Source organism: Stenotrophomonas sp. YJH_SMC_133 (genome assembly GCF_059370655.1).
Genome location: NZ_JCAFTW010000002.1, coordinates 279907 through 392109 on the forward strand (window position 1 = coordinate 279907; position 112203 = coordinate 392109).

The 112203-nt window shown below is 67.3% G+C and carries 105 protein-coding genes (2 of these 105 cut by a window edge); 63 read left to right on the forward strand and 42 right to left on the reverse strand.

Going from position 1 to position 112203, the window contains the following annotated elements; all coding sequences use genetic code 11:
* Positions 1-1025, forward strand: the 3' portion of a protein-coding gene (smeF, locus tag AC5P78_RS03825; RefSeq protein WP_012481298.1) for a multidrug efflux RND transporter outer membrane subunit SmeF. 376 nt of this gene lie to the left of the window's left edge; 1025 of the gene's 1401 nt are visible here — the last part of the coding sequence; its start codon lies off the left edge, out of view; its stop codon occupies positions 1023-1025.
* Between the two features lie 83 nt (positions 1026-1108).
* Here the strand turns inward: smeF and AC5P78_RS03830 are convergent, their stop codons facing one another.
* The 4 genes from AC5P78_RS03830 to AC5P78_RS03845 all read right to left on the reverse strand — a co-directional run bounded on the left by AC5P78_RS03830 (position 1109) and on the right by AC5P78_RS03845 (position 2921).
* Positions 1109-1531 carry a low affinity iron permease family protein gene (locus AC5P78_RS03830; protein WP_005411086.1) on the reverse strand — a complete coding sequence of 141 codons (423 nt, stop codon included), beginning with the start codon at positions 1529-1531 and terminating at the stop codon, positions 1109-1111.
* A gap of 67 nt (positions 1532-1598) precedes the next feature.
* Positions 1599-1934, reverse strand: coding sequence for a hypothetical protein (locus AC5P78_RS03835; RefSeq protein ID WP_005411085.1), 336 nt, complete (start codon positions 1932-1934; stop codon positions 1599-1601).
* A 75-nt stretch (positions 1935-2009) separates the two neighbouring features.
* Entirely contained in the window at positions 2010-2270 is a 261-nt protein-coding gene (locus AC5P78_RS03840; RefSeq protein WP_060381179.1) for a hypothetical protein, read from the reverse strand.
* Between the two features lie 198 nt (positions 2271-2468).
* Positions 2469-2921, reverse strand: a complete 453-nt coding sequence (locus AC5P78_RS03845; protein ID WP_005411083.1) for a nucleoside deaminase — start codon at positions 2919-2921, stop codon at positions 2469-2471.
* Positions 2922-3001: 80 nt separating this feature from the next.
* On the opposite strand from AC5P78_RS03845, the gene ubiE reads away from it, so the two are divergent.
* From ubiE to AC5P78_RS03865, 4 genes are all read left to right on the forward strand, one after another.
* A complete protein-coding gene (ubiE, locus tag AC5P78_RS03850; protein WP_005411082.1) occupies positions 3002-3763 on the forward strand; it encodes a bifunctional demethylmenaquinone methyltransferase/2-methoxy-6-polyprenyl-1,4-benzoquinol methylase UbiE in 762 nt (253 codons plus the stop codon).
* 270 nt (positions 3764-4033) lie between these two features.
* A complete protein-coding gene (locus AC5P78_RS03855) occupies positions 4034-5962 on the forward strand; it encodes a M1 family metallopeptidase (RefSeq protein WP_262248332.1) in 1929 nt (642 codons plus the stop codon).
* A gap of 127 nt (positions 5963-6089) precedes the next feature.
* Positions 6090-6821, forward strand: a complete 732-nt coding sequence (locus AC5P78_RS03860; protein ID WP_005411080.1) for a hypothetical protein — start codon at positions 6090-6092, stop codon at positions 6819-6821.
* Complete coding sequence (locus AC5P78_RS03865; protein WP_099484352.1) at positions 6809-7444, forward strand: HAD family hydrolase; 636 nt, start codon at positions 6809-6811, stop codon at positions 7442-7444. Before AC5P78_RS03860 ends, AC5P78_RS03865 begins: the two co-directional genes overlap by 13 nt.
* Before the next feature lie 318 nt (positions 7445-7762).
* Here the strand turns inward: AC5P78_RS03865 and AC5P78_RS03870 are convergent, their stop codons facing one another.
* Positions 7763-8701 carry a carbohydrate kinase family protein gene (locus AC5P78_RS03870; protein WP_005411078.1) on the reverse strand — a complete coding sequence of 313 codons (939 nt, stop codon included), beginning with the start codon at positions 8699-8701 and terminating at the stop codon, positions 7763-7765.
* 283 nt (positions 8702-8984) lie between these two features.
* On the opposite strand from AC5P78_RS03870, the gene AC5P78_RS03875 reads away from it, so the two are divergent.
* The 9 genes from AC5P78_RS03875 (at position 8985) to AC5P78_RS03915 (ending at position 20874) form a co-directional block, all read left to right on the forward strand.
* Positions 8985-10031 carry a rod shape-determining protein gene (locus tag AC5P78_RS03875; RefSeq protein ID WP_005411077.1) on the forward strand — a complete coding sequence of 349 codons (1047 nt, stop codon included), beginning with the start codon at positions 8985-8987 and terminating at the stop codon, positions 10029-10031.
* A 121-nt stretch (positions 10032-10152) separates the two neighbouring features.
* Positions 10153-11250, forward strand: a complete 1098-nt coding sequence (gene mreC / locus AC5P78_RS03880) for a rod shape-determining protein MreC (RefSeq protein ID WP_005411076.1) — start codon at positions 10153-10155, stop codon at positions 11248-11250.
* Positions 11247-11732 carry a rod shape-determining protein MreD gene (mreD, locus tag AC5P78_RS03885; protein WP_005411075.1) on the forward strand — a complete coding sequence of 162 codons (486 nt, stop codon included), beginning with the start codon at positions 11247-11249 and terminating at the stop codon, positions 11730-11732. The genes mreC and mreD overlap by 4 nt, the downstream gene beginning before the upstream one ends.
* A gap of 3 nt (positions 11733-11735) precedes the next feature.
* Positions 11736-13811 (forward strand): penicillin-binding protein 2, encoded by a 2076-nt coding sequence (gene mrdA, locus AC5P78_RS03890; RefSeq protein ID WP_012481293.1) that lies wholly within the window; start codon positions 11736-11738, stop codon positions 13809-13811.
* Positions 13808-14920, forward strand: coding sequence for a rod shape-determining protein RodA (rodA, locus tag AC5P78_RS03895; RefSeq protein WP_005411073.1), 1113 nt, complete (start codon positions 13808-13810; stop codon positions 14918-14920). The genes mrdA and rodA (AC5P78_RS03895) overlap by 4 nt, the downstream gene beginning before the upstream one ends.
* Before the next feature lie 136 nt (positions 14921-15056).
* Positions 15057-16151 carry a rod shape-determining protein RodA gene (gene rodA, locus AC5P78_RS03900; RefSeq protein ID WP_059035456.1) on the forward strand — a complete coding sequence of 365 codons (1095 nt, stop codon included), beginning with the start codon at positions 15057-15059 and terminating at the stop codon, positions 16149-16151.
* 991 nt (positions 16152-17142) lie between these two features.
* Positions 17143-18288, forward strand: coding sequence for a lytic murein transglycosylase B (gene mltB / locus AC5P78_RS03905; RefSeq protein WP_012481291.1), 1146 nt, complete (start codon positions 17143-17145; stop codon positions 18286-18288).
* A complete protein-coding gene (locus AC5P78_RS03910; RefSeq protein WP_111117669.1) occupies positions 18285-19556 on the forward strand; it encodes a septal ring lytic transglycosylase RlpA family protein in 1272 nt (423 codons plus the stop codon). Before mltB ends, AC5P78_RS03910 begins: the two co-directional genes overlap by 4 nt.
* Positions 19557-19656: 100 nt before the next feature.
* Positions 19657-20874: a D-alanyl-D-alanine carboxypeptidase family protein gene (locus AC5P78_RS03915; protein WP_005411069.1), complete on the forward strand. Its 1218-nt coding sequence runs from the start codon at positions 19657-19659 to the stop codon at positions 20872-20874.
* Positions 20875-21175: 301 nt separating this feature from the next.
* Here the strand turns inward: AC5P78_RS03915 and AC5P78_RS03920 are convergent, their stop codons facing one another.
* Positions 21176-22234, reverse strand: coding sequence for a lipid A deacylase LpxR family protein (locus AC5P78_RS03920; protein ID WP_080354109.1), 1059 nt, complete (start codon positions 22232-22234; stop codon positions 21176-21178).
* A 351-nt stretch (positions 22235-22585) separates the two neighbouring features.
* On the opposite strand from AC5P78_RS03920, the gene AC5P78_RS03925 reads away from it, so the two are divergent.
* The 7 genes from AC5P78_RS03925 (at position 22586) to gnd (ending at position 30051) form a co-directional block, all read left to right on the forward strand.
* Positions 22586-22864 carry a YbeD family protein gene (locus AC5P78_RS03925; protein WP_005411067.1) on the forward strand — a complete coding sequence of 93 codons (279 nt, stop codon included), beginning with the start codon at positions 22586-22588 and terminating at the stop codon, positions 22862-22864.
* Positions 22852-23562, forward strand: a complete 711-nt coding sequence (gene lipB / locus AC5P78_RS03930) for a lipoyl(octanoyl) transferase LipB (protein ID WP_005411066.1) — start codon at positions 22852-22854, stop codon at positions 23560-23562. Before AC5P78_RS03925 ends, lipB begins: the two co-directional genes overlap by 13 nt.
* A gap of 17 nt (positions 23563-23579) precedes the next feature.
* Positions 23580-24590 carry a lipoyl synthase gene (gene lipA, locus AC5P78_RS03935; RefSeq protein WP_005411065.1) on the forward strand — a complete coding sequence of 337 codons (1011 nt, stop codon included), beginning with the start codon at positions 23580-23582 and terminating at the stop codon, positions 24588-24590.
* Positions 24591-24869: 279 nt separating this feature from the next.
* A complete protein-coding gene (locus tag AC5P78_RS03940) occupies positions 24870-27047 on the forward strand; it encodes a carboxy terminal-processing peptidase (RefSeq protein WP_308310008.1) in 2178 nt (725 codons plus the stop codon).
* 244 nt (positions 27048-27291) lie between these two features.
* Positions 27292-27882, forward strand: coding sequence for a DUF2242 domain-containing protein (locus tag AC5P78_RS03945; protein WP_005411063.1), 591 nt, complete (start codon positions 27292-27294; stop codon positions 27880-27882).
* Positions 27883-27899: 17 nt separating this feature from the next.
* Positions 27900-29135 carry a hypothetical protein gene (locus AC5P78_RS03950; protein WP_062605621.1) on the forward strand — a complete coding sequence of 412 codons (1236 nt, stop codon included), beginning with the start codon at positions 27900-27902 and terminating at the stop codon, positions 29133-29135.
* A 10-nt stretch (positions 29136-29145) separates the two neighbouring features.
* A complete protein-coding gene (gnd, locus tag AC5P78_RS03955; protein WP_005411061.1) occupies positions 29146-30051 on the forward strand; it encodes a phosphogluconate dehydrogenase (NAD(+)-dependent, decarboxylating) in 906 nt (301 codons plus the stop codon).
* A 289-nt stretch (positions 30052-30340) separates the two neighbouring features.
* Here the strand turns inward: gnd and AC5P78_RS03960 are convergent, their stop codons facing one another.
* On the reverse strand, positions 30341-31384 hold the full coding sequence (locus AC5P78_RS03960) for an oxidoreductase (RefSeq protein ID WP_183153603.1): 1044 nt from the start codon (positions 31382-31384) through the stop codon (positions 30341-30343).
* A 171-nt stretch (positions 31385-31555) separates the two neighbouring features.
* On the opposite strand from AC5P78_RS03960, the gene AC5P78_RS03965 reads away from it, so the two are divergent.
* The 7 genes from AC5P78_RS03965 to AC5P78_RS03995 all read left to right on the forward strand — a co-directional run bounded on the left by AC5P78_RS03965 (position 31556) and on the right by AC5P78_RS03995 (position 36672).
* Positions 31556-31939, forward strand: coding sequence for a BON domain-containing protein (locus tag AC5P78_RS03965; RefSeq protein WP_005411059.1), 384 nt, complete (start codon positions 31556-31558; stop codon positions 31937-31939).
* A 234-nt stretch (positions 31940-32173) separates the two neighbouring features.
* On the forward strand, positions 32174-33991 hold the full coding sequence (locus AC5P78_RS03970) for a sensor histidine kinase (protein ID WP_043034000.1): 1818 nt from the start codon (positions 32174-32176) through the stop codon (positions 33989-33991).
* Positions 33988-34428: a response regulator gene (locus tag AC5P78_RS03975; RefSeq protein ID WP_005411057.1), complete on the forward strand. Its 441-nt coding sequence runs from the start codon at positions 33988-33990 to the stop codon at positions 34426-34428. The genes AC5P78_RS03970 and AC5P78_RS03975 overlap by 4 nt, the downstream gene beginning before the upstream one ends.
* Positions 34429-34432: 4 nt before the next feature.
* The gene (locus tag AC5P78_RS03980) at positions 34433-35944 is read left to right on the forward strand and encodes an ATP-binding protein (protein ID WP_059035445.1); all 1512 of its coding nucleotides are present in this window, start codon (positions 34433-34435) and stop codon (positions 35942-35944) included.
* Entirely contained in the window at positions 35944-36126 is a 183-nt protein-coding gene (locus tag AC5P78_RS03985; RefSeq protein WP_111189022.1) for a hypothetical protein, read from the forward strand. The genes AC5P78_RS03980 and AC5P78_RS03985 overlap by 1 nt, the downstream gene beginning before the upstream one ends.
* A gap of 181 nt (positions 36127-36307) precedes the next feature.
* Complete coding sequence (locus AC5P78_RS03990; RefSeq protein ID WP_060381103.1) at positions 36308-36490, forward strand: hypothetical protein; 183 nt, start codon at positions 36308-36310, stop codon at positions 36488-36490.
* Positions 36490-36672: a hypothetical protein gene (locus AC5P78_RS03995; RefSeq protein WP_099562038.1), complete on the forward strand. Its 183-nt coding sequence runs from the start codon at positions 36490-36492 to the stop codon at positions 36670-36672. Before AC5P78_RS03990 ends, AC5P78_RS03995 begins: the two co-directional genes overlap by 1 nt.
* Positions 36673-36747: 75 nt before the next feature.
* On the opposite strand, the gene AC5P78_RS04000 is transcribed toward AC5P78_RS03995, so the two are convergent.
* On the reverse strand, positions 36748-37491 hold the full coding sequence (locus tag AC5P78_RS04000; protein WP_012481280.1) for a proteasome-type protease: 744 nt from the start codon (positions 37489-37491) through the stop codon (positions 36748-36750).
* Between the two features lie 91 nt (positions 37492-37582).
* On the opposite strand from AC5P78_RS04000, the gene folK reads away from it, so the two are divergent.
* A complete protein-coding gene (gene folK, locus AC5P78_RS04005) occupies positions 37583-38068 on the forward strand; it encodes a 2-amino-4-hydroxy-6-hydroxymethyldihydropteridine diphosphokinase (RefSeq protein ID WP_012481279.1) in 486 nt (161 codons plus the stop codon).
* Positions 38069-38099: 31 nt separating this feature from the next.
* Here folK and AC5P78_RS04010 read toward each other — a convergent pair whose 3' ends face one another.
* On the reverse strand, positions 38100-38837 hold the full coding sequence (locus AC5P78_RS04010; protein ID WP_005411052.1) for a pteridine reductase: 738 nt from the start codon (positions 38835-38837) through the stop codon (positions 38100-38102).
* Positions 38838-38896: 59 nt separating this feature from the next.
* Between AC5P78_RS04010 and AC5P78_RS04015 the strand changes: the two genes are divergently transcribed.
* On the forward strand, positions 38897-40081 hold the full coding sequence (locus tag AC5P78_RS04015; protein ID WP_005411051.1) for a class I SAM-dependent methyltransferase: 1185 nt from the start codon (positions 38897-38899) through the stop codon (positions 40079-40081).
* Positions 40078-40470, forward strand: a complete 393-nt coding sequence (locus AC5P78_RS04020) for a VanZ family protein (protein ID WP_049402429.1) — start codon at positions 40078-40080, stop codon at positions 40468-40470. Before AC5P78_RS04015 ends, AC5P78_RS04020 begins: the two co-directional genes overlap by 4 nt.
* A 105-nt stretch (positions 40471-40575) precedes the next feature.
* Here the strand turns inward: AC5P78_RS04020 and AC5P78_RS04025 are convergent, their stop codons facing one another.
* The 3 genes from AC5P78_RS04025 to AC5P78_RS04035 form a co-directional block, all read right to left on the reverse strand.
* Complete coding sequence (locus tag AC5P78_RS04025) at positions 40576-42933, reverse strand: beta-N-acetylhexosaminidase (RefSeq protein WP_414498525.1); 2358 nt, start codon at positions 42931-42933, stop codon at positions 40576-40578.
* Between the two features lie 111 nt (positions 42934-43044).
* Positions 43045-45753: a TonB-dependent receptor gene (locus tag AC5P78_RS04030; RefSeq protein ID WP_005411048.1), complete on the reverse strand. Its 2709-nt coding sequence runs from the start codon at positions 45751-45753 to the stop codon at positions 43045-43047.
* Between the two features lie 143 nt (positions 45754-45896).
* Positions 45897-46916, reverse strand: coding sequence for a glucokinase family protein (locus AC5P78_RS04035; protein WP_060381202.1), 1020 nt, complete (start codon positions 46914-46916; stop codon positions 45897-45899).
* 378 nt (positions 46917-47294) lie between these two features.
* On the opposite strand from AC5P78_RS04035, the gene AC5P78_RS04040 reads away from it, so the two are divergent.
* From AC5P78_RS04040 to AC5P78_RS04065, 6 genes are all read left to right on the forward strand, one after another.
* Positions 47295-48584, forward strand: coding sequence for a sugar MFS transporter (locus AC5P78_RS04040; RefSeq protein WP_012481273.1), 1290 nt, complete (start codon positions 47295-47297; stop codon positions 48582-48584).
* A 39-nt stretch (positions 48585-48623) separates the two neighbouring features.
* Entirely contained in the window at positions 48624-49691 is a 1068-nt protein-coding gene (locus AC5P78_RS04045) for a LacI family DNA-binding transcriptional regulator (RefSeq protein ID WP_005411045.1), read from the forward strand.
* A 7-nt stretch (positions 49692-49698) separates the two neighbouring features.
* Positions 49699-50727 carry an SIS domain-containing protein gene (locus AC5P78_RS04050; protein WP_005411044.1) on the forward strand — a complete coding sequence of 343 codons (1029 nt, stop codon included), beginning with the start codon at positions 49699-49701 and terminating at the stop codon, positions 50725-50727.
* On the forward strand, positions 50727-51875 hold the full coding sequence (gene nagA, locus AC5P78_RS04055; protein WP_495217150.1) for an N-acetylglucosamine-6-phosphate deacetylase: 1149 nt from the start codon (positions 50727-50729) through the stop codon (positions 51873-51875). The genes AC5P78_RS04050 and nagA overlap by 1 nt, the downstream gene beginning before the upstream one ends.
* Positions 51875-52942, forward strand: a complete 1068-nt coding sequence (locus AC5P78_RS04060) for an acyltransferase family protein (protein WP_099484084.1) — start codon at positions 51875-51877, stop codon at positions 52940-52942. Before nagA ends, AC5P78_RS04060 begins: the two co-directional genes overlap by 1 nt.
* A 298-nt stretch (positions 52943-53240) precedes the next feature.
* Entirely contained in the window at positions 53241-56270 is a 3030-nt protein-coding gene (locus AC5P78_RS04065) for an autotransporter family protein (protein ID WP_414498524.1), read from the forward strand.
* A 209-nt stretch (positions 56271-56479) separates the two neighbouring features.
* Here AC5P78_RS04065 and AC5P78_RS04070 read toward each other — a convergent pair whose 3' ends face one another.
* Complete coding sequence (locus tag AC5P78_RS04070; protein ID WP_062605636.1) at positions 56480-56914, reverse strand: hypothetical protein; 435 nt, start codon at positions 56912-56914, stop codon at positions 56480-56482.
* Between the two features lie 411 nt (positions 56915-57325).
* On the opposite strand from AC5P78_RS04070, the gene AC5P78_RS04075 reads away from it, so the two are divergent.
* The 3 genes from AC5P78_RS04075 to AC5P78_RS04085 are packed head-to-tail and all read left to right on the forward strand — an operon-like array spanning position 57326 to position 59185.
* Positions 57326-58369, forward strand: coding sequence for a S41 family peptidase (locus AC5P78_RS04075; RefSeq protein ID WP_414498523.1), 1044 nt, complete (start codon positions 57326-57328; stop codon positions 58367-58369).
* A complete protein-coding gene (locus AC5P78_RS04080; protein ID WP_049396474.1) occupies positions 58366-58701 on the forward strand; it encodes a hypothetical protein in 336 nt (111 codons plus the stop codon). The genes AC5P78_RS04075 and AC5P78_RS04080 overlap by 4 nt, the downstream gene beginning before the upstream one ends.
* A 49-nt stretch (positions 58702-58750) precedes the next feature.
* Positions 58751-59185, forward strand: a complete 435-nt coding sequence (locus AC5P78_RS04085; RefSeq protein ID WP_005411035.1) for an SseB family protein — start codon at positions 58751-58753, stop codon at positions 59183-59185.
* Positions 59186-59264: 79 nt separating this feature from the next.
* Here AC5P78_RS04085 and AC5P78_RS04090 read toward each other — a convergent pair whose 3' ends face one another.
* A complete protein-coding gene (locus tag AC5P78_RS04090; protein ID WP_024957022.1) occupies positions 59265-60485 on the reverse strand; it encodes a multifunctional CCA addition/repair protein in 1221 nt (406 codons plus the stop codon).
* A 206-nt stretch (positions 60486-60691) separates the two neighbouring features.
* The gene (locus AC5P78_RS04095; protein WP_111198025.1) at positions 60692-62677 is read right to left on the reverse strand and encodes a transglycosylase SLT domain-containing protein; all 1986 of its coding nucleotides are present in this window, start codon (positions 62675-62677) and stop codon (positions 60692-60694) included.
* 196 nt (positions 62678-62873) lie between these two features.
* Between AC5P78_RS04095 and AC5P78_RS04100 the strand changes: the two genes are divergently transcribed.
* Positions 62874-63284, forward strand: a complete 411-nt coding sequence (locus tag AC5P78_RS04100; RefSeq protein ID WP_005414480.1) for a biopolymer transporter ExbD — start codon at positions 62874-62876, stop codon at positions 63282-63284.
* Between the two features lie 269 nt (positions 63285-63553).
* Positions 63554-66415: a TonB-dependent receptor plug domain-containing protein gene (locus AC5P78_RS04105; RefSeq protein ID WP_180872545.1), complete on the forward strand. Its 2862-nt coding sequence runs from the start codon at positions 63554-63556 to the stop codon at positions 66413-66415.
* Between the two features lie 44 nt (positions 66416-66459).
* Here the strand turns inward: AC5P78_RS04105 and AC5P78_RS04110 are convergent, their stop codons facing one another.
* From AC5P78_RS04110 to AC5P78_RS04125, 4 genes are all read right to left on the reverse strand, one after another.
* Positions 66460-66894: a hypothetical protein gene (locus AC5P78_RS04110; RefSeq protein WP_223846440.1), complete on the reverse strand. Its 435-nt coding sequence runs from the start codon at positions 66892-66894 to the stop codon at positions 66460-66462.
* 200 nt (positions 66895-67094) lie between these two features.
* Positions 67095-69254 carry a ferric-rhodotorulic acid/ferric-coprogen receptor FhuE gene (gene fhuE, locus AC5P78_RS04115; RefSeq protein ID WP_065183185.1) on the reverse strand — a complete coding sequence of 720 codons (2160 nt, stop codon included), beginning with the start codon at positions 69252-69254 and terminating at the stop codon, positions 67095-67097.
* Positions 69255-69426: 172 nt separating this feature from the next.
* A complete protein-coding gene (locus AC5P78_RS04120; RefSeq protein ID WP_065183184.1) occupies positions 69427-69978 on the reverse strand; it encodes a M23 family metallopeptidase in 552 nt (183 codons plus the stop codon).
* Between the two features lie 8 nt (positions 69979-69986).
* Positions 69987-70469 (reverse strand): Lrp/AsnC family transcriptional regulator, encoded by a 483-nt coding sequence (locus AC5P78_RS04125; protein ID WP_012481255.1) that lies wholly within the window; start codon positions 70467-70469, stop codon positions 69987-69989.
* A gap of 72 nt (positions 70470-70541) precedes the next feature.
* Here AC5P78_RS04125 and AC5P78_RS04130 point away from each other — a divergent pair, with 72 nt between their 5' ends.
* A complete protein-coding gene (locus AC5P78_RS04130) occupies positions 70542-71411 on the forward strand; it encodes an EamA family transporter (RefSeq protein ID WP_065183183.1) in 870 nt (289 codons plus the stop codon).
* Between the two features lie 109 nt (positions 71412-71520).
* Here AC5P78_RS04130 and AC5P78_RS04135 read toward each other — a convergent pair whose 3' ends face one another.
* From AC5P78_RS04135 to AC5P78_RS04150, 4 genes are all read right to left on the reverse strand, one after another.
* Positions 71521-72258, reverse strand: coding sequence for an endonuclease/exonuclease/phosphatase family protein (locus AC5P78_RS04135; RefSeq protein ID WP_005411026.1), 738 nt, complete (start codon positions 72256-72258; stop codon positions 71521-71523).
* A 53-nt stretch (positions 72259-72311) separates the two neighbouring features.
* Complete coding sequence (locus AC5P78_RS04140) at positions 72312-73148, reverse strand: thiol:disulfide interchange protein DsbA/DsbL (protein ID WP_062605647.1); 837 nt, start codon at positions 73146-73148, stop codon at positions 72312-72314.
* Between the two features lie 106 nt (positions 73149-73254).
* Positions 73255-73905 (reverse strand): thiol:disulfide interchange protein DsbA/DsbL, encoded by a 651-nt coding sequence (locus tag AC5P78_RS04145; RefSeq protein WP_005411024.1) that lies wholly within the window; start codon positions 73903-73905, stop codon positions 73255-73257.
* Positions 73906-74011: 106 nt separating this feature from the next.
* Positions 74012-74812, reverse strand: a complete 801-nt coding sequence (locus tag AC5P78_RS04150; protein WP_005411023.1) for a c-type cytochrome — start codon at positions 74810-74812, stop codon at positions 74012-74014.
* A gap of 156 nt (positions 74813-74968) precedes the next feature.
* Between AC5P78_RS04150 and yihA the strand changes: the two genes are divergently transcribed.
* Positions 74969-75571: a ribosome biogenesis GTP-binding protein YihA/YsxC gene (gene yihA / locus AC5P78_RS04155; RefSeq protein WP_005411022.1), complete on the forward strand. Its 603-nt coding sequence runs from the start codon at positions 74969-74971 to the stop codon at positions 75569-75571.
* A 72-nt stretch (positions 75572-75643) separates the two neighbouring features.
* Here yihA and AC5P78_RS04160 read toward each other — a convergent pair whose 3' ends face one another.
* From AC5P78_RS04160 to AC5P78_RS04170, 3 genes are all read right to left on the reverse strand, one after another.
* Positions 75644-76615, reverse strand: a complete 972-nt coding sequence (locus AC5P78_RS04160) for an MBL fold metallo-hydrolase (protein WP_049396489.1) — start codon at positions 76613-76615, stop codon at positions 75644-75646.
* A 645-nt stretch (positions 76616-77260) separates the two neighbouring features.
* Complete coding sequence (locus AC5P78_RS04165) at positions 77261-78085, reverse strand: helix-turn-helix transcriptional regulator (RefSeq protein WP_005411020.1); 825 nt, start codon at positions 78083-78085, stop codon at positions 77261-77263.
* Positions 78082-78786, reverse strand: a complete 705-nt coding sequence (locus AC5P78_RS04170) for a VIT1/CCC1 transporter family protein (RefSeq protein WP_062605649.1) — start codon at positions 78784-78786, stop codon at positions 78082-78084. The genes AC5P78_RS04165 and AC5P78_RS04170 overlap by 4 nt, the downstream gene beginning before the upstream one ends.
* Positions 78787-78938: 152 nt before the next feature.
* On the opposite strand from AC5P78_RS04170, the gene AC5P78_RS04175 reads away from it, so the two are divergent.
* A complete protein-coding gene (locus AC5P78_RS04175) occupies positions 78939-80303 on the forward strand; it encodes a glutamate--cysteine ligase (RefSeq protein ID WP_005414465.1) in 1365 nt (454 codons plus the stop codon).
* A gap of 120 nt (positions 80304-80423) precedes the next feature.
* On the opposite strand, the gene AC5P78_RS04180 is transcribed toward AC5P78_RS04175, so the two are convergent.
* Positions 80424-81482: an NAD(P)-dependent alcohol dehydrogenase gene (locus tag AC5P78_RS04180; protein ID WP_024956059.1), complete on the reverse strand. Its 1059-nt coding sequence runs from the start codon at positions 81480-81482 to the stop codon at positions 80424-80426.
* A gap of 107 nt (positions 81483-81589) precedes the next feature.
* Here AC5P78_RS04180 and AC5P78_RS04185 point away from each other — a divergent pair, with 107 nt between their 5' ends.
* The gene (locus tag AC5P78_RS04185; protein ID WP_005411016.1) at positions 81590-82474 is read left to right on the forward strand and encodes a LysR family transcriptional regulator; all 885 of its coding nucleotides are present in this window, start codon (positions 81590-81592) and stop codon (positions 82472-82474) included.
* A 189-nt stretch (positions 82475-82663) separates the two neighbouring features.
* On the opposite strand, the gene AC5P78_RS04190 is transcribed toward AC5P78_RS04185, so the two are convergent.
* Entirely contained in the window at positions 82664-83326 is a 663-nt protein-coding gene (locus AC5P78_RS04190; protein ID WP_024956057.1) for a TetR/AcrR family transcriptional regulator, read from the reverse strand.
* Positions 83327-83402: 76 nt separating this feature from the next.
* Here AC5P78_RS04190 and AC5P78_RS04195 point away from each other — a divergent pair, with 76 nt between their 5' ends.
* Positions 83403-84098 carry a DAPG hydrolase family protein gene (locus AC5P78_RS04195; protein ID WP_005411014.1) on the forward strand — a complete coding sequence of 232 codons (696 nt, stop codon included), beginning with the start codon at positions 83403-83405 and terminating at the stop codon, positions 84096-84098.
* A 12-nt stretch (positions 84099-84110) separates the two neighbouring features.
* On the opposite strand, the gene AC5P78_RS04200 is transcribed toward AC5P78_RS04195, so the two are convergent.
* On the reverse strand, positions 84111-84527 hold the full coding sequence (locus AC5P78_RS04200) for a VOC family protein (RefSeq protein ID WP_043034099.1): 417 nt from the start codon (positions 84525-84527) through the stop codon (positions 84111-84113).
* Between the two features lie 114 nt (positions 84528-84641).
* Here AC5P78_RS04200 and AC5P78_RS04205 point away from each other — a divergent pair, with 114 nt between their 5' ends.
* Positions 84642-85319 carry an SMI1/KNR4 family protein gene (locus AC5P78_RS04205; protein WP_043034024.1) on the forward strand — a complete coding sequence of 226 codons (678 nt, stop codon included), beginning with the start codon at positions 84642-84644 and terminating at the stop codon, positions 85317-85319.
* 101 nt (positions 85320-85420) lie between these two features.
* On the opposite strand, the gene AC5P78_RS04210 is transcribed toward AC5P78_RS04205, so the two are convergent.
* Positions 85421-86524, reverse strand: coding sequence for an alkene reductase (locus tag AC5P78_RS04210; protein ID WP_049433583.1), 1104 nt, complete (start codon positions 86522-86524; stop codon positions 85421-85423).
* Between the two features lie 129 nt (positions 86525-86653).
* On the opposite strand from AC5P78_RS04210, the gene AC5P78_RS04215 reads away from it, so the two are divergent.
* The 6 genes from AC5P78_RS04215 to AC5P78_RS04240 all read left to right on the forward strand — a co-directional run bounded on the left by AC5P78_RS04215 (position 86654) and on the right by AC5P78_RS04240 (position 91970).
* Positions 86654-87559 (forward strand): LysR family transcriptional regulator, encoded by a 906-nt coding sequence (locus AC5P78_RS04215; protein WP_005414458.1) that lies wholly within the window; start codon positions 86654-86656, stop codon positions 87557-87559.
* Between the two features lie 70 nt (positions 87560-87629).
* Positions 87630-87905, forward strand: a complete 276-nt coding sequence (frmR, locus tag AC5P78_RS04220) for a formaldehyde-responsive transcriptional repressor FrmR (RefSeq protein ID WP_005411009.1) — start codon at positions 87630-87632, stop codon at positions 87903-87905.
* Between the two features lie 59 nt (positions 87906-87964).
* Entirely contained in the window at positions 87965-89074 is a 1110-nt protein-coding gene (locus AC5P78_RS04225; protein ID WP_005411008.1) for an S-(hydroxymethyl)glutathione dehydrogenase/class III alcohol dehydrogenase, read from the forward strand.
* Positions 89075-89082: 8 nt separating this feature from the next.
* Positions 89083-89442, forward strand: coding sequence for a YqcC family protein (locus tag AC5P78_RS04230; protein WP_005411007.1), 360 nt, complete (start codon positions 89083-89085; stop codon positions 89440-89442).
* Between the two features lie 63 nt (positions 89443-89505).
* Positions 89506-90336 carry an S-formylglutathione hydrolase gene (gene fghA, locus AC5P78_RS04235; RefSeq protein ID WP_049459665.1) on the forward strand — a complete coding sequence of 277 codons (831 nt, stop codon included), beginning with the start codon at positions 89506-89508 and terminating at the stop codon, positions 90334-90336.
* Between the two features lie 188 nt (positions 90337-90524).
* Complete coding sequence (locus AC5P78_RS04240) at positions 90525-91970, forward strand: GGDEF domain-containing protein (protein WP_099474242.1); 1446 nt, start codon at positions 90525-90527, stop codon at positions 91968-91970.
* A 39-nt stretch (positions 91971-92009) separates the two neighbouring features.
* On the opposite strand, the gene AC5P78_RS04245 is transcribed toward AC5P78_RS04240, so the two are convergent.
* Positions 92010-92480, reverse strand: a complete 471-nt coding sequence (locus AC5P78_RS04245; RefSeq protein ID WP_005411004.1) for a hypothetical protein — start codon at positions 92478-92480, stop codon at positions 92010-92012.
* Positions 92481-92485: 5 nt separating this feature from the next.
* Complete coding sequence (locus AC5P78_RS04250; RefSeq protein WP_005411003.1) at positions 92486-92932, reverse strand: universal stress protein; 447 nt, start codon at positions 92930-92932, stop codon at positions 92486-92488.
* A gap of 141 nt (positions 92933-93073) precedes the next feature.
* On the opposite strand from AC5P78_RS04250, the gene AC5P78_RS04255 reads away from it, so the two are divergent.
* From AC5P78_RS04255 to AC5P78_RS04270, 4 genes are all read left to right on the forward strand, one after another.
* Positions 93074-93991 (forward strand): LysR family transcriptional regulator, encoded by a 918-nt coding sequence (locus tag AC5P78_RS04255; RefSeq protein ID WP_043034033.1) that lies wholly within the window; start codon positions 93074-93076, stop codon positions 93989-93991.
* 153 nt (positions 93992-94144) lie between these two features.
* Complete coding sequence (locus tag AC5P78_RS04260; RefSeq protein WP_012481237.1) at positions 94145-95674, forward strand: MFS transporter; 1530 nt, start codon at positions 94145-94147, stop codon at positions 95672-95674.
* A 21-nt stretch (positions 95675-95695) separates the two neighbouring features.
* A complete protein-coding gene (locus AC5P78_RS04265) occupies positions 95696-96778 on the forward strand; it encodes an HlyD family secretion protein (protein WP_012481236.1) in 1083 nt (360 codons plus the stop codon).
* Entirely contained in the window at positions 96775-98187 is a 1413-nt protein-coding gene (locus AC5P78_RS04270; protein ID WP_043034035.1) for an efflux transporter outer membrane subunit, read from the forward strand. Before AC5P78_RS04265 ends, AC5P78_RS04270 begins: the two co-directional genes overlap by 4 nt.
* Positions 98188-98331: 144 nt before the next feature.
* On the opposite strand, the gene AC5P78_RS04275 is transcribed toward AC5P78_RS04270, so the two are convergent.
* From AC5P78_RS04275 to AC5P78_RS04300, 6 genes are all read right to left on the reverse strand, one after another.
* Positions 98332-98895 (reverse strand): DUF3916 domain-containing protein, encoded by a 564-nt coding sequence (locus AC5P78_RS04275; protein ID WP_014038449.1) that lies wholly within the window; start codon positions 98893-98895, stop codon positions 98332-98334.
* A 245-nt stretch (positions 98896-99140) separates the two neighbouring features.
* Positions 99141-99479 carry a hypothetical protein gene (locus AC5P78_RS04280; protein WP_005410998.1) on the reverse strand — a complete coding sequence of 113 codons (339 nt, stop codon included), beginning with the start codon at positions 99477-99479 and terminating at the stop codon, positions 99141-99143.
* Between the two features lie 77 nt (positions 99480-99556).
* Positions 99557-100498 carry a DegV family protein gene (locus tag AC5P78_RS04285; RefSeq protein WP_005410997.1) on the reverse strand — a complete coding sequence of 314 codons (942 nt, stop codon included), beginning with the start codon at positions 100496-100498 and terminating at the stop codon, positions 99557-99559.
* A gap of 94 nt (positions 100499-100592) precedes the next feature.
* Positions 100593-101225, reverse strand: a complete 633-nt coding sequence (locus AC5P78_RS04290) for a 2-hydroxychromene-2-carboxylate isomerase (RefSeq protein WP_414498591.1) — start codon at positions 101223-101225, stop codon at positions 100593-100595.
* A gap of 20 nt (positions 101226-101245) precedes the next feature.
* On the reverse strand, positions 101246-102529 hold the full coding sequence (locus tag AC5P78_RS04295) for an amidohydrolase family protein (RefSeq protein ID WP_414498592.1): 1284 nt from the start codon (positions 102527-102529) through the stop codon (positions 101246-101248).
* Positions 102529-103938: an amidohydrolase gene (locus AC5P78_RS04300; protein WP_099561397.1), complete on the reverse strand. Its 1410-nt coding sequence runs from the start codon at positions 103936-103938 to the stop codon at positions 102529-102531. Before AC5P78_RS04300 ends, AC5P78_RS04295 begins: the two co-directional genes overlap by 1 nt.
* 152 nt (positions 103939-104090) lie before the next feature.
* Here AC5P78_RS04300 and AC5P78_RS04305 point away from each other — a divergent pair, with 152 nt between their 5' ends.
* Both AC5P78_RS04305 and AC5P78_RS04310 read left to right on the forward strand, forming a co-directional pair.
* Positions 104091-104867 carry an AMP nucleosidase gene (locus tag AC5P78_RS04305; RefSeq protein ID WP_235650084.1) on the forward strand — a complete coding sequence of 259 codons (777 nt, stop codon included), beginning with the start codon at positions 104091-104093 and terminating at the stop codon, positions 104865-104867.
* A gap of 43 nt (positions 104868-104910) precedes the next feature.
* Positions 104911-105450, forward strand: a complete 540-nt coding sequence (locus AC5P78_RS04310) for a DUF924 family protein (protein ID WP_005410992.1) — start codon at positions 104911-104913, stop codon at positions 105448-105450.
* A gap of 77 nt (positions 105451-105527) precedes the next feature.
* Here the strand turns inward: AC5P78_RS04310 and grxD are convergent, their stop codons facing one another.
* Positions 105528-106454, reverse strand: coding sequence for a Grx4 family monothiol glutaredoxin (gene grxD, locus AC5P78_RS04315; RefSeq protein ID WP_033835209.1), 927 nt, complete (start codon positions 106452-106454; stop codon positions 105528-105530).
* 59 nt (positions 106455-106513) lie between these two features.
* Here grxD and AC5P78_RS04320 point away from each other — a divergent pair, with 59 nt between their 5' ends.
* Positions 106514-107293: a polysaccharide deacetylase family protein gene (locus tag AC5P78_RS04320; protein ID WP_033835208.1), complete on the forward strand. Its 780-nt coding sequence runs from the start codon at positions 106514-106516 to the stop codon at positions 107291-107293.
* A 119-nt stretch (positions 107294-107412) separates the two neighbouring features.
* On the opposite strand, the gene AC5P78_RS04325 is transcribed toward AC5P78_RS04320, so the two are convergent.
* Genes AC5P78_RS04325 through AC5P78_RS04335 form a run of 3 tightly spaced genes read right to left on the reverse strand, consistent with a single transcriptional unit; the run spans position 107413 to position 110031 of the window.
* The gene (locus AC5P78_RS04325; RefSeq protein ID WP_043034037.1) at positions 107413-108132 is read right to left on the reverse strand and encodes a class I SAM-dependent methyltransferase; all 720 of its coding nucleotides are present in this window, start codon (positions 108130-108132) and stop codon (positions 107413-107415) included.
* Between the two features lie 4 nt (positions 108133-108136).
* On the reverse strand, positions 108137-108754 hold the full coding sequence (locus AC5P78_RS04330; RefSeq protein WP_065183173.1) for an SGNH/GDSL hydrolase family protein: 618 nt from the start codon (positions 108752-108754) through the stop codon (positions 108137-108139).
* Between the two features lie 2 nt (positions 108755-108756).
* Positions 108757-110031, reverse strand: coding sequence for a pyridoxal phosphate-dependent aminotransferase (locus tag AC5P78_RS04335; protein WP_495217151.1), 1275 nt, complete (start codon positions 110029-110031; stop codon positions 108757-108759).
* A gap of 114 nt (positions 110032-110145) precedes the next feature.
* Between AC5P78_RS04335 and rsgA the strand changes: the two genes are divergently transcribed.
* Together rsgA and AC5P78_RS04345 are read left to right on the forward strand one after the other, a co-directional pair.
* The gene (gene rsgA / locus AC5P78_RS04340; RefSeq protein ID WP_032965961.1) at positions 110146-111255 is read left to right on the forward strand and encodes a ribosome small subunit-dependent GTPase A; all 1110 of its coding nucleotides are present in this window, start codon (positions 110146-110148) and stop codon (positions 111253-111255) included.
* 209 nt (positions 111256-111464) lie between these two features.
* Positions 111465-112203, forward strand: the 5' portion of a protein-coding gene (locus AC5P78_RS04345) for a flavohemoglobin expression-modulating QEGLA motif protein (RefSeq protein ID WP_005414439.1). The gene runs 515 nt beyond the window's last position; only the first 739 of its 1254 coding nucleotides appear in the window; the start codon lies at positions 111465-111467; the stop codon falls past the right edge of the window.

The window sequence follows — 112203 nt, forward strand, 5'->3', positions numbered from 1 at the left end:
TCACCGCCGGTGTCGGCGTGGCCGAGTTCGAGCTGGATCTGTTCGGCCGCGTGCGCAATCTCAGTGAAGCCGCGCTGCAGCAGTACTTCGCCGTCGCCGCCAACCGCCGCAACGCGCAGTTGAGCCTGGTGGCCGAGACGGCCACCGCATGGCTGACCTACGGTGCCGATGCGCAGCGGCTGAAGATCGCCGATGCCACGCTGAAGACCTACGAGGATTCGCTGCGCCTGGCCGAGGCCCGCCACGAACGTGGTGGCAGTTCGGCGCTGGAGCTGACCCAGACCCGTACCCTGGTCGAGACCGCGCGTACGGACGCCGCACGCCTGCGTGGCCAGCTGGCCCAGGACCGCAACGCGCTGGCGCTGCTGGCCGGTGGCCAGCTGGATCCGGCGCTGCTGCCGGACAGCATCGAGCCGCAGCTGCTTGCACTCGCACCGCCGCCGGCCGGCCTGCCCAGCGACGTGCTGCTGCAGCGCCCGGACATCATGGCCGCCGAACACCAGCTGCTGGCGGCCAACGCCAATATCGGTGCGGCACGCGCGGCGTTCTTCCCGAGCATCTCGCTGACCGGCAGCATCGGCAGTGGTTCGAGCGAACTGTCCAACCTGTTCGACAGCGGTACGCGCGTGTGGAGCTTCCTGCCGAAGATCACGCTGCCGATCTTCCAGGGCGGCAAGCTGCGCGCCAACCTGGCCATCGCCAACGCCGATCGTGATATCGCTCTGGCGCAGTACGAGAAGTCGATCCAGGTGGGCTTCCGCGAAACCGCCGATGCGCTGGCGTTGAATGTCAGCCTGGACGAGCAGGTGAGTTCACAGCAGCGCCTGGTGGAAGCGGCCGAACAGGCCAACCGCCTGTCGCAGGCGCGCTACGACGCGGGCCTGGACAGCTTCGTGACCCTGCTTGATGCGCGGCGTACGGCCTACAACGCACAACAGACCCAGCTGCAGGCGCAGCTGGCGCAGCAGGCCAACCGCATCACCCTGTACAAGGTGATGGGCGGTGGCTGGCACGAGCGCAGCTGAAGGACAGCCGGCCAGCGGCCGGCTCTACCCTGATGATCGATGGTAGTGCCGGCCGCTGGCCGGCATTGTCATTTCAGGACCTGCTACACCGCTTCATCGTCGCGCCGCGCTGCATGGCAGGCGCGCACCCGCGCGAGCGCATCGCCGGCTTCGCGCGCCATCTGCTCGTACTCGGCGCGGATCTCTTCCAGGCGCGCTTCGTCCAGTTCTTCCAGATCCAACAGTTCGTTGTTGGCTTCGGCCGTCGCCCGGATCAGCTCGTCCAGCTTGATCTGCATCGCGGCGGTGTCCGCGTTCTGCGTGTGCTGGATCAGGAACACCATCAGGAAGGTGATGATGGTGGTGCCGGTGTTGATCACCAGCTGCCAGGTGTCGTTGAAACCGAACACCGGGCCACTGATGCCCCAGATCACCACGATCGCTACTGCAGCCAGGAAGGTCCACGGCGAGCCGGTGGCGGCCGCGGCCTTCTTGGCGATCGTATTGAACAGGTTTCGTACTTTCATCGTCGTCGTCCCACTCAGGTGACGAGGATGATCGGCAGTGGCCCGTGCAGGCGCCGTGCAGCGGCGGTCAGGCGCGCATGCGCTGCAGCCGCGGTGCCTGCAGGCTGCGCACCGGACTGCTCTGGTAGACGTGCTGCCAGCAACGGTCGACGAATTCGCGGGCCTGGGCTTCACTCAGTCGCGGCATGATCTGCAGGGCGTACTGGGTCTGGAACATCTCGTCACGTTCGGCCTCGCTGGCGCGCGGCTGGGTGATCAGCGAATCGCAGGCAAACTTGATCCACGGCACGTACGAGCCGAACGAGTTGTGCGGCAGTGCGCCTTCGGCATGTTGGCGGCGCCAGTGATCCAGCTCGGCGTCAACGTTGATGACCGGAGGAATGGTGGGGACTTCAGCGTGCATGACAATCCAGTTCGGTTGAGTGGAAAGGGAGTGGGGGTTCATCGGAGTGTGGCGTATGTGGCGGTGCATGCCGCGTCAGCGCGATGTGGAGCTGGCGTTGGCATGTCCAATCAACTGCGCGTGCTCGACGGCACCGAGATCTTCGGCCAGGGTGGCCATCGCGTTGCACAGGCGCTCGTGGTCGAGCGGATGGCGACGGACCAGCTCCAGTTGCATGCGCTGGTAGGCGGTCCAGAACAACGCGCCGCGCCGGTGCAGTGCATATTGCTGCTGCAGGCGTTCGCGGATCGGGTCGAGGATCGAGTCTGGTGCAGGTCGTACGGCGTGCGCGCACATGGCTGGCTCCGCCGGGGAAAGAAGTCCCGGTAACCCCACCCTAGGCGCGGCAGCCGGGCGGGGTGTTATCGCAGCGTGTGCACGTTGCGCAGCTGACTGTGCACTGGTTCACGGCAATGGCCGCAAACGCTGCCGGCACTAGGGCGCGCCGGCACTGAAGCGTTCATTAAACGGGTTCAACAGGACACTGCGTGGTGATCATTCACCGATGTCTTCATTCCAGATCTCCGGGTGCTGCGCAATGAAGCCGCCCAGCAGGTCCACGCATTCCTGGCTGTCCAGGTCGATCACGTTGACGCCATTTTCCCGCAACCAGTCGATGCCGCCCTGGAAGGTGCGCGATTCGCCCACCACCACGGTGCCGATGTTGAACTGGCGCACCAGGCCAGAGCAGTACCAGCACGGTGCCAGGGTGGTGACCATGATCGTGTCCTGGTAACGGCGCTGGCGGCCGGCCTTGCGGAACGCATCGGTCTCGCCGTGCACCGACGGGTCGCCTTCCTGCACGCGGCGGTTGTGGCCGCAGCCAAGCAGGCGGCCGTCGTTGTGGTACAGGGCCGCGCCGATCGGCACGCCGCCCTCGGCCAGGCCCTGGCGGGCTTCGGCGATGGCGGTCTGCAGCAGGGCCTGGTAGTCGGGCGTGGTGATCATGCGGGGCTCCGGTAAGTCGTGGCCCGCCATGATACGGGCAGGGGGTGCCGCTGGCCCCCGGCGGTGCGATAATCGGGGCCATGAGCGAATCCCCCTACAAAGCCGGTACCACCCATTTCGGGTTCCGCGACGTCGCCGCCAAGGACAAGCAGAAGCTGGTCGGCCAGGTGTTCACCTCGGTCGCGCGCAACTACGACCTGATGAACGACCTGATGAGCCTGGGCGTGCACCGGGCGTGGAAGCGCTACTACGTGGCCACCGCGCAGGTGAAGCCGGGCGACCGCGTGCTCGATCTGGCGGGCGGCACCGGCGACATCGCCGCCCTGCTGAAGGAGCGCGTCGGCGCCGAGGGCTCGGTGGTGCTGGGCGACATCAACGCCGGCATGCTGTCGGTCGGCCGTGACCGCCTGACCAACCGCGGCCTGGTGCTGGGCCTGGACTACGTGCAGTGCAACGCCGAGGCCCTGCCGTTCCCGGACAACAGCTTCGACCTGGTCACCATCGCCTTCGGCCTGCGCAACGTGACCGACAAGGACGCTGGCCTGCGCGAGATGTACCGCGTGCTGAAGGTCGGCGGCCAGGCCCGCGTGCTGGAGTTCTCCGAAGTCACCGCGGACTGGTTCAAGCCGATCTACGACTTCCACTCGTTCAAGATCCTGCCGAAGCTGGGCAAGCTGTTCGCCAATGACTCGGACAGCTACCAGTACCTGGCCGAGAGCATCCGCAAGCACCCGCCGCAGGATGAACTGAAGGCGATGATGGGGCAGGCCGGGTTCGAGCGCTGCCACTACAAGAACCTGACCGGCGGCATCGTTTCGATCCACTCCGGCTACAAGCTGTAAACCCTGCTCTGGTGGGTGCCAACCTTGGTTGGTGCTCGCCCGCTGCGGTGATCCGCTCTGGTGGGTGCCGACCTTGGTCGGCACGGGCCTGCCGCATGCGTTGATGGGTCCGTGCCAACCAAGGTTGGTACCTGCCTGTAGATGCCGACATTGGTTGGCATGCGCCCGAGGCGCAGGATCGGCTTGCCTGCCATTACCCCGCACCGCGCAACGCCTGCCGGGCCGGAGGGAGGTACCATTGGGGTTTGATCCCCGTAACGGTCCCGATTCATGCGTAATCCGCTGATGCTCCTTCCGCTGGCCGTGGCCCTGGCCGCCGGCTGCTCCCAGGAGGCGGCCGCGCCCGCCGCCGCCCCGACTGCCGCAAAGGCCCCTGCCGCCCCCGTGAACGCCGAGAACCGCAGCCACGACGAAAGCTCGTACGCCGAGCCGGACAAGGTCGTCATCAAGGACATCGCGCTGGATCTGAAGCTCGACTTCGACCAGAAGCAGATTGGCGGCACCGCCACCTACACCCTGGAATGGAAGCAGAAGGACGCCAGGCAGCTGGTGCTCGACACCCGCGAGCTGACCGTGTCCGAGGTCGAGGCCGTCGCCGCCGATGGCGCGCGCAGCCCGCTGGAGTTCGAGCTGGCCGCCGCTGACAAGGTGTTCGGCAGCAAGCTGACCATCGAGGCCCCGGAACAGCCGGCCAAGGTGGAAGTGACCTACCACACCGCGCCGACCGCCTCGGGCCTGCAGTGGCTGGCACCGTCGATGACCGAGGGCAAGAAGCTGCCCTTCATGTTCAGCCAGTCGCAGGCCATCCACGCCCGTTCCTGGGTGCCGCTGCAGGACACCCCGAGCGTGCGCTTCACCTACAGCGCGCACGTGGTCTCGCGCCCGGACGTGATGGTGCTGATGAGCGCCGACAACGACCCGAAGGCCGCGCGTGACGGTGACTACACCTTCAAGATGCCGCAGCCGATTCCGTCCTACCTGCTGGCCATCGCGGCCGGCGACCTGGTGTTCGAGCCGATCTCCGGCCGCTCCGGCGTCTGGGCCGAGCCGACCATGGTCAACAAGGCCGCCAAGGAATTCGAAGACACCGAGAAGATGATCGGTGCCGCCGAGAAGCTGTACGGCGAATACCGCTGGGGCCGCTACGACATGCTGGTGCTGCCGCCGTCGTTCCCGTTCGGCGGCATGGAAAACCCGCGCCTGACCTTCGCCACCCCGACCGTGATCGTCGGCGACAAGTCGCTGGTCTCGCTGGTGGCCCACGAACTGGCGCACAGCTGGTCGGGCAACCTGGTGACCAACGCCAGCTGGAAGGACATCTGGCTCAATGAAGGCTTCACCACCTACGTCCAGGGCCGCATCACCGAAGCCCTGTACGGCAAGGAGATGGCCGAGATGGAGAAGCAGATCGACCAGACCGACCTGCTGGCCGAAGTGAAGGACATGAGCCCGGCTGACCAGGCACTGGCGCTGCCGCCGCTGAACGAGCGTGATCCCGACGAAGCGCTCAGCCAGGTCGCCTACGTCAAGGGTTCGTGGTTCCTGGAGTTCCTGGAGCAGCGCTTCGGCCGCGAGACCTTCGATCCGTTCCTGCGGGGCTGGTTCGATGACCACGCCTTCCAGAGCGCGAACACCGACCAGTTCGTCGCGTACATGAAGAAGAACCTGCTGCCGAAGAATCCGTCGGCCGTGACCGAGGCCGAACTGAAGGCGTGGCTGGACGAGCCGGGCATCCCGGCGTTCGCGGCCAAGGCGCAGTCGCGCAACTTCAGCAGCGTCGATACCGCGCGCATCGCATTCGCCAGCGCCGGTACCGTGCCCAGCAGCCAGGTCATCGCCGACTGGAGCACCCAGGAATGGGTGCGCTTCATCGACGGCCTCGGTGCGACCCAGCCGCTGGACAAGCTGGCCACGCTGGACAAGGCCTTCCACTTCACCGGCACCCCCAATGGCGAGATCGCCATGCGCTGGTACCCGCTGGCGATCCGCAGCGGCTACGAGCAGGCCAATGAAGGGGCGGCTGCATTCATCGAGCGCGTCGGCCGTCGCAAGCTGATCCTGCCGATCTACGCCGAACTGGTGAAGACCCCGAAGGGTCTGGAACTGGCCAAGCAGGCCTTCGAAAAGGCCAAGCCGGGCTACCACCCGATCACCACCGCCTCGGTCCAGGACATGCTGGCCAAGGCTGAAGCCAAGTAAGCGGTAGTGCCGGCCGCTGGCCGGCAACCGGTCACTGCTTCACCACCAACGGCGGGGAAACCCGCCGTTGGTGTATCCGCTTTTCGCTGCCGATAGAATCGGGATGCACTCGCATAGGACCTCCGCCATGAAACGACTGATCCTGCTCACCGCCTGCACCCTGGCCCTGGCCGCCTGCAGCAACCCGGAAGAGGAACGCAAGGCGCAGGAAGCCGCTGCGGCCGCCGCGCAGGCGCAGAAGGAGGCCAAGGCCGAAGACGTGGCCAAGCAGTACGACATGGCCGTGGCCGCGCAGGACTGGGAACGCGCGCGCCTGCATGGTGCCTCGCTGCTGGACCAGTACAAGGACACCGCCGCCGCCGAGCGCATAGCCGCAGGCTTCGACGAGGTCAAGGCCAAGGGCGACGCCGCGCGCGACCTGCGCCGCATGCAGGGGCTATGGCAGTACAACCAGATTCCGGTGGGCAGCAAGGGCAACCAGGTCTCGGCGCAGATCTACAGCAAGGAACGGGTGGACGTGGATGGCAGCGGCGCCAAACCGGTGCAGCTGGTGTTCCGCGATCATCCGGAGTGGAAGCGGCATGCCTACCTGGTGCTGCAGGCCGGTGATTTCCGTTGCCCGCAATGCACGGTGAAAGTGACCGTGGATGACGGCAAGCCGGTACCAATGGCGGCCTGGCGCCCGAAGACTGATGAAGCCATCGCCCTGTTCATCACCGATCAGAAGGCACTGTGGAAGCTGGCGCGCAAGGGCAAGTCGATCAGCATCGAGTTCCCGGTCAAGGCCGGTGGCACGCGCACGGCCGTGTTCGAAACCGGCGGTGTCGACGCCAGCCGCATGCCGCAATGGTGGCAGTGAGGGTTGCGACGGGCAGCGCAGTGCACGCGTTGTCCGCGATCCGGCACTGGGTGTTCGACATGGACGGCACACTGACGGTGGCCGTGCATGACTTCGCCGCGATCCGCCGCGCGCTGGAGATCGCCGCGGAGGAAGACATCCTCGACCATATCGCGGCATTGCCCGACGCACCGGCGCAGGCCAAGCGCGCGTGGCTGCTGGATCACGAGCGCGCCCTGGCCGAGGACGCGCTGCCAGCGCCGGGGGCGGTGAAGCTGCTGCGCGCGCTGGCGGCGGCGGGTTGCCGGCTGGGCATCCTGACCCGCAACGACCATGCGCTGGCGAAGCTGACGCTGGAGGCGATCGGGGTCGGGGCGTTGTTCGACGACGCCGACATCATCGGCCGCGATGAAGCGGTGCCCAAGCCCTCGCCGGATGGCCTGCAGCAGCATCTTCGTCGCTGGGGCATCGGGGCTGCGCACGCGGTGATGGTCGGTGACCACGCTTACGACCTGGAGTGCGGTCGTGCCGCGGGCGCCCACACCGTGCTGGTCAACCTGCCGGAGAACCCATGGCCGGGCCGGGCCGACTGGCATTTCGCCGATTGCCGCGCCTTGCTGGCGGCCTGGCAGCAGAAGGGGTAGTGCCGGCCGCTGGCCGGCAGTGTCGACCAAGGTCGACACCTACCAGAACACCCGTGGCCAGGCTGGCGGCCTGGCAGCAGAAGGGGTAGTGCTGGCCGCTGGCCGGCAGTGTCGACCAAGGTCGACACCTACCAGAACACCCGTGGCCAGGCTGGCGGCCTGGCAGAAGGGGTAGTGCCGGCCGCTGGCCGGCAGTGTCGACCAAGGTCGACACCTACCAACAGCATTCCCAGCAGCGCATCGGGTGGAAAGCCCCCTTGTTGTTCAAGGGGGCGCGCCGAAGGCGCGGGGACAAGGTGGGATGCGCGGGCAGTTCGTTTACGCGCCCAGCGCGTAACCGAACTGCTGCTTGAACTGCTCGTTGAACTCATCGAAGGTGAAGCGCTGGTTCTGCGTGCCCGGGTGCTCGACCTTCAGCGCGCCCATCAGGTTGCCCATGCGGCCGATGGTCAGCCAGTCGTAGCCCTTCTGGATGCCGTAGATCAGGCCGGCGCGGAAGGCGTCACCACAGCCGGTCGGATCGACCACGCGGCGCTCGTGCGCCGGCGGGATGTCGTAGCTCTTTTCCGGGGTGTGGATGACCGCACCCTTCGGGCCACGGGTGGTGATGTAGGCCTTGACCCGGCTGACGATCTCCTTCTCATCCCAGCCGGTGCGCTCCTGCAGCAGGTTCGACTCGTAGTCGTTGACCACCACGTAGTCGGCCTGATCGATGAAGGCGCGCAGCTCGGGGCCGTTGAACAGCGGCATGGCCTGGCCCGGGTCGAAGATGAACGGAATGCCGTCCTCGTGGAATTCCTGTGCGTTCTGGATCATGCCTTCGCGGCCGTCCGGGCCGACCAGGCCCAGGGTCACGCCCGGTACGCCACGCACGTGGTTCTCGTAGGAGCGCATCATCGCGCCCGGGTGGAAGGCGGTGATCTGGTTGTTGTCGTGGTCGGTGGTGATGAACGCCTGCGGGGTGAACAGCTCATCGATCACGCGCACGCGCGACAGGTCGATGCCCAGGCCTTCGAAGTATTCGCGGTACGGGCCGAAGTCCGAACCCACGGTGCCCATCGGGATCGGCTGGCCGCCCAGCAGGTGCAGGTTGTAGGCGATGTTGCCGGCGCAGCCGCCGAACTCGCGGCGCATGCGCGGCACGAGGAAGGACACGTTCAGGATGTGCACCTTGTCCGGCAGGATGTGATTCTTGAACTGGTCCGGGAACACCATGATGGTGTCGAAGGCAAGAGAACCACAGATCAGAGCGGACATCGATGTAAGCCTATGCGGTGAATTTTGGGGTGGGCCGGCCCGGTTCAGCGGGCAAGCAAACGGCGCCCTTGGGCGCCCGACGGCGCAAAGGTTACCCGCTGGTGCCGCTCAGGGCCAGAACCGGGTGATGCCCGATCAGGCCGAAAGCCTGTGAAGACGCGGGTTCAGCTAGTTTTTTCCTTGCTCGGCGGCAGGCGGGTTGCTAGGCTTGTCGGCCTCGATTTCTGCCCATTTTTTCGCCATCCCGCGGCGGGCACGACACCCCTCAGGACTCCTTCCTCAGATGTTCAAGAAACTCCGTGGCATGTTCTCCAACGACCTGTCCATCGACCTGGGCACGGCCAACACCCTCATCTACGTGCGCGGGCAGGGGATCGTGCTGAACGAGCCGTCGGTCGTGGCCGTGCGCCAGGACCGTGCCATCGGTGGCACCCGCTCGGTGGCAGCCGTTGGCGCCGAGGCCAAGCAGATGCTCGGCCGTACCCCGGGCCACATCACCACCATCCGCCCGATGAAGGACGGCGTCATCGCCGACTTCACCTACACCGAGGCGATGCTCAAGCACTTCATCAAGAAGGTGCACAAGTCGCGCGTGCTGCGCCCGAGCCCGCGCGTGCTGGTCTGCGTGCCGGCCGGTTCGACCCAGGTCGAGCGCCGCGCGATCAAGGAATCGGCCGAGGAAGCCGGTGCCCGTGACGTGTACCTGATCGAAGAGCCGATGGCTGCCGCGATCGGCGCCGGCATGCCGGTCACCGAAGCCCGTGGCTCGATGGTCATCGACATCGGCGGCGGCACCACCGAAGTGGCGGTGATCTCGCTCAACGGCATCGTCTATTCGGCCTCGGTCCGCATCGGCGGCGACCGCTTCGACGAATCCATCACCAACTACGTGCGCCGCAACCACGGCATGCTGATCGGTGAAGCCACCGCCGAGCGCATCAAGGTCGAGCTGGGTTGTGCCTACCCGCAGGCCGAGGTGCAGGAGCTGGAGATCTCCGGCCGCAACCTCGCCGAGGGCGTGCCGAAGATGATCAAGATCAGCTCCAACGAGGTGCTTGAAGCCCTGCACGAACCGCTGTCGGGCATCGTCAGCGCGGTCAAGCTGGCGCTGGAGCAGACCCCGCCGGAACTGTGTGCCGACGTTGCCGAGCGCGGCATCGTGCTGACCGGCGGCGGCGCCCTGCTGCGTGACCTGGACCGCCTGATCTCCGAGGAAACCGGCCTGCACGTGCAGGTGGCCGACGATCCGCTGACCTGTGTGGCCCGCGGTGGCGGTCGTGCGCTGGAACTGGTCGACATGCACGGCAACGAGTTCTTTGCGCCGGAATAAGCCGTCCCGGCCGTTCCTGCCCGCCGCGCCCTTCCGGGGTGCGGCCCGCCGCGATGGCGGGCCGGCACCGGCGGGGCGTCCGCGTGTTTCCCTTCCGCCTTCTGCCAGTTGAATCGTTGCCGTGCCGCCCTACGCCGGTCCTCCCGTTGCCTCCCGATCCGGTGATGCCGCCAGCCCCCTGCGGTTGCTGGCCTATCTTGCATTGGCCATCACACTGATCGTCCTTGACGATCAGGCGGGTTGGCTGGCGCGCCTGCGCGAGCAGGCCAACAGCCTGGTGCAGCCTGTGTGGGCACTGGCGGGTCTGCCCGGCAAGCTCGGCAACCAGGTCAAGGATTCCGCGGCCAGCCACACCCAGCTGGTCACCGAGAACCGTGAACTGCGCAACCAGCTGCTGCTGGCCAACGCGCGCCTGACCCGACTGCAGACCGCAGCGCTGGACAACGCCCAGCTGCGCGAACTGCTGAACGTGGCCGAGCGCAGTGGCCTGGACGTGCAGCTGGCGCCGATCCTGGATATCGACCTGGACCCGGTGAAGCAGCGCCTGGTGCTCGACGCCGGCAGCCGCGAAGGCGTGCATGTCGGGCAGGCGGTGATCGATGCCGGTGGCCTGATGGGGCAGGTGATCAGCGTCACCGGCGGTACCTCCACCGTGCTGCTGCTGACCGACCCCGACCACGCGGTGCCGGTCACCGTGGCCCGCAACGGCGTACGCCTGATCGTCTACGGTCGCGGCGACACGCTGGAGCTGCGCGACATCCCGCTCAGCGCGGGTGTGGAAGTGGGCGATGAGATCGTCACCTCCGGCCTCGGTGGCCGCTTCCCGGCCGGCTTCCCGGTCGGCACCATCACCGGCCTGCGCCCGGACGACACCCATGCCTTCCTGGTCGGCGAACTGAAGCCAGCCGCCCAGCTGGATCGTGGCCGTGATGTGCTGCTGCTGCGCCCCGGTGCGGCGATCCGCATTCCGCCGGAACTGCGCCTGCAGCTGGAAGAAACCACTCCGGGTGGCCCGGCCACCGGCGCCACCGTGCCTGCGGGAGCCGCGCCAGCGACAACAACGCCAGCTCCGGTCAGCTCCCCGGTAGTGCCCGCCGCTGGCCGGCAACAGCCCTCGTCGCAAACGAGGACTGTTGCCCCCGCATCCTCGCTTGATCCTGCTGCCCCGGTAGTGCCGGCCGCTGGCCGGCAACCGACCACGCCGGAGGCCCAGCGATGAGCCGCCTGCGCGACAACCCGTGGGTATTGCCGGCCAGCCTGGTCGTAGCCCTGCTGCTGGGCCTGCTGCCGTTGCCGGCGCTGCTGCAGCCGCTGCGCCCGTACTGGCTGGCGCTGGTGCTGGCGTACTGGGTGATCGAGACGCCCGAGCGCGTCGGCCTGGGCATCGCTTTCGCCAGCGGCGTGGTCGCCGACCTGCTGTACGGCGGCGTGCTCGGCGAACAGGCGCTGCGGCTGGTGATGCTGGCCTTCATCCTGCAGCGTTTCCGCGCCCGCATCCGCTTCTTCCCGATGTCGCAGCAGATGCTGGCCATCGGTGGCCTGTTGTTCAACGACCGCATCGTCAGCGCGCTGGTCCACATCCTGGTGGGCGAGCCGACCCTGCCGTGGTCGTACTGGTGGGCCCCGCTGTTGGGCATGGGCCTGTGGCCGCTGGTGTTCGTGCTGCTGGACGCGGTGCGCTTCGGCAAGCGCGGGCGCTGAGCCATGATCCCGCGTCGCCAGGTCAAGAATCCGCACGCTGAAGCCGAACAGTTCCGCCGCCGCGCGGCGCTGGGTTTCCTGGGCGTGCTGGTCTGCCTGCTGGGCCTGGGCGGCTGGTACTTCAAGCTGCAGGTGCTGGACCACGACGTCTACGCCACGCGCTCGGAAGCCAACCGCATCAAGCCGCGGCCGGTGGTGCCCGGGCGCGGCATGATCTACGACCGCAACGGCCGCCTGCTGGCCGAGAACGTGCCAGCGTTCCGCCTGGACGTGACCCCGGACAAGGTCAAGGACATGGACGCCACCCTCGAAGGGCTGGCGAAGATCATCAGCATCAGCCCGGAAGAGCTGGAAGCGTTCAACAAGTCGCGCAAGGCGCGCCGCAAGTTCCTGCCGGTCACGCTGAAGCTGCGCATGAGCGACGAGGAGATGGCGCGCTTCGCCGTCGACCGTTGGCGCTTCCCCGGCGTCGAGCTTGAGCCCTACCTGACCCGGCGCTACCCGTACGGCGACCTGTTCGCGCACATCATCGGCTACGTCGGCCGTGTCGACGACAAGGACCTGGAGATCCTCGGCGAAGGCAATGCCGCGCTGACCCACATCGGCAAGTCCGGCCTGGAGCGCTATTACGAGCAGCAGTTGCGCGGCAAGGTCGGCTACGAGCAGGTCGAAACCAACGTGCAGGGCCGTGCCATCCGCACCATCGGCCGGGTGGCCGCGCAGTCCGGCGCCGACCTGCGGCTGTCGATCGACGCGGACCTGCAGCGTGCCATGGTGGCCGCCTTCGGCGACCAGGAGGGCTCGGCAGTGGCGATGGACCCGCGTACCGGCGAGGTGCTGGCGATGGTCAGCCTGCCGTCCTACGACCCCAACCTGTTCGTCAACGGCATTTCCCATGCCGACTTCAAGGCGCTGAACGAGAACCCGTCGCGGCCGCAGTTCAACCGCCTGGTGCTCGGCGGCGTCGCTCCCGGTTCCACGCTGAAGCCGCTGATCGGCCTGGCCGGCCTGGACTCGGGCGTGCGCCGCCCGGAAGACAAGGTGCTGTCCACCGGCATGTTCTACCTGCCCGGCACCAGCCGTGGCTGGGGTGATGCGCATCGTGGCGGCCATGGCTGGACCGACCTGCGCAAGTCCATCGCCGAGTCGGTCAACACCTACTACTACAAGCTGGCGCTGGACCTGGGCATCGAGCGCTTCGACCATTACATGGAGTACTACGGCTTCGGCCAGCCGACCGGTATCGACCTCACCGGCGAAATCGGCGGCATCCTGCCGTCGCCGGCCTACAAGCGGAAGACCCGCAAGGAAGCCTGGTACCCCGGCGATACGGTCAACATCAGCATCGGCCAGGGCGACTGGAAGGTCACCCCGCTGCAGTTGGCGCGCGGCGTCAGCGCGCTGGCCGACGGGCAGCTGCGCACCCCGCACCTGGTGATCCAGCAGCGCGACGGCTTCGACAGCGACTGGACCGCGGCGCCGCCCGGCGAGAGCAAGCCGGTCAGCCCCAACCCCAACAACGTGCAGGCGGTGCGCGAGGGCATGATGGCGACCATGCGGCCGGGCGGCAGCGGCTGGCGTGTGGCGGTCGGTGCGCCGTACGTGATGGCCGGCAAGACCGGTACCGCGCAGGTCATCAGCCGCAAGGGCACCGCAGCGGTGAACCCGAAGAGCCTGCCCATGCACCTGCGCCACCGCGCGCTGTTCGTCGGCTTCGCGCCGGTCGAAAACCCGGTGATCGCGATCGCGGTGGCGGTGGAAGGCGGTGGCTATGGTGGTTCGGCTGCTGCGCCGATCGCCCGCAAGGTGTTCGATGCCTACCTGCTGGGCAAGATGCCCGAGGGCATGCAGCCGCTGGACAGCGAGCGTGGTACCACCGCCATCGGTGCCACCGCGTTCGACAACGAAGACGCCGGCGCACGCCAGTCCGGTGATCTGGCGGCCGCGCAGCTGGGCGAACACCCGGCGCAGGTGGGTGCCCCCACCCCCGAACCGGCCCCTGCGCCGCAGCCGGGCACGCCGGCCGCTGCCGCAGTGCCGGCCACGCCACGCCCGACGGTTGCGGAGCCCGCACGATGAAAGTGTTCCTGCGCTGGGCCGGCGACATGCTGCGCCGCTTCTTCAGCACGCTGGACTGGGTGTTGTGCCTGGCCCTGGGCGCGCTGATGGTGATCGGCCTGGCCACCTTGAAGAGTGCCGGTGGCGACGGCCTGGTGATGGCCCAGGGCGCGCGTTTCGCGGTGGGCATGGCTGCACTGTGGGGCATCTCGCGGGTGCCGATCCTGCGCATCCGCTCGGCCACGCCGATGATCTATGCGATCTCCATGATTCCGCTGCTGGCGGTGTTCGTGCTCGGCACCGGCAAGTACGGCCGGCAGTGGCTGGACCTGAAGTTCTTCTACCTGCAGCCGGCCGAGCTGCTGAAGGTCAGCCTGCCGATGATGGTGGCCTGGTACCTGCACAAGATGCCGCTGCCGCCGCGCTTCAACACCGTGCTCGTGGCCTTGATCATCATCGGCGTGCCGACCGGCCTGGTGATGTTGCAGCCCGACTTCGGTACCGGCGTGCTGATCGCCGCCAGTGGCGTGTTCGTACTGCTGCTGGCAGGCCTGCCGTGGTGGTGGGTCGGGCTGGGCGTGGGCGGCGTGGCTGCGGTCGCGCCGGTGGCCTGGTTCTGGCTGCTGCGGCCGTACCAGAAGGACCGCATCATGATGTTCCTGGACCCGGAGATGGATGCACTGGGGGCCGGCTGGAACATCATCCAGTCGAAGATCGCGATCGGGTCCGGTGGCTTCGATGGCAAGGGCTGGGGCGAGGGCTCGCAGTCGCACCTGAACTTCATTCCCGAACAGACCACCGACTTCGCGTTCTCGGTGCTGAGCGAGGAGTTCGGCTGGATGGGTGTGGCCCTGGTGCTGACCCTGTACCTGGTGGTGATCGGGCGTTGCCTGTGGATCGCCAGCCAGTCGCGCGATTCCTATTCGCGCCTGTTGGCCGGCGCTACCGGCCTGGCGTTCTTCGTCTATGTACTGGTGAACGGCGGGATGATTTCCGGCCTGCTGCCGGTGGTGGGCGTGCCGATGCCGCTGATCAGCTACGGCGGTACCTCGGCGGTGTCACTGCTGGCCGGCTTCGGCCTGGTGATGGCCGTACGCAGTCACAACCCGGTGCACGGCGGCTACGGCTAGCACCGGTCGCGCGCTTCGTCGCGCTTCCATCTGCTCGATTGCATCCGCTGTTCTGTAGAGTCGAGCACGGCTTGACTCTACAAGCGCACGCGCACCCTGACAGCTTCACGCAAGCACGCATTGCTACCGTGCCCACGTGGAATGGAAACGACTGCTTGGCGGCTGCCGTGAGGTGGCGCGCACGATCGATCTGCCATTGCTGATCGCGCTGCTGATCCTGATGGGCGCGGGCCTGGCGGTGCTGCACAGCGTGTCCGGTCCGGTGGCTGGGCAGGCGGCGCGTTTTGCCGGTGGCCTGGCGTCGATGTGGCTGCTGTCCCGCGTTTCGCTGCTGCGGCTGCGCGCGTGGACGCCGGCAATCTATGCGCTGTCGTTGCTGCCGCTGATGGCGGTGTATGTGATCGGTACAGGCAAGTACGGGCAGCGCTGGCTCAATCTCGGCGTGTTCTACCTGCAGCCGTCCGAACTGCTCAAGCTCAGCCTGCCGCTGATGATGGCCTGGTACCTGCATCGGCAACCGCTGCCACCGTCGCCGCGCACCGTACTGACCACCACCGTGCTGATCGGCGTACCCGCCGTGCTGATCCTGATGCAGCCCAACCTGGGCACCGCCACGCTGGTTACCGCAAGCGGCGTGTTCGCGCTGCTGTTGGCCGGATTGCACTGGGGCTGGGTGGCAACTGGCGCGACGGGCCTTGCCGTTGCCGCGCCGCTGGCCTGGTTCGGCCTGCTGCGGCAGTACCAGAAGGATCGCGTGCTGACCTTCCTTGATCCGTCGGCGGATCCGCTTGGCACCGGTTGGAACATCCTGCAGTCGCGCATCGCGATCGGCTCCGGTGGCTGGGACGGGCGTGGCTGGGGGCAGGGCACCCAGGCCGCGCTGGACTTCCTGCCTGAGTACACCACGGACTTCGCGTTCTCGGTGCTGGCCGAAGAGTTCGGCTGGATCGGCGTGGCCACCGTGTTTACGCTGTACCTGTTCGTGGTCGGCCGCTGCCTGTGGATCGCGGTGCACGCCCGCGACACGCACGCACGGTTGCTGGCCGGCAGCCTGGGCTTGGCGTTCTTCGTGTACGTACTGGTGAACGGTGGGATGATTTCCGGCCTGCTGCCGGTGGTGGGCATTCCGATGCCGTTGATCAGCTATGGCGGTACCTCGGCGGTGTCGCTGCTGGCGGGTATCGGGCTGGTGATGGCGGTGCGCGGGCACCGGCCCGTGCACGGGGGATAGGGTTTCCAGCCAACGGCGCAGCCCCTCGTGGGTGACCGCGCAAAGCAGTTCATGGGTGGGGCCGGGTAGATGGGCCGCGCAGGGGACGCTGCAAGTACATCCATGTAGCTCGGTCGCCGCATCCATGCGGCTCACGCCCCTGCGCAGCCCATCTACCCGGCCACGGACAGGTTCCGTGCGCGTCTACCCACAGAGAAGAAAGAGAAGATCAAAAGCAAAGGCGGCCTGGCGGGTCGCTTCATTGCCTTGTGTAGAGCCGATCCATGCTCGGCTCACGAGCAAGCGCAGCGTCGCGACCCGCTTTTGATCTTCTCTTTCTTCTCCGTGGGTGGCAGACCTCCGAAATCTGTCAGAGGCCGGTCGGGTTGGGTACGCGGGGGTGTCAGCCGCATGGATGCGGCTGCCAAGCCTCCAGGGACGGATTCACGGCGTCCCCCGCGTACCCAACCCGACCGGCCCACCCGCGGCTTCTGCTTTCCGCGACCACCCCAGACACCACCCACGAGGGGCTGCGCCGTTGGCTGGAAACTTCCTGACTCTGCGCAACGCTCGCTGTGGAAGCGTTCTCACAACGATGCAGGACAGCACACTCGCTGACCAAAGTCCGAAAAAAACGTTAGCTGGTTCACACTTTTACGCCGCGTTGATCTTGATCAATGGACTTGTCGTAATCGGCCTGCACAATGGCGGCCCGTTCGGCACGGCGCGCCGTCAATCGTTGCAGCGCGAGGGGGCGTCGGGCGGGAAGCAGTACTGATCCAACGGGTACAGGGAGCGCGGAGCACTGCCACTGGGGAGCGGCAGCCGCGCGGGTACCGACCGGATCCGGTCGCCGGTTGCGTCTGCGGGGATGGGGACGCAACCGGCAACCTCTATCTGAATGGGGAAGTGCGATCACGACGTCTTCACATTTCCCGCTGAACACGGGCAAATCGTTGTGATTCATGGTGTTAGGGGTTTTAATTCATCCATGACCTGCTAACCTGCGACGATGATTCGACGCACTCTGGCCTGCATGCTCACCCTCGGCCTGGTCGCCTGCGCGACCCAGCCGAAGTCCCCACCGTCTTCACCCCAGGCCAGCAGTACGCCGCGCCAGCCCGCCACCAAGGCCCATGGGCCGGCCGAGGCTGCACCCGAAGCAACTGCGGCTACCGCGCCGCCGGTCGATCTCACCCCGGTGCCGTTCGAGGTCGCGCGGGCCCGCTTCATTGCCGATACCGCCAAGCGCTATGGCCTGAAGCCGGAGCAGATCAGCAGCGTGCTCGACCAGGCGCAGGTGCGCCAGCCGATCATCGCCGCGATGTCGCGCCCGGCCGAGCGGGTCAAGCCGTGGAACGAATACCGGCCGATGTTCATCAGCAAGGCACGCATTGATGGCGGTCGCGCGTTCCTGGCCGAACACCGTGCCGAACTGGATCGCGTGCAGCAGCGCACCGGCGTGCCGGCCGAAGTGATCGTGGCGATCATCGGCGTGGAAACCAGTTACGGAAAGAATGCCGGCAGCCATCGCGTGCTCGATGCGCTGTACACGCTGGCGTTCTACTACCCACGCAGCGGCGACCCGGCCAAGCTCGAACGCGAAGTGCGCCGCGAGCTGTTCTTCCGCGATGAGCTGGCCAAGCTGTTCGAGCTGGGCCGCGAAGAAAAACTGGACATCACCACGCTCAAGGGCAGTTATGCCGGTGCGATGGGCATGGGCCAGTTCATGCCGTCCAGTTACCTCGATTACGCGGTGGACGGCAATGGTGATGGTCGACGCGACCTGTTCAACAGCTACGACGACGTGTTCTCCTCCATCGCCAACTACTTCGTGAAGAAGGGGGGCTGGGTGCGTGGTGGCCAGGTTGCGGTACCGGCCACGCTGGCCCCGGGCCGCGAGGAGTTCAACCCGACCGAATGGATGCCCACCTGGTCGCTGGCCGACCTCGCACAGCGCGGCTACCAGCCGAGCACGCCGGTGCAGCCGGGCGCCACCGCCACCCCGATCACCCTGGAAGGCAGCACCGGCAAGCAGTACTGGCTGGGCTTCCAGAACTACTACGCGATCACCCGCTACAACCTCTCGAAGATGTACGCGATGGCCGTGTTCCAGCTGTCCCAGGCCATCGCCGGACAGGAGCTGCCCCCGGCATGAACATCAGATGGTTGGTCCCGAGCTTGATCGTCTTCGCGCTGGCGGCCTGCAGCAGCGCGCCGAAGCAGCCGGCCACGGCCGGCCATGGTGGCAAGTCCAGCGGGACGGTGGTGCAGGGCCGTGGTTCGCGACCGGCGCACTGCCCGGAAGGTTCGCCGTATGCAGCGGCCAAGGAAGACCTCAGCACCCGCGGCAATTACACCGCTGGTGGCCTGTACAAACCAGGCGTGCGTGACAGCACGCCCGACTACATTCCCAACGTGGCCTGCATCCCCGAGCCGGAAGTGACCGCCGAGGAACGTTCGGCCATCGGCAACAAGTCGCCGTACGTGGTGCTGGGCAAGTCGTACAAGGTGCTCGACGACACCCATGACTACGTCGAGCGCGGCACCGCGTCGTACTACGGGGCCAAGTTCCATGGCCGCCTGACCTCCAACCGCGAGGTCTACGACATGTACCAGTTCACTGCCGCGCACAAGACGCTGCCGCTGCCCAGCTTCGCCCGCGTGACCAACCTGGACAACGGCGAGTCGGTGATCGTGCGTGTCAATGATCGTGGCCCGTTCCATGACGGCCGCGTGGTCGATCTCAGCTATGCCGCCGCCGTGCGCCTGGGCATCACCCAACGCGGTACCGGCAATGTCGAGGTGCGCGCGCTGCAACCGGGCGAGAGCAACCTGATGGCGCAGAAGCCGTCGCGTCGCGAGCGTCGCGCGGCTGAAGCGGCCGCCGCCACCGCGGTGGCCAGTGCGCGCCCGGCGCCGCCACGTGCTTCCACCGACAGTGATATCGATCGCCTGGTCAACCGCTTGCCGACCGATGGCGCCCCGGCGCGCGGCCAGCCGGCCACCACCCGGGGCGTGGCCAGCACCGCGCCGGATGTGGCGGTCAGCAGCCTGCCGCCAATCGCGCCGGTGGTGCGCAACTCCGCGCCGGCTCCGGCCGTTGTCGCCAGCACGGCCCCGCGCGCGGTGGCACCGGCACCGGCACCGGTGCGTGCCGCCGCGGCGGCGCCGAGCCTGTCGCAGCAGATGGTCGGCGCGGTGATGGTGCAGGTCGCCAGCTTCTCCAACCGCGACAACGCCAACCGCGCGATGGGCCAGCTCAGTGCCGCCGGCATCGTCGGCGCGACCATCAGCGACATCGCCGCCGGTGGCCGCACCCTGTTCCGCCTGCGTGTTCCGGCAAGCGACCATGCCAGTGCGGCGGAACTTGTCGGTCGCATCGCCGGTCTGGGCCTGGGTTCGCCGCAGATCGTCAAGGACTGATCCGCCCGGGCCGGTGCTGCCGGCCCATGCTCCCCCGGCCTTACAATGGCCGTTACGTTCCACCCTCCATTCCCGGCCGTCCCCTGGAGCCTGCTGTCCAATGAATTTCCGTTCCGCCGCCACCGCCCTGGCCGCCACCCTGGTGGTGGGCCTGGCTTCCGCCCAGACGCCGCTGCCGACTCCGGCCACGCCGGCGCCCGCCGCCGCCGCCGCCCCGGCCACCGTCGCCACTCCGCCGGCCCCGGCGCCAAGCGTGTCCAAGGCCTGGGTGCTGATGGATTACGCCACCGGCCAGGTGCTGGCTGGTGAAAACATCCACGAGCAGCTGGCCCCGGCCAGCATCACCAAGGTGATGACGTCCTACGTGATCGCCGCCGAGGTCAAGAACGGCAAGGTCCGTGCGGATGACCAGGTGATGATGAGCGAGCGCGCCTGGCGCGAAGGTGGCGCCGGCACCGATGGCAGCTACAGCGGATTCCCGGTCAACCAGACCGCGCGCCTGGAAGACATGGAAAAGGGCATGGCGATCCAGTCCGGCAATGATGCCGCGATCGCCTTGGCCGAACATGTGGCTGGCAGCGAAGAGGCCTTTGCCTCGCTGATGAACAGCTACGCCGCCAAGATCGGCATGAAGGACTCGCACTTCGTCAACGCCCATGGCCTGACCGCGCAGGGCCACCACAGCACCGCCTACGATCTGGCGCTGCTGGGCCGCGCGATGGTCCGCGATTACCCGGAAACCTACGCGTACAACAAGATCAAGGAATTCCAGGTCGGCAACATCAAGCAGCCGAACCGCAACCTGCTGCTGTGGCGCGATGGCAGCGTGGACGGCATCAAGACCGGCCACACCTCCGAGGCGGGCTACTGCCTGATGAGCTCGGCCCAGCGTGGCGACCAGCGCCTGATCGCGGTGGTGCTGGGCGGTGCGTCGGAGAAGCAGCGTGCCGATGACAGCCTGGCCCTGCTGAACTGGGGCTTCCGCTTCTTCGAGACCCACCGCCTCTACGAGCCGGGCAAGGCCGTGGCCGAGCACAAGGTCTGGAAGGGCACCACCGACAAGGTGCAGCTGGGCGTGGCCCAGCCGATGCTGGTCAGCGTGCCGCGCGGCCGCTACAACGACCTGAAGCCGAGCATCGACGTGCCCAAGACCCTGGAAGCACCGTTCACCGCCGGCCAGCAGATCGGTACCGTGAAGGTCACCCTGGATGGCAAGGTCATCGCCGAGGCACCGCTGGTGGCCGTGGCCGCCGTCGAGCAGGCCGGCTTCTTCAAGCGCCTGTGGGACAGCTTCTGGATGTGGTGGGAATCGGAATGATCCACGCCCTGGCGTGGTGAAGGAAAAGGCCGGCGAATGCCGGCCTTTTCCGTTTCGGGATGCCGGCTCCGCATGATTCCCGCCGGATATGGGTAGTGCCGGCCGCTGGCCGGCTCCCCATGGACCCATCCGGATGTGGGTAGTGCCGGCCGCTGGCCGGCTCCTCATGGACCCATCCGGATGTGCCGGCAGCCGGCCAGCGGCCGGCACTACCCTCAGCCCCTCGCTTACAGCGAGCCATGCAATAACCGGTGTGCCGACCAACGGTCGGCACCTACCCGCTTCACCCTCAGCCCCTCGCTTACAGCGAGCGGCTGATGGTGAAGCTGCCGAACACCGGTGCTTCGCGCTGGCCGTTGAACTCGCGCGTGCTGTGGTAGCGCGCCGCGGCGAACTTCCAGCGCCCGTACATCACGGCCACGCCGTAGCCGCCGTAGGCCACCACATGGCGCTTGTCCACGCTGTGACTGTTGCGGAACGTGTTGCCATCCAGCGTGATGTCGCGGATCACCCAGGCAGCGTCCGAGGTCGCGAACAGGTGCCAGGACCAGCCATTGGGACGGCCGCTGCGGGTCGGCGCAGTGTTCTCGCCGGCCGGGCGCAACGGCGTGCTGCCGAAGTCGTCCGGCAGCTTCCAGCCGAAGCGCACTTCACCGCCGAGGTTGGCCTTGGTTTCCAGGTTGCCGATCGACCCGCCGTAGTGGCTGATCGCGTCCCAACCCCAGCCGTCGGCATTGACGCTGGCATCGCCGGGCCAGCGGCGCATGCGCTCATGGGTGAGCATGAACAGCGGCTCGTTGTGCAGCTGGTTGTCCCAGCCCTTGAATTTCTCGTCGCCCAGCACTTCGTGCACGGCATTCTGCACCTGCTTGCCCTGTGCCCACGGGCCGACCACGCCCAGCGTCAGCTGGGTGGTCTGCAGGCGGTCGCCGCTGCGCGCATTGAAACCGAAGTTTGCGATCAGTACGCCGGCGTAAGGACGGTCGTCCTCGATCAGGTCCCTGCGGCTGAAATCGGTCGGGGTGAAGATGCCCTGGCCGATGCTGAAGATCATGTTCTGCTGTTCGAACCTGCCCGGATGCAGCCCTTCCAGGTACTGGTTCACCCAGCGCGCCATGCGCGGCAGGCAGGGGTCGTCGGTGTAGTCGACCAGATTGGGCGAGACCAGGGTCAACAGCGCCCCGTTGGTGTAGCCCTGGTCCTGGTGGCGGCCACCAAACAGGTCGTTGTCGACGCGGAAGTTGATCTGCGGCGGGTGGTCGCGCATCGCGTCCGGGCCACATTGTTCGGCCGCCTGGGCGGCAAGGGGGAGGGCAGAGGCCAGCAGGCCGGCCAGCCCCAAGGCTGCGACACTACGCATGGATGGAATGCTCATGGGGAAGGGGACGGTTTTCAGTCGTTGTATGCAACGCTACGGTACTCGCGCCCGCGCGGCGGAACGAGCACGTTCGAATCACTTGTCTGTTCCGAAAACAACATTGTCCAGCGGACACAATTTGTTACCCGCGCAAGCGCCGCGGGTCTGGTGTGAAGGTGACCACTGGCCGCCATACGATGCCTGGGCCAGTGCGTGACAGCAGATTGCAGTCAGCTGCCGTTGGGCTTTCGCCCCGCGCCTCTGGGTGCTCTGCAACGCAGCAGGCCGCCGGTGCCGTCTTTGACGTTGATGAATACTCTTGGGTTTGTTGCCCTGCGGCCCGATAATGGGTCCATGGAAATCAAGTCCGACAACCCCGACCACGGCTTCCAGTTCCCCGGCCAGTTCGAGCTCAGCGCCATGGGCCCGGCCAACCGCGGCCTGGAACATGAGCTCCCCCGCCTGCTGCTGGCTGCCGGCATCGATGTCGTCAATGAACGCATCAGCTGGAAGCATTCCTCCAACGGCAAGTACGTGTCCGTCCGCATCGTGTTCAAGGCTGAGAGCCGCGAACAGTACGACCTGGCGCACCAGGCGCTGCGCGACCACCCGGAAGTGAAGTGGACGCTGTAGCCGACAGCTGCCCGGCTGAAGCCGCCCCCGAGGACCGCGCGCCGCGTCCGGCGCTGGTGCGTGACCTTGGCCGCCAGGCGTACGAGCCGGTGTGGCGCGCCATGCAGCGCTTCACCGACCAGCGCAGCGACACCGATGCCGACGAATTGTGGGTGGTCGAACACGACCCGGTGTTCACCCTGGGCCAGGCCGGCAAGGATGAGCATGTGCTGGCGCCGGGCGATATCCCGGTGCTGCATGTGGACCGTGGCGGCCAGGTGACCTATCACGGCCCCGGCCAGATCGTGGTCTACCCGCTGCTGCGCCTGCCGCGCCTGGGCATCGGTGTGCGCGATTACGTGTGCCGCATCGAGCAGGCCATCATCGATACGCTGGGCGAGTGGAACATCGGTGCCGAACGCCGCGAGGGCGCCCCGGGCGTCTATGTCGGCGGCGCCAAGATCGCTGCCCTCGGCATCCGCGTGCGTCGCGGCTGCACCTTCCACGGGCTGGCCTTCAATGTGGCCATGGACCTGGAACCCTTCCACCGCATCAATCCCTGTGGCTATCAGGGGTTGCAGGTGACCTCGGTGGTAGACTTGGGCGGTCCCTCCGGGATGGAGGCCGTCAAGCCGGTGCTGCTGGACCACCTGGCCCGCCAGTTCGGCCTGCTGCTGCAGCACACCCCCGAACTGCCCGATCTTTCTGCGGCCGCCTGACCGCCCCCGGAACTGCCATGACTGAAACCACCGCCCGTTCCATTCCCCTGCAGATCGTGCAGGGCGACTCCCCGTCCGCCGCGCCGTTGCAGGCCGGGGTCAAGCAGCTGGGCGGTGACAAGATCAACCGCTCGCCGGTGCAGTTCGCCGACGCGCCGGTGCTGCGCAAACCGTCCTGGATCCGCGTGCGCATTCCTTCGGGCAATGCCGTGCAGAACCTGAAGGCCAAGCTGCGCGAAAACCGCCTGGTGACCGTGTGCGAGGAAGCCAGCTGCCCGAACATCCACGAGTGCTTCGGCCACGGCACCGCCACCTTCATGATCCTGGGCGAGGTCTGCACCCGCCGCTGCTCGTTCTGCGACGTGGCCCACGGCCGCCCGAAGCCGCCGGATGCCAACGAACCGGCCAGCCTCGGCCAGACCGTGGCCGACATGGGCCTGAAGTACGTGGTGGTGACCAGCGTCGACCGCGATGACCTGCGCGACGGTGGTGCCCAGCACTTCGTCGACTGCATCACCGCCATTCGCGAGAAGTCGCCGGGCACCCGCATCGAAGTGCTGACCCCGGACTTCCGTGGCAAGGGCCGCATGGAGCGCGCGCTGGAGATCCTGGCGCAGAACCCGCCGGATGTGTTCAACCACAACATCGAGACCGTGCCGGACCTGTACCGCAACGTGCGCCCGGGTGCGGACTACCAGTGGTCGCTGAACCTGCTGAAGAACTTCAAGGCGCAGCATCCGGACGTGCCGACCAAGAGCGGCATCATGCTCGGCCTGGGCGAGGACTTCGAACAGATCAAGGCCACCCTGCGCGACCTGCGCGCACACGACGTGGACATGATCACCATCGGCCAGTACCTGCAGCCGACCGCACACCACCACCCGGTGCTGAAGTACTGGACCCCGGAAGACTACAAGGCGCTGGAGGACTACGGCTACGAGCTGGGCTTCAGCCATGTTGCTTCCGGCCCGATGGTGCGCTCGTCGTATCACGCCGACGTGCAGGCCAAGGGCGCCGGCGTCTCCTGAGGTGGGTGCGGACCTCCTCACTGGTGGGTGCGGACCGTTGGTCCGCACGCTTCCGCCGGGCATGGCCCGGCGCTACCGGTAGCTGCTGACCTCTTCCCGGGTGGGTGCGGACCGTTGGTCCGCACGCCTTCGCCTGCATTCACAATTTGCTACACCGGCCCGGCTAGGCTGGTTTTCCACCGAGCGCGGCCGGGTGACAAACCCGGCAACTTTCGGCACTGTCGTGGTGTCTTAACACCCCGCAGTCTTCCCCTTGGCAAGGCGCCTTCGAGCACGTCAATGAAATTCAAAGCCCCCGCATTCCTGATGGCCCTGGCGCTGGTCGCGCCACTGGCGTTGGCGGCCAAGGCCGACTCGCCCGCATTGCCCGCGGCGGCCACCGCCGACCAGGTGACCACCTCCAAGCTGGTGTACGGCCTGCTGTCCGACAGCCGCTACGCCTATCGCCCGCGCGCGCTGGACGAGGCCACCTCCAAGGACGTGTTCAAGCGCTATCTGGAAACGCTTGACGGCGGCAAGCAGTACTTCACCCAGGCCGACGTGGCGCGCTTCGCACCGTTCGAGGCCAACATCGCCTCGGCCATCCGGGGCGGCGAGCTGGAGCCGGCGTTCCAGGTGTTCGCCGTCTACAAGCAGCGCGTCGGCGAGCGCGTGGCGTACGCGCGCAAGCTGCTCAAGCAGGAGCCGGACTTCACCACCGACGAGCGCTTCGAGTACGACCGCAAGAAGGTGCCGTGGGCGGCCAGCAGTGCCGAGCTCGATGAGCTGTGGCGCAAGTCGGTGAAGAACGATTGGCTGCGCCTGAAGCTGGCCGGCAAGAAGCCGGATGACATCCGCAAGACGCTGGACAAGCGCTACGCGACGCTGGAGAAGTCGGTCAATGAACTGAAGGGCGAAGACGTCTTCCAGTTCTTCATGAATTCGTACACCAGTGCCGTTGACCCGCACACGGATTACTTCACCCCGCGCACCGCCGAGAACTTCAACCAGGCGATGTCGCTGTCGCTGGAAGGCATCGGTGCGCAGCTGCAGCGCCAGGACGATGTGGTGGTCATCCGCGAGATCATTGCTGGTGGCCCGGCCGCGGTGGATGGCACGCTGAAGCCGGGTGACCGCATCGTCGGCGTTGGCCAGGGCAAGTCCGGCCTGGTCGAGGACGTGATCGGCTGGCGCATCGACGATGTCGTGGCCAAGATCCGCGGCGCCAAGGACACCCAGGTCAAGCTGGAATTCATCCCGGCTGCCGAAGGCGCCGATGGCAAGCACCACACCCTGGTGCTGACCCGCCAGAAGGTGCGCCTGGCCGAACAGGCCGCCAAGGGCGAGACCATGACCATCCCGGCTGCCAACGGCGAGCCGGCACGCAGGATCGGTGTGATCAAGCTGCCGACCTTCTACCAGGACTTCGAAGGCCGTCGCCGCAATGCCGCCGACTACGCCTCGGCCACCCGCGACGTGGCCAAGCTGCTGGCCGGCTTCAAGAACGACAAGCTCGACGGCGTGGTGCTGGACCTGCGCAACAACGGCGGTGGTTCGCTGGATGAAGCGATCGAACTGACCGGCCTGTTCATCGAACAGGGGCCGGTGGTGCAAGTGCGCGAATCCGGTGGCCGCGTCACCGTCAACAGCGACCGCAACCAGGGCGTGGCGTGGGACGGCCCGCTGGCGGTGCTGATCAACCGTGGTTCGGCCTCGGCCTCGGAGATCTTCGCCGGTGCCATCCAGGACTACGGTCGCGGCCTGGTGATCGGTGAAACCAGCTTCGGCAAGGGCACCGTACAGAACATCGTCGACCTTGACCGCTGGCCGAGCGGCGAGACCCAGCGCTTCGGCCAGGTCAAGCTGACCATTGCCCAGTTCTTCCGCATCAGCGGCAGCAGCACCCAGCACAAGGGCGTGGTGCCGGACCTGGCCTTCCCGGCCAGCGTCGATGCCACCGAGTTCGGCGAGAGCACCTACGACAACGCACTGCCGTGGACCCGCATCGCCGCCGTGCCGCACACCCAGTACGGCAACTTCGCGCCGTTGCTGCCGAAGCTGGAAACCCGTCACGACGCGCGCATCGCCACCGACAAGGAGTTCCAGTGGTGGAACGAGGACGTGCAGCAGTTCCGCACCGAAGCGGCGAAGAAGTACATCTCGCTCAACGAGGCGACCCGTCGCGCTGAGCGCGAGCGCCAGGATACCCAGCGCAAGGAGCGCCAGGTGCAGCGCAAGGAGCTGGGCCTGGCCCTGGACCCGCTGGCCGATGACAGCAGCGATGACGGCCTGACCGGCAACGAGCGCGACATCGTCAAGGATGCCGCGCGCGAGAAGGCTGCCGAAAAGCGCCCGGACCCGCTGCTGCGCGAGTCAGCCTGGATCCTGGCCGACGCGGTGAACCTGCTGGCCAACGACCGCCCGCTGTCGGCGCAGGTGCTGCCGCAGTCCACCGGTGCCGGCCGCTGGGCGGACTGAGCCGGCGACGGCATGTGATACCCGAGGGGCCGGCATTGCCGGCCCTTCTCCGTTTGGGGGACCTCGTTCACGGTAGCGCCGTGCCATGCGTGGCGGGGCGAAGTGCCACAAACGACTTAATCCCCTCCGTCCCCTTTTCCGTGCATGAACCGGCAGCAACGGCGGGGGCTGGCGGGCGTACTTTCGACCTGCCGCACACGGCCGCAGGACTACCCTTGGCGGTACCGTCCTCGCAGGAGTACCCATGCGGGCCTCCCGTCTTTCCAGTGTTGCCGTGGCGCTCGCCAGCGCCCTGATCCTGTCGGCCTGTGGTGGCCGCGCTGCTGACAGCACGTTGCTTCGCGAATCCTTTGATTCCGGCGACACCTTCTCGCGCACCGTCGATGGCCGTCCCGGTGACGCCTGCGAGGCCGCACGGCGCACCCTGCTCAGCCAGGGCTATGCCATCGCCCGTTCCGACGCGGCGCAGGTGGAAGGCAACAAGAACTTCCAGCCGCGCGAGGACGATCACGAGCAGCTGGTGCTGCGTATTTCCTGCGCACCGCGCGGGAGCCAGACACTGGTATTCGTCAGTGCCGTGCAGGATCGCTATGCGTTGAAGAAGAGTCCGACCTCGGCAAGTGTTGGCGTCGGTGCGCTCGGATCTGTATCGCTGCCGTTCGGCAGCAATGACGACTCGCTGGTGAAAGTGGCCAGCAGCACGGTTACCGATGCTGAGTTCTATCGTCGCTTCTTCCAGCGCCTGCAGCAGTACCTTCCGGCGGAGGCAGGCAAGCCCGTTCCGCCCGTGGCCACAACCCCGGAGCCCGCACCGGCGAGCACGGACCAGGATTGAACGTGCGCGGCAGATGGATGGGTGTGGCCCTGCTGCTGCCCGCGCTGGGCGCAGCAGCCACGCCGCTGGACTGTACACAAGGCCTGCTGCAGCGCCTGGGGTGGCACTTCGAAACACGCGCGATCGGTGCACCGCAGGTGCATGGTGGCCCTGTGTGCACCCGCGCGTCGCTGCCGGAGGCTCAGGCGGCAGGCGATCTGCGCGTGCAATGGCCGGCGGACATGCCCGCTGCAGCGCGCAAGGCGTTGCTGCAGCAGGTGCTGGACGACCCGGCTACGGTTTGCGCCTACGCCTTCCAGCTGGGTGCAGCCACGCAACGTGCCGCTGCTGCACTGCAGGGCAATGCAGGATTCCGCTTCTCTGGCCTGCAGCTCGGTTGGATCGGCTTCGGCCTGCACGGCGAACAGGCGCAAGGCTGGCAGCGCACGCGAAGCTTCGGCCGTGGTTTCGTGCCCATTACGGGCAACAGCCAGGCGCTGCAGGCGTTCTACAGCGGCAATGTGCGCGCCGAATGTGGAGTCGGTCGCCAGGTCGCACAACTGGCCACACAGCGCGAGCTGTATGGCGATGCGGCCTTCGACGCTGGATTCTCCGCAGAAGAACTGTCGATCGGTACGTTCCTCGCGCTGCACGATACCGACAGCATCCTGCTTGGCGCACACGCCGGTGACTACTTCGCCGATGGCAAGGCGGTGCGCACCTCGGCGATGGGCCGCCAAGCCTTCGTCGGTGTGCCTGGTTTCATCGAACATGTGTACGACAAGGGCACGCTGGACGACCTGAGCAACCAGGCCGAAAACTTCGTGGTGGTGTCGGTGGGCGAGGAGGCCGCGCAGGCGTTGGCCGCGCACGGCGGCCTTGCCTGGTACGACCAGCGCAATGCCGAGCTGTGGGCGCTGGCGCAGGACATCCCGCGTATCGGCCGGCGCTACTTCGAACGCCTGTTGTTCGAGCGCGACCCGGACCTTCGTGCACGGCTGGAACCGCGCTACCACGCCACGCTGGCACGCATGGACCGCCTGCTGGACGATCCGTTCTACCAGCAGTTCGTGATCTATGTGCATCCGCGCGGTATACGTCCCATCGGCTACCACATCGCCCGCCTGCTTGACCGCAACCCGCGAACCCCCTTTTCGATCGACCTGGCGGTGCACAATCTGCATACCACGCTCTACCGGCGTTGGCGCGAGGCGCAGCTGCGCCACTGCGCGGCTACCGGCAGGCCAGGCAGCCTGACCCTAGACCCCAACTGAAGGTGAAACAATGGATATTGCAATGATCGGCCTCGGCCGCATGGGCGCCAACATGGCCCAGCGCCTGCATCGCGGCGGCCACCGCGTCGTCGGCTACGACCCGGGCGAAGGTGCCCGCCAGCGCGCCGCCGAGGCCGGCCTGGAGGTGGTCGATTCGCTGGCCGCCGCGGTGGCCGCGCTGCCGGTGCCGCGCGTGGTGTGGCTGATGGTGCCGGCCGGCGAAACCGTCGACCAGACCCTGGGTCAGCTGACTCCGCACCTGGCCGAGGGTGACATCGTCATCGACGGCGGCAACTCCAACTACCAGGACTCGATCCGTCGCGCCAAGGCGCTGGCCGAAGACGACCTGGGCTACGTCGACTGCGGCACCAGCGGTGGCGTGTGGGGCCTGCAGGAAGGCTACAGCCTGATGGTCGGTGGTGAAGCGGCGGTGGTGGAGCAGATCGCACCGCTGCTGCGCACGCTGGCACCGGCCGAAGACCGTGGCTGGGGTCGTGTCGGCCCGTCCGGCGCTGGCCACTTCACCAAGATGGTCCACAACGGCATCGAGTACGGAATGATGCAGGCCTACGCGGAGGGCTTCGCGCTGATGGAGCGCAAGCAGGAAATGGAACTGGACCTGGCCCAGGTGGCCGAAGTCTGGCGCCACGGCAGCGTGGTGCGTTCGTGGCTGCTGGACCTGAGCACCGAAGCCCTCAAGCGCAATCCTTCGCTGGATGGCATTGCCCCGTACGTGGAGGATTCCGGTGAAGGCCGCTGGACCGTGGCCGAAGCGATCGCGCTCGATGTGCCGGCACCGGTGATCACCCTGTCGCTGCTGGAACGCCTGCGCTCGCGCGAATCCAATTCGTTCACCGACCGCCTGCTGTCGGCGATGCGCAACGAATTCGGCGGCCACGCGATCAAGAAATCGTAAGCACGAAGCCGGGGTCGGATCCCTTTCCGCAGGAAAGGGCTCTGACCCCATGCAGGCAGTCGAGCATGGCTCGACTCTGCAAAAGCCGTCTCCGATGGCTTCCACGTCGATGTGTCGACCAAGGTCGACACCTACCGTCGGGCGCGGGACTCTGTCGAAGGCGGGGTGGGTCCGGCTCCCGCAACCGGACCCATCCTGCCATCTCACGGATTGCCGGTTTTTGCCGTTGCTGTTGAGGTTGCCGGCCAGCGGCCGGCACTACCACGGGTGCAGGGCGCAACCCTGCCGATCACCCCAACGCGATCCGCCGCCCTTCGCGCGCACTGTCCATGCCTGCCTGCAGCAGCCGCATCAGCTGCAGCGCCTGCACCGGATCGACCGTGGCTTCGCAGTCGCCATGCATGGCCGCGGCGAACTGCGCATACAACCGACGGTAGTCACCGGGCAGATTGTCGACGGTGCCGCGCTGCACGTTGTCCTCGGCATCACAGCGCACCAGCTCGCCATGCCGCGGGTCGATGCCCCAGCCGGGCGCACCGGGCGCCACACCGCGGCGCAGCTGCGCTTCCTGTACATCCAGGCCGTGCTTGGTCCAACTGGCCTTGCTGCCATGCACGCTGAAATGCGGCGTGGGAGCTGCCACCAGGGAGCCGGAATGCACGATCGCGCGATGCCGCGGGTAGTGCAGCACGGCGTGGAAGTAATCGATGGCGCTGCCGCCATCGCGCTGCACGGCCAGATCAGCATCGATCGCTTCGGGCCAGCCGAACAGCACCAGCATCTGGTCCAGCAGGTGCGGGCCCAGGTCGTACCACAGGCCACTGCCGGGACCGTCCTGCTCGCGCCAGCGGTCACGCACCTGCGGGCGATAGCGATCGAAATGCACATGGCACTCGGCGATGTCGCCCAGTGTCCCGTCCGCAAGCAGCGCCTGCAGCGTGAGGAAGTCGGCATCGAAGCGCCGGTTCTGGAAGACGGTGGCGATGCGTCCGGCATCGCGTGCCGCAGCCAGAACGGCTTCGGCTTCAGCGACATCCAGCGCGAACGGCTTGTCGACCAGCACGTGCTTGCCGGCGGCCAGCGCTGCGATCGCCAGCGGCGCGTGCTGTTCATTGGGCGTGGCGATCACTACGGCATCCACCGCCGGGTCGTCGAACACCTCCTGCGGCGCGGCACGCACGTGCACGTCGCTGAACGCGCGCAGCAACGTGTCTCGCTGCGAACTGACGATGCTGTGCAGCACCAGGCCGGGTGTGTGCTGGATCAGCGGTGCGTGGAAGACACGGCCGGCGAGGCCATAGCCGATCAGGGCCAGTTGCAGGTCGGGGCGCATGACAGAGCTCCGGCAGTGGGGAAGGGCAGGGTAAACGACGCGGGCTCACGGGCCAAAGCTGAACGGTTGTCGTTGCAGATAGCCCGATTCACAGCGGCATGACCGCAACCCCACGCCTGCTCTACGCCGGTTTGTCCAGACTGGCAGCACATTCCGAAGGAGTACGACACGATGAGCAATACGACCCGCACGCTGATTGCCTCCGCCCTGACGCTGGGCCTGGCGCTGTCCTCCTCGGCCGCATTCGCCAAGGATCCGGCCGCGAAGAGCCCGCCGACCAGCGCGCACCCGGCGACCCATGCTGATCGCCACGATTCCAACGAGCCGGTGACCGATACCTGGATCACCACCAAGGTGAAGGCCGACCTGCTCGCCAGCAGCAACGTTCCGGGTACCGAAATCAAGGTGGAAACCGTGAACGGCGTGGTCAGCCTGAGCGGTGCCGTAGCGAGCCAGGCCGAGAAGGACAAGGCCGTCACCACCGCCAAGGGCATCAAGGGCGTGACCCGCGTTGATGCAGCCGCATTGAAGGTCAGCGCTGCCGCCAAGCGCTGAACCTGATGGGCGCCCCCTCGCGGGGCGCCCGTTGAGCTGTAGGGCCGCGGCCATGTTCGGCTGGAACTCCAAGGCAGCCGAGCATGGCCCGGCTCTACAGGTCTGAGGACTGCGAACCTGTTCAGCCAACCAGGGGGGAAACCCCTGCGTTGTGACCGCCTGCGCTATATTGCCGGTTCCGCCGCAGCCGGACAGGGTCCGGCCGACGCCCTGCGGCCGTGCTGAAGAGGAACTATGGCGCTGGTTTTCAGTGACGACATCTGGGACCGCTGGCGGTTGCCGGCCCTGGCGCTGGCGGCCGCAGCGATCATCGTGGTGCCGTGGTTGACCCTGCGCAAACTGCAGCAGGACAACGAGCAGGCAATGGCCTGGGTCAACCATACCCAGGCGGTGGGCGTGGCCCTGCAGCAGCTCCAGGCTGATGTGCGCGACGTCGAATCGGCCGCATTGACGCTGTCCAAGGGCGTGGACGCACCCGGGCTGCGTGAGCGCATGGCCGCAGCCAACGACATTCCCGGTCGCTTGGCCGAACTGGGGCGGATGACCCGCGACAACCCCGACCAGCTGATCCGCATCGGCCGTATCGAATCGATGCTGGAAGGAAGGATGGCGCTTGCCCGCGAGCTGGCCAGATCTGAACCCAACAGCGATCAACGCGAGCTGGTGAAGGACCTGAGCACGCGCTATCCGATCCGTGGCCTGGTGGAAGAACTCCAGGCCAGCGAACAGCAACTGTTGACACTGCGGGCCGAGCAGGCGGCGCGCCAGCGCAAGCAGACCGAGCTGGTGTCTTGGAGTTCGCTGGTGATCCAGCTGGGACTGCTCGGCCTGGTGCTTTGGCTCCTGCAGCGGCAGATCGGGCGGCGCCTGCACGCCGAACGCCAATCGCTGCGCTCGGCGGCACGCGCGGCATCGGTGTTGCAGACCGTGCGCGAACCCATCGTGCTGCTCGACCGCGACCTGCGCGTGCAGTTGCATAACCCCGCCTTCGCCGAGCTGTACGGGCTGCAGGACGAACGCGCCGATGGCCTGCTGCTGGAAAACGTCGGCGACGGTGCCTGGAAGGACGCCGTCGTGCGCCAACGCCTGTCCGACGTGCTGCTGCGCGGCCGCGAGCTGTGGGATTTCGAGCACGAACAGCGCACCGCCGACGGCATGGCGCGCTACATGCTGCTGAACGCACGGCGCATGCCGCTGCCCGATACCGATGATGAAGTGGTGCTGCTGACGGTCAGCGATGTCACCATGCAACGCGCAGTCCAGCTGCGCGTTGAAGAGCTCAACCGCCAGCTGGAAGGCAAGGTCGCGCAGGTGTCCGAGGTCAACCGCGAGCTGGAGGCCTTCAGCTACTCGGTCTCGCATGACCTGCGCGCACCGCTGCGCCACGTCGCCGGATTCTCCGACAAGCTGTCGCGCCACCTGGGCGACGCTGCCGATGACAAGAGCCGTCATTACCTGGACGTGATCTCCAGTTCGGCCCGGCGCATGGCGGCGCTGATCGATGACCTGCTGGTCTACTCGCGCCTGGGCCGCGCGGCGATGCGCCAGCAGGCGGTGGACATGCAGTCGCTGGTGGCCGATACCCGTGCCATGCTCGATTCCAACCTGCAGGCCGAGGCGGAGAACAGTGGCCATGTGCACCAGGTGGAGTGGAGCATCGCGCCGCTGCCGATCGTGGTCGGCGATGAGAACATGATCCGCCAGGTCTGGCTCAACCTGCTCGGCAACGCGGTGAAGTACTCGGGCAACCGCGAACCGGCGAAGATTCGCGTGGACTACCAGCCGCAGCCTGACGGCGGTCATCAGTTCACGGTCAGCGACAATGGTGCAGGCTTTGACATGGCCTACGCCGGCAAGCTGTTTGGTGTCTTCCAGCGCCTGCACAAGGCCAGCGACTACCCGGGTACCGGCATCGGCCTGGCCAGCGTGCGCCGCGTGCTCACCCGTCATGGCGGCCGTATCTGGGCCGAGGCTGAACCGGACGTCGGCGCCACCTTCCACTTCTACCTGCCTCCCGCGATCGATGCGGACAAACAAGGGCCTTCTGCATGACCACTTTGCGCACCATTCTTCTCGCCGAAGACAGCCCGGCCGACGCCGAAATGGCGATCGACGCCCTGGAAGAGGCGCGTCTGGCCAACCCCATCGTGCACGTCGAGGATGGCGTGGAAGTGATGGACTACCTGTTGCGCCGTGGTGCTTTCGCCAACCGCGAGGAAGGCCTGCCGGCGGTGCTGCTGCTGGATATCAAGATGCCGCGCATGGATGGCCTGGAAGTATTGCGGCAGATCCGCGAACACGAAGAGCTCAAGCGCCTGCCGGTGGTGATCCTGTCGTCCTCGCGCGAGGAAAGCGATCTGGCCCGGAGCTGGGACATGGGCGTGAATGCTTATGTGGTCAAGCCAGTGGACGTGGACCAGTTCTTCGGCGCCGTACAGACGCTGGGCAAGTTCTGGGCGTTGATCAACCAGGCACCGGAACTCGAGTGAGCCCATGCCCTTGACCGGTCCCGCCCTGGGGGCGCTGCGCATCCTGCTGGTGGAGGACTCACCGGAAGATGCCGAGCTGATGTCCGAACAGATGCTCGATGCGGGCCTGGAGGCCCGCTTCGAGCGTGTCGAGAGCGAGGCCGAACTGCGCCAGGCACTGGCCGCGTTCCAGCCGGACATCGTGCTGTCCGACCTGAGCATGCCGGGGTTTTCCGGTGATGATGCGCTGCGCATCGTGCGCGAGACCTCGCCGGAAATACCCTTCATCTTCGTCTCCGGCACCATGGGTGAGGAGAATGCGGTGGCGGCGCTGCAGAAGGGCGCCAATGACTACATCATCAAGCACCAGCCGGCGCGCCTGCCGTCGGCGGTGGCACGTGCGATCCGCGATGCACGCAGCGCGATCGAGCGCGCACGGGTGGAAACCGAGCTGATGCGCGCACAGCGCCTGGAAAGCCTGTCGCTGCTCGCAGCCGGGCTCAGCCACGACCTGCGCAACATCCTGCAGCCGTTGCTGATCATGCCGGACCTGCTGAAGGCGCGTACCGACGATCCGCAGCTGCACCACCTGGCCGATGTCATCGCCGAGTGCGGCCGCCGTGGCCATGAGATGGCCGAATCGATGCTGTCGTTCGTGCGCGGTTCGCGCAAGCCGAGCGAGCGCATCGAGATCGATGGCCTGTTCGATGCGGTGGCACTGCTGTTGCGCAGCAACGTGCCTGATGCGGTGCGCCTGGAGTTGCAGGTGCAGGACGAAGGCCTGGTGGTCGACGCCAACTACACCGAACTGCAGCAGGTGATGCTGAACCTCGCACTCAACGCGATACAGGCGATGCCCAACGGTGGTCGCCTGAGCCTGACTGCCAGCCATGCCGGCCATCGCGATGGCGTGGACTGGATGCACATACGGGTCGCCGACGAAGGCATCGGCATGGATGCGGACACGCTGTCGCACCTGTTCAATCCGTTCTTCACCACCAAGGCCGACGGCACTGGCCTGGGGCTGATTTCCTGCAAGCGCATCGTCGAAGGTGCCGGCGGCAGCATTCACGTCAGCAGCCAGCCGGGGCAGGGCACCTGCTTCGAACTGCGCCTGCCGATGCACGACGCCATCGATGGCAGCGAGCCGATCGAACAGCTTGTGGCCTTGGGCAGCGGCCAATCGATCCTGGTGGTCGATGGCGAAGCCACGCGTCTATCGCTGCTGGGCAATGCGCTGTCCAGCCAGGGCTACCAGCTGCAGTTGGCTTCCGATGGCCCGGCAGCGCTGCGCTGGATGCAGCAGGAGGCGATGCCCGCGTTGGTGATTGCCGATGCCGGCTCCAAGCTGCTGCCGGCCAGCCAGCTGCTGGGCGAGATGGCGACGTTGGGCTATCGCGGCCCGGCACTGGTACTGGAAGACCCGGCAGTGCCGGTCGCGGCCGATGCCTTCCCGGACGGCGTAGAGGTGCATGTGCTGCACAAGCCGCTGCAGATGCAGCAGGTCTTCCGCGCCGTGGCCGAAGCGCTGGGCTGATGCCAGGTAGTGCCGGCCGCTGGCCGGCATCCCTGTGTGGCGGGATCAATGCGGTTGCCGGCCAGCGGCCGGCACTACCGTTCGGCAGTTTCCCAAGAGAAGCGTGGCAGGGCGTCCATCGCCTGTTCCAGCCGCAGCAGATGCAGCTGGTCTTCCGCGCGGTGGCCGAAGCGCTGGGCTGATGCCCGGTAGTGCCGGCCGCTGGCCGGCATCCCTGTGTGGCGGGATCAACGCGGTTGCCGGCCAGCGGCCGGCACTACCGTTCGGCAGTTTCCCAGGGGAACCGCGGTAGGGCGTCCACCGCCTGTTCCAGCCGCTGCAGATGCAGCAGGTCTTCCGCGCGGTGGCCGAAGCGCTGGGCTGATGCCAGGTAGTGCCGGCCGCTGGCCGGCATCCCTGTGTGGCGGGATCAATGCGGTTGCCGGCCAGCGGCCGGCACTACCGTTCGGCAGTTTCCCAGGGGAAGCGTGGCAGGGCGTCCACCGCCTGTTCCAGCCGCTGCAGATGCAGCAGGTCTTCCGCGCGGTGGCCGAAGCGCTGGGCTGATGCCCGGTAGTGCCGGCCGCTGGCCGGCATCCCTGTGTGGCGGGATCAATGCGGTTGCCGGCCAGCGACCGGCACTACAGCTCGGCAGTTTCCCAGGGGAAACGCGGCAGGGCGTCCACCGCCTGTTCCAGCCGCTGCAGATGCAGCAGGTCTTCCGCGCCGTGGCCGAAGCGCTGGGCTGATGCCCCGGTAGTGCCGGCCGCTGGCCGGCATCCCTGTGTGGCGGGATCAACGCGGTTGCCGGCCAGCGGCCGGCACTACCGTTCGGCAGTTTCCCAGGGGAACCGCGGCAGGGCGTCCACCGCCTGTTCCAGGCGCCGTGACCAGTTCTGGTGGATGTCCGCATACAACGTTGAATCCGCGCCGAGCCGCAGCTGCTGCCCGATGCGCAGTTCACCATCACGCAGCAGCGCCAGGTCGATCGGCAGGCCTACCGACAGATTGGAGCGAATGGTCGAATCCAGCGACACGATTGCCGTGCGCGCGGCGTCCTCCAGGCGTGTGGCCGGGCTGAGGATGCGGTCCAGGATGGGCTTGCCGTACTTGGACTCACCGATCTGAAGATAGGGCGTCTCCGGCGAAGCGGCGATGGCGTTGCCGAGCGGGTAGATCATGTACAGCCCGGGCCGCTCGCCAGCGATCTGGCCACCGAAAATCAGCGTGGCCTGGGTGTTGACCCCGTCATGGCCGTGCTCGCTGTGGCTGCTGTGCACCTGGCTGTCCACCAGCAGCTGGCCGACGTACTCGGCAGCTTCGAACAGATGGGTCATGTCGCGCAGGTTGGGCGTGCGCCGTTCACCGGCGTCGCGCCCCAGGCGTGACACCAGCAGCTGGGTGGTGGCCAGGTTGCCAGCCGCCATCAGCACGTAGGCTGCCTGGCCGGGGTACTCGAACACGTGCAGCTTGCGGTGCACGCGCACATCGTCCAGCGAGGCATTGGTCCGGGTGTCGGCAGCGAAGACCAGGCCTTCGTCCACCTCGATTCCAACGCAATAGGTCATGTCGGTGCCCTATCATGTGCGTCCCGGATTGTAGGCAGGCCGCCGTGACGACGGCATGTCCACGCCCCCCAAGTGCCGTCACCTGAACCGCATGACCACCGTGCTCCTGAGCCTGGGCAGCAACGTCCAGCCCCGCCGCTACCTCCACGCCGCGGTGACGGCTCTGCGCGAGCGCTTTGGCGCACTGCAGGTGTCACCCGCCTACCGTACTGCCGCGGTCGGCTTCGATGGCCCGGCCTTCCTCAACAATGCGGTGGCGATCGAGACCGATCTGCCACTGCAGGAACTGGACGACTGGCTGCATGCGCTGGAAGACGCGCACGGCCGCGATCGCAGCGGGCCGCGCTTCTCCGACCGGACCCTGGACATCGACGTGGTGTTCTACGGCGACCTGGTGGTGGAAGGCCCCGGCCACCTGCGCATTCCGCGCCCGGAACTGAAGCATGCTTTCGTGCTGAAGCCGCTGGCGGACATCGCGCCGGGCTTCATCGACCCGGTCAGCGGGCAGGACCTGGCCACGCTGTGGCGGGCGCACGCGCAGTTTGGCGAAGCGTTCGAGGTGGTGGACCTGGAATGACGGCGGTTGCCGGCCAGCGGCCGGCACTACCTCAACTGACCGTGCGCCCACCATCCACGCGCAGGGTGTGGCCGGTGACGAAGCTGGCTTCGGCCACCAGCCAGTAGACCGCTTCGGCGATCTCCTCGACCGTGCCGATCCGCGCCAGTGGCGTGCGCGCCAGCAGTGCCTCGCGGGCGAAATCGTCCTTGCCCTGTTCCGGCCACAGGATCGCCCCCGGCGCGACCGCATTGACCCGCACCTTCGGTGCCAGCTCCAATGCCAGCGCGCGGGTGGCCATCTCCAGCGCGGCCTTGGCCATGGTGTAGGCGATGTGGTCGCGCATCGGGTCGGTGCCGTGCAGGTCGGTCAGGTTGACGATGCAGCCCTGCTGGCGGCGCAGGTAGGGCGCCGCCGCCTGTGACAGCAGCAGTGGCGCGCGCGCGTTGACCGCGTACAGCTCGTCCATTGCCTCGGCGGTGACCTGGCCGAGCGGGGTGGGGAAGAAGTTGGAGGCGTTGTTGACCAGCGCGTCCAGTCGGCCGAAGTGGGTGACGGCCTGTTCCACCAGGTCGGCCAGGGCGTCGGCGTCACGCAGGTCGGCCTGCAGGGCCAGCACGCTGCCCGGGCGCACATTGTCGAAATCGAACGCGGCCTGCTGCAGCTCGGCGCTGGAGGTATTGGCGTGCAGCACCACCGACCAGCCACAGGCGTGGAACTGGCGGGCGATGGCCGCACCGATCCGGCGCGCGCTGCCGGTGATCAGGACCACGGGGTGGGTATCGCTCATCGAGGGTCCTCCAAGGCTCGGCTATCCTGTGCACCATTGTCACCGCATTCGAAGACGCCATGCAGCCCACCTTCCCCCTGCCCGAAGCCGATGCCCTGGCCCATAGCGACCAGCTGGCGGCCGCCCTGCGCGCCGAGATCCTTGCGCAGGGCGGGGCGATGCCGTTCTCGCGCTTCATGGAGCTCTGCCTGTATACCCCCGGCTGGGGCTATTACAGCGCCGGCGCCAGCAAGTTCGGTGGCAGTGGCGACTTCACCACCGCGCCCGAGCTCGGCAGCCTGTTCGCCGGCAGCGTGGCCAATGCGCTGGCGCCGGTATTTGCACAGCTGGGGGCGCAGGCGCGGATGCTGGAACTGGGCGGCGGTACCGGCGCCTTTGCCGAGGCGGTGCTGCTGCGCCTGGCCGAGCTGGATGCGCTGCCGTCGCGCTACGCCATCCTGGAACCCAGTGCCGACCTGCGCGAGCGCCAGCAGCAGCGCCTGCAGCAGAACCTGCCGGCCGAGCTGGCCGCGCGCGTGGACTGGGTCGACCGCCCGTTCGAGGAGGACTGGGAAGGGGTGGTGTTCGCCAACGAGGTGATCGACGCGCTGCCGACCCCGCGCTTCCTGATCCGGGATGGCGAGGTCTACGAGGAAACCGTCGAGCTGGACGCCGAGGGCAACTTCATCCGTGGCGCGCAGCCGGCCGACATCCTGCTCAACGGTGCGGTGCGCCATATCGAGCGCTACCTGGAAAAGCCTTTCGCCGAGGGCTACCGTTCCGAAGTGCTGCCGCAGCTGCCGTACTGGCTGCAGGCGGTGGCCGGTGGCATGCAGCGTGGTGCGATGCTGTTTGTCGACTACGGCTACAGCCGCGGCGAGTTCTACCAGCACGACCGCGACGATGGCACCGTGCGTGCGTTCTACCGCCACCATGTGCACAACGACGTGCACCGCTGGCCGGGGTTGCAGGACATCACCGCGTCGGTGGATTTCACCGCGATGGCCGAGGCCGGCATGCACGGCGGATTCGAGCTGGCCGGCTACTGCAGCCAGGCCAGCTTCCTGCTCGGCAACGGCCTGGACCAGGTGCTGCTGCTGGCCGAGGAACGCACCGATGAGGTCGGCCGCATCCAGCTGCGCGACCAGGTGAAGAAGCTGACCCTGCCGACCGAGATGGGCGAGCGCTTCCAGGCCATCGGCCTGCAGCGTGGCGTCGACTTCGAACCGGCCTTCGAGCTGGGTGACCTGAGCTGGCGCCTGTGAGCGAGGTGTTGCCGGCGATCAAGCCGCTGCGGCGGCCGCGGTTGTGGGCCGGGCTGTGGGCGGCGGCAGTACTGCTGGTGATCGTGGTCTGCCTGATTCCACCGCCGCCGATTCCGTTGCCGGAAAACAGCGACAAGGGCGAGCACTTCCTCGCCTACTTCATCCTGGCCGGCAGCGCGGTGCAGCTGTTCCGTCGGGGCCGCCCGCTGCTGTGGGTGGGCGTGGGCCTGGTGTTGATGGGCATCGGCATCGAATTTGCCCAGGGTGCGCTGACCAGCAACCGCATGGCCGACCCGATGGATGCCATCGCCAACACGGTCGGTGTGCTCGCCGGCATGGCCACCGCACTGACCCCGCTGCGCGACCTGCTGCTGCGCTGGCGCGGGTAAAGGCGTGCCAACCCAGGTTGGCACCTACCCGTAGATCCACGCCATGCGTGGATGCTCTGCCCGAGGTGCCGACCAAGGCCGGCACCCACCTGGACAGGCCTGCCGTCATTTCCCCAGGGTCACCTCATCCAGCACCCACATCGCCGGGCGCGTGTCGCCGGTGAAGTTGATGCACAGGTCACCGCCGCCCTGCGTCCCCTTCGGCAGCGCCGCACGCAGGGTCACGAAGCCATCGGCATCCGGCTTGGCCGGCAACGGCACTTCCGCCAGCACCTTGCCGCTGCAGTCGCCACGACGCACGAGCATCTCACCGTGTGGCCGCTTGGCCTTCTCGAAGCGACGCTTGGGTTCATCGTGGGCAAGCTGGAAGTAGTACGGAATACGCCCCGCGCGGACTTCCAGGCTGCCAATGCCGTCCAGCTGCGCCTGCGGCCAGCGCCAGCAAGGCTGGAAGATGTCCACGTTGAACACCGCACGGTTGCCTTCGCGTGGGCCATCGTCTTCCAGGCGCAGCACCAGGCCCTTCTTGCCCACGCAGCTGAGCAGCTCATCGCTGCGGCGGCTGAGCAGCGACTGTGCGGTGAAGGTGGCAATGGTCGGTTTCGCCGCCAGCATCTGGCCCTGGTAGAACGCGGCAGCCTGCACGGTGGTTGGCAGTTTTCCGGTCAGCGGCTGCTGGTACAGCGGTGACTGCGCGCTCACCGGCTGGCCATCGGTGCTGTAGCGCACTTCATAGCCCAGCGGATTGGCCAGCGACACCGTCACCGTGTTGTCCGCGCGATTGTCGGTGTAGTCCACGCCCACTTCGAACGGGGTCTGCGCATAGGCCAGGCCCCAGGCACGGTAGCGCTGCAGCTGGGACGGCAGGCGCGCGAGGAAATCGCGGAAATCGCGATGTTCCGGCGTGCTCCAGCCGGTCTCGGCCACGGCGGCCAGGCGTGGGAACAGGTTGTGCTGCAGGCGTGCGTAGCTGCGCGTGTGCTCGGTGAACATGTTGGCCTGCAGGCCGAGGATGTGCCCGCGCTTGTCAGCGGCCAGCTCGGCCGGCACCGGCTCGAAGTTGTACAGCTTGCCGAGGTTGACCTGGGTCGGGCGGCCGGGCGGTTCGTTCGGCGAGGCCGTCTGCAGGTAATCCAGATAGAGGTAGCCGACCGGCGACATGATCACGTCATGGCCGGCGCTGGCCGCAGCCAGGCCGCCTTCGGTGCCCTGCCAGGACATCACCGTGGCCTGCGGCGGCAGCCCACCTTCGAGGATCTCATCCCAGCCGATCAGGCGCCGGTCGTGCTCCTCCAGGAAGGTCTCCAGGCGCTTGATGATGTGGCTCTGCATGGCCATTTCATCCTTGATGCCCAGCGCACGCATGCGCTGCTGCACCTGCTTCGACGCTTCCCACTGGTCCTTCACCGCCTCGTCGCCACCGACGTGCACGTACTTGGCCGGGAACAGGTCGATCACTTCTTCCAGCACGTTCTCGAGGAAGGTGACGGTGCTGTCTTCAGTGTTGAACAGGTTGGGGAACACGCCCCATTCGCTGATCGGCTTCAACGGCGTATCGATGGTGCCCAGCTCCGGATACGCAGCAATCGCGGCAGTCGCGTGGCCCGGCACATCGATTTCCGGAATCACCTGGATATGCAGCTTCGCCGCATAGGCGATCACCTCGCGAATCTGGTCCTGCGTGTAGAAGCCGCAATACGGATGCTCCTTGCCAGTGACCGGATCGATGCCACCGTCGCCGGCCGGCAGGCGGCAGCTGCCCACGTCGGTCAGCTTCGGATAGCGCTTGATCTCCATGCGCCAACCCTGGTCATCGGTCAGGTGCCAGTGGAAGGTGTTGAGCTTGTGCGCGGCCATCGCATCGAGCACGCGCTTGATCTCGTCCAGGCTCTGGAAGTGACGTGCGGAATCGAGCATGAAACCGCGCCAGCTGAAGCGCGGCGCGTCCTGGATCTGCACCGCCGGCAGCACGCCATTGCTGCCGCCGGTGGCGAGCTGGGCGAGGGTGGTCGCGCCGTAGAACAGGCCGGTTTCGTTGCCGGCCTGGATCAGCACGCCCTGCGCGGTGCTCTCCAGCGTGTAGCTTTCGCCGCTGTCGCGGAAGGTGGGCACGATCTGGAAGCGGATGCTGCCCGACGTGCCTGCCGCCTTGCCCCTGGCTGGTGCAAGGCGCGGACCACCGCTGCGGGCCAGCAGATCGGCGAACTGGCTGGCGACGCGCTGCGCGGCTTCGCCTTCGGCCTGCAGCACGGTGTCGGCGCGGACGGTGATGCCGCTGCCCTGGCCGCGCTGCACGGTCGCCGGTGCGGGAATCAGCATGAGGCTGCCGGCGCGCAGCAGAGGGCCGGGTGCTTCAGTAGCGGGCGTGGGGTCGGCGGCAAGTGCCGGCAGTGCCGGCAACAGGGCGAGCAGGCTGCCCAGCAGCACTGCGCTGCGCATCCGGGCGCGGGAAGGCTTGACCATCGGTACGACTCCTTGGATCGGTGCGATGAACGCTATACATGAAAAACGCCGGGCCCGGAATGACCCAGGCCCGGCGTGCGTGCACGACTCGGCGATGTTGCCGCCGCTGGATCAGTACTTGAAGCGGAAGTTGAGGTAGTACTGGCGACCGTTGCTGTAGAACGAGGTCGGGATGGCTGCGGTCTGGTAGTACTTGTAGGTCGGGTTGTTGAGGTTGAGCGCATCGAAGCTGATGCTCAGCCAGTCGGTGGCCTTGTAGCTCAGCGACGCCGACAGGGTGCCGAAGTCATCCTGGTAGTACGGGTTGGCGCCGGACAGGCCGATCAGGAACGACGAACGGCGGGTGTAGCTGACGCGTGCACCGAAGGTATCGTTCTCGAAGTAGGCACCGACGTTGTAGGTGTTCTTCGAAGTACCCAGCAGGTTGTCGCTGCCATCGGCCCAGGTGTGGTCGGTGCTGCCATCGGCGTAGGTGTAGTTGGCATTGACACCGAAGTACTCGCCGATCGGCTGCTCATAGGCCACTTCGATACCGCGCACCTTGCCGTCGGCATTGCGCGGGCGGGAGATGTTGTATTCCTCGAGACGGTTGGTCAGCTCGCTGAACAGCATTTCCTTCTCGGTGCTGAAGGCGACGTAGTCCTTCAGGCGCATCGAGTAGGCACCGATCGACAACATGCCGCGCGGCATGAAATACCACTCCAGGTTGGCGTCGAAGTTGGTCGACACCACCGGCTTCAACTTCGGATTGCCGCCACCGCCGGTCCGGTTCAGGTCCGAACCGTACGACGAGGCACCCAGTGCCGAGAAGTCCGGCAGGGTCTGGGTCTGCGAGGCGGCCACGCGCAGCACCAGGTCGTCACGCAGGTCGTACTTGAAGTTGGCGCTCGGCAGCACACGGTTGTGCTTGTTCTCGAAAGCTTCGCGGGTCCACGCGCCGAACAGGCTGCTCACGTCCGGCACGGTCGAGCCGGTGGCGGCGGCGTAGGTATCGATATCCTGCTTGATGTTGACGTAGCGCAGGCCGACGTTGCCGCTCCAGCGGTCGCCGCTGAAGTTGCCCTGTACGTAGGCAGCAAAGTTCTTCTCGGACACCTTCCACTCGGCGCCGTAGTTGTGGCGGCCGGTCGGGCCGTCATTGCCGGACAGCCAGGTGGAGTTGTTGGTCACTGCTTCCTTCAGTGCGCCCGGGGTGAAGTACCACAGGTCACGCGGGAAGCTGCCACCGATGCCGTTGGCGAAGCCACCGGGGAAGTTGGCAGTGGCGCCGTTCTTCAGCGCATTCCAGATCGCGCCCGGGGTTGCGCCTTCCGGCGACTTGGCCTCGCGCTTGTGGTCGCCGAAGCGGGCGCCGAAATCAATCGAGTTCAGTACGCCAGCGTCGGCGAAGTACTGGTTGAAATCGAGCGTGGCCCACTTTTCCTTGTCGATCGCGGTGACCTGCTGGTTGCCCCAGGTACCGAAGTCGGTCACGCCGCTCGGGCCGATGTTGCCACCGACGTTCCAGTCGATCGGCGAGCCGTTGCCGTGGGTTGCCCAGGTGGCGCCGCCACCACGGGCCAGGTTGACTTCGGCGATGTACTGGCGCGGCGTTTCGCCGGTGCCCTTGGTGCTGCCAGCCTGGAATTTCATGCCCAGGTTGTCGCTGATCTGCCAGTCGGCATCGAAGGTGATGTAGTTGGTCTTGGCCTTCGACTCGCGGTAGATCATGTCGTACACCGCGTAGTCGCGGTCGGCCTGGCCGGCGAAGGTGGCGTTGGACAGTACGCCATCCTTGATGACGTAACCCGGATTCGGGGCCTGGCCCGGAATCAGGATCTTGTTGCCATTGGCATCTTCAACGGTGCGGTCGTTGAGGATGCGGCCGCCCCACAGCATGAAGTTGCGGTTGTAATTGTTCGCCTTCAGTTCCGAGCTGAAGCCTTCCAGGCCCAGGGTCAGGTTGTCCATCGGCTTGAACTGCAGCGACACCAGGCCGCCCTTGCGCTCGCGGGTCTGTTCGAACAGGGTCGAGCCGAGCAGGCCCGGCGCGTACACGCCGGCCAGGTCCGGGTTGGACTTGGCCACGGTGCCATTCGGATCGATCTGGAAGAAGCCGCCCGGGATTTCCTGCGCTTCGCGGCGCAGCTCGCGCTTCTGGCTGAAGGCCTGCACCATCACGCCGAAGTTGCCTTCGTCGTTCTTGTAGTTGAACAGTGCCGACAGCTGCGGGTCGTTGGACTTGGCCTGGTCCGAACGCACCATGCCGATGGAGCCTTCCGCAGTGAGCTGCTTGGAGAATTCCAGCGGCTTGCGGGTGAGGATGTTGACGGTACCGGTGGTGCCGCCGTCCTGCAGCTTGGCCTGCGAGGACTTGTTCACTTCCACCGAGCGCACCAGTTCCGACGGCAGCAACGAGTAGCTGACGCTGCGGCCGACGTTGTTGCCCTGGCTGAGCACGAACCAGTCGGCGGTGCCGACGGTGTGGCCGTTGATCAGGGTCTGGGTCAGGCTCGGGCTGGTACCGCGCAGGCTGACACGGTCAGCTTCGTCGAAGCCGCCTTCGTCGGCGCTGGACGAGCTGATGTTCACGCCCGGCAGGCGCTGCAGCGTATCAGCGACGTTGTGCGCGGGCAGCTTGCCCACGTCTTCGGCGGTGACCACTTCCACGCGGGCATTGGCTTCGCGCTTGGTATCCAGCGACTTTTCCATCGAACCACGGATGCCGGTGACCTGCACGGTATCCAGGTCGGTGGCGGTCTGGGCGGCCTGCTGCGCGTGCGCACTGAAGGCGATGCAGCTGACGATGGCGGCCGAAAGCAGGGTCTTGCGGGTGTTCATGATGTCTCTCCTCATCACTCGATTGGATGCCGGCGGCGGTGTTCGGTTACGGTTGCGATGACATGCGCGGGGCGGCGGCGAAGTCCCGTGCGTTGGCGTGCCACGTACTGCGTGCTGCGATTGCGTTGAAGCCTGTTGCGGTGTCAGGCGGCCGACTGCTGCTGCAGGTACCAGCTTGCAGCGCCGACCACGCCCAGCTGGCCGTGTTCGACGACCTTCACCGGGATGCGTGCCAGTGCTTCGCCCATCGGTCCCTTCTGCAGGTACCGTTCGACGAAGGTGCTGGCGTGCAGGTATTCGCGGATCTGCGGCAGGATGCCGCCGGCCAGGTAGACGCCACCATGGGCGCCGTAGAACAGCGCCATGTCGCCGATGGTGCTGCCGAGCAGGCCGCAGAACACATCCAGCGCCTGGCGCGCATGTGCATCGCTGTCGGCCACGGCCGCAGCGGTGACCGCGTCGGGGCTGGCCAGGGTCGGCGCCTGGCCCTGCAGTGCGCACACCGCGCGGTACAGGTTCATCAGGCCCGGGCCGGAGATCGCGTGTTCGATCGACACATGCGCGCGGTCGCGCTGCATGTGGCGGACGATGGCCATTTCCAGTTCGGTGCTGGCGGCCAGGGTCGGCTGGCCGGCTTCGGTCGGGAGCACCACCGGGCCGTGCGCGGTGGGGATCCACAGCGCGGCGCCGAGGCCGGTACCGGGGCCGACCACCAGGGTCGGGCCGCGGGCGGCGGTTTCCGGTCCGCACAGGTGCAGCACGCCACTGGCGTCAACCTGCGCAGCGGCATAGGCCACGGCTTCGAAGTCGTTGACGATGAATACCCGCTGCAGGCCGACGTCGGCTTCCACCTGGCGCGCCGACAGCGGCCACGGCAGGTTGGCGGTGATCACCGTGCCGTCCTCGCGGGCGTAGCCGGCACTGGCGACCACGCAGTGCGTGGGCCGCGGGCCTTCGCCGAGGAAGTCGGACAGGATCGCGCTGAGGCCTGCATGGTCGGCGTTGCGGTACTTGCGGTACTCCAGCACCTGCACCGGATGGGCGGCATCACCGCTGGCCTGGACCCGGGCCACGCGCACATGGGTGCCACCGACGTCGGCGGCCAGGAACGAAGGCGCGATTCGGGACAGGACATGGGCCGGGGCGGGGTGGCTGGCGGTCACGCGGGCTCCTGCTGCAGGTGGGGCCGTCCCCAAGGTTCGAGGGCGGCGATTGGGGCGGAGTCTGTAACCGCGCTGACAACGATGTCAACGAGTTCGTGACACTTTCGTTGCTGCGTCGCAACGAATGCGGCGTGCAGTAAACGTTTACATGGCGTGAGCATGGGTTTCACGCTGGAACCGTTGCTGCACGGGGCTCAAGGGCTGCGGCGCATTCAGCACGATCCGCTGCCATCGGGTTGCGCAGTGCAGCACGAGGTTCACGCGGCCTCGCGGGGAAGTTGACAAACCGCGGTTGTCCATCGAAAGAATGTGACAACGTTGTTCCCAGCCACTCTCCGACGCCGCGTTCTGCGGCCGTCGCCGCAGGAGCCCTTCCCGATGTCCGCCGTTTCCGCTGCAAGCGTGCGCCCGAACGTGGCCACCTCCATCGCCATCGTCGGCGTGCTGTTCTTCCTGATCGGCTTCTTCACCTGGCTCAACGGCCCGCTGATCACCTTCGTCAAGCTCGCCTTCGAACTCAGCGAGGTCGGCGCCTTCCTGGTGCTGATGGTGTTCTACCTGTCCTACTTCTTCCTGGCCCTGCCGTCATCGTGGATCCTGCGCCGCACCGGCATGAAGAAGGGCCTGAGCCTGAGCCTGCTGGTGATGGCCGGGGGCGCCGCGCTGTTCGGCGAATTCGCCACCCAGCGCTGGTACCCCGGCGCACTGGGCGGCCTGTTCGTGATCGGCAGCGGCCTGGCCCTGCTGCAGACGGCCATCAACCCGTACATCTCCATCCTTGGGCCGATCGAAACGGCGGCGCGGCGCATCGCGTTGATGGGCATCTGCAACAAGATCGCCGGCATGCTGGCGCCGGTGCTGATCGGCACCGTAGTGCTGCACGGCATCGGCGACCTGTCGGCCAGCGTGGCCGCGGCCGACGAAGCCACCAAGGCACAGCTGCTCAACGAATTCGCCGCCAAGATCCACGCGCCGTACCTGGCCATGGCCGGCCTGCTGGTGCTACTGGCGGTGGCCGTGCTGTTCTCGCCGCTGCCGGAAATCAAGTCGTCCGAAGCCAATGCCACGCCGGTTGCGGCCGGTGCCGCCGAGCGTCGCAGCATCTTCCAGTTCCCGCATCTGTGGCTGGGCGTGCTGTGCCTGTTCGTCTACGTGGGCGTGGAGGTGATGGCCGGTGATGCCATCGGTACCTACGGCCACGGTTTCGACCTGCCGCTGGACCAGACCAAGATGTTCACCTCGCTCACCCTGGGCGCGATGCTGGTCGGCTACGTGGTCGGCCTGCTGCTGATCCCCAAGGTTGTCTCGCAGTCGCGCTACCTGACCATTTCGGCGGTGCTGGGCGTGGTGTTCTGCCTTGGCGCCTGGGCCACCCACGGCTATGTGTCGGTAGCCTTCGTGGCCCTGCTGGGCTTTGCCAACGCCATGATGTGGCCGGCCATCTTCCCGCTGGCGATCCGTGGCCTGGGCCGCTTCACCGAAACCGGGTCGGCCCTGCTGGTGATGGGCATCGCCGGTGGCGCGATCATTCCGCAGCTGTTCGCCGTGCTCAAGCAGCACATCGACTTCCAGCTGGTGTTCGTTCTGCTGATGGTGCCGTGCTACCTGTACATCCTGTTCTATTCGGTGATCGGGCATCGCGCCGGCCTGCCGCAGGACAAGGCCTGATCGGCGATGATGGACGGCAGCCAACCCCAGGGAAAACCCATGCGCAGAGCGACCATCAAGGACGTTGCGGAGAAAGCCAAGGTCTCGCTGAAGACGGTCTCGCGCGTGATCAACAACGAGCCCTCGGTGATGCAGGCCACCCGCGCGCGGGTGCTGCGTGCCATCGCCGAGCTCGACTACGAACCCGATCCGTCCGCGCGCAACCTGCGCAGCGGCACCACCTTCGTGATCGGGCTGGTCTACGACAACCCGAACCCATACCACATCATCGGCGTGCAGAACGGCGTGCTCGCCGCCTGCCGCGAGACCGGGTTCGGGCTGCAGATCCATCCCTGCGATTCCAGCTCGCCGCTGCTGGCCGATGAACTGGCCGACTGGGTGCAGCGTTCGCGCCTGGCCGGGCTGGTGCTGACCGCACCGATGTCCGAGCGCCGCGACCTGATCCAGGCGCTGACCGCGCGCGGCATCAAGCTGGTGCGCATCATCGCCGCCACCGAAGACCCGGCCGATGGCGCATGTGTGTTCGTGGACGACCGCGAGGCCGCCTACGAGATCACCGAGCACCTGATCCAGCTGGGCCACCAGCGCATCGGCTTCCTCTGGGGCGGCAGCTCGCACCGCTCCTCTGGCGAACGCTATGCCGGTTACGAAGCCGCGCTGAAGGACTACGGCATGACCGTGGACAAGCATCTGGTGGTGCAGGGCGACTACACCTTCGACGATGGTTTCCGCGGCGCGCGCCGCCTGCTGGCGCTGCGCGAGCCGCCCACCGCCATCTTCGGTTCCAACGACGAAATCGCCGCCGGCGTACTGGCCGCCGCCAAGTCGGCCGGCATGAACGTGCCCTACGACCTGTCCATTGCCGGGTTCGAGGACAGCCCGTTCTCGCGCCAGTCGTGGCCGCCGCTGACCACCGCCAAGCAGGCCACCGAGGACATCGCCCGCCACGCCGCGCGCCTGCTGATCGCGCAACTGCGCAGCGATGCCTACGACGATGCGCCGGCGCCGCTGCACAACCAGGGTTTCGTGCCGCAGCTGGTGGTGCGTGGTTCGACCGCGCCGATGCGCCCCGCCGGCGCACGCCCCCTTCCTTCCGATCCTGCCTGAGCCTGCCATGTCGCTGTCAGACCCCACGTCCACCCTGATGTTCGCCGAGGCCGCTGAAGCGGCCGACGTGGTCGCGCGCCAGTTCTCGCGCAACCACGCCACCATGGAAACCCTGGCCGCCAGCCTGCGTGCTGCACCGCCGCCGTTCGTGGTCACCTGTGCACGCGGCAGCTCCGACCACGCCGCCACCTATGGCAAGTATCTGCTGGAAACCCAGCTGGGCCTGGTGGTCGCGTCGGCCTCGCCATCGGTGGGGTCGGTCTACGCCGCACCATTGCAGCTGCGCGGCGCACTGTTCATCGTCATCTCGCAGTCGGGCAAGAGCCCGGACCTGCTGCGCAACGCCGAGGCCGCCAAGGCGGCCGGTGCGCGCGTGATCGCGCTGGTCAACGTCGAGGATTCACCGCTGGCGCAGCTGGCCGACACGGTCATTCCGCTGCACGCGGGTGCCGAAAAGAGCGTGGCGGCGACCAAAAGTTACCTGGCGTCGCTGGCCGCGCTGCTGCAGCTGGCCGCGTACTGGAAGCAGGACAGCAGCCTGCGTGCGGCGCTGGACCTGCTGCCCGATGCGCTGCGTGAGGCGTGGCAGTGCGACTGGAGCGCGGTGACCGAAGGCCTGGTCGAGGCCACCAACCTGTTCGTGCTCGGCCGTGGCCTTGGCCTGGGGGCGGCGCAGGAAGCGGCGCTGAAGTTCAAGGAAACCTGCAGCCTGCATGCCGAAGCCTACAGCTCGGCTGAAGTGAAGCATGGCCCGATGGCGCTGGTCGACCGCGGCTTCCCGGTGCTGGCCTTTGCCCAGCCGGATGAAACCGGCGCCGGCACCCGTGCCGTCGTCGAAGAATTCACCGCGCGTGGCGCACAGGTATGGATGGCCGGTGCTGGCGGCAACCTGCCGGTGGCTGCTGCGCCGCACCCGCTGTGCGCACCGCTGCTGACCGTGCAGAGCTTCTACCGCGCGATCAATGCGCTGGCGCTGCGTCGTGGCTTCAACCCGGACCTGCCGCCGCACCTGAACAAGGTGACGGAGACCGTGTAATGGCGACCGTCCTGCGCAATGCCCGCATCCTGGCGGGCGACGACTTCCGCGATGATCTGGCGCTGGTGATCGAGAACGGTCGCATCAGCGCGCTGTTGCCCGACGCCGCACCGCAGCTCGGCCATGCCGCCGAGCAGGTGGACCTGGGTGGCGGCTGGCTGCTGCCCGGCTTCATCGATGTGCAGGTCAATGGTGGCGGTGGTGCGCTGTTCAACAACACGCCGGACGTGGCGGCACTGCGCACCATCGCGCAGGCGCACCGCCGTTTCGGCACCACGGCGATGCTGCCGACTCTGATCAGTGATGACGTGGCAGTGATGCGCGAAGCGATCGCTGCGATGCGCGAGGCGATCACGCAGGGTGTACCAGGCGTGATCGGCATCCACCTGGAAGGCCCGTACATCGCACCGGCGCGCAAGGGCACGCACGATGCCAGCAAGTTCCGCGTGCCGGACGAAGAAGAAATCGCGCTGGCGGCATCGCTGGACAACGGTGTGACCGTGCTGACGCTGGCGCCGGAGCGCGTGCCGCTGGAGACCATCCGTGCGCTGGTCGAGCGTGGCGTGATCGTTGCCGCCGGGCACACCGCAGGTACCTACGAAGCGATCCGTGCCGGCCTGGATGCCGGTGTGCGTGGCTTCACCCACCTGTACAACGCGATGTCGCTGCTGCAGGGCCGTGAGCCCGGTGCGGTGGGCGCCGCATTGGAGGACCGCGACAGCTGGATCGGCATCATCGTTGATGGCGTTCACGTGCACCCGGCCAGCCTGCGCGTGGCGCTGGCGGCCAAGCCGCGAGGCCGCCTGCTGCTGGTGACCGATGCGATGCCGCCGGTCGGTGCCGACGATCCCAGCTACGTGCTGTACGGCGAAACCATTACCGCCGTCGACGGCGTGGTGCGCAATGCTGCCGGTTCGCTGGCCGGCTCGGCGCTGGACATGGCCACCGCGGTGCGCAACACCGTGCAGCTGCTTGGCCAGCCGCTGGCCGAAGCGGCGCGCATGGCGTCGACGTACCCAGCGCAGTTCCTCAATGTCGATGATCGCCTGGGCCACATCGCCGAGGGCTACCAGGCCGACCTGGTGCTGCTGGACGACGCCCTGCAGGTGCGGGGTACCTGGATTGCCGGACAGTACGAGGCCGCCTGATGAACAGTTCGCCGCCACGCCGGCTGGGCTCGATCGATGCCCTGCGCGGCATCACCGTGGCGGCGATGCTGCTGGTCAACAATCCGGGCGACTGGAGTGCGGTGTTCGCGCCGCTGCGTCACTCGGAATGGCATGGCTGCACGCCCACCGACCTGGTGTTCCCGTTCTTCCTGTTCCTGGTGGGCGTGTCGATGGCCTTCAGCGTGGCACCGCGCGCGCAGGATGCGGCGGCGCGACCCGCGTTGGCGCGCGGCGTGCTGGAGCGCGCGCTGCGCATCCTGGTGGCCGGTGCGCTGCTGCACCTGCTGATCTGGTGGGCACTGGATACGCATCACTTCCGCATCTGGGGCGTGCTGCAACGCATCGCGGTGTGTGCGGCGTTGGTGGGCGTACTGGCGGTCTACGCGCGACCACGCGTGCAGGTGGGCGCTTTGATCGCGCTGCTGGTGGGGTACACCGTGTTGCTGCTGGGCATCGGCGACCTGGCGCCGTGGACCAACCCGGCCAGCCGCCTGGATACCGCGCTGTTCGCACCGTGGATCTACCAGTGGCATGCCGATACCGGCCTGGGCCATGACCCGGAAGGATTGCTGAGCACGCTGGGGGCGCTGGCCAGTACCGTGCTCGGCCTGCTTGCCGGTGGCCTGCTGCGCAACGGGCGTTCGGCGGCATTGGCAGGGCTGGGCGTGGCGACCGCTGTGCTGGGCCTGCTGCTGGCCGTGGTGCTGCCGTTGAACAAGCAGCTGTGGACGCCCAGCTACGTGCTGTGGACCGGCGGCCTGGCCGCGCTGGCGCTGTGGCTGGGCCACGTGCTGATCGACCAGAAGGGATGGCCGGCACTCGGCCGGCGCTTCGGGGTCAATGCGATCACCGCGTACCTGGGGGCATCGGTGATGTCGGTGGTGCTGATGGCCACCGGGATCTGGGGGTGGATCTGGCAGCAGCTGGCCACCGCGATGCCGCAGGCGCTGGAGCTGGCGTCGATGCTGCAGGCGCTGGTGTTCGTCGCACTGTGGTGGGGCGTGGCGTGGTGGCTGGATAAGCGGAAGATCTACCTGAAGATCTGACCCCATCCGTCAACGGCATCCACGCATGGCGTAGATTTACCAGTGCCGTGAGCGAATCGACTGGCGATGCAGGATCAGTAGATCCACGCCATGCATGGATGCTTTGCGCGTGATTCCGCATGCCGGAAAAAATGAACGATTTCAGCCACATCACATCGGTGTGAGGGCTGGGCGATTTCACATCTGAACTGTGATTTCCCGCACGCAAGGTCACCTATCGGAATGGTTCACCACACGGCAGACTGCAAGCGCCGTGCCGCACATACGCAGTTCCTGATTTCCCGCCCAGGAGTGCCCCATGTACCGTGCCGTTCCGCGTGCGTTCCGTCCGCGCCGCCTTGCTGTTTCCGTGTTGCAGGCCCTCGCCGTTCCCTCCCTGCTTCTGACGACCGCCAGCGTTGCCTGGGCCGGCTGCAACAGCCCGGCACCGACTGCCGGCCAGACGGTCACCTGTGATACCAACGCGCCGAATCCGCAGGCCACTCCCGTTACCGCAAATGGTGCGGCCGGCATCACCGTCAATGTCGCCGCCGGTGCACAGCTGCAGCAGAGTGGTGGTGGATCGGCCATCGCGCTGGTGGGCGCCGGTGGTCACCTGCTGTCCAACCAGGGCGCGATCAGTTCGGTCGGCGGTGTAACCGTGCAGCTTGGGGGTGGCAGCCGCGTCGACAACACCGGCAGCATCAGCACCGGCAACAACACCGCCCTGCAGTTCGTCGGTGCGGGCGACAGCGTGCTGGTCAATCGAGGAGCGATCAGCGGGCGCACCGGCGTACAGTTCGATGCGGGCAATGATCGCCTCGAGATGCAGAGCGGCAGCATCAGCGGCGGCGTCCTGCAGGGCGATGGCAATGATGTGCTGCTGCTCAGCAATGGCACGATCGACAGCGTCGACCAGGGCGGCGGCGATGACCAGATGACCGTCACCGGCGGCGCCGTCACCGGCGTGGTGGCGCAGGGCAGTGGCCGCGATGATTTCATCATGAGTGGCGGCACCATCGGCGCGCTGCAGCAGGGCGACAACATCGATACCTTCCGCATGAGCGGTGGCCGCATCATCGGCGCGTTCGAGGATGGCGACCAGGCCTGGATGACCGCTGGCCGCATCGGCCGCGTCAACATGAAGCTGGACAAGAACCTGTGGGACCAGTCTGGCGGTACGGTTGACGGCAACGTGGTGACCGGCTTCGACACCGATACCATCATCATCTCGGGCACGGCCTACATCGGCGGCAACATCAGTGTCAGTGGCGGCAACGACAGCGTGACCATCACCGACGGCACCGTGCGCGGGCAGGTGCTGCTCAGTACCGGCAGCGACACCTTCAACTGGAGTGGCGGTGGCATCGTCTACGGCGCGATCGACATGGGGCCGGACAACGACGTGGCCAACCTCAGCAGCCTCAACCAGGGCAACCTCGGTGCGGTGCCGCTGTTCGACGGCGGCAGTGGCATCGACCAGCTCAACTTCAACAACGTCAAGACCACGGGCGTGGGCCGCTTCCAGAACTGGGAGGCGATCAGCCTGGCCAACAGCACCGAGCTGACCTTTGATGGCGATCTGGTGCTGGGTGACAGCAGTACCGGCACCGGAACGCTCACGGTGGATGACACGAGCACCGTCTATGCAGGCAGTGGCGGCCATGCCATCCGTCCGTTCAACAGTGGTGCACTGGTGGAGATGGTCAATGCCGGGCGCATCGACCTGACCGGTACTGGCGCCGGCGACGTGTTCACCGTGCGTGGCAACTACCGCGGTGACGGTGGTGGTCTGTACCTGCGCACCGTTCTGGGGGCGGATAATTCAACCAGCGACCGCCTGGTGATCGATGGTGGTGCCGTCACCGGCACGACCGGCATCGGCGTGCTCAATGCCGGCGGCAGCGGCGCTGCCACGTTGGCCGATGGCATCCTGGTGGTGCAGGCCTTGAATGGTGGCCGCACCGCGCCGGGTGCGTTCTCGCTGTTCGCGCCGGTGGCGGCTGGCGCCTACGAGTACTTCCTGTTCAAGGGTGGTGTCAGTGCCGGTACCAGCGAGAACTGGTACCTGCGCTCGACCCTGGTGGCCGGCCCGGCACCAGCGCCAAACGGGAGCGGTATCAATGGCGTGCCGCCGCCGCCGACGCCACCTGTCGCACCACCGCCACCGATCACCCCGGCACCGCCGCCGCCGCCCGAAGGCGCCCCCGATCCAGACCTGACAGCCGGCGAGACCGCACCACCGCCGCCGCCACCGGAACCGGCGCCTGTGGCGCCGCCCAGTGATCCAGCGGTACCGGACGTGCCGGTGGCCGGCGGTGCGCTGCCCGGAACCGGTGCGCCGCCGACGCCGGGCGCACGCCCCGCCGAAGGCGCGGTGGTGCCGCTGTACCGCGTGGAGACTGCTGCCTATGCCGTGGTGCCGCCGCTGCTGCGCGAGACCTCGCTGGCCAGCCTGGGTACCTTCCACGAGCGGCAGGGCGAGCAGCGCCTGCTGTACAGCCAGGGTGCGTTCCGCACCGCCTGGGGCCGTCTGGTGGGGCAGAGCAGCGAGATCCACTGGAAGGGCGATTCGCAGCCCGGCTTCGATGGCGATGTGATGGGCCTGCAGGCCGGCCTCGACGTGTGGGCTGCTGCTTCTGACAACCACCGCAACCAGATCGGCGTGTTCGTCGGCCGCACCCGCGCGCAGGGCAAGACCACCGGCCTGGCACTGGGCTGGGAGAACGTGCAGGTAGGCCAGAACCGCCTGGACGACAAGCACGTGGGCCTGTACTGGACCTTCACCGACAGCAGTGGCGGCTACATCGACGCCGTGGCGATGCAGAGCCGCTACGACGGCCGCGTGCGTTCCTCGCGCGGGCTCGGCTTCGGGATCAAGGGTGATGGCACCAGCGTGTCGGTGGAGGCGGGCAAACCGCTGCTGCACTTCGGTCAGTCCGCATGGTGGCTGGAACCGCAGGTGCAGGTGATCTGGCAACGCACCTCGCTGGACGACCGCCGCGATGCGGTGTCGAGCGTACGCTTCGACAACGACAACGCCTGGACCGGCCGCGTCGGCCTGCGCCTTGCCGGCGACTATCAGCTGGCCGACAACGGCTGGCAGCCGTACTTCAAGCTCAACTACTGGCACGGCCGTTCCGGCGAAGACCGTATCCGCTTCGACGATGACGTGATCTTCAATTCGCAGCGCTCGCGTGCACTCGAAGCCGGTGTCGGCGCGGTAGGGCGCTTCAACCGCACCATCAGCGCGTACGCGGTGGCCGACTACACCCGTGAACTGGGTGGCGACCGCAACGAGAAGCGCCGCATCATCGAAGGCAACATCGGCCTGCGCGCGGACTGGTAGCGCGCGGTACGGGTGTCATGACCCGCTCTGGTGGGTGTCGGCCTTGGTCGACACAGGGCCAATCGACGCCATGATCCGCTCTGGTGGGTGCCGACCTTGGTCGGCACGATGCTTTCCACTGCCATGACCTGCTCTGGTAGGTGCCGACCTTGGTCGGCACGAATCCCACCGATGCCATGACCTCCGCGCAGCCCAGCAACGGCTCGGCTCTACAGCAGCGGTGCGCACGCATCCGTTTCCACCAGCGCGCCGGCATGATCGGCCAACACCACCATTGCATGCAGCAGGCCTTCCTCCACCTGCGGCGGACACTGCGCCTGCGCATCGTCCGTCTCGCGCGCAGACTGTGCAGCCAGCAGTACCCCGCCGCACGCAGACAACGCCGCCAGGCAACGCGTCGCCTCGGCCAGTTCCCGACCGCGCCCCTCGCTGAGTTGCCGCTCGCGCCACGCCTGGCCGTCGGCTGCGTGGCTGTGAGCGATGCCGCGCAACCGCGCGAAGAATGCGGAGGGCGGCGCCTGTTCGTTGGCTTCGGCGAGTGCATCTTCCAACGCTTCGGCGGCGGTAGTGGGCAGCTGCAGGCCGGGCAGTGCAGCGCCGAGCAATGCCTGCAGGCGTGGATAGGTGGGGTGGGGCGTGTTCATGGCGGCAACCTCACGAGGCAAGGCCACCTGCGGCGTGCAAGGTGGCGGGCGGTGCGGGTTGGCGTGCCGGTCAAAATCGAAACGAAAAAAAGCCGACGGATCACGAGGATCCCCACGCACCGCCCGCCATGGGCAAGCCGGTGCATTGTCGCGATTGCCGCTGAGGCGGCAACTCGATCGTTTCGATGTTTGATTCAGGACGCCAATCCCGGCCAGCGCAGGAGGCGCCGACGGAGGCAACCTTCTCGCGTTCTACGTGGCAATGACATGGGCAAAGTTGCAATTTACTGATCGCGTGCACGCTGTCTTGCTGCAACCCGCGGCGGGGCCAGATACGACAGTTCGCGCATGGCGAAAGCCATCACCTGCGGGCTATGCTGTGCGCCTGCCTCAACGACAAGGAAACGTCACATGCAGGTTCGCAAGGGAGTGCGTCGCATCGGCGCGCTGATGCTCGTGTTGCTGGCGACCGGCGCCATGGCCGATACGCCAGGCGCGGTCGAGGTGCCCTCGCCGGAGGCCCAGGCCGAGATCCTCAATCTGCTTGAACGCCAGGCGCTGTATCGCGATCGGGTGGACTGGGCCGCCACCCGCGTACGCCTGCAATCGGCGCAGGGCGACCCGGCGCAACGGCTGGCCGTTCTGCGCGAAGCCATTGCGGTCAGCACGGGCAATCATGGCGGATGGACGACGACCCAGCGCCAGAGCGAATCCCTTGCGCGCGCGCAGCAGGCCGGCGCCGCCGCCGTGGACCGGGCCAAGGCGGCCGATGCGGTGGATATGCGCATCGGCTGGGTGGTCATCGAGGGCTATGCCTCCGCGCCGGGCGCGACGCCGCAGGAAAAGTTCCGCCAGGACATCCAGCGTGCCGCGCGGTGGCAGCAGGTCATCCGCAGCAAGGACGACGGCGCGCGCTGTGGCTGGATCGTCGACCTGCGTGACAACAGCGGTGGCAACATGTGGCCGATGCTGCTGGGCATGGCACCGCTGCTGCGCACCTCGGTAGTGAACAACGAAGATGTGGGGTCGTTCGAAACTGCACAGGGGCCGGAGCGCTGGACGTTGACCGCGACCGCCGTGCAGCGTGCAGGCAAGTCGGTGCTGGACTTCGGCCAGTCCGGCTATGTGCTGCGGCAGCCCGGCGCGCCGGTGGCGGTGCTGTTCGGGCCGCGCACCGGCAGTTCGGGCGAGGCCTCGGTGCTGGCGTGGCGTGGTCGTCCGCAGACGCGGAGTTTCGGTCAGCCCACTGCGGGTGTCTCCACTGGCAATGTCGTGCAGACGCTTGCCGATGGCAGTCGCCTGCTGCTGACCACCACCGTGATGCGCGACCGCAATGATCGTGGTGATGGCTTGAAGATCGAGCCCGACCAGCATATCGAGGGTGATGCCGCCACTTTGGCCGCCGCCGAAGCCTGGCTGCTGGCCCAACCCGCCTGCCAGGCCGCTGATCCATGATCCTGATCGGCCAGCAGGAGCGGGTGGTGGTGGTCGGCCCAACCGAAGCCCACCACTGCCTGCGCTGCCAGGCGGAAACCGAGTTCGCGCCCCGGCTGCGCTACAGGATGGCGCGCATCGACCTGCTGTTCGGTTTCACCTACCAGCGTCGCTACGAGCTGGCCTGCACCCGGTGCGAGCACGGCTGGGTGCTGGATACCGAGACCATGGACCAGCAGCTGGGCGGGGTGCCGATCCCGTGGCGGCACCGCTTCGGCCTGCCGTTGATGCTGGTCGGCGTGGCCGGGCTGGCCGCGCTGGGCTGGCTGTGGCGGCATGGATTCCTCGGTTGAGGAGCGGGCCTGCTAAAGTCTGCCCTGCAACCACGTACCGGAACCGACCATGGACCACGACACCCCGTTCGAACCCCTCAACGACCTCGAGGTGCGCCTGCTGCAGGCCCAGGACGGCACGCTGACCGCATCGCAGTTCCTCGATGGCCTGCTGACCTCGACGGCGTTCGTGCTGCTGGACAAGGCCATCGGCGAAGACGGTGCCTGGGACGAGAGCATCTCCCCGCTGGTGCTGACCAGCGAGAGCGGCGAGCCGATGTTCGCGGTGTTCACTGCGCCTGAGCGCGCTGGCCTGTGGCATGAGCAGCTGCCGCAGTTCGCCCACGCCATGCCGATCGCGGTGCACGCGCTGCTGGCCGGGATCGGCGACGGCGTCGGCCTGGTGCTGAACCCCGGCCTGGACGTGGGCATGGAGATGATTCCCGATGCCGTGGCCCAGCTGAAGCAGCGCGCCGCGGCGATCACCCGCGGGATGGCGCATTGAAGCCAGCGATATAGGGTTGCCGGCCAGCGGCCGGCACTACCCATGGGAGTCGGTGCGCGGCCGCCACGGCGGTTGCGGATCAGCGGGCGGCGGCGATGGCTTTTACGCGCGCCTTGGCCAACGCTTCACCGATGGCCGGGCCCTTCAGATGGGTGGTATCAAGGTCCCGCGCCTGTACTGACAGTGCCGCCTGGTGCAGGCGCTTGAGCGTTTCGCCCTGCGGGTAGTCGGCGTCCTCGAAGCCGAGCCGGCCGCGTTTGTCGGCCTCGCAGCACAGTGCGATGCGGGCCACACGCTCCGGCCGGCGCAGCGCATCACAGCGGCCCAGCAGTTCCAGCACGGTGGCATCGCGCAGTTCATCGATGCGGTGCACGTTCAAGTGCTCCCGGCAGACCGCTTCGGCCAGCTGCTGGTGCTCGGCGGGAATCTTCAACCGCGCGCACAGTGCCTTCAGGGGTTTGATGCCGCGCTGTTCGTGCATGATGTGGCGCGGCCACTCCCCCGGCGGGGTCAGGCCCTTGCCGAGATCGTGGGTAAGCGCGGCAAAGCCGACCAGGTCATCGCCGGGGGCCAGCTTCGCCGCCATGTCGCTGACCATTTCCTGGTGGATGCCGGTATCCACTTCCGGATGGAATTCGGCACGCTGCGGCACGCCATACAGCGCTTCCAGCTCGGGCAGGATAGGGCCCAGTGCATGTGCATCGTGCAGCGTGCGCAGGAAGGCGGAGGGCTGCTCACTGACCAGCGCCTTGCGCAGTTCCTGCCACACTCGCTCCGGCACCAGTGCATCCAGTTCGCCACTGGCGGCGATCTCGCGCATCAGCGCCATGGTCTCTTCGGCGACGGTGAAGCCCAGCGGGGCGAAGCGCGCCATGAAGCGTGCCGCGCGCAGCACGCGCAACGGATCTTCCACGAACGCAGGGCCGACATGGCGCAGCACGCGCTGCTCGATATCACGCACGCCGCCGTAAGGATCGACCAGCGCCCCGCTGTCTTCGTCGCAGGCAATCGCATTGATGGTGAAGTCGCGGCGCTGCAGGTCTTCTTCCAGCGTCACTCCCGGGTCGGCATCGACCACAAAGCCGCGATAGCCGCGGCCGGATTTGCGTTCGGTACGCGCCAGTGCGTACTCCTCACCGGTCTTTGGATGCAGGAATACCGGGAAATCGCGGCCGACCGCGGTGTAGCCCTGCGCTTCCATCTGCGCGGGCGTGGCGCCAACCACCACCCAGTCGTGGTCGCCGGCGGGACGCTGCAGCAGGCGGTCGCGTACGGCGCCGCCGACAAGATAGATCTTCATGGCTGGAATCATCGCATGCCCGGCGCAGATGCACCGGTAGTGCCGGCCGCTGGCCGGCAACCGCAGTCACCCCGAAGCTGCCGGCCAGCGGCCGGCACTACCGATACAGCGGCCAGCCTGATCCAGGCCAGCAGGCTCATCGTTTCACTCCCCAGGGCGTGGATACCGGGGAATGCCGACCAGCGGCCGGCAGTACCGTGTTGCGATCAATCCCCGCCCTGCTCGGCGTTGGCGGCGCAGCTGAAGTTCTTGCGCTTGTCCACCAGGCGGCCCATCAGGCGGTCGCTCAGCGGCAGTGCATCACCATTGAGGCGCCAGTCGTAGATCACGCTGAAGGCCAGCACACGGGCGACGTACTCGCGGGTTTCCTTGTAGCTGATGGTCTCGATCCACAGGTCCGGGTCAAAGCCCGGGCGCTGGCTCTGCCAGCGCGCGGTCGGGGTCGGGCCGGCGTTGTAGGCGGCGATGGTCACGTACGGCAGGCCGTCGTACTTGTTCATCAGCTGGCGCAGGTAGGCGGTGCCGATGGCGATGTTGGTGTCCGGGTCGTAGAGGCTGTCGGCGCCGCCGTAGCCGGTCAGGCCGATCGACTTGGCCACACCGGCACCGGTGGCCGGCAGCACCTGCATCAGGCCCATGGCGTTTGCAGGCGAGCGCGCACGCGGGGTGAACGTGCTCTCGGCGCGGATTTCCGCCGCCACCCAGGCCGGATCGATCGCGTTGCGTGCCGATTCGCGGCGGATGGTGGCGTCGTGGTGCAGCGGGAAGCGCAGGTCGTACAGGCGCTGTTCCTGCGGCTGCTTGCCGAGCGCGAACACGGCGCGGTCGAACCAGCCGTTGTCCTGCGCGACGCGTACCGCGAGGCGGCGCTGGGTGTCATCGAAGCGCGACAGCGCGCTGTTCCATTCGGCCACGGCCCAGCCGGTGCGGTCGATCTGGTACAGCGCCATCGCGCGCTGGATGGCCGGGTCGCGCGCGATCACCGCCTGTGCCTGCGCGCTGTCGTTCGGCTTCCAAGGGCACAGGGTATAGCCCTGCTGCAGCTTGTCGGCAGCGAGGAAACCGTGGAAGGTCGGTGCGCGCGCCGCATCGCGGAACAACGGCTGCGCCTGCTGGGCCTGGCCGGTCTTCTCCAGCATGCGGCCTTCGAAGTAGCGCCAGCGCGGGTCGCTGCGCTGCTTGCTGGCCATCTTGCGGATCGCGGTCAGTGCCGCCGGCCAGTCACCGCGCGACATCGCTTCGCGCACGCGCCATTCGTGCAGGCGTTCGTCATACGCCGATTCCGGCACCGCGTTGAGGCGGCGTGCCGAATCGGGCAGATAGGAAGCCACCGTCCACAGCGCGATCTGGTACAGCACCTGGCCCTGCTGCTCGGCACTCAGGCCGAGCGCCTGGGCGTACTGCGGCAACTGCTGTTCGGTGGCGGCCGGGTCGGCCTTGGCCAGCTTGGCCAGGCCGTCGGTGGCGATGCGCCGGCTGCGCTCGTTGCGCGGCCAGTTCAATGCGCTGGCATTGGGCTTGTCGACAAAGGCGGCGTAATTGTTGGCCAGCGCCAGGTCGGTGGCAGGCAGGCCACGTGCGGCGCTGCGCATCACGGCCGGCTGCTGGGCGTCGGCGGCGGCATCGATGCGTTCCCAGCGCAGGGCGTCGCTCAGGCCGCCTTGTGCCTGCAGCACGGCGAATACCGCGTCGCAGCCATCCGGCAGCGACTTGCCGTTCTTGCGCCACAGGTCCTGCGCTTCACTGATCCACTGCGGATCGACCTTGCCGGTCACCTGGCGCGCGGTCAGCTGCGCGCAGCGCAGGCCTGCGTTGTCGGTGGGCGCCCAGTTGGCGAGCAGGGTGGGCCAGTCCTGGCGGCGTGCGACCGAGGGCAACCACACGCTGCGGAACGTGTTGGCCACCGCCTGGCCGTCATAGCGCTTGAGGAAGGCCTGCGCCTGCGCGGTATCGACGGTGTCGATGTTGCGGCGCAGGTTGGCGTACTCCAGCCAGCCGTAAGCCGGATGGCGGCTGAGTGCGGCGGCCTGGCCGGGATCGAACTGGCCGCGTTCGGCGGCAGCGATCGCGGCCTTCAGCTGCGCGTTCTGGGCGTCGAGGGACTGGGCATTGGCGCAGCCGATCAGCAGCGTGGTGGCCAAGGGCAGCAGGGACAGGGCGGTCGAGGAGCGTCGGGTCATGGCACTCAGCATAGCGGGGGCTGGCTGAATTCAGTTTCGCATCGTGTGCACGCCGCCGATGGGATGGGCAGACGATCGATCCTGCGGGGACGGTGTGCATGCGGGGGGCGGCAGAAGCGACACACCTGTCGCGGATCTCAATTGTGCGATGATTCAGGCACAGCGCGGCCTGCTCGACGTGGGCCGCTGTTCCGCGAAGGAGCGTGGTATGCGCTATGCGTCCGTGCACGCCCGTGCGCTGATGTCCGGGATCAATCTGGCGCCGCTGGTAGATGTGCTGCTGGTATTGCTGGCGCTGGTGGTCACCACCTTGCCGATGGCACAGACGACGGCGGTGCGCACGTTCCAACAGGGCACTGTATGCCCGCCGGGGCCCGGGCACACGCCGCCGGCATCGATCGCGCTGCATCTCGACGCGGCCGGTGGCGTCTACTGGAATGACCGGCCCTTGGACGACCCGTCACTGCAGCACGCCCTCGCCCAGCTCCAGCAGTTGCCGCCGGCGCTCCAGCCCTCGCTGCACCTGACCACCGCCGACAGCACCGACTACGGCGACATGGCACGGGTGCTGTTCGCCATCGAGGGGCGTGGCCTTCGCGTCACAGCGCAGGGCTACTAGCATCGGCACTCGCAAGAGCGCTTGATGAGGGCTGGGAAAACTCCGCGTGTGCTGTCGTGTCCGGCATCAAGCCGTCCGCCTCGAACAGTACCGTCCGGTATTAACGGCACGCATCTGACGCAATCGGCTGCCAACTGCGTCAATTCCGCGTGAAATAGTGTCGATCATCACGCCGTGGTTTTTACCGTTTGTTTACAAAGGAGACGCTGCCGCCACGCAGGGGGGAGCGCGGCAGTCCAAGTCCCGACATTCCTTTGGAGAGAGAGCGAATGAAGTACCTGCACCACCGCCCTTTGGCGGTTGCCGTTGCGCTGTGCGTGACGGCCCTGGCACCGTTGGGTGCCGCTGCGCAATCCACCACCAACCTCGATGCGGTGGAAGTGACCGGTACCCGCATCAAGCGCGCTGAAGTCGAAGGCCAGGTGCCGATCCAGACATTGACGCGCGGTGACATCGAACGCACCGGCCTGACCTCGATCGGCGAAGTGCTGCAGCAGCTCACCGGTTCCGGTTCGGCGCTCAACGCCAAGTTCAACTCGTCCGGCAACTTCGGTTTCCCGCCCGATGGCAGTGGCGTGGGTGCCGGCTCGGCGCAGGTCGATCTGCGCCACCTGGGGGCCAAGCGCGTGCTGGTGCTGGTCGATGGCATCCGCTGGGTCAATGAGTCGTCCGCCTCCGGCGTCGGCTCGGCCACCGATCTCAATACCATTCCGCTGGCCATCGTCGAGCGCATCGAGGTGCTGGAAGATGGCGCGTCGTCGCTGTACGGCTCCGATGCCATTGCCGGCGTGGTCAACATCATCACCCGCCGTGACTTCGATGGTGGGCAGGTGACGCTGAACTACGGCGAGTACAGCAAGGGCGACGGCACGCAGAAGGGCGTGGACCTGGCCTGGGGCAAGAGTGGCGACCGCTTCAGCCTGTTCCTGGGCGCCAGCTGGACCAAGCAGGATCCGGTATTCGCCAAGGACCGCGAGCAGTCGCGCTTCCCGATTCCCGGCACCGGCCTGGCGTTCGGCAGCGGTGGCATTCCGCAGGGCCGTTTCATGTTCACCGACCCGAACACCGGTGCGGTGCAGAACATCGTGCCCAATACCGGCGTGAGCAATCCGCGCTACGACGGCAGCGCCGGCTGCAGCCGCACGGATGACTACCACTGCTTCACCACCGCCGACCGCTTCAACTTCGCCGAATACAACATGGTGCTGACGCCGTCGGAGCGCAAAGGCCTGTTCGGTCAGTTCCGCTTCGACATCACCGACAACGTGCAGTGGTACGTCAAGGCACTGGGCAACCGTCGTGAGTCGACCAACCAGGCCGGCCCGGAGCCGCTGTTCTTCGGCCCCGATGGCGCGACCGGCAATCCGCTGGCCGACAACATCGTGGTCTCGCGCCTGAATCCGTACAACCCGTTCGGCTTCGATCTGGTTTCCGGTGACAACATGAGCCTGATCGGTCGTCGCCCGGTGGAAGGCGGTGCGCGCGTGTTCAAGCAGAAAGTGGACACCACCTACTTCGCCACCGGCCTGGTCGGTGACTTCCATGCCGCCGACCGCAGCTGGTACTGGGATGTCAACGGCATGTACAGCAAGAACAAGGCCGAACAGACCAACTACGGCAGCTATGACATCTACAAGGTGAACATGGCGCTGGGCGATCCGTCCGTCTGTGCGGCCACGCCGGGCTGCGTGCCGCTGAACATCTTCGGCGGCGTCGGTTCGATCACCCCGGACATGCTGAAGTGGATCCAGCCGGTGGTGCGCGACCGCAGCCAGAACGAACTGAGCCTGTTCACCGCCAACCTGTCCAGCGAGCTGTTCTCGCTGCCGGCCGGTCCGGTATCCTTCGCCACCGGCTTCGAGTACCGCAAGTACAAGGGCTCCTACCAGCCCGATCCGCTGACAGTGATCGGCCACTACAACGGCGTGCCGTCGCAGCCGACCTCCGGTTCCTACGACGTCAACGAGGCCTACCTGGAGTTGAGCGTGCCGATCTTCGCCGATTCCTCGTTCGGCAAGAAGCTGGACCTGAGCCTGGCCGGCCGCTATTCGGACTACTCCACCTTTGGTGGTGAATTCACGCCCAAGTACGGCCTGCGCTGGCAGGTGACCGATGACTTCGTGCTGCGCACCACCTACGCCGAGGGCTTCCGCGCACCGTCGATCGGTGAACTGTACGGCTCGGCGGCGCGTGCCGACCTGCAGCTGTTCGACCCGTGCTCGGTGGGTCTGGGCGGCACTCCGCCGCGTGGCAGCGCCGCCAACTGTGCCGCGCTGGGCGTGCCGGCCGGCTTCCAGCAGGCCAACTCGCAGATCTCGGTGACCACCGGCGGCAACCGTGAGCTGGAGCCGGAACGCTCGCGCAGCTTCAGCGCCGGCTTCGTGTGGAGCCCATGGTTCGGCAACAATGCGTCGTGGTCGGAGCGCTTCGACGTGGAAGTGACCTTCTACCGCCACGCCATCGATGGTGCGATCCAGGCGATCAACGCGCAGACCCAGCTGGACCTGTGCGTGGATACGCTGGACCCGATCTACTGCGATGGCATCACCCGTGCCAGCACCGGTGCGGTCAGCAGCTTCAACAACCGCCTGACCAACCTGGGTTCGATCAAGACCGACGGCTGGGACGTGGATCTGTTCTGGACCCTGCCGCAGACCTCCATCGGCCAGTTCAAGCTGGCGTGGAAGAACACCTTCGTCGGCCGTTACGAGGCCACCGGCGCGGCCGGGCAGAAGCAGCCGCAGAAGCCGGGCGTGGAAGTGGCCGACAGCTCGATTCCGGAGTGGACCAGCAATGCCAGCATCGGCTGGACGATGGACCGCTGGAGCGCCAACTGGACGGTGCGGCACATTTCCGAGCTGACCGAGAACTGTGGCGATGCCGCGGCCTTCCCGGTGTGCAGCAACCAGGCAGCGGGCACCAACACGCTGTCGGCCACCACCTTCCACGACATGCAGGTGGGCTACAAGATCGACTGGATGAAGGGGCTGCAGCTGACGGCCGGCCTGAACAACGTGTTCGACAAGGATCCGCCGATCTGCCTGTCGTGCTCGTTGAACGGCTACGACGCTTCGACCTACGACATCCCGCGTGGCCGCTACTGGTACCTGCGCGCGGATCTGCGGTTCTGATGAGGGACCGGTGCCGGGCATTTCCCGGCACCGGTCATCAGGCATCAATCCGGAATGTCCTGTTCCGGGGCGTCCTGCTCAAGGGCCGCGCGGCGGAAGGCTGTGCGCGCCCAACCCAGCCCGACCACGATCATCATCGGCCCAGCCGCGAAGGCGGGCAGTGACGGGATGCGGAACTGCGATTGGTGCTCGATCAGCAGGTTGTAAAGGATCCAGGCAACCAACAGCAGGCCTATGACCGCACACAACAGCCCGAACAGCACCTGCGGAACGCCCATTGCCAGGCCGAGCGCTCGCTCGGTACGGGTGGGGCTGGGGATGGCACGCAGTTCACGGCCCAGATCGAACCAGGACAGGATGGCGGCGGGCAGGCCGATCAGCAGAAGCAGGATGAAGTAGCCGTTGCCGGTGCCGATCATCAGCGGTGGCGACGAGAACAGGGCCATGAGCGAGAGACCGAGTTTCGTGCGGGTGCGCATGGCCGGTCGTCCTTGAAGGGGAGGCGCAAGGTGTCCGGATGGCACGGGTCGAAGCTGCAGGCCACCGTGTCCGCGACGCTACACCTGCCGGGGCGCCGCCGCAACGAGGGCGCTGAGCGTCCCCGTTGTAGAGTCGAGCCGTGCTCGACTGCCCTCTGTGGCCGAGTCGGGCATGGCTCGACGCTACAAAGCCGGTTGGATCAGAACGACCAGGTGAACGTCAGCGAGCCGTTGCGGCCATCGCCATACGCACCGTAGCCGTTGATCTGCGACAGGTACTTCTTGTCCAGCAGGTTGTTGAGGTTGGCCTGCACGCTGAACTCCGGCGAGATGCGGTAGCGCACGAAGGCGCTGACCAGCGCATAGCCACTCTGCTCGATGCGGCCGTAGGCAGGCACCGCGTAGTAGATGCGGTTCTGCCAGTTGGCACCGCCACCGACGGTCAGTTCCTGCAGCGACTGCGGGGTGTAGCTGGTGAACAGCTTCAGGGCGGTCTGCGGCAGGTTGGTGTTGATGTCGGCGTCGTTGATGTCCTTGGCCACGTAGCGCGAGGCGCCGAAGGTGGCATTCCAGCCCGGCGCCAGTTCACCGTTCACCTCGAACTCGAAGCCACGGCTGACGGTGCCGCGTGCGGCGATCGAGGCGAACTCACCCGGGCGGCCGATGATCGGCTCGCTGGTGACCTGGGCGACGTTGTCCTGCTCGATGCGGAACACCGCCAGCGAGGCATTCAGGCGGTTGTCGAACCAAGCCCCCTTGACGCCGACCTCGTAGCTCTTGCCGTCGACCGGGTCGAGATAACGGTCGTTGCGGTCGCGGGCGGTCTGCGGCTGGAAGATCTCGGTGTAGCTGGCGTACGCGGAGTAGGTGTCGTTGATGTCATACACCAGGCCGGCGTACGGGGTGGTCACCTTGTGTTCGCGGTCGTCGTTCTCGCCTTCGCTCTTCCAGTCGGTGTAGCGGGCGCCGATGATCAGCTTCAACGGATCGGCCAGTGACAGGCGTGCGGCGGCGTAACCGGCCTTCTGGGTGATGGTGCCCTGGCTGGCCAGTGCCAGCGGGTTCCAGTTCGGCTCGCTGATGTTGCCGGTCCAGTGCAGGTAGCTGGTGAACGGGTCCCAGGTCTTGCCGGCGCCACCGACCTGGTAGTCGCCGTAGTTGGCATAGTCGCGCTCGTTGTAGCTCAGTCCGGCCATGAACTGGTGCTCGCGGCCGAACAGCTGGAACGGACCGTCAACGTAGCCATCAACACCGGTGACCTTGCGCTCGGTGTTGTAGAAACCCGCGGAAGGCGAGATGCCCGTGCCGTTGGTTCTGTCGAAGTTCGATGCGCCCGTGGTCCAGTCGTTGTATGCCGGGTAGAACAGCTTGTCGTCGGCCTTGGTCTCATCGTGCGTGGCACCGACCTTGAACTTCCAGCCATTGCTGAAGGCGTGCTGCAGGGTGGCGAACGCGCGCTTGCTGGTGGTGTCCCAGTAGGTCCAGTTCGGGCTGGCGTTGAACGATTCGTCATAGCCGGTGCGCGAGCCATCGGAGTACAGCATCGGGAAGCCGCCCCAGGTCGCGCCGGTGGCGCGCTTCTGCTGGTAGTCGTAGCCCACGCTCAGCTGGGTGTCCGGGGTCAGGTCGGCGTCGATGACCGCATAGCCCAGCGTCTTGCGCTGGTTGTAGCGATCCATCTGGCCGTCGGTGTCCAGGTAGCTGCCGATCACGCGGCCGCGCACGGTGCCGGTGGCGTTCAGCGCACTGCCCACGTCCACCGTGGTGCGGGTGCGGCCCCAGCTACCGACGTTCACCGAGACGCTGCCGGTCAGTTCGGCGCTGTCGGCATGCTTGCGGATCAGGTTCACCGACGCGGACGGATTGCCGGCACCACTGAGCAGGCCGGTGGCACCACGCACCACCTCCACGCGGTCGTACAGCGCCAGGTCCAGGCCGGAATCACCGTAGCTCCAGTTCTGCACCATCTGCGTCGGCAGGCCATCGAACTGGTAGGCATCAATGTAGAAACCGCGCGCGTAGAACTCGGTGCGTTCGCTGTCGGACTGGGTGCTGGTCACGCCGGTGGTGTTGGCCAGCACGTCGATGATGTCGTCGAGGTTCTGATCTTCGATGCGCTGGTGGCTGATGATGCTGATCGACTGCGGGATCTCGCGCGGGGCCAGGTCGAAGCGGGTACCGGCCGAGGTGCGGCGCACCGAGTAGCCTTCGGCGCGTTCGCCCTTGACGACGACCTTGTCCAGCGTGGTCGGGTCGGCCGCGGTGTCGGCGAAGGCGGCCGGAGCCACGGCACAGAGAACAGCAAGCACGGCAACGGACAGCCGCTGCGGCTGCAGGGTACGGAAGGCGGGACGGGTCATGGGGGGCCTGGACGAGCACGCGCGTTCGGCCGTCATCCAGGAGGCGATGCGCTACGGGTAGGGGAAGGGCGGGCAGGCCGTCCTGGCACCACCGGAAACGAAAGAAATAGTAATACGAACTATTCCTATTTACAAATCATGAACAGGTCGGTCCGCGGGTGCGCAATGGCGGTCAGCGCAGCAGCGGCAACGGGTCGCGGGGGCCGTTCGAGCCGTAGATGCCCCAGTGTAGGTGCGGCGGCGTGCCCTTGGCGTTGCCGCTGTCGCCAACATGACCGAGAAGGTCGCCGGGCTGCACCACCTGGCCGCGTACCAGGCCTTCGGCCCAGTCGTCTAGGTGGGCGTAGTAGTAGCGTTCGCGCCCGGGCCCGATCACCCAGACCTGGCGCCCGCCGAGCCCGCGTTCGCTGACATCCGCGACGACACCGGCCGTGGCGCTGCGCACTGGGGTGCCGCGTTTGGCGAAGATGTCGATGCCGGCGTGGGAGCGGTCACGGCCACGTGGCGCGCCGAAGGTATCGGCGATCTGGCGTGGCCGCACGCCGTCCACCGGCACCGGTAGTTGCGTGGCCGGCGGCATCCGCGAGAGCGCCCACAGCATCTTCGGTGCGGCCGCCCATGGGCTGTTCCACAGCGTCATCGCCGCGACGAGCGCAATGGCCAGCCACAGGCCACGCAGCAACCAGCGGCGAAGGCGGTGGGCGTGGGAGGACGGTGTATTCATGGCTGACGCTATAGAACCGGTGCCAGCGGGACCTCGAAACTCCGCTTCAATGTGCCCAGCGCCACCGAGGTGCGGAAGCGCTCGATGTTGTCATCGCCGCCGAACAACCGCTCGGTGATGGCCTCGTACTCTTCCATCGAAGCCGCCGAAAGCAGCAGCAGGAAATCGCCATCGCCGGTGATGGAGTAGCACTGCTGTACCGCCGGGTCGTCCTGCACGCGGCGCCTGAACGGCGCCACGCGGTCGCGCTGCTCGCTGACCACGCGCACCTCGACGATGATGGTCAGCGGCCGACCGATCTTGGCTGCGGCGACCACCGCCACGTTGGCCGCGATCACGCCGCTGTCCTGCAGGCGCTTGATGCGCCGTTGCACGGCCGGGGTGGACAGGTGCACGGACTCGGCGATTTCGCGCTGCGGCAGGGTGTTGTCCCGCTGCAGGAGGTCGAGGATGGCGCGGTCGAAACTGTCGAGCACGGGAGCGATGGCCATGGCGAGCAGAAGTTGCACGAACAGGCTGTCAATTGAGCCAAGTGCTCGACGCCGACGCAATAGACTTTGCGGATGCAGACCTCACGACTTGCGCCGATGTTGCCGGCGCTGGCGGTGCTCGGCTCGGTCACCTCGCTGGCCATCGGCACTTCCTACGCAAAACACCTGTTCCCGCTGATCGGTGCGCAGGGCACCAGCGCGCTGCGCGTGGGCTTTTCAGCGCTGTTGCTGCTGCTGTTCTGGCAACCATGGCGCTGGAAGACCAGCCGCGTGGATGCGATCACCATCCTGCGCTACGGGCTCACCCTGGGGCTGATGAACCTGCTGTTCTACATGGCCCTGCGCACGATTCCCTTCGGCATCGCGGTGGCCATCGAGTTCACCGGGCCGCTGACGGTGGCGATGCTGTCATCACGACGCCCGATCGATTTCCTCTGGGTAGGCTGCGCGGCGGTGGGGCTGCTGTTGCTGCTGCCGATCGGCGGTGGCCCCGCGCTGGACCCGGCCGGCGTGCTGTACGCGATGGGCGCTGCGGCCTGCTGGGGCCTGTACATCGTGTTCGGCAAGCGTGCCGGTCATCTGCATGCCGGGCACTCGGTCTCGCTGGGGCTGCTGGCGGCGTCTCTGGTGGTGGTACCGGTGGGAGTGGTGCATGCCGGTGCCGCGCTGCTCGACCCGAAGATCCTGGCGGCGGGCCTGCTGGTGGCACTGGTGTCCAGCGCGATCCCGATGTCGCTGGAAATGATGGCGCTCAAGCGCCTGCCGAAGGAGACCTTTGGCATCCTGATCAGCATGGAGCCGGCGGTGGCCGCGCTGTGGGCGATGCTGTTGCTGCACGAGCACCTGCACGGGCTGCAGTGGCTGGCGATCGGCTGCACGGTGTTGGCCTCGGTGGGCAGCACGATGACCGCGCGGCGGTTGAAGGCACCCGTCACCGCCTGAAAAAGGGGACGGAGGGGATTAAGTCGTTTGTGCCCCGATTTAGGGGGCGCCGGGCGGCGCCCGGCGCAGAGCGTGCGGACCAACGGTCCGCACCTACCGTAACGGCGAGTCAGCGCAGGGCGTCGGCCGGGACGTCGATCTGCATCGCCAGGGCGAGGTGATCGGAGAACGCGGCCGGTACGGCTTCCACGGTGCGGGTCTGCAGGCCACTGCTGACCAGGATGTGGTCGATGGCGCGGTCGGGGCGCCAGCTGGGGAAGGTCGGCACGATGCAGCCCGGGGGCTGCAGCCGGGTCTTCTGGTACAGCACCTGCATTTCCGGGCGCTCGGCCAGGCAGTTGAAGTCGCCCATCAGTACTGCGTTGGGGTGGTCGGACAACAGCTCGGCGATGAAGCCCAGCTGCGACATCCGCGATCCCGCGCCCAGCGACAGATGGGCCACTGCCACCGCCAGGCCATCAGCACCATCGCCGAACTTGGCCAGCAGCACGCCGCGCCCGCCGATGCGGCCGGGCAGGGCGTGATCCTGCACTTCAACCGGTTCCAGTTTGCTCAACAGGCCGTTGGCGCTGGAGGCGACCCCACCCATGCGCCGGTTCGGCTGGTGGCTCCAGTAATTGAAGCCGGCGCGCTGGGCCAAATAGTGGGTCTGGTTGGTGAAGCCCGAGCGCAGGCTGCCCGGGTCGGCCTCCTGCAGGCCGACGATGTCATGGTCGCGCGCCAAGGTGGCGATCGCGTCAAGGCTGCTGCGCTTGCGACCCGCCGGCAGCGCATGTGACCAGCTGCGGGTCACATAGTCGCTGTAGCGGCGGGTACTTGAGCCGGCCTGGATGTTGGCCGTCAGCAAGCGCAGGGTCCGTGTACGGGGGGAATTCACGGCCGGGAAACGCTTCTCTTGGATCAGTGAGCCTGAGCCGCACCGCGTTCGCGGGCGATCAGGTGGTCGGCGATGCGCAGCATGTCCGGGAAGCTCTTGCCCTTCACCAGGTACTTGCCGTTGACGATGATCGACGGGGTGCCGCTGATCTGGCTGCGCTGCGCGAACTGCTTGGCCGAGTTGGTCTTGGCATTCACCGCGAAGCTGCCCATGGTGGCGGCGAACTGCTTCGGATCCACGCCGTAGGCACCGTAGAACTTGGCGATGTCTTCCACCGAATCACGGCCGCGCTCGCCCTTCAGGGTCTTCTGCGAGTGGATGGCGGCGTACAGCGCTTCGTGGGTCTTCTCCTGCACGCCCAGGGTCTGCGCGGCGTAGAAGGCACGGGCGTAGTCATCCCAGGTGCCGCCGAACATGGCCGGCACGTAGACGAAGTTCACGTCGCTCGGCAGGCCGGCCTTCCATGGGCCGACCAGCGGCTGGAATGCGGCGCAGGCCGGGCAGACGTAGCCGAAGATCTCGGTCACTTCGATCTTGCCGGTGGCCGGCTGGAACGGCTGGCCGTTCGGGATCACCTGGTAGTCGGCACCTTCCACCGGGGCCGGGCCGGTCAGTGCGGCGGTGGTCGGGGCCGGTGCGGTGGCCGGAGCAGTTTCGGCCGGGGCCTTCTCGCCTTCAGCGGCAGCCGGCGCGGCGCCTTCGCTGCCCGCCGCCGGCGCAGCAGCCGGTTCGGTGGTGGCTGCCGGTGCTGCAGCCGGTTCGGCCGGGGCCGCAGTGGTGTTGGTGCTGCCGTCATCAGCCTTGCAGGCAACCAGGATCGGCAGCAGCGCTGCGAGGGCGAGGGCGTAACGGATCTTCATGGAAACGTCTCCAGCATCTGGAATGGTGGGGCCGGCGCCAGGCGCCGGCCAGAGGGAAATGATGACATGCGGCGGCGACAGCGCCGTGTCGGTGGTGGGTGTTGGTTCAGCGGCCGCGGGCAGCGCGGGCCTGGGCGATCAGCGCCGAGGCGATGCGCAGCTGGTCGTCGAAGCTGTTGCCACGCACCAGGTACTGGCCGTTGATGATCAGCGCCGGGGTCCCCGGGATCCTGGTGCGCTGGGCGAACGCGCGCGCGGCATCGACCTTCTTCTGTACGGCGTCGCCGCGCAGGGCCTGCAGGTAACGGTCCGGGGTCACGCCATACGCCTTGTAGAAGGTGGCGAGCTCATCGGCCGAGACGTTCTGCATCGGCAGCGATCCCTGCTCGTGCAGGGCCTTGAACACGGCAGCGTGGCTGCGCTTGGCCACGCCGACCTCGTCGGCGGCGTAGTAGGCAAGTGCCCAGGCATCCCAGGCGCCACCGAAGGCAGCCGGGACCGGGGTGAAGCGCACGTCGGCCGGCAGCTTGGCCGCCCAGGCTTCCAGCTGCGGTTCGAAGTGGGCGCAATGCGGGCAGGTGTAGCCGAAGACCTCGACCACCTCGATCTTGCCGGCCAGCGGCTGGAACGGGCCCGGCTGGGCGATGCGCTCGTAGTCTTTGCCCTCGACCAGCGGGGCATTGGCGGGGGTAGCGGCGCAGGCTGCCAGCGGCAGCAGCACCAGCACGGACAACAGCAGGCGGGAAATCAACCTCATCGACACGCATCTCCGTTGAAAAAAGCAACGCCGGCGCGGTCGCCGGCGTGAAGGAAACATACCGCAGGCGCGGGCCGTGGTGGCGGCCCGGGCCGACCAGTGGTGGTCAGGGGGCGGCAGCCGGTTGCGCCGACGGGGGGGCAGTGGCCACATCGTCGGCCTTGTTGTGCAGGCCCTGCAGGTAGCTCGACAGCGCCTGCACCTCCTGCTCGCTCAGCTTCTGCGCGACTGTCGCCATGATCTGGAAGTGGGCCTTGTCGGTCTCGTTGGTCTGGCCGGCCTGGTATTCCTGCAGGCGGCGCGCGACATAGCTGGCGTGCTGACCACCGATGTGCGGATAGGCCGGACCCGGATTACCGGCACCGCTGGGGCCGTGGCACGCCATGCAGGCCGGCAGGCCGCGCTTGGCGTCGCCGCCACGGTACAGCTGCTGGCCGATCTCGTAGAACTTCATGCCCTTGTACGGGCCGTCGGTGACTGCCGTGTCATCGGCGATGCCGGCGGTGGCCTTCTGCGTGGCGAAGAACGCGCCGATGTCGCGCATGTCCTGCGGGGTGAGATTCTGCACGAACGGCACCATCGCCACCGCCGCACCGGAGCTGCGCTGCCCATTGGCGATCAGGGCCATCTGCTGGGCGACGTAGCGTTCGCTCTGGCCGGCGATGGACGGGTACATCTCCACCGTGGAATTGCCGTCGGCGCCATGGCAGGCCGCGCAGGCCGAGGCCTTGGTCTGGCCGGCCTTGGCATCGCCCCAGTGGGTCTTGCTGAAATCCACCTCCAGCGAGGCGGTGTTGATCGGCCCGTTGTCGGGCAGCGGGGTCAACGTGGTCTGCGCGAACGCAGCAGCGGCAACGACTACAGCAGTGGCAAGGGCGGATACGGCAAGAACGCGAGCGTGGCGCATGCTGAAGCTCCGTATGGACCGGGCCGGGCGGTGGCCGCCGGCATCGCCCGGATTATCAACGCCGTTTCCGCGCACGGTCAACGCAGCAGTGCAGCAAAATGCCCGCAGAGGCCGCCGGCACGGGCGCGCGGCGCCGCAACATGCGATCCTAGGCACATGTCATTGCTCATCGAACGCGCCCGTTACCACCTTTCGGCCCACAACGTGCGGCAACTGCCGCCCGACGAAGGGGCCGAAGTGGCCTTCGCCGGCCGCTCCAACGCCGGCAAGTCCAGTGCGCTCAACGCGCTGACCCGCCAGAACGCCCTGGCCCGTGTCTCCAAGACCCCTGGCCGTACCCAGCAGTTGGTGTTCTTCCAGGTCACCCCGGAAGCGCATCTGGTCGACCTGCCAGGTTATGGCTATGCAAAGGTGCCGCTGGACCTGCAAGCGCACTGGCAGGCCTTCATCGACAAGTATTTCCGCACCCGCGAAGCCCTGAAGGGGCTGGTGGTGGTGATGGACATCCGCCATCCGCTGAAGGACTACGACCGGCAGATGCTGTCCTACGCCGTGCAGCGCGGCCTGCCGGCGCACGCCCTGCTGACCAAGGCCGACAAGCTCAGCCGCAGCCAGCAGATGCAGTCCCTGCAGAAGGTGCGCAAGGAACTGCAATCGGCCTACGGCGACAGCGTCAGCGTGCAGGTGTTCTCCGGCGAAGACCGTACCGGCGTGGACGAAGCCCGTGGCGTGATCGGCGGCTGGCTGGGGCTGGAGTAAGGCATTTCCGGTCGCCCGGCTGGCAGCCGGGCGCTACCCGATCGGTGGGTGCCGACCTTGGTCGGCACACCCTTACAACGGCGAATACTCCGCCGGCACCCACGCATAGGCCTTGCCCTCGCCACGCACATGGCCCAGGCCGGGGAAGGGCAGGTGCGCACCGGCTACCCACCAGCCGTTGGCGGTGGCCTGCTGCAGCAGCCCGCGACGGCTGGCGATGGCCGCTGTGCGGTCCGAATCGGCCTCGAATGCCGCCTCCGGGTGCGCGAACTGCACCGCATGGAAGTGCAGCACATCACCCCATACCAGCAGTGACTGGCCCTGGCTGTCGAACCGGTAAGAGACATGGCCGGGCGTATGGCCATGGGTGTCCATCGCCACCGCGCCGCCGGGCAGGGCGTCGCCGGGGCTGAAGGTGCGCAGGTGGCCGCTGGCCTGGTATGGCGCGACCGCATTGCGTGCCAGCGGGAAGGCGAAGCGCACGCCCTTTGGCGCGGTGCCCTCGCTGGCCGGGTTGAGCCAGTAATCGGCATCGGCCTTGGACAGCCACACCGTGGCATTGGGATAGGCCGGCTTGCCCTGCGCGTCGAGTACGCCGCACAGGTGGTCCGGATGGGCGTGGGTCAGCAGCACCTCATCCACCTCGGCCGGGTCGACGCCGGAGGCGCGCAGATTGCCCAGCACCTGGCCCAGGCCGGGGCCAAAGCACTGCGCGGTGCCGGTGTCGACCAGGGTCAGGTGGTTGCCCTGGCGGATCAGGAACGCATTGATCGCGGTCTGCAGGCCCTTCTTGTCTTCCGGCACGTAACGGCCTTCCAGCAGGCGGCTGACCAGCGTCGGCGGCACGTCCACCACTTCCTGCCGGCCGAGCGCGACCACGCCGTCGAACAGGGCGGTGACCTGCAGCGCACCGATGCGCTGGTGATAGACACCAGGCACCTGCTGGGTGGGGGCGGGCGAAGTGGCCTCGGCCAGCGCGACCAGCGGCAGGGACGACAGGGCCAGCAGCAGGGCGCCGCGCAGCGGCAGGGGACGCAGGGTCATGGCGGTTCTCGGTGGATGACGGGCGGTTCCGTTGTGCCCAGAGTGCCGTGGCCGGCGTGTGCACGGCGCTCAAACCACTGCGCGGAATGCTCAGGGAAGGGGTGTTGTCTGCAGGGCTGCGCCCTGCACCCGCAGAGGCAATGGCAACGGCAACGGCCGAAGCAAAAGCTGGTTTCCTGTTGGATGGCGGGGTGGGTCCGGTTGCGGGAGACGCCGTAAACCCGTCCATGGGGGCTTGGCCGCGGCATCCATGCCGCGGACACTCCCGCAACCGGACCCACCCCGCCTTCGACAGTTTTCCGCGATCTGTCAGCTCGTGGGGTCAGATCCGTTTTCCGCAGGAAAACGGATCTGACCCCAGAGTTTCATTCGATATCTGACAGATGTGTCGACCAAGGTCGACACCTACCAACAGTCGCGAAGATCTGTCAGAGGTGGGGCGGTGTGGGTGGGCAGGACCGTTGGCGCCATGGATGGCGCCATCGAGCCCCCATGGATGGGTTTACGGCGTGTCCTGCCCACCCACACCGCCCCGCCATCCCACGGAATGCACGCTGTTGCTGTTGCTGTTGCTGTTGCTGTTGCTGTTGCTCCGGCTCCTGCTCTCGCTTCGGCGGGTGCAGGGCGCAGCCCTGCCGAACCCCCTCAAATGTCTGTGGGAGCCAGTCCGTACTGCTCGGCGAAGCGCTTGCTGAAACTCGCCGCAGACCGGTAGCCCGCGCGCGCTGCCACGGTCTTCAACGGCAGGTCCGTCGTGTAGAGCAGCTGCATGCCATGCGCCAGCCGTGCCTCGGTGAGCAGCTGGCGCAGGCTGGTGTCCTCGGCGGCGAGGCGACGGCGCAGGGTCGCGCCGCTCAGCGCGAACTGTTCTTCCACATCGCGTGATTGCCAGTCGCGTGCTGGTTCGGCGGCGATGCGGTCGCGGATCTGTTCGCCCAGGCTCGGTGCCTGCGGCAGCAGCAGGTTGCCGTGGCCCTGCCGGCACAAGGTCAGTACCAGCGAGGCCAGGGCCAGCCGCGCTTCGCTGTAACGGCCGTCCTGCAGCGATTGCCGCCACTGGCGCAGCACCGCGCCATGATCGATCAACGGCAGTCGCGCCATCGCCTGGCCTGGCGCGGGAAGCTCCTCGCTCCACAGCGTGCGAGCGGCCGCCAGCACTTCGGCACACAGCGGCACGATGGCGCTGAGGTAGCGGCCACTGCGTGGGTCGGGGGTGTTGACTACATCGATGCGGCAGCGCTGGGTCAGCAGCAGGATGTCGCCGGGGATGAACTCCAGCGACTGGTGCGCGGTACGCACCTGCTTGCGGCCTTCCAGCAGGATCGCGAACTGCGGTTGCGGAATCTCCACCGAGCTGGCGCCATGTTCGCGCCGAGCGGTGATGCACGCATAACCTTCGGCGCGTGCGCAGCCGGCCAGACTGGCCATCTCGGCCAGCAGTGCGGTAACTGGCGGCAGCATGCCGGTCATGTCACCGGGGCGCCGAATAGGCGACCGACGCCTGCAGCGGCGGCCATTGCCAGTGCACCCCAGAACATCACGCGGATCGCGCCGCGTACCGGCGGGGCGCCGCCGGCCTGGGCTGCCACCGCGCCGGTCAGGCACAGGCCGAGCAGGGTACTGGCCGTGGTCATCAGTGCGACCTTGTCGACCGGCGCCAGCAGGGCGGTCAGCACTGGCAGCGCCGCACCGCAGGTGAACGCACCGGCCGAGGCCAGCGCTGCCTGCAGCGGGCGGGCGCGCAGGGTATCGGTGATGCCCAGTTCGTCGCGGGCGTGGGCACCCAGCGCATCGTGGGCGGTGAGCTGTTCGGCCACCTGCCGCGCCAGCGCAGGCTCCAGGCCGCGGTGGCGGTAGATCGCGGCCAGCTCCTCCAGTTCGCTGTGCGGATCGTCGCGCAGCTCGCGCTTTTCCATTGCCAGGTCGGCCGCTTCGGTGTCGGCCTGGGTCTGCACCGAGACATATTCGCCCGCCGCCATCGACATCGCGCCGGCCACGGTACCTGCCACGCCGGTGGCCAGGATGGTCGCAGCCGAGGCGCCGCTGGCGGCCACGCCGACCACCAGGCCAGCCACCGAGACGATGCCATCGTTGGCGCCCAGCACGGCGGCTCGCAGCCAGCCGACGCGCTCGGAGCGATGCAGTTCGGGGTGTCGCGAATGGCGGCTCATGGCTCTGAGTGTACGAGGGTCAAGAGGGCGTCGGTAGGATGCTGAAACCCGTCACCGTCGCATGACGCAACGGGGTGCCACGCTATAGTGCGCCCTTGCGATGGAAGGCCGCGAGCCCCACATCCCCCGCCACCGTCCAGCGAGCCTTTCCCTTGTCGAGCCCCAGCCACGTCGCCGATACCCCCATTACCGACCGCTCGCAGCTGGTGGAGGTGATCGCCTCCGGCGAGAAGCCCCGCGCGCAGTGGCGCATCGGCACCGAGCACGAGAAGTTCGGGTTCCGCCTGGATGACCTGCGCCCGCCGACCTTCGAAGGCGAGCGCGGCATCGAAGCGCTGCTCAACGGCCTGGTCCGCTTCGGCTGGGAGCCGGTGCAGGAGAACGGCAACACGATCGCCCTGCTGCGCGATGGCGCCTCGGTGACGCTGGAACCGGCCGGTCAGCTGGAACTGTCCGGCGCGGCGCTGGAGACCATCCACCAGACCTGCGTGGAGACCGGCACCCACCTCAACGAAGTGGCACAGGTGGCCGGCGAACTGCAGCTGGGTTTCCTCGGCATGGGCTTCCAGCCGAAGTGGAAGCGCGACGAGATGCCCTGGATGCCCAAGGGCCGCTACAAGATCATGCGTTCGTACATGCCCAAGGTCGGTTCGCTCGGCCTGGACATGATGACCCGCACCTGCACGGTACAGGTGAACCTGGACTACGCCACCGAAGCGGACATGGTGAAGAAGTTCCGCGTATCGCTGGCGCTGCAGCCGATCGCCACCGCGCTGTTCGCCGATTCGCCGTTCACCGAAGGCAAGCCCAACGGCTACCTGAGCTACCGCTCGCACATCTGGACCGACACCGACGCTGACCGCACCGGCATGCTCGACTTCGTGTTCGAGGATGGCTTCGGTTACGAGCGCTATGTCGATTACCTGCTCGACGTGCCGATGTATTTCTCCTACCGCGATGGCATCTACCACGACGCCAGCGGGCAGAGCTTCCGCGATTTCATGCAGGCCAGGCTGCCGGTGCTGCCGGGCGCGCTGCCGACGCTGCGCGACTGGTCGGACCACATGACCACCGCGTTCCCGGAAGTGCGCCTGAAGAAGTACCTGGAAATGCGCGGCGCCGATGGTGGTCCGTGGAGCCGCCTGTGTGCGCTGCCGGCATTCTGGGTCGGCCTGCTGTACGACGACGCTGCGCTGGACGCTGCGTGGGACCTGGTGCGTGACTTCACCCTGGCCGAGCGCCATGCACTGCGCGACGGCGTGCCGAAGCATGCGATGAGCCTGCCGTTCCGCAATGGCACGGTGCGCGACCTGGCCCGCGAAGCCGTGAAGATTTCCGTCGAAGGCCTCAAGCGCCGCGCGGCGCGCAATGCCGACGGCCAGGACGAGAGCAAGTTCCTGGACGTGCTGCAGGAGATCGTCGAATCCGGGCTGACCCCGGCCGAGCGCAAGCTGGCGCTGTTCCATGGCCGCTGGCACGGCGACGTCGATCCGGTGTTCCGCGAGTTCGCGTACTGAGTGGATTGCGGTAGTGCCGGCCGCTGGCCGGCAGCCAGGCGGGGGCGCCGGCCAGCGGCCGGCACTACCAGAAAAAACCCCGGCATTGCCGGGGTTTTTCTTTTTCGCATCTGCCCTGGATCAGGCCGCGTTCTTCATCGTCGCCATGTCGATCACGAAGCGGTAGCGCACATCGTTCTTCGCCATGCGTTCCCAGGCCTCGTTGACGTTCTTGATGTCGATCATCTCCACATCGCTGACGATGCCGTGCTCGGCACAGAAGTCCATCATTTCCTGGGTTTCAGCCATGCCGCCGATCGCCGAGCCGGTCAGGTGCTTGCGGCCGAAGATCACGCTGCCACCGGTCAGCGGCGGGTCCAGTTCGGTCAGCACGCCGACCAGGCACATGGTGGCTTCACGCTTGAGCAGGCCCATGTACGGGTTGGTGTCATGGCCGACGGGGATGGTGTTGAGCAGGAAGTCGAAGCTGCCCGCGTGCGCCTTCATCTGCGCGGCATCGCGCGAGACCAGCACCTCATCGGCGCCCAGGCGCTTGGCGTCGGCACCCTTTTCCGGCGTGGTGGTGATCATCACCACGTGCGCGCCGAGTGCCTTGGCGAACTTCACGCCCATGTGGCCGAGGCCACCGAGGCCGATCACGCCGACCTTCTGGCCCGGGCCGACCTTCCAGTGGCGCAGCGGCGACCAGGTGGTGATGCCGGCGCACAGCAGCGGGGCGGCGGCCTTCAGGTCGAGGGTGTCGGACACCTTCACCACGAAGCGCTGTTCGACCACCACGTGGTCGGAATAGCCGCCGTAGGTCGGCGCGCCGCTTTCGCGTTCACGGCCGTTGTAGGTCCAGGTCGCGCCCTCTGCGCAGTACTGCTCCAGGTCGTGCTCGCAGGCATCGCAGTGGCGGCAGGAGTCGACCATGCAGCCGACGCCGGCGTGGTCGCCGACCTTGAAGCGGGTGACGTTGCTGCCGACCTCGGTCACGCGGCCGATGATCTCGTGGCCCGGCACCATCGGGTAGATCGAGCCACCCCAGTCGTCGCGGGCCTGGTGCAGGTCGGAGTGGCAGATGCCGCTGTAGAGAATCTCGATGCGCACATCGTCCGGGCCGACCGCGCGGCGTTCGAACTCGAAGGGCACCAGCGGGTCGGTATGGGAGTGGGCGGCGTAACCACGGGCGAGGGACATGGGGAATCCTTGGCAGGGTTTGTCGAAAGGCGTTTTACAATACGCCCCGTACCCAGCCGTAAGAAGCACGGATATCGGCATGATTCATCAAGTGAAACTGCACAATCATGGCCACTGACAATCTCACCCACCTGGCCGCGTTCGCGGCGGTCGCCCGTCACCGCAGCTTCCGCCGTGCCGGCGCCGAGCTGGCGCTGTCGACCTCGGCGGTGAGCTATGCGATCCGCGCGCTGGAGGAACGGTTGGGCGTGGGCCTGTTCCATCGCACCACCCGCAGCGTGGCCCTGACCGAGGCCGGGCAGCGCCTGCTGGAACGCCTGCAGCCCGCGCTGGGCCAGGTGAATGACGCGCTGGAGGAGATGAACCAGTTCCGCGCCGCGCCGGCAGGCCTGCTGCGTATCAATGCTACCCGCGCCGCAGTGCCGACCCAGTTGGGGCCACGGCTGGCGCGCTTCCTGCACGCCCATCCCGACGTGCGGGTGGAGCTGACCGAGAACGATGGCCTGGTCGATATCGTTGCCGAAGGCTACGACGCCGGCGTGCGCCTGCACGAGTTCGTACCCGAGGACATGGTGGCGGTGCCGATGGGCCCACCGCTGCGTGGCTTGATTGTCGGCTCGCCGGACTACCTGCGGCGGCGCCCGGCGCCACAGCATCCGCGCGACCTGGCCACACACGAATGCATCCGCTTCCGCTTCGCCAGCGGGCATCTGTACAAGTGGCAGTTCGAGCGCGGTGGGCAGGCGCTGGAGATCGATGTACCGGGGCGGCTGACGCTGTGCGAGCAGGGCACCGTGGTCAGAGCGGTACTCGATGGCATCGGCCTGGCCTATGTCCTGGAAGACACCGCCCGCCCGTACATCGAATCCGGCCAGATGGTGGCAGTGCTGGAAGACTGGAGCGAACCGTTCGCCGGCTTCGCGCTGTACTACCCGAAGCAGCGGCAGATGCCCGGTGCGTTGCGCGCGTTCGTGGACATGCTGCGCGAGTGAGTTGCGATGGATGATGTGGTGCCGACCGACGGTCGGCACCCACCGTGGAAGGCCATTGCCGACCAACGGTCGGCACCCACCGGGCAAGGCCATTGCCGACCAACGGTCGGCACCCACCGGGCAAGGCCATTGCCGACCAACGAATCGGGACCGGCCGGTAGATCCACGCCACGCGTGGATGGAGCAACCTTACGGCGCCTGCAACACCGGCGCCAAGAACGCCACGCAGTCGCGCAGGTGCACGTCCACCGGCGCATCCTCGGCCACCACACCGATCACGCGTTCGCGCAGCGGCTCGGCCACGGCCATCGCCAGCAGCAATCGCGCCATGCGAACAGGATCTCCCTCGCGTAGCAGCCCACGCTGTTGCTGGCGCGCCAGCCAGTCGGCCAGCAGCGCACGGCCGCGTTCGATGCCGTTGTCCAGATAGGCCTGCAGCAGCGCGTCCTTGCCGGGAAAGTCGGTGGCCAGCAGGCGGAATACCTGCACCGCCTGCGCCGACAGCGCCTGCGCGCACACCGCGTGCAGGATGTCCTGCAGCAACGGCACGACCTCTTGGGCATTGCGCGCATCGCGCTGCAGTTGTGGCGCGAAGCCGTCGGTCCACTCACGCACCGCCAACCCAACCAGTTCCTCGCGGTTGCTGGCGTGGCGGTAGACGGTCTTCTTCGCCACCCCGGCGTGCGCCGCCACCGCTTCGATGGTGGTGGCCTCGTAGCCCTGCGCCAGCAGCAGTTCCAGCGTGGCCTGCAGCACGGCGTGGCGGACTTCGGCTTCCGGCCGCGCAGGGCGGCCGCGGCGGCGGGTCGGTGATGTGGGCTCGGGCACGGTGGTGCTGTTCATTGCGCCCATCTTACCGCATCCGGACAATTGCGAAACGAATATCGTTTCCGTATTGTCGGGACTCCCAACACCGCAGGAGACCCCGATGGATACCGCTGTGAACGCCCGCGCCTGGCTGGACCACCACGATCTGCTCGACCCGGCGCCGATGCATCTGGAGACCGGCATCCAGCGCCGCGAAGACGGCACCCTGCTGGTGGCGGTGCGCACCGATCTGCACGGCTGCAAGGGCCGCATGCTCGACTGGTGGTTCACCTTCTTCGAGACCACCCAGCACATCCGCTGGTGGCATCCGGTCGATCATGTCGAGCATCGCGGCTGGGACGCGGCCTGGCAGCGCGGGCGCAGCTACCACGGCGCCAGCATCCATGCGGTGGAATCGCTGGCCGACATTCCGCCGGTGGCGGCGCGCCTGAAGTTCCATGACCCGCGCACGTTGCTGGTGCCCGAGCGCCTGCAGGCGGCACAGGATGCAGGCGATGTATCGGCGGTGATCGCCGCGCGCATCGGCTTCGGCGACCAGGTCCGCCTGGATGCAAACGCTGACCCCTGCGACGGGCAGATGCTGCACGTCGCACGCGATACGCCGTTTGGCTGTGTGCTGCGCAGCCGCTTCGTGCTCGGCCTGGACAGCACCGATCCGCACCGCGATGCCGGCGATGCGGTCGGGCTGGGCCTGCTCAAGCACTGCTACACGGAGTTCAGTTTCCTCTCGCGCCTGCTGCCGTCGCTGTACTACGGTGAGCGCGCCAACGGCGAAGCGGTGCCGTTGCCGTGGTGAGCGGTGCAGCGGTCATTCGACCAGTGCGTCGTAGCCTTCGCCGCTGAACTGGATCAGGCAGAAGCCGTGGCCGAACGGATCGGCCAGCACGGCGATGTGCCCCCAGCGACGCTCGCGTATGGATTGCTCGAGCGTCGCTCCGGCTGCGACTGCACGTACCAGCGCGGCTTCGATGTCATCCACCACCCAATCCAGGTGCAGCGGCGTCCAATGGCGCTCGTAGTCGCGCACGTCGCCGTCTTCGGTGGCGGCGCTGCCGGCGTCGTTGTGCAGCAGGTAGAGCGGCGTTGGCCCACCGAGCAGCTCCACGGCGCCCGGGCCGAGACGGCGGCCGATGCGCAGGCCGAAGGCCCGGATGTAGAAGTCTTCGGCGGCGGCCAGGTCGGGCACGTCGAGGTTGACGATGAAGCTGTGGGCAGTGGGGTTCATGGCAGCGATGGGCGGCATCCGGTGGTCGCAGTCTAGTCCTGCCGCGTGCTGCGGCCGGTTCATCTCCTGCGCGGATTCGGGCAAGCTGGGCGGTCTCCATCGACAAGGACATCCATGAGCGCGCTATCCGGCATCGAGCAGGCCACCGGCCAGTCCTTCCCGCCCCTGTTCAAGCAGCTGCATGCAGCGGATCGGTTGAGTTGGGGTGCCCCACATCCGGAATGGTCCGAGGTGGTATTCCCGACGCTGCAGGCGGATCCGCCGGTGCTGCTGTATGCCCAGGACTATGAGCCGTTGGAACACGATGAACTGCTCGAGGCGTGGCAGGAGCTGACCGCGGAGGATCATTACAATCCCCTGCGCACTGACCTGCAGTTGCTGCCCTTTGCGCGGACCGGCGGCGGCGACAGCTACTGCTTCTGGAGCAACGCGCCCGGCTTTGCCGAGCCCCCCGTCGTGCTGGCGTGGCATGACGATGATCGTGCCGATGTGCTGGCCGCCAGCTATCAGGATTTCCTGTTCCGCAAGATGGTCGAAGCCGTTGCTGACTACCAGGGGCCGTACACGCTGCTGTCGCACGGCGAGCTGGCCAGCAACCTGCGGCGCTGGCTGCAGAGCCACCAGCCGTTCCTGCGCGATGACCAGTACGCAGCCCTGCAGCGGCTGTTCGCCCGCGTTGACGATATCGCTGAAGGAAACATCAGCGACGAGGATGCACAGGCCATCGTCGCTGAGGTGATCGGCTTCGAGCGGTTGGACGAGTCGTTCGCCTACGTGCGCGAGGACGCCTGAAGGCCGGGGTCGGATCCGCGCGCAGCGTGGCTCTGACGCCTTGTGCGCCGAACAGGGGTCAGAGCCCTTTCCGTTGGAAAGGGCTCCGACCCCGTGGGGGATCAGCCCGCGGCCGGGTAGTCGAGGTAGCCTGCTTCGCCGCCACCGTAATAGGTGCTGCGGTCGGGCGTGGCCAACGCGATGTTGCGCTGCAGGCGTTCGACCAGATCCGGGTTGGCGATGAACGGCTGGCCGAACGCGGCCAGGTCGATGGTGCCCGCTTCGACCAGCTGCAGGGCGCGTTCGCGGGTCATGCCACCTGCCAGGATGACGGTGCCACCGTAGGCCTGCCTGAACTGCCGCAGAAACGCCTCGCCCAGCACCGACCGGCCCGCCTGCAGGTTGTCGTTGAGGTGCACGTAGGCCAGCCCACGCTTGCCCAGTTCCTCGGCCAGGTACAGATAGGTGGCTTCGTTGTCGGGGTAGAACGGCATGTCGAAGGTGAGGTTGTTCGGTGCCAGGCGCACGCCGATGCGATGCGCACCGATACGCTGCGCCATCGCATCGACGGTTTCCAGGATCAAGCGCGCACGATTGGGCAGCGAGCCGCCGTAGCGATCATCACGCTGGTTGATGAGCGGGTTGAGGAACTGCTCGAACAGGTAACCGTTGGCGGCATGCAGTTCGATGCCGTCGAAGCCGGCCGCAATGGCGTTGTCTGCCCCGCGCACGAAGTCGTCGACGATACCGGGGATCTCCGCAGTCTCCAGTGCACGTGCCGGAGTGGGATCGGCGTGGCCGCGGCTGCCATCGTCCAGGTACACGAACGAGGTGTTCTTCGGTGCGCTGGCCACCGGGCGGGTACCGGCGCTGACCGGTTGCCCACCGCCGGGCTGCAGCGAGGAATGCGACATGCGGCCGACGTGCCAGAGCTGGGCGAAGATCGTGCCCTGTGCGGCATGCACCGCCTCGGTGACACGCTTCCACCCGGCCACCTGCTCGGCCGACCAGATGCCCGGCACGTCGATGTAGCCCTGGCCCTGCGGCGAGACAGGCGTGCCTTCGCTGATGATCAGGCCGGCGCTGGCGCGCTGCCGGTAGTACTGCGCGGTGAGTTCGTTGGCGACCGCTCCGGGGTTGCGGGCACGGGTCATCGGCGCCATCGCGATGCGGTTGCGCAGGGAAGTGCCTGCAAGGTCGAAGGGGCGGAACAGGGCGGCGGTCATGTCGGTCATCTCGATGCGGGGGAAGGCGCCAGCGGCGCGATGCACACAGGATGGAGTTGACATGCGGGCGCATAAAGCGCTTCGATCTCCCTGGGTGCGGGACTATTTGTCCCCAATGGAGCGCGAACGATGCTGCCGCTGGAATCGTTGAATGGCCTGGTCACGTTCGTCACCACGGCCCGCTCAGGCAGCTTCACCGAGGCCGCCGACGCGCTGGGCATCTCGCGCTCGGCGGTGGGCAAGGCCATCGCCCGGCTGGAAGCGCGGCTGGGGGTGCGCCTGTTCCACCGCACCACGCGGCGCATCGCGCTGACCACCGATGGCGAGGCGTACTACGCATCGTGCGCGGCGGCGCTGGAAGAAATCTCCGCCGCCGAGGCCTGCCTGGGTTCGGCCGGCCTGCCCAGCGGGCGGCTGCGCATCGACATGCCATCCTCGTTCGGGCGCCTGGTGGTGCTGCCGGTGCTGTTGCGGCTGTGCCGGCAGTACCCGGACCTGCAGTTGACGATGACCTTCACCGATCATTTCGTCGATCCCGTCGAGGAAGGCATCGACCTGCTGATCCGCTTCGGCGGGCTGCACCAGGCCGAGCATCTGGTGGCGCGGCGGCTGGGGCGTCAGCGACTGGTCACCTGCGCATCGCCGGAGTACCTGCAGGCGCACGGCGTGCCACGCACGGTGGAGGAACTGGCGCAGCACCGCAGCATTGTTGGCTTCCGCCACGGGCAACCGGTGTGGTGGCGGATCGGTAGCGAGGAGGACGAAGGGACATTCATCCCGAATGCGCCGTATCAACTCAATGACGGCGACGCGGTGATCGAGGCGGCCATCGCCGGGCTTGGTATCTGCCAGATGCCGGTTTCACTGGTACGCCGTCACCTGGATTCCGGCGCGCTGCGGTCGGTGCTGGATGCGCACATGCAACGGCACATCGATATCCACGCGCTGTGGCCACCGACGCGCCACCTGCGGCCCAAGGTGCGCTACGTGGTGGATGAACTGACCCGGTTGGCGGGTGAGGGATTGTTCGATTGAGCCGGCCAGGATTGAGTTCGTGACTTCGGCTTGTATACTGTCCCCCAGTATAGTTCCGAGATGGCCCGCCATGCCGCACTCCCCCGAAGAGAAGAAAAAGGTCCTGGCCCGCGTGCGCCGCATCCGCGGCCAGTGCGATGCGCTGGACCGCGCGCTGGAAGCCGGCGCCGACTGCGGGCCGGTGCTGCAGCAGATCGCCGCCATCCGTGGCGCGGTCAACGGCCTGATGTCCGAGGTGATGGAGGCTCATCTGCGCGAGGAGTTCGGGCAACCCGCAGCCTCCGATGAACAACGCGCCGAACGCGTGCGCGACATGAGCGCGTTGATCCGCTCGTACCTGAAATAAACGATGGCGCAACATGGCGCCGCCCATCCTGTCATTGCCTGTCTCTGGAGAGTCCACCCATGAAATCCCGTGCCGCCGTCGCCTTTGGTCCCGGCCAGCCGCTGCAGATCGTCGAGATCGACGTCGCCCCGCCGAAGGCAGGCGAGGTGCTGGTGAAGATCACCCATACCGGTGTCTGCCACACCGATGCGTTCACCCTGTCCGGCGATGACCCGGAAGGCCTGTTCCCGGTGGTGCTGGGCCATGAAGGTGCCGGCATCGTGGTGGAGGTCGGCGAGGGTGTGACCAGCGTCAAGCCCGGCGACCACGTGATTCCGCTGTACACCGCCGAGTGCGGCGAGTGCCTGTTCTGCAAGAGCGGCAAGACCAACCTGTGCGTGGCCGTGCGCGCCACCCAGGGCAAGGGTGTGATGCCCGATGGCACCAGCCGCTTCAGCTACAACGGTGAGCCGCTGTACCACTACATGGGTTGCTCGACCTTCAGCGAGTACACCGTCGTTGCCGAAGTCTCGCTGGCCAAGATCAACCCGGACGCCAACCCGGAACATGTCTGCCTGCTCGGCTGCGGCGTCACCACCGGCATCGGCGCGGTACACAACACCGCCAAGGTGCAGGAAGGCGACAGCGTGGCCGTGTTCGGCCTCGGTGGCATCGGCCTGGCGGTGATCCAGGGTGCACGCCAGGCCAAGGCCGGCCGCATCATCGCGGTGGACACCAACCCGTCCAAGTTCGAGCTGGCGCGCGAATTCGGTGCCACCGACTGCATCAATCCGAAGGATTTCGACAAGCCGATCCAGCAGGTCATCGTTGAAATGACCACCTGGGGCGTGGACCACAGCTTCGAGTGCATCGGCAACGTCAACGTGATGCGCGCGGCGCTGGAATGCGCGCACCGTGGCTGGGGCCAGAGCGTGGTGATCGGCGTGGCCGGTTCGGGCCAGGAGATCTCCACCCGTCCGTTCCAGCTGGTGACCGGGCGCAAGTGGATGGGCACCGCCTTCGGCGGCGTGAAGGGCCGCAGCCAGCTGCCGGGCATGGTCGAGGATGCGATGAAGGGCGATATCGAACTGGCTCCGTTCGTCACCCACACCATGGACCTGGACAAGATCAACGACGCCTTCGACCTGATGCATGAAGGCAAGTCGATCCGTTCGGTGGTCCACTACTGAGCCGCGTCATGGGCTGGTTCGATGCCCTGCGCCGGCCGCGTGCGGAAGACCCGCGCGCGGCCCTGGTGGTGCCGATCGAGCAGGCGTTGCGTGCGCTGGGCTGGGTCGACGGCGAGGTGGGACCACCGCGTGCGGTGACTTCGGCCTTCGGCAGCGACGATGGCATGCCGTTCGAGCAGTGGCTTGCGCAGGTATTCCTGCCGCGCCTGCACGAAGCCCGCGCCGACGGCCAGTGGCCACCACGCAGCGACGTGGCGGTGGCGGCGTATCGCAACCTGGACGGCCAGCCTGGCGTCGAATCATTGCTGCGCCTGCTGGCACAGCTGGATGAACGGATCAACCAAGGCATCCACGCCGGGCGTGGATAACCCGACCAAGGTCGGCATCTACCAGAAGCACGCGTGCGCTGACGCGCCGCGCAGGAGAGCACCATGGAACGCATTGAACACCGCGCATGTTTTGGCGGCTGGCAGGACGTCTACCGCCATCATTCGACCACGCTGGGCTGCGACATGCAGTTCGCCGTGTACCTGCCACCGCAGGCGGAAACACAGAAGCTGCCGGTGCTGTACTGGCTGAGCGGCCTGACCTGCACCGAGCAGAATTTCATCACCAAGGCCGGCGCGCAGCGTTATGCGGCCGAGCACGGTGTGATCATCGTCGCGCCCGACACCAGCCCGCGCGGTGATGACGTAGCCGATGCCGAGGGCTACGACCTGGGCAAGGGGGCAGGGTTCTACCTCAATGCCACCCGCGCACCGTGGGCGAAGCACTACCGCATGCATGACTACGTGGCGCAGGAGCTGCCGGCGCTGATCGAGGCGAACTTCGCGGTGACCAACGCGCGCGCGATCAGTGGCCATTCGATGGGCGGCCATGGCGCGCTGGTGATCGCGCTGCGTAACCCCGGGCGCTATCGCAGCGTGTCGGCGTTTTCGCCGATCGTCGCGCCCAGCCACGTGCCGTGGGGGCAGAAGGCCTTCCATGCCTATCTGGGCGACAACCCGGCCGACTGGGCGCAATGGGATGCCTGCGAGCTGATCGCTATGGCTGACGAGCGCCTGCCGCTGCTGGTCGACCAGGGCGAGGCGGACGAGTTCCTGCAGACCCAGTTGCAGCCGCAGCGCCTGCAGCAGGCCTGCGACGCCGCCGGCCATCCGCTGACCCTGCGCCTGCAGCCCGGCTACGACCACAGCTACTACTTCATCGCCAGCTTCATCGGCGAGCACATCGCCCACCACGCCCGCGCCCTGCAGGGCTGAGGGCTTTCCGGTAGCGCCGGCCGCTGGCCGGCAACCTGCAGCCCTGTGATTCATTGGGTTTGCCGGCCAGCGGCCGGCACTACCATCGCGGTGCACTCGGAGTGTCGTTTTGCCGCAGTGGATCACGCCGCTGTGGCGTGCCGGCGCGCTATCGTGCGCGTAGACGGCCTTGCGGATCGGGGGGATGCATGCCGGTAGTGCTGGCGCTGCTGTATGTGCTGTGCCATGGCCTGGTGCTGGCCCTGTGGCCTGGCCCCGCCGGGGTAGGCTCCTTCGTTTTCCTGACCGGCGCACCGCTGCTGGCCGCCGCCGCGTGCCTGGTGCGGGCGCAACGTGACCGCGCCGCTCTGGGCTGGCGTTCTACCGCGATGGCACTGCTGCTGTGGGCCGGCGGCATGACGTTCAACATGGTGGATGCGCTGGGTGCCGGCCGGGCTGACTTCACCCCACGCGTCAGCCTGTTGTTGTACGTGCTGTATGGCGTGCCCCTGGTGTTCATCCTGGCGCGGGCACGCCGCGAGCGCCTGAGCATCAGCCTGATCGACGCGGCGATGGCGGCGCTGCTGGGTGTGCTGTTCTTCGTGCACACCGCATCGTTCGCCGCCCGTGTCGAGGTCGACGCCCATGCGATGTCCAACATGCAGCGCATGTTCGACATCCAGAACCTGTGTATCGCCGCGTTCGCCGTGGTGCGATGGCTGGCCGGCGACGTGCCCGAACGGCGCAGGTTCTTCCGCGCACTGGCGCTGTACGCGATGGCCTATCTGCTGGTGGCCTACTACATCAACCATTACACGTCCGACGATGCATTCGGTGCGTTCAACGATCTGCTGATTGACATACCTTTCCTGCTGATCGCCTGCCTGGCGCTGGACACGGCGCCGGACGCAGGCACAACGCCGCACCCGCGGCTGGCGAGGACGGTGCAGGCCGCCGGTCCGATCATCCTGCCATTGCTGCTGCTGGTGGTTGGCACGCTGGTGGTCGATCATGCGCGGCCGTTGGCCGTTGCCGGCTTCGTCGTAGCCACCCTTGGCTTCGGCCTGCGCAGCGTCCTGCTGCAGACCGATCTTCTGGAACGCCAGGCAGCACTGGATCAACTGGCGCGGCAGGATGGCCTGACCGGCGTGGCCAACCGCCGCGAGTTCGACGCACGGCTGACGTCCGAGTGGAATCGCGCACGGCGCAGCGGCACCGAGCTGGGCCTGCTGCTGGTGGATATCGACCACTTCAAGGCCTTCAACGACCAGCACGGCCATCCAGCCGGTGATCGTTGCCTGCAAGCGGTGGCCGGGGTGCTGAAGGCCATAGCCGGTCGCGGTGGTGACAGCGTTGCGCGTTATGGCGGTGAAGAGTTCGCCGTCATCGTGCCCGGAAGCCCGTTGTCGGGCGTGCTGGCGCTGGCCGAGCGGCTGCGCGAAGCGGTCGAAGCGCTGCCATTGCCGGAAGGCCCGGTCAGCATCAGCGTCGGCGTGGGTTACCTGCATCCGCCGGCTCTGGCCAGTGCCGATCAGTTGCTGGCAGACGCCGATGCCGGCCTGTATGCCGCCAAGCGGGCTGGCCGCAACCAGGTGATCCTGCATGCGCACGTGCTGGATGACGAGGGCAGCACGCACGGAACGATGGACTGCTGAGCAGCTCTCTGCATGCGATCACACGGGGGGCGCGACGGCTTATCGCTGCCGCAACCAGCCGGTCGGATCGAGCAGCCTCAGCCCGACCGGTGACAACGAGCGCTGCCGCAACGGCAGGTTTGCCGCCTGCACGGCCATCGCACAGCGTGCCAGTTGCCGGCGCAAGGGTGCCAGCGTGTCGTCTTCGCGGGGCCGCGCATGCCGCCATTGTGCGATGCGCAGCAGGCAGACCAGCAGGTCCAATTCGCTGGCGGCAATGAAGGGAGAGCCGGCCGGCAGCAGATCGATCGGAGCGGCGGGGGTGGCCAGCAGCGGCAGCAGGCCGATGAAGGCGTCGCATCCCTCCTGGCCAAGCCCGAGTCCGCTCAGCTGGGCAAGGCCATCGGCCTGCAGATCGGGGTCGCGCAACTGCCGTATCGCGCCCAGCAGCGCCTGTTCGCCGCGGCCGAACTGTCGACCGAAGGCGCGGTAGTTGACCCGGGTGGGAAACAACGGGGAACGGGAGGCCATGGTGGCTAGGGCTGTGGGTCGCGGGTTTCCACCAGCACCGGACAGGGCGCGTGGTCGATGGTCCATTGCCCGATCGAGGGTTCGAACAGGCGTTCCAGCCGGGACAGGTGGCGGTGGCCGATGACGATCAGGTCGCACTTCAGGCGCCGGGCCTGCTCGCTGATCACTTCGCCCGGGTCGCCGGAGGGAATCTGCGCGATGGCGTCAATGCCGCGTTCGCGCAGCTCGGCCAGGGCTTCGGCCAGCACCGCTTCGGCCCGCGAGCGCTGGCGGGCGGCTTCCGGGTACTCGATGCGGTCGGCTTCGCTGGCATCGGCCGCCAGCGCGAATTCGGGGTCGAGCACGCACAGCAGGTGCAGGCGGCTGTGGGGGCCGGCGATGGCGGCGGCCAGGTCGAGCACGCGTGCGTGCTGGGGGCCACCATCCAGGGCGACCAGCAGGGTATTGAACATGGATGTCTCCTTGGCAGGCCGGGGATGGTCGCCGATGTCACCGCGCGCACCCATGCCGTGCGCGGCAGTCAATGAATGCGTCGAACGCAATCCACCGTGGTTGCAAGTGCCGTAAAGTCATCTGATTTACTGGAGACTGTCATGCCCCTGCCGGACCTGAACCTGTTGCTGGCACTGGACGTGCTGATTGACGAATGCAGCGTGGCCGCCGCCGCGCGCCGGATGAACCTGAGCGCGCCGGCGATGAGCCGTACCCTGGGCCGGATCCGCAACGCGCTGGGCGACCCGGTGCTGGTGCGTGCCGGCCGCGGTCTGGCGCCCACGCCCCGCGCCCTGCAGCTGCGCGAGCAGGTCCGCGATGTGATCGAGCAGGCCCACCGCGTCTTCAACGCCGGTCGTGAAGTGGACATGCGCGTGCTCGAGCGGACCTTCAGCGTGCGTGCCAATGATGTGTTCGTCGGGGGGTTCGGCGGACGCCTGCGCGAGCTGTTCCGCCAGCAGGCGCCGCGCGCAGTGCTGCGCTTCGTGCCCGAGGGCGATACCGATGACGATGCGATGGCGCAGGGCCGGATCGACCTGTACATCAGCACGGCCGGCAAGCATGCGCCCGATACCAAGGTGCAGAACCTGTTCAGTACCTCGTTCATGGGCGCCGCGCGCGAAGATCATCCGTTGTTCGATGAGGAGATCAGCGCCGAGCGTTTTGCCGCCTGCGACCACATCGCGGTGTCGCGCCGCGGCCTGCCGCGTGGTCCGATCGATGATGATCTGGCCGCGCTGGGCCTGCAGCGGCGGGTGGCGCTGATCAGCCCGACCTTCCACGGCGCGATCTTCGCGGCGGCCGAATCGGACCTGATCCTGCCGCAGATGCCGAGCGTGATGCTGGAGCGGATCGTCAGCATGCGCCTGCCGCTGCGCCTGTTCCCGCTGCCGATCCCGGTGCGGACCGCCGCCATCGTGCAGGCCTGGCATCCACGCCTGGACAACGACGCCGCCCACCAGTGGCTGCGGCGCTCGATCAAGACCATGTGCGAAAGCGCAGGGGAGGCCCCGCGCTGACATCTGCATGCGTGCGCCTGGCGCACGCCTGGGATGCGGGTTGCGCCATTTTTCGCAGGGTACCGGCTCCCTAGACTGCGCTCCCCGGAGTTTCACTGAGCGCATTCCAATGACCCCCAACATGCCGTGCACTGCACGGATAGGTGCCCGGCGATGAGTACGCCGGCCGCCGCTGTCCCGGCCGCCGCAGCGCCCCGTCCTGCCGCCGCCCCCGGGCTCGATCGCCGCATTCTGGTCGGCCTGTGTGGCGTGCTGCTGGCGGTGCTGGTGTCGGGCTTCAACGAGAACATCACCAAGGTCGCCCTGGCCGACATCCGTGGGGCGATGGGTTTCAGCGTCGACGACGGCAGCTGGATCGTCGCCCTCTACAGCGCGATGTCGGTCAGCGCGATGGCCTTCGCACCGTGGTGTGCCGCCACCTTCTCGCTGCGCCGCTTCGCATTGGCGATGATCGGTGGCTTCATGGTGCTGGGCGTGCTGTGCCCGCTTGCCCCGAACCTGCAGGTGTTCCTGCTGCTGCGCGCGCTGCAGGGTCTGTGCGGTGGCGCGCTGCCGCCGCTGCTGATGAGCGTGGCGCTGCGCTTCCTGCCCCCGGGCATCAAGCTGTACGGCCTGGCCGGCTACGCACTGACGGCGACGTTCGGCCCGAGCATGGGCACGCCGCTGGCCGCGTTCTGGGTCGAGCAGGTGGGCTGGCACTGGGCGTTCTGGCAGATCGTGCCGTACTGCCTGGCCGCCATGGCGATGGTCGGCTGGGGCCTGCCTCAGGACCCGCTGCGGCTGGAACGCTTCGCCCAGTTCGATGGCGTCGGCCTGCTGCTGGGCCTGCCGGCGCTGGTGCTGCTGGTGCTGGGCCTGGTGCAGGGCCCGCGGCTGAACTGGTTCGACTCGCCGATGATCACGCTGATGATCGGTGGCGGTGCCGGCCTGATGGTGCTGTTCATGATCAATGAATGGTTCCACCCCTTGCCGTTCTTCAAGCTGCAGCTGCTGGCCAACCGCAATCTCAGCTACTCGCTGGTGACGCTGGGCGGCGTGCTGTTCGTGCTGCTGGCAGTGATCTCGATCCCGTCCGGGTTCCTGGCCAGCGTGCAGGGCTACCGGCCGCTGCAGACCGCACCGATGCTGCTGTGGGTGGCGCTGCCGCAGGTGATCGCGCTGCCGCTGGTGGCGGCGCTGCTGAACATCCGCGCGGTGGACTGCCGCTGGGTGCAGGCCACGGGCCTGGCGATGCTGGCGCTGGCCTGCTGGCTGGGCTCGCACCTGGACGTGGCCTGGATCCGCGACAACTTCCTGTGGGTGCAGCTGCTGCAGGTGTTCGCGCAACCGATGGCGGTGCTGCCGCTGCTGATGCTGGCCACCGGCGGCCTGGCGCCGCAGGACGGCCCGTTCGCCTCGGCCTGGTTCAACACGGTCAAGGGCTTCGCTGCCGTGCTCGCCGGTGGCGTGCTGGATGCCGTCGCCCAGGGCCGCCGTCATTTCCATTCCACCGTGCTGGTCGACCGCCTTGGCGAGCAACCGTGGCTGGCCGATGGCCCGCAGCTGGGCGCGCGCCTGCATGCACAGGTGCAGGCGCTGACTTCGGCCGACCTGTACTGGGTGGTCGCACTGGTGGCGCTGGCCTTCATTCCCCTCATTGCCTGGATGCCCACCCGCATCCATCCGCCACGTGCCGTGGCCTGAACCTTTCGCAGGAACCCCCTCATGACGATCAATCGAACCACCCTCAACACCGGCCTGGGCCTGGGCGTGCTGGCCCTGGCCGTCGGCGCGTGGCTGCTGCTGCGCGATGGCGGCCACCAGACCACCAACAATGCGTACGTGGTGGCCGACTACACCCTGGTAGCGCCGAAGATTCCCGGCTTCGTCAGTGCCGTGGAAGTCGAGGACAACCAGTCGGTGAAGGCCGGTGATGTGCTGGCCCGCATCGACGACCGCGACTACCAGGTCGCCCTGCAGGCGGCCCGTGCCGACCTCGCCAATGCCCGTGCACAGCTGGCCAATGCGCAGGCCGCACTGGCCCAGCAGGACTCGTTGATCGCGCAGGCCAGGGCCAGTGTCGATGTCAGCCGTTCCGAACTGACCCTGGCCAGTGCCGACCAGCAGCGTTACCGCGAACTGGCCCGTGACGGCGCCGGTACCGTGCAGAACGCGCAGCAGGCGCAGTCGAAGCAGGCCGTGGCCAGTGCGCATCTGCAGCAGGGCCAGGCCGCGCTGTCGACCGCACGCCAGCGCACCGACATCCTCAGCGCGGGCGTGCAGGCTGCACAGGCGGCGGTGCAGCGTGCGGAAGCGGCGCAGGCACGCGCCGAACTGGATCTGTCGCACACCGTGCTGCGCGCACCGATCGATGGCATGGTCGGTCGCCGCGCGGTGCGCGTGGGTGCCTACCTGACGCCCGGTACGCCGGTGGCCGCGGTGGTGCCGCTGAAGCGCGCCTTCGTGGTCGCCAACTTCCAGGAAACGCAGATGACCCGCATGCAGGCCGGCCAGCAGGTCGAACTGAAGGTGGACGTATTCCCGGGCAAGCCGCTGCGCGGGCACATCGACAGCATTGCACCAGCCACCGGCGTCACCTTTGCTGCCGTCGCACCAGAGAACGCCACCGGCAACTTCACCAAGGTGGTGCAGCGCATTCCGGTGAAGATCGTGCTGGAGCCGGGCCAGCCGCTGCTGGACCAGCTGCGTGCCGGCATGTCGGTGGAAGCCAGCGTTGACCTGGGCAGCCGCGCGCGCGCGCAGAGCGTGCAGCACAGTCCGGGCCACAAGAGCGGGGAGGGCGCATGAGCGCAGTCACCGTGTTCCGCACCTTCGTTGCGGCCAGCCTGTGCACGGCCCTGGCTGCCTGCACGATGGGTCCGGACTTCGTACGCCCGCAGGCGGAACTGCCCAGCCACTGGCAGGGTGAGGCCGTCGCCGGCAACGCCATCGACCAGGACGCGGCCTGGTGGGCCGGTTTCGACGATCCGCTGCTGGGGCAGCTGGCCAACCAGGTGCTGGCGGCCAACCTGGACCTGCAGCTGGCGGCCAACCGCGTGCAGCAGAGCCGTGCTGCACGCGGCATCACCGCCGCCGATCGCCTGCCCAGCGTCAGCGCGAGCGCCAGTGGCGTGCGTGCACGCAACAGCGAGGTGGGCCTGAATGATCCGTCCGGCAACGGCGGCCGTGATGACTACGGGCTGTTCCAGGCCGGTATCGGCCTGAGCTGGGAACTGGACCTGTGGGGCCGCGTGCGGCGCCAGGTGGAAGCGGCCGACGCGCGCGTGCAGATGGCCGAGGAGGATGCACATGCAGTGCGCATCGCGCTGCTGGCGGAAACCGCGCGTGATTACCTGCAGCTGCGCGCGACGCGGCAGCTGCTGGCGATCACCGAGGACAACCTCAGCATCGCCCACGACATCAAGCGCCTGACCGAAGCACGCCAACGCCAGGGTGTGGCCAGCACGCTGCAGGTGTCCAGCGCGGCCGCGCAGGTGGCATCGCTGCAGGCACGCATCGCGCCGTTGCGGCATCGCGAATCGCAGCTGCGCAATGCGCTGGCGTTCCTGCTGGCGCAGCCGCCGCAGGCGCTGGACGCGCAGCTGCAGGATGCACGCCGTGACTGGCCGGCGTTGCCGGCCGTAGCGGTGGGGCTGCCCAGTGAACTGGCCGAGCGTCGCCCGGACATCCGTCGTGCCGAAGCGGCACTGCATGCGGCAACGGCAGGCATCGGCGTGGCCAAGGCCAGTTTCCTGCCGCGCATCACCTTGAATGGCGACGCCGGCTTCCAGGCCAAGCAGCTCGATGATCTGGATGGCTGGAACGCGCACCGTTTCAGCATCGGTCCGTCGATCAGCCTGCCGATCTTCCAGGGCGGACGGCTGAAGGCCAATCTCGCGCTGAGCAGGCTGCAGCAGCAACAGTCGGCCCTGCAGTTCCGCCGTACCGTGCTGCAGGCATGGCACGAAGTGGATGACGCCATGGATGGCTACAGTGCCGAGCAGCAGCGCACGGTGCAGCTGCACGTGGCAGTGGATGAGAGCGAGACGGCACTGGGGGCGGCGCGCCGGCAGTACCAGGCCGGCGTGGTCGACATGCTGGACGTGCTGACCACCCAGCGCATCGCACTGGACAACCAGGCCGCGCTGGCCAACAGCCAGGCCACCGCCGCGATCGCGCGTGTAGAGCTGTACCGCGCGCTGGGCGGAGGCTGGTAGCGATAGGGAAACGCCGGGCCATGCCCGGCGGTTCGTCGGTAGTTGCCAACCTTGGTTGGCAGTTTTTTTGGAGCGCCAACCAAGGGTGGCGTCTACCAGAGCCCGTCGTGCGCCGGGCCACGTGCTGTGGACCCGGTGGACGCATCAACGCCGGTCCGCTACCTCGCCGTAAAACCAGTATTCCTGTTCCAGACCGTCATCGTGGTCGGTGGGAGGAATGCTGACCTGCACACCTCGCTCCTCAACGCCTTGGGGTAGGACGAGCTGCCATTCGGCGGAAAGACTGCGCGAGGTGATGGCGGTGACCTGGCCATCCGCTGTCGAGGCGACGTGGCCCTGGAAGTACGCTTCGTCCAGGTAAAGGCAAATCTCGCTGGAGAACATCCCTGGCTGGGCGATGCAGCAGGTTACCCGCACAGTAGCTTGTGAAGCGGGCCGCGACTGGATCAGATTTGCGCAGGCGCTGATGAGCGATTGGGCGCAGGCACGCTGGATTCTCAGGGTGGTGGCCGGGCCTTCGATCAGACCGGCTCGGGTCGGAACCTTGTAGTTCCAGTAGCGAGCTTGACTGCCCAACTCCTCTGGCGAGGGAAACGCACCACTGAAGCAGTCAGCCCAATGCTGCAGGTCGCGTAGTCGGCGTGGGGCATCGCGCAGCTTCTTCTCGCCGCGCGTACCCGGCCGGGTGATGGCATCTCTGTTTCTCATTCCCACAGTGTGCCAGCCACATGCGCGGCGGGTTGGAAAGCGCCAACCGAGGTTGGCATCTACCGGAGCAGCCCTCGGAAGCGCCGGGCCATGTCCGGCGGCGCGTCAGTAGTGGCCAACCTTGGTTGGCAGCCGTTTGTGCAAGCGCCAACCAAGGTTGGCGTCTACCAGAGCATGGTCATCGGCACCGGGTCGATCACGACAAGGGCACGGTAGCGCCGGGCCATGCCCGGCGGGCGGGTGCCTCAACGCACGTCGCGCAGTTCCCAGTGGCTGCCGGCCAGCAGGCGCAGGCGCTGCTTGAACACGTCACTGTCGATGCGGGTGGTGGCCACCAGGTTGATGCGCAGGTCCTTCTGCTCGCCGGTCACGGTGGCCTCCGGATCGGTCACGCCCCACTGCGGTTCCACCGCGTCCGGGTCGGGCTGCTTGGCCTTCCAGCGCTCGAACAGCGTGCCGCTGCGCAGGGCATCCTGCAGCTCTTCGGCGAAACCGGCGGCGCCCTGCGAGTGGAAGGACAGGTCAGGGTCATTGCCACGGGCCTTGGACGGGTCGGGCAGGCTGATGTGGTACTGCGCAGGCATGGAGTTCTCCTTGAAGTGCGGCAAGACTGGCACAACCGCAGTGGAATCGATGTGCAGATTCCGGCCGTGGCCAGCGCTCATTCGAACCGATGCGGCCCATCGGCGAAGCCTACGGTGACCGCGCCCTTGCCGACGTTGACCATGCCGGTCAGGCTCATCACCGATTCGTACACGGTCACGCCATGGGTGGCGCAGACCTCTTTCAGCTGTGCGTAGCCGGGCAGGGCACGCAGCTCGTCCAGTTCTCCGCCGTAGCTGACGCACACCGTCGGCGTCATCAGTCCGGCACGTACGCGCTGGCCGACCACCGCGAACAGCTTCTGCACGGCATTGTCGAATCCCTTGATCTTGGCCACCGGCCCGGTCTCGCCGCGGTAGCCGTGCAGCACCGGCTTGATGTCCAGCGCGCTGCCCAGTGCGGCGCTGAGCAGGCCGACACTGCGGTCGCCCTTGTGCCGTGCGCGCGCACGCATGTAGTACAGGTCACGGGTGACCATGTAGCCGTGCACGTTGCCGGCCAGTTCCTCCAGCCGCTCGCGGATCTGCTGCACGCTGGCGTTGCTCTCGCGCAGGCGCACGGCTTCCACCGCGGTCACTGCCTGGGCAGCGAACAGGTTCTGGGTATCGAGCACGCGCAGCGCGAACGGTGAGTTGTAGCCTGCCGCCTGGCGCACCGGCTTGTAGTCGTTGAGGATGGCGAAGCTGGCCTGCAGCGCGTTGTCATGGATCGGGCTGCGGGTCTTGGTGATGGTCATGCAGAACACGTGGTCGTAATCGATCACCAGCTGCTGCAGGAACAGGTCGCGGATCTGGTTGACACTGAAGGGAATGGTTTCCGCCTCGGCGCCGTGTTCGGCCACGTGCGCGTGCAGGAAGCTCAGCGTGGCCTGCTCATCGCGGTGATCGGCCAGCACGGCTTCGCCGATGCGGACGGTGATCGGCAGCAGCACGATGTTGTGCTCGGCAATGAAGTCCTGCGGCAGGTCGCAGGCCGAGTCGACGACGATTCCGATGCGCATCCGCGGCTCCCCCTCCAGGGCGGTTGTAGGTTCGGAAACGTGAAATCTATCTCAAAACCAGAGCCCGCGCCCGAGGGAAAGGCGTCACCCCTGTTCAGCGATCGCGCTGCACCGCCACCGGCAGGCTGTCCAGGCGTTGCCATTCGGGCTGCTGCAGCAGGGCAGGATCGGCCAGCACGGCCGCCATCAGCGGATGGGCGTCGTTGCCCCAGAACAGTTCCTGGTCGATGGCCAGGGTCGGGACCCCGAACACCCCGGCGCCGATTGCGGCCTCGGTGTTGCGCCGCAACTGTTCCTTGACCGCCGGGGCGGCGATGGCGCTGGCGACATCCTCGATGCCCAGCTGCGCACCTGGTTCGCGCAGGGCTTCGGCGCTGTCACCGGCATGGCCGTCGCGCCAGATCCAGTCGAACAGCACGTCCACCGCCTGTGCGCTGGCTCCGGCGGCCAGGCACAGGCGCAGCGCCGACAACGGATTGAACGGATGGCCGGGCGGGAAGCGCATCGGCGTGCACTCGGCCTGCGCGGTCCATTGCAGCTGGCGGTACATGAAACGGCGCTTGGCCGGAATCTCGGCCGGCCCGAGATTGCCCAGGTGATGCAGCACCGCGCCGAAGGCGATCGGCACGGTCTGGATCTGCGCGAACTGCGGCAACTGTTTCAGCTTCTGCCAGTGCAGGTAGGAGTAGGGCGAGACGAAGTCGAAGTACCAGCGCAGGGTGGCCATGGTGGTGTCCTTCAATGCGGTCAGGGCTGCGCATTGCGCTGCAGGTAGCGATCACGCAGGTCGGTCTGGCGCGAGCGCATCGGCATCGCACGCCCGCCCAGCCAGACCTGTTCGGCATAGTGCGCCACGTCCAGCGGGTCGCCTTCCCACAGCACCAGGTCGGCGCGCTTGCCGGGCTCGATGCTGCCGATCTGGTCGGCCACGCCGAACGCCTGTGCGGGTACCCGGGTCAGCCCGGCCAGACCGTCAGCCCAGGGCAGGCCGTTGGCCACTGCATTGCCAGCCAGCTGGCGCATCTTGCGCGCATTGTGGGTGGCGTCGCCGCGCTGCACGAACGACACCGGCACGCCTGCACGCTGCAGGCGTGCGGCGGTTTCCAGAGTGGCACCGATCTGGTCGAAGCTGGCTGGAAGGTTGGCCAGCACGTCGACGAATACCGGCACGTGCGCAGCGGCCAGCTCCGGCGCGACCTGCCAGGCTTCGCTGGCACCGGCAATGGCGATCTTCACCTTCTCGCGTGTGGCCCAGCGCAGCAGCTGGCGGATGTCCGAGGCACGATCCACCTCCACCACGATGCGGCCCTGGCCGGCCAGGTAGCGACTGAGTGTGCGGCGCCCGGCCGGGGTCAGCAGCGCGTGCGGCGAGTCTGCAGCCACCTGGCCGCGTGCTTCGTCGACCATCTGTTGCAGCAGCATCCATTGCGCGGCGCGCGAATGCCCGGTCAGTTCGGAGGCGGCCGCGCCGATGCGCAGGAACAGGGCACGCGGGCCGATCGGGTCGGTGCTGCCGTCCAGCCGCATTACGCCGCCCTGGCCGGCGACGAAACCACCGCCGGTGGCAGCGCCCAGCGCAGTGAAGCCGATGCCTTCCAGGCGCGTGACCGGAATCAGCACCGAGGCCGGGTTGTAGGCGAGCGTGACGTCGAATTCCGGGCGCAGCGGCTGCTCACCGAGCTTCAACGAACTGTCCACCGTGCTTGATTCACCCGAGACCTCTTCGATGCCGGTTTCGGTGATGCCACCGAACAGGGCCGGGGTCAGCGGTCTGCCATTGGCTTCGACCACGGTCGCCCCGGCCGGCGCGGACAGGCCGGGGCCGACCGCGCGGATGATGCCACCCTGGACCAGCACATCGGCGTTGTGCAGGCTGCCGCGTGCGCTGGCTGTGTGCACCGTTGCGTTGCGCACCAGCAGGTCCTGTGCCTGTGCGGATGCGGAGATGCAGGCCAGCACCATGACAGTAGCGCCGAACCATGCTCGGCTGCCCTTCGCGGCAGACTGCGTCAACTGCTTGAGCACCACCATCAGCGCACCTCCTGGCCAAGCTGGAAATCAGAACGCGGCGTCGCTGCCGGTGCACTGCGGTCGTACAACCTGCGGCCATCAATGAAGACCTGCTCGGCCAGCGCGTAGGAACTGAAAGGGTTGCCGTTCCAGACCACCACGTCGGCCATCTTGCCGGCCTCCAGGGTGCCGGTCTGGCCTTCAATGCCCAGCGCCTTGGCGGCGTTGGCGGTCATCCAGGTGATGGCGTGTTCGGGCGTGATCTCCGGCATGCGCGCGCGGCGCGCGGACGCCATCACCTTGGCCGCTTCCTGGTTCAGGCGCTGGATGCCCTCGGGTGAATCGGAGTGGACGATGGCGCAGCTGTTCTTCGGCCGGTCGACCAGCGCGATGTTCTCCGGAATGCCGTCGAAGGCTTCCATCTTGAAGCCCCACCAGTCGGCCCACAGCGCACCGCAGACGCCGTCGGCGGCCAGCCTGTCGGCCAGCTTGTAGGCCTCCACGCCGTGGTGGAAGGCGGCTACCTTGAAGCCGAATTCCTTGGCCAGATCGAGCATGGTGGCCATCTCGTCGGCGCGGTAGCAGTGGATGTGCACGCGGATGTCGCCTTCGATCGCGCCGGCCAGCGTGTCCAGCTTGAGATCGCGCTTGCCGCCGGCATCACCGGCGCTGTCGCCCTTGTCGCTGCCGAACCAGCTCTTGCGCTTGGCCGGCTTGGGTTTGTTCTTGGCGATGTAGTCGGCGGCATCGATGAAGGCGGCACGATAGCCGGCCACGTTGCCCATGCGCGTGGCCGGGGTCACGCCCTTGCCCTCGCCATAGACCCGCTTGGGGTTCTCGCCGCAGGCCATTTTCAGGCCCCACGGCGCACCGGGGAACTTCATCGCCTGGTAGGTGATGGCCGGGACGTTCTTCAGCGTCACGCCGCGGCCACCGACAAGGTTGGCCGAGCCCGGCAGCACCTGCATGCTGGTCACGCCGCCGGCCAGCGCGGTGGCGAAGCCCGGGTCCTGCGGCCACACCGAGTGTTCGGCCCAGACGTTGGCGGTGACCGGTGCGGTCATCTCGTTGCCGTCGCTGTGCGCACCGACACCCGGGCTGGGATACACGCCCAGGTGCGAATGCACGTCGATCAGGCCCGGAGTGACCCACTTGCCCTGTGCATCAATGCGGGTGACGCCCGCATCGGCCTGCAGCTGGCGGCCGACGGCAACGATGCGGCCGTCGCGCAGCAGCACATCGGCGTTGTCCAGGCGCTGGCCGGTACCGGTCAGCACGGTGGAATTCTGGATCAGTACCGGCGCATCGGGATGGGCCTGGTAGGTGCTGGGGTAGGGATCGGCGACAAAGCGCGAGGCGCCCACCGCCGGAGCCGTACTCAATGAAAGCAGCGCCAGGGCCACCCCGGCGCGCAACAACGTCGATGCCATGCAGTTCCCCTTGCAACCTGGTCCAACCGCCGACGCTAGCCCGGTGGTGGCGGGCTTGCCAAGTGACCTTCTTCACAGGACGGTCGACGGCGGCTCGACTGCACCGGCCGGGTGGCCGAAAATACCCGGTCCCCCGCCGTACCGGACCGCCCATGAAAAGCAAGCAGGAAATCGTCGACAACTGGCTGCCCCGGTATACCGGGGTGCCTCTGGACCACTTCGGCCAGCACATCCTGCTGACCAACTTCGGCGGCTACCTGCATACCTTTTCCGAGCTGACCGGTGCGCCGGTCATCGGCCTGGACCGGCCGATGGCAAGCGCCACGATCGACGGCATCACCATGATCAACTTCGGCATGGGCAGCCCCAATGCCGCGATCATCATGGACCTGCTGTCGGCGGTGATGCCCAAGGCGGTGCTGTTCCTGGGCAAGTGCGGCGGCCTCAAGCGCAAGAACCAGCTGGGCGACCTGGTGCTGCCAATCGCTGCGATCCGTGGTGAGGGTACCTCGGGTGACTACCTGCCGCCGGAAGTGCCGGCGTTGCCGGCGTTCGCGCTGCAGCGTGCGGTCTCGACCATGATCCGCGACCTCGGTCACGACTATTGGACCGGTACCGTCTACACCACCAACCGCCGGGTCTGGGAGCACGACGAGGCCTTCAAGGAGCGGCTGCGGGCGATGCGCTGCATGGCCATCGACATGGAAACCGCCACCGTGTTCGCCGCCGGCTTCGCCAACCACATCCCCAGCGGTGCGCTGCTGCTGGTGTCGGACCAGCCGATGATCCCCGATGGGGTCAAGACCGAAGCCTCCGATGCCAAGGTCAGCTCCCAGTTCGTGGAAAACCATATCCAGATCGGTATCGAGGCGCTTAAGCTTATCCGGCGCAACGGCAAGTCGGTCCGCCACCTGCGCTTCGACGAATGATGATGATGGCCTGGCGCGGCGCGCCGGCCTTGGGGAGTAGGTGATGGACGTTGCCGCGCAAGTGGTGGAATTCTGGAAGGAGGCGGGCCCTGCGAAGTGGTTCGCCCGCGACGACGCGTTCGACGCGCAGTTCCGCCAGTTGTTTCTGGATGAGCATTTCGCCGCCGCTTCGCGCGCGCGCGAACATTGGCTGGGCAGTGCCGAAGGGGCGCTGGCCCTGATGCTGCTGCTCGACCAGTTCCCGCGCAACTGCTTCCGGGGTACTGCCCATTCCTACGCCACCGATGGCCTGGCCCGGCATTACGCCATGCGCGCCATCGAGGAAGGCCTGGATCTGCAGCTGGTGCCGAAGCTGCGCGCCTTCATCTACCTGCCGTTCGAGCACTCCGAGGATCCGCTGGACCAGGACCGCTCGGTGGCGATGTTCGACGTGCTGGGTGACAAGGAATACCTGCAGTACGCCGAACTGCACCGCGACATCATCCGCCGCTTCGGTCGTTTCCCGCATCGCAATGCCGTGCTCGGTCGCTTCCCCACGGCGGAAGAACTGGATTACCTGGCCGAAGGCGGGTTCGCCGGCTAAGAAAAAGGGGACGGAGGGAATTAAGTCGTTTATGGCACAAACGACTTAATTCCCTCCGTCCCCTTTTTCAGTGCCGATCAGTACTTCGGCACGCCGTTGTCCACCTCTTCCGACCAGGCGTTGATGCCGCCGGTGACGTTGAACACCTTGGTGAAGCCCAGTGCACGGAACTGCTCGGCAGCCTGTGCGCTGCGGCCGCCGTGGTGGCACATGAAGGCCAGTGCGGTGTCCTTGGGCAGGGCCTCCAGCTCCGCACGGCCGTTGCCGTCGAAACTCTTGAACGGCACGCCCACGGCAGCGATCTCGCGCTCCTCGGCCGGGCGCACGTCCACCAGGGTGATGTTGCCGGCACGCACCAGGTCATCGGCATCACGCACGCTGATTTCCTGCACCGGCTTGGGTGCGTTCGGATTGTCGATGGCCAGGCCCTTGCCGCGGATGTCGTCCACCCAGTCGATGGTGATGCCGTTAGCGCGACGCGCGCTGGCCAGGTCGAACTGCACGCGCAGGCCGTTGGACTCGGCAGCGATCGCGCCTTCGTCGTGCGGAGCCAGCTGGAAGTTCGGCTGGAAGCCGGCGTCGATGCTCAGCTGCAGGGCAGCGCCCGGAGCGTCGGCCAGCGCGCCCTTGAGCATTTCCACGGCGGCCGGGGTGACGGTGATGCTCGGCGGGGTGCGGTCCGGTGCGGCCAGGCCCAGCACGCTGCTCAGCTCGCCGCTGGCGGCCATCTGCAGCACAATGTCGCTGCCACCGACCAGTTCGCCGTCGATGTACAGCTGCGGGATGGTCGGCCAGTCGCCGTAGGCCTTGATGCCTTCACGGATTTCCTGGTCGGCCAGCACGTTGACGTGGGCGAACTCGACGCCGAGATCCTGCAGGGCGCCCACGGCCTTGGCCGAGAAACCGCACTGCGGCATCGACGGCTGGCCCTTCATGAACAGCACGACGCGGTTGGCGTTGAGGATGGATTCGATGCGCGAACGCAGGGCGGGATCGAGGGACATGGACGTCGGGTTTCCGGGAATTCGAATCATCAATTCTACCCCTCATGGCATCATGGGGGATGAGCAACGCAGGAACATTGCATCGCATCCCGACCCGGCCCTGGCGCTGGCTGCCCTGGCTGGTGGCGTCGCAGTTGGCCGTGATCCTGGTATGGGTACTGGCAGGCTGGCACTGGGGCCTGCCGCTGATGGTGGCCAGCCACGCGCTGTTCATGGTGCCGATATTCCTGCCCAACAGCCGCTTCTACGCACCGGTGCTGAGCCGGTTGCCAGAGGCCGGCAACAGCGTCTGGCTGACGATCGATGACGGCCCCGGCCCGGAAACCCGCGCCGTGCTCGACCTGCTGGACCGCCACCAGGCGCGCGCCACCTTCTTCCTGGTGGGGGAACGTGCGCTGGCACAGCCGGAACTGGTGCAGGAGATCCTGCGCCGCGGCCACGACCTGGGCAACCACAGCCACAGCCACCCACAGGCGCGCTTCTGGCGTCTGGGCCCGGCGGCGATGCGGGCCGAGATCGAGGGCTGCCAGCATGCACTGCAGGCCCTGAGCGGGCATCCAGTGCGCTGGTACCGCTCGGTAGTGGGCATGACCAATCCGTTCGTGGCACCGGTGTTGAAGGCGCTGGGCCTGGTGCGCGTGGGCTGGAGTGCCCGGGGCTACGACGGCGTCGGCTGCACGCCGGAGGGCGTGCTGTCGCGGCTGTTGCCTGACCTGCAACCCGGCGCCATCGTGCTGCTGCATGAGGGCGCCGCCCACGGTCACAATCGCGTGATCATCGAACGCGTTCTGCAGGCGCTGGACGAGCGGGGGCTGAAGGCGCGGCTGCCGGTCCTGTAAACCAGGCTTCTGGCCGCTTGGGGCAGCCGGGCGTGGGCTCGCCCCTACAGGAATGGTCGCGAGGCCATCCACGCATGGCGTGGATCTACCGCAACAGCACAGCCGAGCGTGGGCTCGGCCTACAACGCGGGGCGTTTGGCCACCAGCAGCCAGCTGTTGAAGGGGGTACGCCCGTGCAGCGGCCGGGGTGCGGTCACCTGCAATCCAGCTTCGGCAAGCGTTGTCTGCAATACCTGCGGATCGGGGTAGTGGCGCGGTCGCGTGCCCATCCAGCCGATCAGCCAGGCCAGCCGGTCCGCCACCCGCGTGGTGCGGTCGCGGCCATCGCCGGTGGCCAGCGGCGTGCGCAGCAGCAGGCGGCCGCCGTGGGCCACCTGTGCGCTGGCCGCGCGCAGCAGTGCCTGCTGTGGGCCCGCGTCCAGGTACTGCAGCACGTCCAGCAGCAGGACGTGCCCGGCCTGCGCCGGCAGCGGCGCCTGCACATCCACGCAATCGAAGCGCACGTCATGCAGGTCGGCGGCAGCACGCTGCGCGCGGGTGATCTTGCCGGCATCCACGTCCACGCCAAGGTAGCGCTGGGTACCGCCGCGCTGGCGCAGTACATGGGCGAACAGGCCCAGCCCGCAGCCCAGGTCCAGCACCGGCTGTCCATCGTCAGGCAGATGCTGCAGCACGCCGTCGTACAGCGGATCGCTGCCGAGCTTGCCGCGGGTGTAGTAGTAGTCGCGGCGGCTGCCCCAGGCCTGCGCCGGGCGGAAGGCCTCGGCAATCAAGCGGGCCTGCGGGGCCGTCAGGGGAGTGCAGGGCAGGGGCGGGCCGTTCCGTGGCGTGCCGTCCATCGCCTCAGTCCGTGCCGCCAAGCAGGTGCGCGGCCACCGGCAGCGCGCGTGCGCTCCACAGCGCGTACATCCGCGCCGAAGGGTGCAGGCCATCCTCGGCGATCATCGTCGGGTCTTCGCCCTGTGCGCGGCTGATATCGGTGATGTCGACGAAGGCCACGCCCTGCTGGGTGCTGATCACTTCGGCTGCCGCGTTGAACTCGTCGGTCTCGATCTCGATCGCGGCCAGGTCGCGGCCACTGCCTGCGCCGAACGGGGTCGCGCCCCAATCGGGGAAGGACAGCACCAGCACGCGTCCGGCATCACCGCCAGCAAAGCCGATCGCCCGCTGCAGAAGCGCCAGGAACTGGCTGCGGTATTCGTCCAGCGGACGCCCGCGGTACTGGTTGTTGACGCCGATCAGCAGGCTGACGAAATCGAAGGGCCCCTGCGGCGCAGCCGCATCGATGCCCGCATCGAGTTCGTCGGTGGTCCAGCCGGTGGTGGCGATGGTCTGCGGATCGGACAGCTCAATGCCCTGCGCACGCAGCGTGGCGGCCAGCTGGTGTGGCCAGCGGCCTTCGACTGCAACCGCTTCACCGATGGTGTACGAATCACCCAGCGCCAGGTAGGACAGCGCCACGCTCAGGCCACCGAACGGCGCGGCTTCAGCGGCACGACCTTGGTCGCGTCCTCGGCACGTCGCGCCAGCACGCGGTCGATGCGCGCGAACACATCGCGCATCACCGAGGCTTCCGGCATCAGGGTCACGCGGAAATGATGGCGATAGGGCACGTTGAAGCTCGAGCCCGGCACCACCAGCACGCCTTCGTTGTTCATCAGGTCCAGCGCGAAGTTGTGGTCGTCGAAGCCCTTCGCAGCGGCGCCGACCACGGCCGGGAACGCGTACAGCGCGCCGGCCGGTGCGACCAGCGACAGGTGCTCGCTGGCTTCGCAGGCCTCGATGACCGCGCGGCGGGTTTCATACAGGCGGCCGCCCGGCGTGCACAGTTCGGAAATGGTGTCCGGACCGTTCACCGCGGCCTCGATGGCGTACTGGCCCGGCACGTTGGCGCACAGGCGCAGCGCGCCCAACAGATCCAGTGCCGCGCGGAAGTCACCCAGGCGGGCATCGTCGCCGCTGAGGTGGGCCCAGCCCACGCGCCAGCCGCAGGCGCGGTGCACCTTGCTCAGGCCGCTGAAGGTCAGGCACGGATGATCACCGGTCAGCGGCGCGACCGGCTGGAACACCGCGTCGTCGTACAGGATCTGGTCGTAGATCTCGTCGACCAGCAGCAACAGGTTGTGGCGGCGTGCGATCTCCACCACGCGCTCCAACAGTTCGCGCGGGTAGCTGGCGCCGCTGGGGTTGTTCGGATTGATCAGCACGATGGCGCGGGTGCGCGAGGACACCAGCGTCTCGATCTCGCTCGGGTCCGGCTGGAAGCCGTTCTCCGGTGCGCAGCGGTAGTACACCGGACGGCCATCGTTGAGGATGGTCGAGGCCGACCACAGCGGGTAGTCGGGCGAGGGCACCAGCACTTCATCGCCCGGGTTGAGCAGCGCACGCAGCGACAGGTCGATCAGCTCGCTGACGCCATTGCCGAGGAAGACACGGTCAGGGTGCGCATCGGGCGCGCCACGACGGGCGTAGTAGCTGGCGATGGCTTCGCGCGCCACCGGCAGGCCCTGCTGGTGCGTGTACGGGTCGGTGCGGCCCATGTCGTCAGCGATCGCACGCTGCAGGTGCTCCGGCGCGCGGAAGCCGAAAGCGCCCGGATTGCCGATGTTGAGCTTGATCAGCTTGCGGCCCTGCGCCTCCAGCTCCCGGGCTCGCCGCGCCAGTTCTCCGCGGATTTCGTAGCGCACTTCGGAAAGGCGCTCGCGGATGGCCAGGGGCTTGGGCGAGTTGGTGGACATGGGAGCTGGGCCGTCAAAAGGCATGGGGCTTCCATCCTACCGGAATTGCTGCAATGCATGGCAAGGGCGCCGGGCCCGTCATTGCTGGGCTGGCAGGGCGCCGGCACAGGTAGAATGGCGGCGATGACCCAGACCCCCGATTTCATCGCCCTGCAGACCATTGGCTGGCCCTGGCCGGGCCCGGCGCAGCAGGCCGACTGGCAGGCCGCAATGGCCGCACATCCGCAGGCCCGCCCGGCACGGGTGATCGAACAGCACCGCACCCACTACGTGGTGGCCGATGGCCCGGATGCGTCGATCAAGGCCGAGTCGCTGCCGGAATGGCAGCGCCCGCGCTTCCCCAGCCATGAACGGCCGGCGGTGGGTGACTGGGTGCTGCTCGATGGCATCCGCATCGTCGCCCTGCTGCCACGCCGCACCGCGATCAAGCGAGGCGCCGCCGGCGAGCACTACCACCAGCAGGTGATCGCGGCCAACATCGACACGGTGTTCATCGTCTGCGGCCTGGATGCCGACTTCAATCCGCGCCGCATCGAGCGCTACCTGCTGCTGGTCGGCGGTGGCGGTGCCGAACCGGTGGTAGTGCTGACCAAGGCTGACCAGACCGAGTACAGCGAAGACGCGCTGGCGGTGCTGGAAGAGCTGGAGATGCAGGGTATCGCGCTGCATGCGATCAATGGCCTGGATGCCGACAGCGTGGCGGTGCTGCAACCGTGGCTGGGCCCGGGCCGCACGGTGGTGCTGGTGGGCTCGTCCGGTGCCGGCAAATCGACGCTGACCAACACCCTGCTGGGCGAGCAGCGGATGAAGACCAACGCGGTGCGCGCCAACGATTCGCGCGGACGCCACACCACCACGCACCGCGCACTGATGCCGCTGCCGACCGGCGCCTGCCTGATCGACACCCCCGGCATGCGCGAGCTGAAGCCGACCGGTGAAGAGACGCTGTCCGAAGGCGGCTTCGCCGATATCGAAGCGCTGGCCGCACAGTGCCGTTTCAACGACTGCAAGCACCAGCAGGAACCGGGCTGTGCCGTACGCGCAGCGATCGACGCAGGTGAGATCGAAGAGAGCCGGCTGCTCAACTACTTCAAGCTGAAGGAAGAAGTGGCCGCCGCCGCCGCCAAGCTGGCGGTCCGCCAGGCCGAGACCGCGCAGGAGCGTGGCGGCAAGAAGGGCAAGGGCCAGCAGTTCCGCCCGGCCGGCAAGCCGCGTAGGCGTTGATCGGTACCGCGGGGTCGGATCCCATTGCACCGCAATGGGCGCTGACCCCTGCAATGAACCCGCCTCTGTCTGCTTCGGGCGGATGCCAACTGCCCGCTCCTGGTAGGTGCCAACCCTGGTTGGCACGGGTGTGTCCGAAGCCCGCCGTCGGCGGATGCCAACCAACGTTGGCACCTACCAAAGCAAGGGCAGGGCGCTATAGTCCGCGCATGGAACCGACTGCGACGCTGGACCGTGACGTGGCCCACCATGCAGCGCTCGATGCGCGCCTGGTCGAGGCCGTGGGAGGCATCCGCCTGCTGGGCCTGACCAGTTGGCCGGCAACGGTGCAGGCACCGTTCCTGGACAGCGTGGCACGTGGTCAGCCGGTGCTGCCGAAGGTGGATTACCCACGGCTGGACTTCAGCGAAGAACGTCGCGCGCTGGCCGCGATCGCCGCCGACTGCGACGACAGCCACCCACTGGGCCACTACGTGCGGCAATCGGCGCAGAGCTGGGACCTGGCCGCGCAGCTGCTGGAAGGGCTGGGCACCGCCGCCGTCGATACCTGTTCGGTGCAGCTGTTCGGCGCGCCGGAGCAGCCGCTGCCGGGCAATGGCCCGAGCACGCGCGAAGCGGCGCGCCACTTCATCCAGATTGCCGCCGAACTGGACCACGAACTGCTGGCGCCGGAAGAGCAGGTGCCAGTGTCGGCCATCGCCCTGCAGCTGCAGCTGCAGAACGACCTGGATGCCTTCTTCGAATCGCGCATCATCCAGGTACAGCTCGACCCGGAACTGGTGTCCAAAGCAGCTGCCGGCCCGACCCGCATCCGACTGCGCACCAGCGCCCGCTTCAGTGCCTATGACCGCGCGCAGCTGTTCCACCACGAAGCGCTGGTGCATTCGCTGACCGCATTGAATGGCCGCGAACAGCCGGTGCTGCCCAGCCTGGCATTGTCCTCGCCAC

Bases quoted from the DNA above. Each gene is read 5' to 3' on its own strand.
- rodA (WP_005411073.1), top strand. From the start codon at position 13,808: ATGAAAGTGTTCCTGCGCTGGGCCGGCGACATGCTGCGCCGCTTCTTC.
- AC5P78_RS04120 (WP_065183184.1), bottom strand. From the start codon at position 69,978: ATGAATACACCGTCCTCCCACGCCCACCGCCTTCGCCGCTGGTTGCTG.
- AC5P78_RS03915 (WP_005411069.1), top strand. From the start codon at position 19,657: ATGAATTTCCGTTCCGCCGCCACCGCCCTGGCCGCCACCCTGGTGGTG.
- AC5P78_RS04170 (WP_062605649.1), bottom strand. From the start codon at position 78,786: ATGAGCCGCCATTCGCGACACCCCGAACTGCATCGCTCCGAGCGCGTC.
- AC5P78_RS04100 (WP_005414480.1), top strand. From the start codon at position 62,874: ATGCGCTATGCGTCCGTGCACGCCCGTGCGCTGATGTCCGGGATCAAT.
- AC5P78_RS03945 (WP_005411063.1), top strand. From the start codon at position 27,292: ATGCGGGCCTCCCGTCTTTCCAGTGTTGCCGTGGCGCTCGCCAGCGCC.
- yihA (WP_005411022.1), top strand. From the start codon at position 74,969: ATGTCATTGCTCATCGAACGCGCCCGTTACCACCTTTCGGCCCACAAC.
- AC5P78_RS03860 (WP_005411080.1), top strand. From the start codon at position 6,090: ATGAAACGACTGATCCTGCTCACCGCCTGCACCCTGGCCCTGGCCGCC.
- AC5P78_RS04065 (WP_414498524.1), top strand. From the start codon at position 53,241: ATGTACCGTGCCGTTCCGCGTGCGTTCCGTCCGCGCCGCCTTGCTGTT.
- AC5P78_RS03975 (WP_005411057.1), top strand. From the start codon at position 33,988: ATGACCACTTTGCGCACCATTCTTCTCGCCGAAGACAGCCCGGCCGAC.
- AC5P78_RS04240 (WP_099474242.1), top strand. From the start codon at position 90,525: ATGCCGGTAGTGCTGGCGCTGCTGTATGTGCTGTGCCATGGCCTGGTG.
- AC5P78_RS04125 (WP_012481255.1), bottom strand. From the start codon at position 70,469: ATGGCCATCGCTCCCGTGCTCGACAGTTTCGACCGCGCCATCCTCGAC.
- AC5P78_RS04105 (WP_180872545.1), top strand. From the start codon at position 63,554: ATGAAGTACCTGCACCACCGCCCTTTGGCGGTTGCCGTTGCGCTGTGC.
- mltB (WP_012481291.1), top strand. From the start codon at position 17,143: ATGATTCGACGCACTCTGGCCTGCATGCTCACCCTCGGCCTGGTCGCC.
- AC5P78_RS04025 (WP_414498525.1), bottom strand. From the start codon at position 42,933: ATGGTCAAGCCTTCCCGCGCCCGGATGCGCAGCGCAGTGCTGCTGGGC.
- AC5P78_RS04335 (WP_495217151.1), bottom strand. From the start codon at position 110,031: ATGTCCACCAACTCGCCCAAGCCCCTGGCCATCCGCGAGCGCCTTTCC.
- AC5P78_RS04095 (WP_111198025.1), bottom strand. From the start codon at position 62,677: ATGCTGAGTGCCATGACCCGACGCTCCTCGACCGCCCTGTCCCTGCTG.
- AC5P78_RS04225 (WP_005411008.1), top strand. From the start codon at position 87,965: ATGAAATCCCGTGCCGCCGTCGCCTTTGGTCCCGGCCAGCCGCTGCAG.
- AC5P78_RS04310 (WP_005410992.1), top strand. From the start codon at position 104,911: ATGGACGTTGCCGCGCAAGTGGTGGAATTCTGGAAGGAGGCGGGCCCT.
- AC5P78_RS04070 (WP_062605636.1), bottom strand. From the start codon at position 56,914: ATGAACACGCCCCACCCCACCTATCCACGCCTGCAGGCATTGCTCGGC.
- AC5P78_RS04150 (WP_005411023.1), bottom strand. From the start codon at position 74,812: ATGCGCCACGCTCGCGTTCTTGCCGTATCCGCCCTTGCCACTGCTGTA.
- AC5P78_RS03995 (WP_099562038.1), top strand. From the start codon at position 36,490: ATGCCCGGTAGTGCCGGCCGCTGGCCGGCATCCCTGTGTGGCGGGATC.
- folK (WP_012481279.1), top strand. From the start codon at position 37,583: ATGACCACCGTGCTCCTGAGCCTGGGCAGCAACGTCCAGCCCCGCCGC.
- AC5P78_RS03980 (WP_059035445.1), top strand. From the start codon at position 34,433: ATGCCCTTGACCGGTCCCGCCCTGGGGGCGCTGCGCATCCTGCTGGTG.
- AC5P78_RS04060 (WP_099484084.1), top strand. From the start codon at position 51,875: ATGAACAGTTCGCCGCCACGCCGGCTGGGCTCGATCGATGCCCTGCGC.
- ubiE (WP_005411082.1), top strand. From the start codon at position 3,002: ATGAGCGAATCCCCCTACAAAGCCGGTACCACCCATTTCGGGTTCCGC.
- AC5P78_RS04230 (WP_005411007.1), top strand. From the start codon at position 89,083: ATGGGCTGGTTCGATGCCCTGCGCCGGCCGCGTGCGGAAGACCCGCGC.
- AC5P78_RS04215 (WP_005414458.1), top strand. From the start codon at position 86,654: ATGCTGCCGCTGGAATCGTTGAATGGCCTGGTCACGTTCGTCACCACG.
- AC5P78_RS04295 (WP_414498592.1), bottom strand. From the start codon at position 102,529: ATGGTGGTGCTCAAGCAGTTGACGCAGTCTGCCGCGAAGGGCAGCCGA.
- AC5P78_RS04045 (WP_005411045.1), top strand. From the start codon at position 48,624: ATGCGCAGAGCGACCATCAAGGACGTTGCGGAGAAAGCCAAGGTCTCG.
- AC5P78_RS04185 (WP_005411016.1), top strand. From the start codon at position 81,590: ATGGCCACTGACAATCTCACCCACCTGGCCGCGTTCGCGGCGGTCGCC.
- AC5P78_RS04305 (WP_235650084.1), top strand. From the start codon at position 104,091: ATGAAAAGCAAGCAGGAAATCGTCGACAACTGGCTGCCCCGGTATACC.
- AC5P78_RS04075 (WP_414498523.1), top strand. From the start codon at position 57,326: ATGCAGGTTCGCAAGGGAGTGCGTCGCATCGGCGCGCTGATGCTCGTG.
- AC5P78_RS04090 (WP_024957022.1), bottom strand. From the start codon at position 60,485: ATGAAGATCTATCTTGTCGGCGGCGCCGTACGCGACCGCCTGCTGCAG.
- grxD (WP_033835209.1), bottom strand. From the start codon at position 106,454: ATGTCCCTCGATCCCGCCCTGCGTTCGCGCATCGAATCCATCCTCAAC.
- AC5P78_RS04190 (WP_024956057.1), bottom strand. From the start codon at position 83,326: ATGGGCGCAATGAACAGCACCACCGTGCCCGAGCCCACATCACCGACC.
- AC5P78_RS03865 (WP_099484352.1), top strand. From the start codon at position 6,809: ATGGTGGCAGTGAGGGTTGCGACGGGCAGCGCAGTGCACGCGTTGTCC.
- AC5P78_RS04080 (WP_049396474.1), top strand. From the start codon at position 58,366: ATGATCCTGATCGGCCAGCAGGAGCGGGTGGTGGTGGTCGGCCCAACC.
- AC5P78_RS04205 (WP_043034024.1), top strand. From the start codon at position 84,642: ATGAGCGCGCTATCCGGCATCGAGCAGGCCACCGGCCAGTCCTTCCCG.
- AC5P78_RS03835 (WP_005411085.1), bottom strand. From the start codon at position 1,934: ATGCACGCTGAAGTCCCCACCATTCCTCCGGTCATCAACGTTGACGCC.
- AC5P78_RS04160 (WP_049396489.1), bottom strand. From the start codon at position 76,615: ATGACCCTGCGTCCCCTGCCGCTGCGCGGCGCCCTGCTGCTGGCCCTG.
- fghA (WP_049459665.1), top strand. From the start codon at position 89,506: ATGGAACGCATTGAACACCGCGCATGTTTTGGCGGCTGGCAGGACGTC.
- AC5P78_RS04285 (WP_005410997.1), bottom strand. From the start codon at position 100,498: ATGCGCATCGGAATCGTCGTCGACTCGGCCTGCGACCTGCCGCAGGAC.
- AC5P78_RS04210 (WP_049433583.1), bottom strand. From the start codon at position 86,524: ATGACCGCCGCCCTGTTCCGCCCCTTCGACCTTGCAGGCACTTCCCTG.
- AC5P78_RS03950 (WP_062605621.1), top strand. From the start codon at position 27,900: ATGGGTGTGGCCCTGCTGCTGCCCGCGCTGGGCGCAGCAGCCACGCCG.
- AC5P78_RS04165 (WP_005411020.1), bottom strand. From the start codon at position 78,085: ATGACCGGCATGCTGCCGCCAGTTACCGCACTGCTGGCCGAGATGGCC.
- AC5P78_RS04130 (WP_065183183.1), top strand. From the start codon at position 70,542: ATGCAGACCTCACGACTTGCGCCGATGTTGCCGGCGCTGGCGGTGCTC.
- AC5P78_RS03840 (WP_060381179.1), bottom strand. From the start codon at position 2,270: ATGTGCGCGCACGCCGTACGACCTGCACCAGACTCGATCCTCGACCCG.
- AC5P78_RS04320 (WP_033835208.1), top strand. From the start codon at position 106,514: ATGAGCAACGCAGGAACATTGCATCGCATCCCGACCCGGCCCTGGCGC.
- AC5P78_RS03965 (WP_005411059.1), top strand. From the start codon at position 31,556: ATGAGCAATACGACCCGCACGCTGATTGCCTCCGCCCTGACGCTGGGC.
- AC5P78_RS03855 (WP_262248332.1), top strand. From the start codon at position 4,034: ATGCGTAATCCGCTGATGCTCCTTCCGCTGGCCGTGGCCCTGGCCGCC.
- AC5P78_RS04030 (WP_005411048.1), bottom strand. From the start codon at position 45,753: ATGAACACCCGCAAGACCCTGCTTTCGGCCGCCATCGTCAGCTGCATC.
- AC5P78_RS04015 (WP_005411051.1), top strand. From the start codon at position 38,897: ATGCAGCCCACCTTCCCCCTGCCCGAAGCCGATGCCCTGGCCCATAGC.
- AC5P78_RS03970 (WP_043034000.1), top strand. From the start codon at position 32,174: ATGGCGCTGGTTTTCAGTGACGACATCTGGGACCGCTGGCGGTTGCCG.
- AC5P78_RS03920 (WP_080354109.1), bottom strand. From the start codon at position 22,234: ATGCGTAGTGTCGCAGCCTTGGGGCTGGCCGGCCTGCTGGCCTCTGCC.
- AC5P78_RS04260 (WP_012481237.1), top strand. From the start codon at position 94,145: ATGAGTACGCCGGCCGCCGCTGTCCCGGCCGCCGCAGCGCCCCGTCCT.
- frmR (WP_005411009.1), top strand. From the start codon at position 87,630: ATGCCGCACTCCCCCGAAGAGAAGAAAAAGGTCCTGGCCCGCGTGCGC.
- AC5P78_RS04325 (WP_043034037.1), bottom strand. From the start codon at position 108,132: ATGGACGGCACGCCACGGAACGGCCCGCCCCTGCCCTGCACTCCCCTG.
- AC5P78_RS03985 (WP_111189022.1), top strand. From the start codon at position 35,944: ATGCCAGGTAGTGCCGGCCGCTGGCCGGCATCCCTGTGTGGCGGGATC.
- AC5P78_RS03830 (WP_005411086.1), bottom strand. From the start codon at position 1,531: ATGAAAGTACGAAACCTGTTCAATACGATCGCCAAGAAGGCCGCGGCC.
- AC5P78_RS04140 (WP_062605647.1), bottom strand. From the start codon at position 73,148: ATGAAGATCCGTTACGCCCTCGCCCTCGCAGCGCTGCTGCCGATCCTG.
- AC5P78_RS04000 (WP_012481280.1), bottom strand. From the start codon at position 37,491: ATGACCTATTGCGTTGGAATCGAGGTGGACGAAGGCCTGGTCTTCGCT.
- AC5P78_RS03875 (WP_005411077.1), top strand. From the start codon at position 8,985: ATGTTCAAGAAACTCCGTGGCATGTTCTCCAACGACCTGTCCATCGAC.
- AC5P78_RS03845 (WP_005411083.1), bottom strand. From the start codon at position 2,921: ATGATCACCACGCCCGACTACCAGGCCCTGCTGCAGACCGCCATCGCC.
- AC5P78_RS04290 (WP_414498591.1), bottom strand. From the start codon at position 101,225: ATGGCCACCCTGCGCTGGTACTTCGACTTCGTCTCGCCCTACTCCTAC.
- mreD (WP_005411075.1), top strand. From the start codon at position 11,247: ATGAGCCGCCTGCGCGACAACCCGTGGGTATTGCCGGCCAGCCTGGTC.
- mrdA (WP_012481293.1), top strand. From the start codon at position 11,736: ATGATCCCGCGTCGCCAGGTCAAGAATCCGCACGCTGAAGCCGAACAG.
- AC5P78_RS04275 (WP_014038449.1), bottom strand. From the start codon at position 98,895: ATGAGAAACAGAGATGCCATCACCCGGCCGGGTACGCGCGGCGAGAAG.
- AC5P78_RS04110 (WP_223846440.1), bottom strand. From the start codon at position 66,894: ATGCGCACCCGCACGAAACTCGGTCTCTCGCTCATGGCCCTGTTCTCG.
- AC5P78_RS03960 (WP_183153603.1), bottom strand. From the start codon at position 31,384: ATGCGCCCCGACCTGCAACTGGCCCTGATCGGCTATGGCCTCGCCGGC.
- AC5P78_RS04010 (WP_005411052.1), bottom strand. From the start codon at position 38,837: ATGAGCGATACCCACCCCGTGGTCCTGATCACCGGCAGCGCGCGCCGG.
- gnd (WP_005411061.1), top strand. From the start codon at position 29,146: ATGGATATTGCAATGATCGGCCTCGGCCGCATGGGCGCCAACATGGCC.
- AC5P78_RS04270 (WP_043034035.1), top strand. From the start codon at position 96,775: ATGAGCGCAGTCACCGTGTTCCGCACCTTCGTTGCGGCCAGCCTGTGC.
- nagA (WP_495217150.1), top strand. From the start codon at position 50,727: ATGGCGACCGTCCTGCGCAATGCCCGCATCCTGGCGGGCGACGACTTC.
- AC5P78_RS03940 (WP_308310008.1), top strand. From the start codon at position 24,870: ATGAAATTCAAAGCCCCCGCATTCCTGATGGCCCTGGCGCTGGTCGCG.
- AC5P78_RS04280 (WP_005410998.1), bottom strand. From the start codon at position 99,479: ATGCCTGCGCAGTACCACATCAGCCTGCCCGACCCGTCCAAGGCCCGT.
- AC5P78_RS04195 (WP_005411014.1), top strand. From the start codon at position 83,403: ATGGATACCGCTGTGAACGCCCGCGCCTGGCTGGACCACCACGATCTG.
- AC5P78_RS04180 (WP_024956059.1), bottom strand. From the start codon at position 81,482: ATGTCCCTCGCCCGTGGTTACGCCGCCCACTCCCATACCGACCCGCTG.
- AC5P78_RS03925 (WP_005411067.1), top strand. From the start codon at position 22,586: ATGGAAATCAAGTCCGACAACCCCGACCACGGCTTCCAGTTCCCCGGC.
- AC5P78_RS03870 (WP_005411078.1), bottom strand. From the start codon at position 8,701: ATGTCCGCTCTGATCTGTGGTTCTCTTGCCTTCGACACCATCATGGTG.
- AC5P78_RS04040 (WP_012481273.1), top strand. From the start codon at position 47,295: ATGTCCGCCGTTTCCGCTGCAAGCGTGCGCCCGAACGTGGCCACCTCC.
- rsgA (WP_032965961.1), top strand. From the start codon at position 110,146: ATGGCGGCGATGACCCAGACCCCCGATTTCATCGCCCTGCAGACCATT.
- AC5P78_RS04255 (WP_043034033.1), top strand. From the start codon at position 93,074: ATGCCCCTGCCGGACCTGAACCTGTTGCTGGCACTGGACGTGCTGATT.
- AC5P78_RS04085 (WP_005411035.1), top strand. From the start codon at position 58,751: ATGGACCACGACACCCCGTTCGAACCCCTCAACGACCTCGAGGTGCGC.
- AC5P78_RS04245 (WP_005411004.1), bottom strand. From the start codon at position 92,480: ATGGCCTCCCGTTCCCCGTTGTTTCCCACCCGGGTCAACTACCGCGCC.
- AC5P78_RS03910 (WP_111117669.1), top strand. From the start codon at position 18,285: ATGAACATCAGATGGTTGGTCCCGAGCTTGATCGTCTTCGCGCTGGCG.
- AC5P78_RS04145 (WP_005411024.1), bottom strand. From the start codon at position 73,905: ATGAGGTTGATTTCCCGCCTGCTGTTGTCCGTGCTGGTGCTGCTGCCG.
- AC5P78_RS04300 (WP_099561397.1), bottom strand. From the start codon at position 103,938: ATGGCATCGACGTTGTTGCGCGCCGGGGTGGCCCTGGCGCTGCTTTCA.
- AC5P78_RS04200 (WP_043034099.1), bottom strand. From the start codon at position 84,527: ATGAACCCCACTGCCCACAGCTTCATCGTCAACCTCGACGTGCCCGAC.
- lipA (WP_005411065.1), top strand. From the start codon at position 23,580: ATGACTGAAACCACCGCCCGTTCCATTCCCCTGCAGATCGTGCAGGGC.
- AC5P78_RS04050 (WP_005411044.1), top strand. From the start codon at position 49,699: ATGTCGCTGTCAGACCCCACGTCCACCCTGATGTTCGCCGAGGCCGCT.
- fhuE (WP_065183185.1), bottom strand. From the start codon at position 69,254: ATGACCCGTCCCGCCTTCCGTACCCTGCAGCCGCAGCGGCTGTCCGTT.
- AC5P78_RS04250 (WP_005411003.1), bottom strand. From the start codon at position 92,932: ATGTTCAATACCCTGCTGGTCGCCCTGGATGGTGGCCCCCAGCACGCA.
- AC5P78_RS04265 (WP_012481236.1), top strand. From the start codon at position 95,696: ATGACGATCAATCGAACCACCCTCAACACCGGCCTGGGCCTGGGCGTG.
- AC5P78_RS03990 (WP_060381103.1), top strand. From the start codon at position 36,308: ATGCCAGGTAGTGCCGGCCGCTGGCCGGCATCCCTGTGTGGCGGGATC.